At 39.3% G+C, this 115,343-nt stretch carries 109 protein-coding genes, 6 tRNA genes and 2 pseudogenes (1 of these 117 only partly in view); 50 read left to right on the forward strand and 67 right to left on the reverse strand.

Annotation, left to right across the window (positions count from 1 at the left end):
- Positions 1–176: 176 nt before the first annotated feature.
- Positions 177–1,454, reverse strand: coding sequence for a hypothetical protein (locus tag ACH8JV_RS05615; RefSeq protein ID WP_343568787.1), 1,278 nt, complete (start codon positions 1,452–1,454; stop codon positions 177–179).
- A gap of 127 nt (positions 1,455–1,581) precedes the next feature.
- On the opposite strand from ACH8JV_RS05615, the gene ACH8JV_RS05620 reads away from it, so the two are divergent.
- Both ACH8JV_RS05620 and ACH8JV_RS05625 read left to right on the forward strand, forming a co-directional pair.
- Positions 1,582–2,376: a class I SAM-dependent methyltransferase gene (locus tag ACH8JV_RS05620; protein WP_396520094.1), complete on the forward strand. Its 795-nt coding sequence runs from the start codon at positions 1,582–1,584 to the stop codon at positions 2,374–2,376.
- Between the two features lie 15 nt (positions 2,377–2,391).
- On the forward strand, positions 2,392–2,925 hold the full coding sequence (locus tag ACH8JV_RS05625) for a hypothetical protein (protein WP_396520096.1): 534 nt from the start codon (positions 2,392–2,394) through the stop codon (positions 2,923–2,925).
- A 48-nt stretch (positions 2,926–2,973) separates the two neighbouring features.
- On the opposite strand, the gene ACH8JV_RS05630 is transcribed toward ACH8JV_RS05625, so the two are convergent.
- A complete protein-coding gene (locus ACH8JV_RS05630; RefSeq protein WP_396462552.1) occupies positions 2,974–3,546 on the reverse strand; it encodes a hypothetical protein in 573 nt (190 codons plus the stop codon).
- Positions 3,547–3,685: 139 nt separating this feature from the next.
- Positions 3,686–4,153 (reverse strand): Holliday junction resolvase-like protein, encoded by a 468-nt coding sequence (locus ACH8JV_RS05635; protein ID WP_031955954.1) that lies wholly within the window; start codon positions 4,151–4,153, stop codon positions 3,686–3,688.
- A gap of 160 nt (positions 4,154–4,313) precedes the next feature.
- Between ACH8JV_RS05635 and ACH8JV_RS05640 the strand changes: the two genes are divergently transcribed.
- The 4 genes from ACH8JV_RS05640 to yccS all read left to right on the forward strand — a co-directional run bounded on the left by ACH8JV_RS05640 (position 4,314) and on the right by yccS (position 9,241).
- Positions 4,314–4,958, forward strand: coding sequence for a ParA family protein (locus ACH8JV_RS05640; protein WP_174724423.1), 645 nt, complete (start codon positions 4,314–4,316; stop codon positions 4,956–4,958).
- 124 nt (positions 4,959–5,082) lie between these two features.
- Positions 5,083–6,201: an AI-2E family transporter gene (locus tag ACH8JV_RS05645; protein ID WP_263614696.1), complete on the forward strand. Its 1,119-nt coding sequence runs from the start codon at positions 5,083–5,085 to the stop codon at positions 6,199–6,201.
- A gap of 123 nt (positions 6,202–6,324) precedes the next feature.
- Positions 6,325–6,894 carry a superoxide dismutase [Cu-Zn] SodC gene (gene sodC / locus ACH8JV_RS05650; RefSeq protein WP_263614928.1) on the forward strand — a complete coding sequence of 190 codons (570 nt, stop codon included), beginning with the start codon at positions 6,325–6,327 and terminating at the stop codon, positions 6,892–6,894.
- A gap of 196 nt (positions 6,895–7,090) precedes the next feature.
- On the forward strand, positions 7,091–9,241 hold the full coding sequence (gene yccS, locus ACH8JV_RS05655) for a YccS family putative transporter (RefSeq protein ID WP_396520098.1): 2,151 nt from the start codon (positions 7,091–7,093) through the stop codon (positions 9,239–9,241).
- Between the two features lie 36 nt (positions 9,242–9,277).
- Here yccS and ACH8JV_RS05660 read toward each other — a convergent pair whose 3' ends face one another.
- Both ACH8JV_RS05660 and ACH8JV_RS05665 read right to left on the reverse strand, forming a co-directional pair.
- Positions 9,278–10,507, reverse strand: coding sequence for an MFS transporter (locus ACH8JV_RS05660; protein WP_396520100.1), 1,230 nt, complete (start codon positions 10,505–10,507; stop codon positions 9,278–9,280).
- 369 nt (positions 10,508–10,876) lie between these two features.
- A complete protein-coding gene (locus ACH8JV_RS05665; protein WP_396520102.1) occupies positions 10,877–11,242 on the reverse strand; it encodes a hypothetical protein in 366 nt (121 codons plus the stop codon).
- Positions 11,243–11,464: 222 nt separating this feature from the next.
- Here ACH8JV_RS05665 and ACH8JV_RS05670 point away from each other — a divergent pair, with 222 nt between their 5' ends.
- Positions 11,465–12,052: an NAD(P)H-dependent oxidoreductase gene (locus tag ACH8JV_RS05670; protein ID WP_263614700.1), complete on the forward strand. Its 588-nt coding sequence runs from the start codon at positions 11,465–11,467 to the stop codon at positions 12,050–12,052.
- A 14-nt stretch (positions 12,053–12,066) separates the two neighbouring features.
- Positions 12,067–12,381, forward strand: a complete 315-nt coding sequence (locus ACH8JV_RS05675; RefSeq protein WP_396480130.1) for a putative quinol monooxygenase — start codon at positions 12,067–12,069, stop codon at positions 12,379–12,381.
- A 46-nt stretch (positions 12,382–12,427) separates the two neighbouring features.
- Here ACH8JV_RS05675 and ACH8JV_RS05680 read toward each other — a convergent pair whose 3' ends face one another.
- Positions 12,428–12,796 carry a hypothetical protein gene (locus ACH8JV_RS05680; protein ID WP_336940803.1) on the reverse strand — a complete coding sequence of 123 codons (369 nt, stop codon included), beginning with the start codon at positions 12,794–12,796 and terminating at the stop codon, positions 12,428–12,430.
- A 186-nt stretch (positions 12,797–12,982) separates the two neighbouring features.
- Here ACH8JV_RS05680 and ACH8JV_RS05685 point away from each other — a divergent pair, with 186 nt between their 5' ends.
- Positions 12,983–13,771 carry a xanthine permease gene (locus tag ACH8JV_RS05685; protein ID WP_396520105.1) on the forward strand — a complete coding sequence of 263 codons (789 nt, stop codon included), beginning with the start codon at positions 12,983–12,985 and terminating at the stop codon, positions 13,769–13,771.
- A gap of 66 nt (positions 13,772–13,837) precedes the next feature.
- Here the strand turns inward: ACH8JV_RS05685 and ACH8JV_RS05690 are convergent, their stop codons facing one another.
- Entirely contained in the window at positions 13,838–15,247 is a 1,410-nt protein-coding gene (locus tag ACH8JV_RS05690; RefSeq protein ID WP_396520107.1) for an FAD-binding oxidoreductase, read from the reverse strand.
- A 378-nt stretch (positions 15,248–15,625) separates the two neighbouring features.
- Here ACH8JV_RS05690 and serA point away from each other — a divergent pair, with 378 nt between their 5' ends.
- From serA to ACH8JV_RS05705, 3 genes are all read left to right on the forward strand, one after another.
- Positions 15,626–16,858, forward strand: coding sequence for a phosphoglycerate dehydrogenase (gene serA / locus ACH8JV_RS05695; RefSeq protein ID WP_002116919.1), 1,233 nt, complete (start codon positions 15,626–15,628; stop codon positions 16,856–16,858).
- Positions 16,859–16,956: 98 nt separating this feature from the next.
- The gene (locus tag ACH8JV_RS05700) at positions 16,957–17,841 is read left to right on the forward strand and encodes an EamA family transporter (RefSeq protein ID WP_396520109.1); all 885 of its coding nucleotides are present in this window, start codon (positions 16,957–16,959) and stop codon (positions 17,839–17,841) included.
- A 91-nt stretch (positions 17,842–17,932) separates the two neighbouring features.
- Positions 17,933–18,796, forward strand: a complete 864-nt coding sequence (locus tag ACH8JV_RS05705; RefSeq protein ID WP_311069784.1) for an EamA family transporter — start codon at positions 17,933–17,935, stop codon at positions 18,794–18,796.
- A 7-nt stretch (positions 18,797–18,803) separates the two neighbouring features.
- Here ACH8JV_RS05705 and ACH8JV_RS05710 read toward each other — a convergent pair whose 3' ends face one another.
- From ACH8JV_RS05710 to truB, 3 genes are all read right to left on the reverse strand, one after another.
- Complete coding sequence (locus ACH8JV_RS05710) at positions 18,804–19,247, reverse strand: hemerythrin domain-containing protein (protein WP_396520111.1); 444 nt, start codon at positions 19,245–19,247, stop codon at positions 18,804–18,806.
- 212 nt (positions 19,248–19,459) lie between these two features.
- On the reverse strand, positions 19,460–20,236 hold the full coding sequence (locus ACH8JV_RS05715; protein ID WP_263614707.1) for a TSUP family transporter: 777 nt from the start codon (positions 20,234–20,236) through the stop codon (positions 19,460–19,462).
- A 19-nt stretch (positions 20,237–20,255) separates the two neighbouring features.
- Positions 20,256–21,161 (reverse strand): tRNA pseudouridine(55) synthase TruB, encoded by a 906-nt coding sequence (truB, locus tag ACH8JV_RS05720; RefSeq protein ID WP_263614708.1) that lies wholly within the window; start codon positions 21,159–21,161, stop codon positions 20,256–20,258.
- 153 nt (positions 21,162–21,314) lie between these two features.
- On the opposite strand from truB, the gene ACH8JV_RS05725 reads away from it, so the two are divergent.
- Positions 21,315–22,349 carry a lipase secretion chaperone gene (locus tag ACH8JV_RS05725; protein WP_396520113.1) on the forward strand — a complete coding sequence of 345 codons (1,035 nt, stop codon included), beginning with the start codon at positions 21,315–21,317 and terminating at the stop codon, positions 22,347–22,349.
- A gap of 114 nt (positions 22,350–22,463) precedes the next feature.
- On the forward strand, positions 22,464–23,405 hold the full coding sequence (locus tag ACH8JV_RS05730) for a triacylglycerol lipase (RefSeq protein WP_263614929.1): 942 nt from the start codon (positions 22,464–22,466) through the stop codon (positions 23,403–23,405).
- 53 nt (positions 23,406–23,458) lie between these two features.
- On the opposite strand, the gene rplS is transcribed toward ACH8JV_RS05730, so the two are convergent.
- From rplS to ACH8JV_RS05785, 11 genes are all read right to left on the reverse strand, one after another.
- Positions 23,459–23,827 carry a 50S ribosomal protein L19 gene (rplS, locus tag ACH8JV_RS05735; RefSeq protein ID WP_002051668.1) on the reverse strand — a complete coding sequence of 123 codons (369 nt, stop codon included), beginning with the start codon at positions 23,825–23,827 and terminating at the stop codon, positions 23,459–23,461.
- Between the two features lie 236 nt (positions 23,828–24,063).
- Entirely contained in the window at positions 24,064–24,798 is a 735-nt protein-coding gene (gene trmD / locus ACH8JV_RS05740; protein WP_311086517.1) for a tRNA (guanosine(37)-N1)-methyltransferase TrmD, read from the reverse strand.
- A 45-nt stretch (positions 24,799–24,843) separates the two neighbouring features.
- A complete protein-coding gene (gene rimM / locus ACH8JV_RS05745) occupies positions 24,844–25,389 on the reverse strand; it encodes a ribosome maturation factor RimM (protein WP_396520115.1) in 546 nt (181 codons plus the stop codon).
- Positions 25,390–25,409: 20 nt separating this feature from the next.
- A complete protein-coding gene (gene rpsP, locus ACH8JV_RS05750; protein ID WP_000260334.1) occupies positions 25,410–25,661 on the reverse strand; it encodes a 30S ribosomal protein S16 in 252 nt (83 codons plus the stop codon).
- A gap of 147 nt (positions 25,662–25,808) precedes the next feature.
- On the reverse strand, positions 25,809–26,273 hold the full coding sequence (locus ACH8JV_RS05755) for a type IV pilin protein (protein ID WP_396520117.1): 465 nt from the start codon (positions 26,271–26,273) through the stop codon (positions 25,809–25,811).
- Complete coding sequence (locus tag ACH8JV_RS05760; RefSeq protein WP_396520119.1) at positions 26,267–26,743, reverse strand: type IV pilin protein; 477 nt, start codon at positions 26,741–26,743, stop codon at positions 26,267–26,269. Before ACH8JV_RS05760 ends, ACH8JV_RS05755 begins: the two co-directional genes overlap by 7 nt.
- A 13-nt stretch (positions 26,744–26,756) precedes the next feature.
- Positions 26,757–30,440, reverse strand: a complete 3,684-nt coding sequence (locus tag ACH8JV_RS05765; RefSeq protein ID WP_396520121.1) for a pilus assembly protein PilY — start codon at positions 30,438–30,440, stop codon at positions 26,757–26,759.
- Positions 30,441–30,459: 19 nt separating this feature from the next.
- Positions 30,460–31,239, reverse strand: coding sequence for a pilus assembly protein PilX (locus ACH8JV_RS05770; RefSeq protein ID WP_396520123.1), 780 nt, complete (start codon positions 31,237–31,239; stop codon positions 30,460–30,462).
- The gene (locus ACH8JV_RS05775) at positions 31,236–32,273 is read right to left on the reverse strand and encodes a PilW family protein (protein ID WP_396520125.1); all 1,038 of its coding nucleotides are present in this window, start codon (positions 32,271–32,273) and stop codon (positions 31,236–31,238) included. Before ACH8JV_RS05775 ends, ACH8JV_RS05770 begins: the two co-directional genes overlap by 4 nt.
- Before the next feature lies 1 nt (position 32,274).
- A complete protein-coding gene (gene pilV / locus ACH8JV_RS05780; RefSeq protein WP_396520127.1) occupies positions 32,275–32,775 on the reverse strand; it encodes a type IV pilus modification protein PilV in 501 nt (166 codons plus the stop codon).
- On the reverse strand, positions 32,772–33,221 hold the full coding sequence (locus ACH8JV_RS05785; RefSeq protein ID WP_396520129.1) for a GspH/FimT family pseudopilin: 450 nt from the start codon (positions 33,219–33,221) through the stop codon (positions 32,772–32,774). The genes pilV and ACH8JV_RS05785 overlap by 4 nt, the downstream gene beginning before the upstream one ends.
- On the opposite strand from ACH8JV_RS05785, the pseudogene ACH8JV_RS05790 reads away from it, so the two are divergent.
- Positions 33,130–33,375 (forward strand): annotated as a pseudogene (locus ACH8JV_RS05790) (hypothetical protein); the annotation flags it as partial. The gene ACH8JV_RS05785 and the pseudogene ACH8JV_RS05790 sit on opposite strands and share 92 nt — an antisense overlap.
- Positions 33,376–33,387: 12 nt before the next feature.
- On the opposite strand, the gene ispH reads toward ACH8JV_RS05790, so the two are convergent.
- On the reverse strand, positions 33,388–34,338 hold the full coding sequence (ispH, locus tag ACH8JV_RS05795) for a 4-hydroxy-3-methylbut-2-enyl diphosphate reductase (RefSeq protein WP_396480102.1): 951 nt from the start codon (positions 34,336–34,338) through the stop codon (positions 33,388–33,390).
- Between the two features lie 122 nt (positions 34,339–34,460).
- Here ispH and gmk point away from each other — a divergent pair, with 122 nt between their 5' ends.
- From gmk to bfr, 7 genes and pseudogenes are all read left to right on the forward strand, one after another.
- Entirely contained in the window at positions 34,461–35,090 is a 630-nt protein-coding gene (gene gmk, locus ACH8JV_RS05800) for a guanylate kinase (RefSeq protein WP_263614720.1), read from the forward strand.
- A 72-nt stretch (positions 35,091–35,162) separates the two neighbouring features.
- Positions 35,163–35,441, forward strand: coding sequence for a DNA-directed RNA polymerase subunit omega (rpoZ, locus tag ACH8JV_RS05805; RefSeq protein WP_000135049.1), 279 nt, complete (start codon positions 35,163–35,165; stop codon positions 35,439–35,441).
- Positions 35,442–35,479: 38 nt separating this feature from the next.
- A pseudogene (locus ACH8JV_RS05810) lies at positions 35,480–35,610 on the forward strand (hypothetical protein).
- Positions 35,611–35,649: 39 nt separating this feature from the next.
- On the forward strand, positions 35,650–37,755 hold the full coding sequence (locus ACH8JV_RS05815; RefSeq protein WP_263614721.1) for a bifunctional (p)ppGpp synthetase/guanosine-3',5'-bis(diphosphate) 3'-pyrophosphohydrolase: 2,106 nt from the start codon (positions 35,650–35,652) through the stop codon (positions 37,753–37,755).
- A gap of 121 nt (positions 37,756–37,876) precedes the next feature.
- On the forward strand, positions 37,877–38,260 hold the full coding sequence (locus ACH8JV_RS05820; RefSeq protein WP_002051728.1) for a RidA family protein: 384 nt from the start codon (positions 37,877–37,879) through the stop codon (positions 38,258–38,260).
- 219 nt (positions 38,261–38,479) lie between these two features.
- The gene (locus tag ACH8JV_RS05825; RefSeq protein WP_000289091.1) at positions 38,480–38,674 is read left to right on the forward strand and encodes a bacterioferritin-associated ferredoxin; all 195 of its coding nucleotides are present in this window, start codon (positions 38,480–38,482) and stop codon (positions 38,672–38,674) included.
- Between the two features lie 244 nt (positions 38,675–38,918).
- The gene (gene bfr, locus ACH8JV_RS05830) at positions 38,919–39,383 is read left to right on the forward strand and encodes a bacterioferritin (protein ID WP_396520131.1); all 465 of its coding nucleotides are present in this window, start codon (positions 38,919–38,921) and stop codon (positions 39,381–39,383) included.
- Positions 39,384–39,423: 40 nt separating this feature from the next.
- Here the strand turns inward: bfr and ACH8JV_RS05835 are convergent, their stop codons facing one another.
- The 16 genes from ACH8JV_RS05835 to ACH8JV_RS05910 form a co-directional block, all read right to left on the reverse strand.
- Entirely contained in the window at positions 39,424–41,052 is a 1,629-nt protein-coding gene (locus ACH8JV_RS05835; protein WP_396520133.1) for a pilin glycosylation ligase domain-containing protein, read from the reverse strand.
- A 179-nt stretch (positions 41,053–41,231) separates the two neighbouring features.
- Positions 41,232–41,702, reverse strand: a complete 471-nt coding sequence (locus tag ACH8JV_RS05840; RefSeq protein ID WP_396520135.1) for a prepilin-type N-terminal cleavage/methylation domain-containing protein — start codon at positions 41,700–41,702, stop codon at positions 41,232–41,234.
- A gap of 341 nt (positions 41,703–42,043) precedes the next feature.
- Complete coding sequence (locus ACH8JV_RS05845; protein ID WP_311069798.1) at positions 42,044–42,604, reverse strand: TPM domain-containing protein; 561 nt, start codon at positions 42,602–42,604, stop codon at positions 42,044–42,046.
- Positions 42,598–43,680, reverse strand: coding sequence for a TPM domain-containing protein (locus ACH8JV_RS05850; RefSeq protein ID WP_396520137.1), 1,083 nt, complete (start codon positions 43,678–43,680; stop codon positions 42,598–42,600). The genes ACH8JV_RS05845 and ACH8JV_RS05850 overlap by 7 nt, the downstream gene beginning before the upstream one ends.
- 21 nt (positions 43,681–43,701) lie before the next feature.
- On the reverse strand, positions 43,702–44,292 hold the full coding sequence (locus ACH8JV_RS05855; protein ID WP_002051712.1) for a LemA family protein: 591 nt from the start codon (positions 44,290–44,292) through the stop codon (positions 43,702–43,704).
- 131 nt (positions 44,293–44,423) lie between these two features.
- Positions 44,424–45,311 (reverse strand): metal-dependent hydrolase, encoded by an 888-nt coding sequence (locus ACH8JV_RS05860; protein WP_396520139.1) that lies wholly within the window; start codon positions 45,309–45,311, stop codon positions 44,424–44,426.
- Positions 45,312–45,484: 173 nt separating this feature from the next.
- The gene (locus ACH8JV_RS05865) at positions 45,485–46,906 is read right to left on the reverse strand and encodes a glutamate synthase subunit beta (protein WP_004705203.1); all 1,422 of its coding nucleotides are present in this window, start codon (positions 46,904–46,906) and stop codon (positions 45,485–45,487) included.
- A gap of 69 nt (positions 46,907–46,975) precedes the next feature.
- Positions 46,976–51,451: a glutamate synthase large subunit gene (gene gltB, locus ACH8JV_RS05870; protein WP_396520141.1), complete on the reverse strand. Its 4,476-nt coding sequence runs from the start codon at positions 51,449–51,451 to the stop codon at positions 46,976–46,978.
- 462 nt (positions 51,452–51,913) lie between these two features.
- Complete coding sequence (locus ACH8JV_RS05875; RefSeq protein ID WP_396520143.1) at positions 51,914–52,789, reverse strand: hypothetical protein; 876 nt, start codon at positions 52,787–52,789, stop codon at positions 51,914–51,916.
- 15 nt (positions 52,790–52,804) lie between these two features.
- On the reverse strand, positions 52,805–53,887 hold the full coding sequence (gene aroB, locus ACH8JV_RS05880; RefSeq protein WP_396520145.1) for a 3-dehydroquinate synthase: 1,083 nt from the start codon (positions 53,885–53,887) through the stop codon (positions 52,805–52,807).
- A 28-nt stretch (positions 53,888–53,915) separates the two neighbouring features.
- The gene (gene aroK / locus ACH8JV_RS05885) at positions 53,916–54,485 is read right to left on the reverse strand and encodes a shikimate kinase AroK (RefSeq protein WP_000643712.1); all 570 of its coding nucleotides are present in this window, start codon (positions 54,483–54,485) and stop codon (positions 53,916–53,918) included.
- Between the two features lie 11 nt (positions 54,486–54,496).
- Positions 54,497–56,623, reverse strand: coding sequence for a type IV pilus secretin PilQ (gene pilQ, locus ACH8JV_RS05890; RefSeq protein ID WP_396520147.1), 2,127 nt, complete (start codon positions 56,621–56,623; stop codon positions 54,497–54,499).
- Positions 56,624–56,685: 62 nt separating this feature from the next.
- Positions 56,686–57,213 (reverse strand): pilus assembly protein PilP, encoded by a 528-nt coding sequence (locus ACH8JV_RS05895; protein ID WP_396520357.1) that lies wholly within the window; start codon positions 57,211–57,213, stop codon positions 56,686–56,688.
- Between the two features lie 10 nt (positions 57,214–57,223).
- The gene (locus ACH8JV_RS05900; protein WP_396520149.1) at positions 57,224–57,964 is read right to left on the reverse strand and encodes a type 4a pilus biogenesis protein PilO; all 741 of its coding nucleotides are present in this window, start codon (positions 57,962–57,964) and stop codon (positions 57,224–57,226) included.
- A complete protein-coding gene (locus ACH8JV_RS05905; protein ID WP_031956429.1) occupies positions 57,961–58,605 on the reverse strand; it encodes a PilN domain-containing protein in 645 nt (214 codons plus the stop codon). Before ACH8JV_RS05905 ends, ACH8JV_RS05900 begins: the two co-directional genes overlap by 4 nt.
- Entirely contained in the window at positions 58,605–59,663 is a 1,059-nt protein-coding gene (locus ACH8JV_RS05910; RefSeq protein ID WP_396520151.1) for a pilus assembly protein PilM, read from the reverse strand. Before ACH8JV_RS05910 ends, ACH8JV_RS05905 begins: the two co-directional genes overlap by 1 nt.
- 161 nt (positions 59,664–59,824) lie before the next feature.
- Between ACH8JV_RS05910 and ponA the strand changes: the two genes are divergently transcribed.
- Positions 59,825–62,383 (forward strand): penicillin-binding protein PBP1a, encoded by a 2,559-nt coding sequence (gene ponA / locus ACH8JV_RS05915; RefSeq protein WP_396520153.1) that lies wholly within the window; start codon positions 59,825–59,827, stop codon positions 62,381–62,383.
- 17 nt (positions 62,384–62,400) lie between these two features.
- Here ponA and ACH8JV_RS05920 read toward each other — a convergent pair whose 3' ends face one another.
- The 9 genes from ACH8JV_RS05920 to ACH8JV_RS05960 all read right to left on the reverse strand — a co-directional run bounded on the left by ACH8JV_RS05920 (position 62,401) and on the right by ACH8JV_RS05960 (position 71,976).
- Positions 62,401–63,225, reverse strand: a complete 825-nt coding sequence (locus ACH8JV_RS05920) for a putative RNA methyltransferase (protein ID WP_396520155.1) — start codon at positions 63,223–63,225, stop codon at positions 62,401–62,403.
- A gap of 2 nt (positions 63,226–63,227) precedes the next feature.
- Positions 63,228–63,560 carry a hypothetical protein gene (locus ACH8JV_RS05925; protein ID WP_396520157.1) on the reverse strand — a complete coding sequence of 111 codons (333 nt, stop codon included), beginning with the start codon at positions 63,558–63,560 and terminating at the stop codon, positions 63,228–63,230.
- A gap of 60 nt (positions 63,561–63,620) precedes the next feature.
- Positions 63,621–64,739 carry a phospho-N-acetylmuramoyl-pentapeptide-transferase gene (mraY, locus tag ACH8JV_RS05930; RefSeq protein ID WP_263614739.1) on the reverse strand — a complete coding sequence of 373 codons (1,119 nt, stop codon included), beginning with the start codon at positions 64,737–64,739 and terminating at the stop codon, positions 63,621–63,623.
- Positions 64,740–66,140: a UDP-N-acetylmuramoyl-tripeptide--D-alanyl-D-alanine ligase gene (gene murF / locus ACH8JV_RS05935; RefSeq protein WP_343568843.1), complete on the reverse strand. Its 1,401-nt coding sequence runs from the start codon at positions 66,138–66,140 to the stop codon at positions 64,740–64,742.
- An 8-nt stretch (positions 66,141–66,148) separates the two neighbouring features.
- On the reverse strand, positions 66,149–67,648 hold the full coding sequence (locus tag ACH8JV_RS05940; RefSeq protein WP_396520159.1) for a UDP-N-acetylmuramoyl-L-alanyl-D-glutamate--2,6-diaminopimelate ligase: 1,500 nt from the start codon (positions 67,646–67,648) through the stop codon (positions 66,149–66,151).
- Positions 67,649–67,651: 3 nt separating this feature from the next.
- Complete coding sequence (ftsI, locus tag ACH8JV_RS05945) at positions 67,652–69,484, reverse strand: penicillin-binding protein PBP3 (protein WP_263614742.1); 1,833 nt, start codon at positions 69,482–69,484, stop codon at positions 67,652–67,654.
- 11 nt (positions 69,485–69,495) lie between these two features.
- Positions 69,496–69,828, reverse strand: coding sequence for a cell division protein FtsL (locus ACH8JV_RS05950; protein ID WP_002051754.1), 333 nt, complete (start codon positions 69,826–69,828; stop codon positions 69,496–69,498).
- The gene (rsmH, locus tag ACH8JV_RS05955) at positions 69,828–70,751 is read right to left on the reverse strand and encodes a 16S rRNA (cytosine(1402)-N(4))-methyltransferase RsmH (protein WP_032027507.1); all 924 of its coding nucleotides are present in this window, start codon (positions 70,749–70,751) and stop codon (positions 69,828–69,830) included. Before rsmH ends, ACH8JV_RS05950 begins: the two co-directional genes overlap by 1 nt.
- Positions 70,752–70,977: 226 nt before the next feature.
- Positions 70,978–71,976, reverse strand: coding sequence for a sulfate ABC transporter substrate-binding protein (locus ACH8JV_RS05960; RefSeq protein ID WP_396520162.1), 999 nt, complete (start codon positions 71,974–71,976; stop codon positions 70,978–70,980).
- Between the two features lie 401 nt (positions 71,977–72,377).
- Between ACH8JV_RS05960 and ACH8JV_RS05965 the strand changes: the two genes are divergently transcribed.
- From ACH8JV_RS05965 to ACH8JV_RS06000, 8 genes are all read left to right on the forward strand, one after another.
- Positions 72,378–72,677 carry a DUF4179 domain-containing protein gene (locus ACH8JV_RS05965; RefSeq protein ID WP_311086534.1) on the forward strand — a complete coding sequence of 100 codons (300 nt, stop codon included), beginning with the start codon at positions 72,378–72,380 and terminating at the stop codon, positions 72,675–72,677.
- Between the two features lie 117 nt (positions 72,678–72,794).
- Positions 72,795–74,303, forward strand: a complete 1,509-nt coding sequence (gene gltX, locus ACH8JV_RS05970) for a glutamate--tRNA ligase (protein WP_311086535.1) — start codon at positions 72,795–72,797, stop codon at positions 74,301–74,303.
- A gap of 57 nt (positions 74,304–74,360) precedes the next feature.
- Positions 74,361–74,436 (forward strand) — tRNA-Ala (locus ACH8JV_RS05975).
- A 25-nt stretch (positions 74,437–74,461) separates the two neighbouring features.
- Positions 74,462–74,537 (forward strand) — tRNA-Glu (locus tag ACH8JV_RS05980).
- A 131-nt stretch (positions 74,538–74,668) separates the two neighbouring features.
- A complete protein-coding gene (locus ACH8JV_RS05985) occupies positions 74,669–76,087 on the forward strand; it encodes an amino acid permease (RefSeq protein ID WP_311069812.1) in 1,419 nt (472 codons plus the stop codon).
- A gap of 116 nt (positions 76,088–76,203) precedes the next feature.
- Entirely contained in the window at positions 76,204–77,088 is an 885-nt protein-coding gene (locus ACH8JV_RS05990) for a hypothetical protein (RefSeq protein ID WP_311069813.1), read from the forward strand.
- 133 nt (positions 77,089–77,221) lie between these two features.
- Positions 77,222–77,297, forward strand: a tRNA-Glu gene (locus ACH8JV_RS05995).
- Positions 77,298–77,385: 88 nt separating this feature from the next.
- Positions 77,386–77,461: transfer RNA gene (locus ACH8JV_RS06000), tRNA-Glu, on the forward strand.
- A 93-nt stretch (positions 77,462–77,554) separates the two neighbouring features.
- On the opposite strand, the gene ACH8JV_RS06005 is transcribed toward ACH8JV_RS06000, so the two are convergent.
- A complete protein-coding gene (locus ACH8JV_RS06005) occupies positions 77,555–78,502 on the reverse strand; it encodes a hypothetical protein (protein WP_319915099.1) in 948 nt (315 codons plus the stop codon).
- 273 nt (positions 78,503–78,775) lie between these two features.
- On the opposite strand from ACH8JV_RS06005, the gene ACH8JV_RS06010 reads away from it, so the two are divergent.
- Positions 78,776–79,114, forward strand: coding sequence for a membrane protein (locus ACH8JV_RS06010; protein ID WP_002051673.1), 339 nt, complete (start codon positions 78,776–78,778; stop codon positions 79,112–79,114).
- 17 nt (positions 79,115–79,131) lie between these two features.
- On the opposite strand, the gene ACH8JV_RS06015 is transcribed toward ACH8JV_RS06010, so the two are convergent.
- The 5 genes from ACH8JV_RS06015 to ACH8JV_RS06035 all read right to left on the reverse strand — a co-directional run bounded on the left by ACH8JV_RS06015 (position 79,132) and on the right by ACH8JV_RS06035 (position 86,438).
- Positions 79,132–80,088, reverse strand: a complete 957-nt coding sequence (locus tag ACH8JV_RS06015) for a cation diffusion facilitator family transporter (protein ID WP_396520164.1) — start codon at positions 80,086–80,088, stop codon at positions 79,132–79,134.
- Between the two features lie 131 nt (positions 80,089–80,219).
- Entirely contained in the window at positions 80,220–83,378 is a 3,159-nt protein-coding gene (locus ACH8JV_RS06020; RefSeq protein ID WP_396520166.1) for an efflux RND transporter permease subunit, read from the reverse strand.
- Positions 83,368–84,576, reverse strand: coding sequence for an efflux RND transporter periplasmic adaptor subunit (locus tag ACH8JV_RS06025; protein WP_000111950.1), 1,209 nt, complete (start codon positions 84,574–84,576; stop codon positions 83,368–83,370). The genes ACH8JV_RS06020 and ACH8JV_RS06025 overlap by 11 nt, the downstream gene beginning before the upstream one ends.
- Positions 84,576–85,985 carry a TolC family protein gene (locus ACH8JV_RS06030; RefSeq protein WP_396520168.1) on the reverse strand — a complete coding sequence of 470 codons (1,410 nt, stop codon included), beginning with the start codon at positions 85,983–85,985 and terminating at the stop codon, positions 84,576–84,578. The genes ACH8JV_RS06025 and ACH8JV_RS06030 overlap by 1 nt, the downstream gene beginning before the upstream one ends.
- Before the next feature lie 57 nt (positions 85,986–86,042).
- Positions 86,043–86,438, reverse strand: coding sequence for a cation efflux protein, CzcI-like (locus ACH8JV_RS06035; RefSeq protein WP_343568854.1), 396 nt, complete (start codon positions 86,436–86,438; stop codon positions 86,043–86,045).
- Positions 86,439–86,595: 157 nt separating this feature from the next.
- On the opposite strand from ACH8JV_RS06035, the gene ACH8JV_RS06040 reads away from it, so the two are divergent.
- Together ACH8JV_RS06040 and ACH8JV_RS06045 are read left to right on the forward strand one after the other, a co-directional pair.
- The gene (locus ACH8JV_RS06040) at positions 86,596–87,288 is read left to right on the forward strand and encodes a hypothetical protein (RefSeq protein ID WP_396520169.1); all 693 of its coding nucleotides are present in this window, start codon (positions 86,596–86,598) and stop codon (positions 87,286–87,288) included.
- A 342-nt stretch (positions 87,289–87,630) separates the two neighbouring features.
- Positions 87,631–88,011 carry a tetratricopeptide repeat protein gene (locus tag ACH8JV_RS06045; RefSeq protein WP_263614751.1) on the forward strand — a complete coding sequence of 127 codons (381 nt, stop codon included), beginning with the start codon at positions 87,631–87,633 and terminating at the stop codon, positions 88,009–88,011.
- A gap of 44 nt (positions 88,012–88,055) precedes the next feature.
- On the opposite strand, the gene ettA is transcribed toward ACH8JV_RS06045, so the two are convergent.
- Entirely contained in the window at positions 88,056–89,717 is a 1,662-nt protein-coding gene (gene ettA, locus ACH8JV_RS06050; RefSeq protein ID WP_086264776.1) for an energy-dependent translational throttle protein EttA, read from the reverse strand.
- Positions 89,718–90,014: 297 nt separating this feature from the next.
- On the opposite strand from ettA, the gene ACH8JV_RS06055 reads away from it, so the two are divergent.
- Positions 90,015–91,292 (forward strand): O-acetylhomoserine aminocarboxypropyltransferase/cysteine synthase family protein, encoded by a 1,278-nt coding sequence (locus ACH8JV_RS06055; protein ID WP_396520171.1) that lies wholly within the window; start codon positions 90,015–90,017, stop codon positions 91,290–91,292.
- A gap of 119 nt (positions 91,293–91,411) precedes the next feature.
- Here the strand turns inward: ACH8JV_RS06055 and ACH8JV_RS06060 are convergent, their stop codons facing one another.
- A complete protein-coding gene (locus ACH8JV_RS06060) occupies positions 91,412–92,359 on the reverse strand; it encodes a GlxA family transcriptional regulator (protein ID WP_086394744.1) in 948 nt (315 codons plus the stop codon).
- 269 nt (positions 92,360–92,628) lie between these two features.
- Here ACH8JV_RS06060 and ACH8JV_RS06065 point away from each other — a divergent pair, with 269 nt between their 5' ends.
- The 3 genes from ACH8JV_RS06065 to ACH8JV_RS06075 all read left to right on the forward strand — a co-directional run bounded on the left by ACH8JV_RS06065 (position 92,629) and on the right by ACH8JV_RS06075 (position 94,550).
- Positions 92,629–92,964 (forward strand): DUF3817 domain-containing protein, encoded by a 336-nt coding sequence (locus ACH8JV_RS06065; protein ID WP_245149135.1) that lies wholly within the window; start codon positions 92,629–92,631, stop codon positions 92,962–92,964.
- The gene (locus ACH8JV_RS06070; RefSeq protein WP_017386424.1) at positions 92,961–93,386 is read left to right on the forward strand and encodes a CopD family protein; all 426 of its coding nucleotides are present in this window, start codon (positions 92,961–92,963) and stop codon (positions 93,384–93,386) included. The genes ACH8JV_RS06065 and ACH8JV_RS06070 overlap by 4 nt, the downstream gene beginning before the upstream one ends.
- A 273-nt stretch (positions 93,387–93,659) precedes the next feature.
- Positions 93,660–94,550: an SDR family NAD(P)-dependent oxidoreductase gene (locus ACH8JV_RS06075; RefSeq protein WP_262094070.1), complete on the forward strand. Its 891-nt coding sequence runs from the start codon at positions 93,660–93,662 to the stop codon at positions 94,548–94,550.
- 69 nt (positions 94,551–94,619) lie between these two features.
- On the opposite strand, the gene ACH8JV_RS06080 is transcribed toward ACH8JV_RS06075, so the two are convergent.
- From ACH8JV_RS06080 to ACH8JV_RS06090, 3 genes are all read right to left on the reverse strand, one after another.
- Entirely contained in the window at positions 94,620–96,809 is a 2,190-nt protein-coding gene (locus ACH8JV_RS06080; protein WP_396520174.1) for a bifunctional SulP family inorganic anion transporter/carbonic anhydrase, read from the reverse strand.
- Positions 96,810–97,145: 336 nt separating this feature from the next.
- Complete coding sequence (locus ACH8JV_RS06085; RefSeq protein ID WP_396520176.1) at positions 97,146–97,787, reverse strand: hypothetical protein; 642 nt, start codon at positions 97,785–97,787, stop codon at positions 97,146–97,148.
- A gap of 77 nt (positions 97,788–97,864) precedes the next feature.
- Positions 97,865–100,216, reverse strand: coding sequence for a Tex family protein (locus ACH8JV_RS06090; RefSeq protein WP_396520178.1), 2,352 nt, complete (start codon positions 100,214–100,216; stop codon positions 97,865–97,867).
- A 656-nt stretch (positions 100,217–100,872) separates the two neighbouring features.
- Here ACH8JV_RS06090 and ompR point away from each other — a divergent pair.
- The 5 genes from ompR to ACH8JV_RS06115 all read left to right on the forward strand — a co-directional run bounded on the left by ompR (position 100,873) and on the right by ACH8JV_RS06115 (position 105,381).
- Positions 100,873–101,637 (forward strand): two-component system response regulator OmpR, encoded by a 765-nt coding sequence (gene ompR / locus ACH8JV_RS06095; protein ID WP_000060753.1) that lies wholly within the window; start codon positions 100,873–100,875, stop codon positions 101,635–101,637.
- Between the two features lie 17 nt (positions 101,638–101,654).
- The gene (locus tag ACH8JV_RS06100) at positions 101,655–103,112 is read left to right on the forward strand and encodes an ATP-binding protein (protein ID WP_396520180.1); all 1,458 of its coding nucleotides are present in this window, start codon (positions 101,655–101,657) and stop codon (positions 103,110–103,112) included.
- A gap of 39 nt (positions 103,113–103,151) precedes the next feature.
- Positions 103,152–103,268 carry a hypothetical protein gene (locus tag ACH8JV_RS06105; RefSeq protein ID WP_263614930.1) on the forward strand — a complete coding sequence of 39 codons (117 nt, stop codon included), beginning with the start codon at positions 103,152–103,154 and terminating at the stop codon, positions 103,266–103,268.
- Between the two features lie 35 nt (positions 103,269–103,303).
- Positions 103,304–104,818 (forward strand): acetyl-CoA hydrolase/transferase family protein, encoded by a 1,515-nt coding sequence (locus ACH8JV_RS06110; protein ID WP_002116671.1) that lies wholly within the window; start codon positions 103,304–103,306, stop codon positions 104,816–104,818.
- A 131-nt stretch (positions 104,819–104,949) separates the two neighbouring features.
- On the forward strand, positions 104,950–105,381 hold the full coding sequence (locus ACH8JV_RS06115; protein WP_002052234.1) for a GNAT family acetyltransferase: 432 nt from the start codon (positions 104,950–104,952) through the stop codon (positions 105,379–105,381).
- Between the two features lie 171 nt (positions 105,382–105,552).
- On the opposite strand, the gene ACH8JV_RS06120 is transcribed toward ACH8JV_RS06115, so the two are convergent.
- From ACH8JV_RS06120 to ACH8JV_RS06130, 3 genes are all read right to left on the reverse strand, one after another.
- Positions 105,553–105,628, reverse strand: a tRNA-Phe gene (locus ACH8JV_RS06120).
- Positions 105,629–105,754: 126 nt separating this feature from the next.
- A tRNA-Phe gene (locus ACH8JV_RS06125) sits at positions 105,755–105,830 on the reverse strand.
- A 105-nt stretch (positions 105,831–105,935) separates the two neighbouring features.
- Positions 105,936–106,319, reverse strand: a complete 384-nt coding sequence (locus ACH8JV_RS06130) for a GNAT family N-acetyltransferase (RefSeq protein WP_002052206.1) — start codon at positions 106,317–106,319, stop codon at positions 105,936–105,938.
- A 102-nt stretch (positions 106,320–106,421) separates the two neighbouring features.
- On the opposite strand from ACH8JV_RS06130, the gene hisB reads away from it, so the two are divergent.
- The 5 genes from hisB to hisA all read left to right on the forward strand — a co-directional run bounded on the left by hisB (position 106,422) and on the right by hisA (position 109,887).
- Positions 106,422–107,015: an imidazoleglycerol-phosphate dehydratase HisB gene (gene hisB, locus ACH8JV_RS06135; protein WP_000194096.1), complete on the forward strand. Its 594-nt coding sequence runs from the start codon at positions 106,422–106,424 to the stop codon at positions 107,013–107,015.
- Entirely contained in the window at positions 107,015–107,632 is a 618-nt protein-coding gene (gene hisH, locus ACH8JV_RS06140) for an imidazole glycerol phosphate synthase subunit HisH (RefSeq protein WP_396520182.1), read from the forward strand. Before hisB ends, hisH begins: the two co-directional genes overlap by 1 nt.
- 152 nt (positions 107,633–107,784) lie before the next feature.
- Positions 107,785–108,333, forward strand: coding sequence for a DUF805 domain-containing protein (locus ACH8JV_RS06145; protein ID WP_396520184.1), 549 nt, complete (start codon positions 107,785–107,787; stop codon positions 108,331–108,333).
- Between the two features lie 86 nt (positions 108,334–108,419).
- On the forward strand, positions 108,420–109,061 hold the full coding sequence (locus ACH8JV_RS06150; RefSeq protein WP_396520186.1) for a 3'-5' exonuclease: 642 nt from the start codon (positions 108,420–108,422) through the stop codon (positions 109,059–109,061).
- A gap of 94 nt (positions 109,062–109,155) precedes the next feature.
- Positions 109,156–109,887, forward strand: coding sequence for a 1-(5-phosphoribosyl)-5-[(5-phosphoribosylamino)methylideneamino]imidazole-4-carboxamide isomerase (hisA, locus tag ACH8JV_RS06155; RefSeq protein ID WP_002052186.1), 732 nt, complete (start codon positions 109,156–109,158; stop codon positions 109,885–109,887).
- A gap of 69 nt (positions 109,888–109,956) precedes the next feature.
- On the opposite strand, the gene ACH8JV_RS06160 is transcribed toward hisA, so the two are convergent.
- The gene (locus tag ACH8JV_RS06160) at positions 109,957–110,508 is read right to left on the reverse strand and encodes a helix-turn-helix domain-containing protein (RefSeq protein WP_396520188.1); all 552 of its coding nucleotides are present in this window, start codon (positions 110,506–110,508) and stop codon (positions 109,957–109,959) included.
- A gap of 99 nt (positions 110,509–110,607) precedes the next feature.
- On the opposite strand from ACH8JV_RS06160, the gene ACH8JV_RS06165 reads away from it, so the two are divergent.
- The gene (locus ACH8JV_RS06165) at positions 110,608–111,510 is read left to right on the forward strand and encodes a DMT family transporter (RefSeq protein WP_396520190.1); all 903 of its coding nucleotides are present in this window, start codon (positions 110,608–110,610) and stop codon (positions 111,508–111,510) included.
- Positions 111,511–111,542: 32 nt separating this feature from the next.
- On the opposite strand, the gene ACH8JV_RS06170 is transcribed toward ACH8JV_RS06165, so the two are convergent.
- The 4 genes from ACH8JV_RS06170 to ACH8JV_RS06185 are packed head-to-tail and all read right to left on the reverse strand — an operon-like array spanning position 111,543 to position 113,872.
- A complete protein-coding gene (locus ACH8JV_RS06170; RefSeq protein ID WP_396520192.1) occupies positions 111,543–111,848 on the reverse strand; it encodes an antibiotic biosynthesis monooxygenase family protein in 306 nt (101 codons plus the stop codon).
- 3 nt (positions 111,849–111,851) lie between these two features.
- Positions 111,852–112,244, reverse strand: a complete 393-nt coding sequence (locus ACH8JV_RS06175; RefSeq protein WP_348910425.1) for a hypothetical protein — start codon at positions 112,242–112,244, stop codon at positions 111,852–111,854.
- Positions 112,245–112,280: 36 nt separating this feature from the next.
- A complete protein-coding gene (locus tag ACH8JV_RS06180; RefSeq protein WP_396520194.1) occupies positions 112,281–112,910 on the reverse strand; it encodes a DUF1294 domain-containing protein in 630 nt (209 codons plus the stop codon).
- A gap of 11 nt (positions 112,911–112,921) precedes the next feature.
- Positions 112,922–113,872: a homoserine kinase gene (locus ACH8JV_RS06185; RefSeq protein WP_396520196.1), complete on the reverse strand. Its 951-nt coding sequence runs from the start codon at positions 113,870–113,872 to the stop codon at positions 112,922–112,924.
- Between the two features lie 112 nt (positions 113,873–113,984).
- On the opposite strand from ACH8JV_RS06185, the gene hisF reads away from it, so the two are divergent.
- On the forward strand, positions 113,985–114,743 hold the full coding sequence (hisF, locus tag ACH8JV_RS06190) for an imidazole glycerol phosphate synthase subunit HisF (RefSeq protein ID WP_000880078.1): 759 nt from the start codon (positions 113,985–113,987) through the stop codon (positions 114,741–114,743).
- A 40-nt stretch (positions 114,744–114,783) separates the two neighbouring features.
- On the opposite strand, the gene ACH8JV_RS06195 is transcribed toward hisF, so the two are convergent.
- Positions 114,784–115,343, reverse strand: the 3' portion of a protein-coding gene (locus ACH8JV_RS06195) for a hypothetical protein (protein ID WP_396520198.1). Its footprint extends 79 nt past the window's final position; only the last 560 of its 639 coding nucleotides appear in the window; its start codon lies beyond the right edge, outside the window — the gene reads right to left on this strand; it ends in the stop codon at positions 114,784–114,786.

The following is a 115,343-nucleotide window of genomic DNA, read 5'->3' on the forward strand; positions in this document are numbered from 1 at the left end:
CACTTAATTTATCATGACTACTTTTAGTCCTATCTTTATTTAAAAATTAATCACACTATTTATTTAAATAATGACTTTTAATTTCATATACAAATAAATTAATAAAAAAATATTTTTTGAGCAAAAAATAAAGCCCAAATTTGAAGATTTGGGCTTTATTTAATCAATAAGGTAAATTAATAACTGGGCAGTACAAATTGTTGCGATGGTTGAACTGAACCTTCAATGTAGTCACAAACGCCTTGTTCATCACAATCTAAATTGAATTGCTTGTAGCTCAATGCAAAAAAATCAGAATATTGTTTAATGACAAATGGACTCATATCCGAGCTTAATGCATCACCTTGTTTAAATAATTTAATAATTTTTCGGTCATTCATACCTAACAAATAAATTTCATTATTTAATTCAATGTGTGCAACTCCAGTCTGCTCCGCCACGATCGGAATTAGATACGATGTATTTGCGAGCAACACATCTACAGCATAGCTTTCAAGTTTTAAATTAATTAAATTGAATACCAAGATTGTACCAGAGTGAGTCTGCAAACCTTTTTTATAGCTTTCAGCTTGCTGGATGTAATGAATTTTAATTCCAAGTTTTTGGAAGTCTTGTTCAGTCGCCTGCTTTGTTTTTACAAGACTACGTGTAATAGCTTGCTTGAGCAGGTTATCTAAATAACGCTCATCTAATTGAAAATCATTTTGTCGTAAAATTTTCAGTAACATGCTGTCATGATATGTCAGCACATTGGCAAGTACATTACGGTAATAGAATTTACTTTGTTTTTTGATTTTACGAACGTGTTGATAGAAATACGTTTCATCAAATTCATGTTCAATAAAATCATGTAAAAGACTTGAACTCGCCAATACAGATAAAGCTTCATGCCCTGTAAAAGGCAAATGAATCGTATGTAAACTTGGCAATATTTCTTTTATTTTTAAGTAATGTTCACGATCGACCGAAAAGTAAGGGTCATAAACAATAATATATTCACGACTTGCATCTATATCTTGCAGCTGAATTTGCATGTCTTTATTTGCGACAGCATCAAAGAATTCAGCATAACGTCGATCTTCAACTTGTTCAGGGTCAATTGAATATTGAGGTACAAATGCAACGATTCGATTCATATTTAAAAGATTCGAATATTTGATTGCTGCATAGCCACCCATTGAGCCGCCATAACCTACAATATTTTTAAAACGCTGAATAATAGGCAAAATGGCTTTAGCCATTTCAACCATACTGGCTTTTGGGAACCATGATTTTTGTTTTGGCATAATCCCAATAACATTGTATTGGTACTTTATTAGAGACTTTTCAGCATTGATAGATAAGCCACTCGCTCGGGTAATCAAATCGCCAAAAGAGAGAACTAATGTATTAGAATCGCCTTGTAAAAAAATGGCTCTAATGTGTTCGTCTTCAAAAATAATTTGCTTATCCATGCTCACACCGAAAGAAAATTTACTCCCACATACATAGTCAAAAATGAAACAAAATAGGTGTTTTGCCAATTTATGATTGCGGAGTATCTTATTTTATAGATGCCAGTCAGATTAAAAAGCGCAAAATATGACACAATCCTTACATCCTGCCGCTCAAAAAGGCTTCAGCTCAGCTGCTGAGCTTTATCAGCAAGTTAGGCCGAATTATCCCGTAGAAATAGTCAGTTGGCTACAAGAACGTCTCCAAATACATGAAAATTCTACTGTTATTGATCTTGGCTCAGGTACTGGCAAATTCTTACCCTACTTAAAACAAACCCATGCCAATATTCTTGCAGTAGAGCCAATTGGCGAGATGTTACAACAGCTTCAGCAGGCCTATTCTGATATTAAAACTTTACAGGCATTTAGCCACGCTATTCCGGTAAACGATCAACAAATTGATGCTGTTGTTTGTGCTCAATCTTTTCATTGGTTTGACAACATGGAAACACTGACTGAAATCCATCGAGTATTAAAACCACAAGGACATTTGGGACTCGTTTGGAACCAACGTGATGAACGTACAGACTGGGTGAAGGCCTTAGCAGATTTTTTATTACCACTTGAAGGCGATACACCGCGTTACCATAGTGAAAAATGGAAAAAGGTTTTTGAAAATCAAAATTTATTTACTTTTGATAGCGTAGAAACTTTTTCGCAATCACAGCATGGTACTGTCGAACAAGTGGTGAGTAAAAGATTACTCTCTACAAGTTTTATTGCAGCAATGACTGAAAAAGATCAATTACAGCTCAAAGCTCAGTTTGAAAAAATTGTTTATGATTTTACAGGGCTAGGCCCACAAGATCAGATTGATTTTCCATATGTCACATATGCATATCACTTTCAGAAAAGTACATCGTCAAATCATAGAGAATAGGTTCGGTTGAAAGCTATGTTTAAAAAAATGCCTCATATCATCTTAATGTCTTTGCTCAGCTCTAGCCTATTATTGACTGCTTGTAAAAAAGCAGATGAGCCAGCAAAGACCGAACAACATCAGACAAATTCATCTACCGATCAGGTGATGGAAAAGCTCAATGAAAGACCTGTTAAAAAGTTCGCGACCACTGCTGACGATGCGCATGACATTACTTTATTGGAAGACTATGACCGTCGCTTTACTGAAATGAGCGATGAAATGGAAACTGAACTAGAAAAAATGCATGAGGCAGGTACGCTCACCACTGAGTTTGAACAAAAACGTACGCTTGATAATGTGCGCTCAGCATTGACCATGTTAAAAGACCTCGACTTAAAAACTGAACAAGGCCGTTATATCCAAGGCTTGCTTTATCAATATTGGGAAAATCAAGAAAAACACATCAATGATAAACAAGCCAATAAAGATGAACAGGTCAATCAACTTGCTGACTACTTACAAGCACAAAACCAGTTGAAATACTGGAAAGCCTCACAGCAGCATTAATTTTATAACGTCCAATAAAAAGCCTTCTGATTGAGAAGGCTTTTTAATTTATATATTTTGTTTTTCAACCCAATGAATCGATTGAACACGGAATAACTCACAAGCACCATCCCCTGTATCACTTGAAGTTAAAGATGATCGCCAAACTAAATTTTTGTCTTTAATTTCGACCAATTCACCTTTGAGATAAACCAAGTCACCGCGTTTAACTTGTTTGATTTGCTGAGCAATCTGAGGGCTTGCAGGAATGATGTGCATGTTAGACACCATTTGCATTGCTTGCTCTGCTGGAACAGGTAATTTAGGAATTTTCCAGTTCAAATAGCGATCATACTGTTTAACTGAAATGGTACGAGCAATATCTGGTTGAGCAAACAGCCCCCAACTTACCGCATAATCAATCGGTGAAAACTTAGCTTGTTCATCATTTTTATAAATTTTTGAACCTAAAATTCTAAAATTGCCCTGGAATGGCTGTAATACAGAAATCGATTGATCTTTTTCAATCGGTAACAAACCATTTGCAATATTATATTCACCAGAAGTAGATGCCGTCGAAGCAAAAGCTGAGCTGATACATAAAGAGGCCAATAAGCCTATCATTACATGTTGTTTTTTCATCGCTTTATACCTCAAATATTGCTAGATCAAATGCAGTAGATCTCTAATTTATGGTAGCTCTAAGCGATGAAAAAAATATCGGAATTTAGTAACAATACAGATCAATTTCGTCTATTTTTGTGCCTAATTAAATAGATTGTTAATCTTCAAAATCAATTCGTAAGGTTTCAAAACGAACCTTTCCTTCTTTTATTGCTTGAGCAATTGCCTGCTGCCCTTTGGTCAAACGCGCTCCGCCACTTTTGATATCAAGCAAAATAATCTGAATATCTTCGGCAGTCCCGTCCCCATCTCTAAAATCGGTATAGCCATCAAAAATAACGTAATCAACCGGATCACCCAAGAACTTGGCATCACTCGGCAAGTATTGAAACTCAGGTAAAATTGGGGCAAATTGTTCTGCCATTTTACCTTTTAATACGGCGCGGCTTGTATTCACACTCCGTTTTTGTGCCTGCGCTAATGTCTGTTGATGCTCAAGCTCTAACTCGGCAATATATTGCTCGTATTCAGCCTTAATGCGACCATTACGGGTATTTGATAAAATGAGTGTAGTGATAATAATACCAATACCAGCACCTATAAGCATGGCCAGCCATACGGACATAAATTTTCCTTAACAAATACATATCATCGCGATAGATGAGCAATCATATCTAAAATTACGGAGTAGCTTAAACTTTTGTCAAAGGTGGTCATCTACTTCTTATAAAAAGATGCTAAGGTATAAAACATAAACACATGTGCTGCTGAAAATAATTGGATTTATGAAAACGATACTTATTGCAAATCAAAAGGGCGGATGCGGAAAAACCATGACAGCCATTACGTTGGCAACAGCTTTGGCACAAAAAGGATATAAAGTAGCATTAGCAGACTCAGATAACCAAAAATCTTCTTTACAATGGTTAAAACAACGTCCAGAAAGCGTAGCTGCGATTCAAAGCTTGGATTGGCGTCACGAAAAATCGATTGGTGATGCGCCGAAAAATTTAGATTATCTAATTATTGATGCACCGGGTGCTCTTTCGGGCGATCATGCTGAACAGTTAGTCAGCGAAGCTCATGCCATTATTACACCTCTTCAGCCTTCATTTTTTGATATCGATAGTACACGTCGTTTTCTCAAGCATTTGCAAGACATTAAGCGTATTCGCAAAGGAAAAGTACAAATTTTACTGCTTGCAAATCGGGTTAAGCCGAACAGCGCCAGTTCCAAAGACATTCAGCAATTTTTTGAAAAAATCGAACATGAACCGATTGCATGGATTGCAGAGCGTAGTGCTTATGGCAGCCTAGCAATGCAAGGTTTGAGTGTGTTTGATAAACCACAAAAAAACTTTATTGCAATTCAAAGCCAGTGGCAGCCGCTTTTAAATAAACTGATTGAAGATAAATCTGAGTGGTTCTAAAAATAACTTTTTATTTTTGTTGAGCAGGAATGTGTACATTAGCATTTCTGCCTAAAATTTGCCTCAGGTCATTTTTCAGTTAATATGGCCTCACCCTATTTAAAAAATTAGAGAATTTTTGTTCGTGCATCAATACGCTCCTACTTTACAGCGCGTTTTATTGTTTGGGCTGTTTTTTATCCTGATGTTTTTAGGATTTAACATCCTGAAGTACTTTATTGTACCTGTAGTTTGGGCTGCTATTATTGCCTACATGACTTGGCCTATTTATTTAAGAATCCAGCGCTTTTTTGGAGAAAATCGTAATAATTTAAATGCTACAGTCATGATTAGCTTAGTCATTTTAGTTGTTGGTGTTCCCCTTATATGCGCTATTTTTATTTTGCAACATGAAGGCCGCAACCTCTATCTTGATTTACAGCGCCAAGTTTTTTCTGGTCATTTAAGTGTTCCGGATTTCATTAGAAATCTTCCTTTTATTGGTAAAGAAATCACTAGAACACTAAACGATATAAACACTGATCCTAATAGCACGATTCAAAGTATTGCAGCTTGGGTACAAAGCCATTTAAGTTATGGGCGAGTGTTACTCAATGAAATTAGTAAAAATATCGTCAAACTTGGTTTTGCAATTTTAACGCTTTTCTTCTTTTATCGTGATGGTCACAACATCTTAACTCAAGTAAGTAAAGCCTTAGAAATGGTGATTGGCCTACGTATTCACCATTATCTCGATACGATTTCAGAAACAACGCGTGCAGTTGTCTATGGTGTTGGCTTAACTGCAATTGCTCAAGCAGTACTTGCTGGATTAAGTTATTTCGTAGCGGGTGTACCCAATCCGATGGTACTCACGATTGCGACGTTCTTATTAGCACTCATTCCTTTCGGCACCCCTGTCTCCTATTTAGGCGTTGGTCTATGGTTGTTCTCTCAAGGACAAACCATGGAAGCCATTGGCGTAGTTTTATGGGGTGTTCTGATTGTAAGTAGTTCAGACAATGTGATTCGTCCTCTTGTGATTTCTGGTGCGACCCAAATTCCGTTTTTACTCATTATGTTTGGTGTGTTGGGTGGTATTGCGAGTTTTGGTTTAGTTGGTTTATTTATTGGCCCTGTTATTTTAGCTGTTTTATTAGCGATTTGGCGTGAATGGCTTCATGAAACAATTGATCCTGAACCAATGCCAAAAACAACTATGATCTACGATTCGGATGATGATTTACCACCATCTAAAAATTAAGCCAATGATTTAAAAATGTTTCAGGATACAAAGTGACTATTTAAATTAACTTGTAGGATTTACACGCCTTTGCTTGAATAAAAAAAATCAGATTTATATCTATAAGGACATCTAATAATGCCAATATTAAATAAAATGAGTGCAGTATGTGCACTAACAGCTTTATTAACAGTTGGTTGTAGTACGGTCAGCAAAACAGTATCTGATACGACTCATGCATTAACAACAATGCATACCAAAAAAGTAGTCGATGTAAATGAAGTCACAGCTAATGGGATTGGTAAAAAAATCGGGACAATTAGCTTTCAAGACAGTGATAAAGGCTTAATTATTACCCCTGCTTTAGCAGATTTACCAAGCGGCACTCGCGGTTTCCATATTCATGAAAATGCATCGTGCGACCCTGCTGTTAAAGATGGAAAACCAGGTGCTGCTTTAGCTGCGGGTAGTCACTATAACCCTAATCAAGCGCCACATCATGGTACGCCAACTACAGGACACCTAGGCGACTTACCAGCATTGGTTGTTGATAATAATGGAGTAGCTACCACGGCTGTTATTGCGCCACGTTTAAAACTTGCTGATATTCAAGGTCGCGCTATCATGATCCATGCTGGTGGTGACAACTATTCAGATTCTCCTCTACCTCTAGGTGGTGGTGGAGCACGAATCGCCTGTGGCGTAATTCAATAATTTGTCATTTTTTTAAATTGTGGGTATCTAAAAAGATATCCACAATTTTGCTATTTTATTAAGCAGATTAGATCACTTAATTATTATAAAATCTTAAAAAATTAACTGACTTTTTTAGACAAAACGCATAATATTTTTCAAGTAATAAAAAATTAAATACCCCTTATCACGTATCCTCTCATTTAGAAAAAAAGCCGTGAATTATCTGACTCAACTATTCAATCGTTTTAAAGCGAATTCAATTTTAATTTACTGTCTGCAAATTTTAATTGTACTCACAGGCACAACTTTAGGCTTACTAGAGTTAGGTCATAACGAGCTCATCGTTCCTGTGACATTAGGTGCGATCGCCGCTGCACTTACCGATTTTGATGATCGCTTAAGCCTTCGATTACGTAACCTGCTCTATGTCTGCCTACTCTTTTTTACTGTCAGCACTATTCTTGGTTTTTTAGCACCTTATAAATTTTTATTTATTTTATATCTTTCAATTTCAAGTGCTTGTTTTATTTTATTGGGAGCCTTAGGCCAGCGTTACGCCACCATTTCTTTTGGTACGATTTTACTCTCGATTTACAGCATGTTTGGTTTAGGAGAATATGCTCACTGGTACCAACAGCCTACTTATTTTGTCTATGGCGCACTGTGGTACGGCCTAACATCTATTTTATTTTTTCTTTTAAAACCAACACTTCCTTTACAAGATAAGCTTTCTCAAATTTTTGAAGAAATCTCTACCTTACTTCAAGCTAAAGCACGCTTGTTCGACCCAGACAATAAAGAAAATGTTGAACAGCTTTTATTTGAATTATCACTACAAAATACGCAAGTCGCGCAAAGTCTTAACCAAATACGTAGTTCCCTGCTCACTCGTCTTAAGGCCTCACGAGTCAGTAATAAAAGTATTTACTGGTTAAACCTGTACTTTTTTGCCCGCGATATACATGAGCAGGCCACCTCTAATTATCTACACTACGAGCATATTCAACAAAATTTTAGCCGTAGCGATCTCATTTTCCGTTTTCAGAAAAATCTGCGTTTACAAGCCCAAGCTTGCCATGATTTAGCCCAATGTATTTTGCATAACCAGCAATATCAGTCTTCTCAAGAAGGGCAAATCGTTTTAAATCATCTGGAAAGTTCTTTAAAAGACTGGATACAACAGCATCCACAAAATTTTGAAGTTAAAAATTTAAAGCTGATTTTTAATAATTTAAAAGGCATGCATGAACAGTTTGAACAACTTCAATATGCTCAGCCGTTTAATGAAACGCTAAGTCAAAACAAACAAGATCATCTCAATTTACTTGATGATGATATTCAAGATTTTTCAGATCTTGTTTTAAAAATTCGCCAGCAACTGACTCCACAATCGGCCCTGTTTAGACATGCGATACGAATTGCAGTCGTGTTCGCCGCAGGTTACGTCATTTCATTATTACCTTTTGCCCAACACGGTTACTGGATTTTGCTCACCAGTTTATTTGTTTGCCAAATTACTTACTTTGCAACCAAAAGCCGTTTAAAACTCAGAACAATTGGAACCTTACTTGGCGTTTTATTTGGTATTCCCATTTTGTATTTTGTTCCAAGCATTGAAGGTCAGCTCATTCTCACTATTATTTGTGGAGTTAGCTTTTTCTACTTGCGCCAGAAGAAATATGCGTTGGCAACGCTGATGGCAACCTTAATGGTATTGCTTATTTTCAACTTAAAAGGCGCAGGTTTCAGTATTATTTTACCTCGCCTAATCGACACCTTATTAGGCTGCTTTATTGCATGGCTTGCTGTTAATTTTATATGGCCAGACTGGAACTTTCGTAATATTCCAAACAATATTAAAAAAAGTAGCCAAGCCACACTGGATTATTTCAATGTAATTGTTGAGCAATATCAGCATGGTAAAAATCAGGACATTGAATATCGCAGAATTCGCCGCGCTGCACATAACGCACAAATTGAACTGTCGAATATGATTTCGAGCTTAAGTGCTGAGCCCAACCCCAAACCAGAGCTGATTCATTACGCCTTTCGTTATCTAGTTTATAGTCACAGCCAGTTGAGTTATGTCGCAGCATTAGGCAGCCAAAGACAAAAAATTGAGGATCAACAGGTATTACAGCTCTTACTGGATTGTCAGCAAATCCTTAACCAAAGTTTATTTGAACAGGCTTCTGTTGATTTTAATTTTCTTGAGCAAACTTTGAAGCAAATACAAAGCCTAACAAGTCATGAGCACTTTTCAGAAAGCTACACTCTTGTTTTAAAACAAATGAGCTTATTATTAGAAACTTTGCCTGAACTCTTAACTTTAAAAGGCAAACTTTTAGAACAAGAGATTAAGTAGAATAAAAAATACCGGAATATAAATTCCGGTATTTTTTTAATGTAAGTCTTGCGCAACTCTTTCCTGCATTTCCCGTTTTAAAGCTAAACGTGGTTGAGTAAACCACAGCGCAATAAATGCAAAAGCAGATAAGACAAAAGCCCATAAATGAAATTGAGTATAGAGATAACGCACCAACTCAATCATTGCAAAAAAGCTTGTCATCAATAACATTGAAACAGCCGCAGCCACAGTTCCTTTCGACACTTCAGATGACATGAGTGCAAAGCGGTACAAGACTGAGAAACTAATTCCTTCACCAAAGCAAATGAGAGTCATGCCCGTAAGCAAACAAGGAATTAAATAAGTTTGCCAGACAACGCCTAATATTAAAATGAGTGTACCAGTGAGCATTATCGGTAAACCAATTAGGACTGTTTTACCTAAAGCCAAACGGTCAATAATTTTAATTAAAACAATATTGCCTACAATCAAACCTAAAAATACTGGGAATTGAGCTAAGCCATATTGCACACTGGTTAGCTTGAGTTCATCGACCAAAATAATGGGCGATAACGCAATCCAAAGCATGAGCGGCATACCTACAAGCGGTAAGGCTAGCGTTAAACCAAGGAATTGCCGATTACTAAATACTTTTTTAAAGTCATCAAAAAGATAGCTAAAAGGCTGTTTGGTTACACTCACCTTCTGACTCGGCATTTGTTTCTTTAAGCCAACCCAACTCAGCAGTGCAAGTAAAGCAATTGCCACAAAACCCCAGTGCCAAGATACATAATCAATTAAGAAGGCTCCAAGCACAGGTCCGAGCAAGGGTGCAAGCAATGAGATATTTGCCATGAGTGCCATAACTTTAATAGCATCACGCTCGGCAAAATTTTCTTGAATCGCTGCATATCCCACTGCTGAAATTACACTTAACCCAATACCTTGTAAAAAGCGTAATGTCAGAAAGTATTCAATTTTTCGCGTTAATAAAATTAAAAAACAACACAAGGCAAAAAATAAAACACCAGTTAAAAGAACTTTCTTACGACCTAATCGGTCTGATAAAGGCCCAAGTAACCATGCAACAGATGCACCACCTAATAAATAAAATGACATTGAAGACGGTGCCCAAGTTGCACTTACACCAAAATCTTCAGTAATTGCCAACATCGCTGGCTGAATCAGGTCATTACCAATATAAACCGCAAATTCAAATAGCACTAAAGCTAAAGGAAACATCAACGTTGTACGGTTCAACGCTGTCGTTTGAATATTATTCATGAGTTGTACACTTCAAAATAGCGGCCAAAATGTCTCAACAACTACATATTGAAATAAATAATGTAGTCATGACGATGACAGTATGGTCAGTCAATCTTTAGTTAAGTTGTTATATGCCGTGAGAGTGCATGTTTAGAATGTGAAACACCGTATTCACAAGGTGTCTAAGACAAGAAAAAATGTATGACGTGAGATTCGGTAATTTTTACCATTTGGCTTAATTGCCGGATGACACAATATCACTTTTTAAATTGATCAGCAATCGGACAGTTTTATCCATTTAAAATTCTATATTTTTGCTTAGCATCAACTCATTTTTATATTGTGAATAACCTTAAAGTTATCCACATACCTGATAGAAATTCGGCTTTAAGGGCAAGGATTAACTTGGAAATCTGTTGTTTCCTGCCCTTTTGTACATTGGTAGCTTTGTTTTTTATTTACGATTTTCCAAACGGTTTGATCACGTTTTAATAAATATTCGGTACGTGTTTTTGATATAGCATCTTCACTAGGCACAGTCTGCAAAATCGTTACTTGTGCATTAGAAGCATCATCCAAAGCATTCATTTGCTGTGAAATACTTAAATTACTCGCATTATTTAAAAGGTTGGGTTGATCAATCAAAACTGCTTGTATCGGGCTATTGGCTTGGGGTGTAGGTGGCTTTGTATTCGGTGCACATGCACTCAGAATCAATAAATTAAACATCATGAGTAAACCAATTTTTTTCATACTCAACTCCACCACAACTTCACTTTGATGCTAAAGGCTAGAAACAATTTTTTCCGTTCAACTTTGTAAAGTGTTTATCTTTAAAGTGAGAAATAAAATAATGCATCAAATCAATATTAGTGATTTTTAATCAATAATATTTTTCCAATTACTACATTTTTCTCTAAGAGTAAGTTCTCTAAAGTAAGCATCAAATTTAGGTATTTAATTAGAGTAACTCTCATGAGCAATATTTTAGTGATTAATGGCGCCAAACAATTTGCCCATTCAAATGGTGAATTAAATGACACACTCACGGCATTGGCAACCGACCATCTCACTGAACTGGGCCATGAAGTTCAAGTGACTCGTGCAGATAGTGACTACAATGCAGAAGCCGAAGTAGAAAAATTCTTATGGGCCGATGTCGTGATTTATCAAATGCCAGGTTGGTGGATGGGTGCACCGTGGACGGTAAAAAAATATATTGATGATGTATTTACGACAGGTCATGGTTCACTTTATGCAAACGATGGCCGTAGCCGCTCTGATGCTTCAAAAAAATATGGTTCAGGTGGTTTAATTCATGACAAAAAATATATGTTGTCACTCACCTGGAATGCACCGATGGAAGCATTTGATGATGCAGATCAGTTCTTCCACGGCGTGGGCGTAGATGGCGTTTATTTACCATTTCACAAAGCTAACCAGTTCTTAGGCATGAGTACGCTTCCAACTTTTATTGTAAACGACGTGATTAAAATGCCTAACGTTGATAGTTATGTTGAAGAATATAAAGCACACTTAAATACTGTATTTGCAGCAGCTTAATCAGGAGAAAAACCATGCTTACCATTATTGCGGAAATTCGTACTCAATCGGGTGGACAGCATCGCCAAAACGTATTGGATGCATTTCAAAAAATCATTCCAACTGTTTTAGCAGAAGATGGTTGCCATGGTTATGAACCTTTAGTTGACCACAAATCAAATGCGAGCTTCCAGACTCAAGAGCCTGACACGATTGTCATGCTAGAAAAATGGGAAAGTGTTGCTCATCTTGAAGCGCATTTAGCTACACCGCATATGCAAGCGCATCATGCAGCCGTTAAAGACGATGTCGTTGATGTCAAAATTAGAATTTTAGAGAGCGGCGTATAATTTAACGCATTAAAAAAGACGATATATTTATCGTCTTTTTTATTTTTTAAGAGCAAAGCTGGGTTTGAAAACCTCTCGAACTCTTCCCTCGCGCACATTGGTAGCTCTTTTGCTTATTCTGCAATTGCCACTTTTCATCAACCAATTTAAATGAATATTCTGTTCGGATTGCAGAAACAGAATCATCCATTAAACCTGTTTGGATAACGGTAATACGGGAAACTGTTGGAGATTCTACTCGGTTAAATACTTGCTGAACTGAGGTATTATTGTGCTCTTTTACGATCTCAGGTTGAGCTTTAAGAACTTGTTGCATCGGGGTTTCGGAGCCCACAAAAGGGATTAATTTACTGGTCGTCGCACACCCAGTGAAAAGTCCAGCACAGAGCGCTGAAATTAAAAATAAACGTTGCATTTTTATCACCAAAAACAAAAGGCATAGCTTTATGATGCTATGCCTTGCTCGGTTACTCTGTAGAAACTATGTAGTTCTAAGGATAGCTACTCTTTTACAGATCAAATAATTGTTCTTACTCACTCAACTTTAACGACAATCGTTTGATAAAATTAATTTCTATTACACATAACAAATAGGATCATTATGCAACTGACGTATGCGGGACAAGTTTTCTTGGTGGTCGTTGCAGTTTTGATGATTTGGTCATTTGTACTCACCAAGTTTTGGGTCAAGCGTTTAACTAAAAATCGTAAAAGTAGTAAGTTTGAATTTGCTTATTTATTTGCCGTGGTTTTTAGTATTAGTGCTTTATTTTTCCCATTTACTTATTGGGTTTCTCAAGCAGTCTACGGCTTAGTAACCAAACCAACTTACGATGCAACTGTAGTGAGTTATACTTCTGAATGGGTAGATACTGAACGTACCGACTCAAATGGGCGTAAATATAAAACTAAAACACTCATGCATACTGCTCAGGTTCAATTTAAAGATAATCAAAACAGAACTCTAACTTTAGATAATTCAGTTCGCTCTGGTGATGTACCTATAGTTGGTGAACATATTACTGTTGTTTATGAATCAGGTGATCACACCGCACAAGAAAAGAGCTGGCGAACAATTCTATTGTTTGCAGCCGCTTTATTTATGCTGTTTATTTTAGGTTATGTGTTGCTCATGATTATTGCCTATAGTCTAAAGCGCGACATGGAACCCTACAAAACATTTGCTAGCACGTTAATTTTTAAAGTCACGCTTCCACTTGGAATAATGGCGATGTTTTCGATGTTGTCTTATTCTATTTTTGCCTATTTCTTTTTAGGTAATCCAAGGGATTTACCTGTGTGGGCCATTGGACTTTGTTTCTTTTTTGCTCTTAGTCTTTTACCGTTGATTTATCATATTCTGACGGGTTGGAAAGCGTACAAGGAATAGAGCTTTTAATAAAAAAGCGCATCTTTCGATACGCTTTTAACAGAGATTCTTTTATTCAATCAAGCATTAAAGATCAAACAATTTACCCGGATTCATAATACCGTTCGGGTCAAATACTTTTTTCAAAGCTTTCATATATTCAATTTCTTCAGGCGAACGTGAATATTCCAAATATGGCTTTTTCGTCATACCTACACCATGCTCGGCAGAGATTGAACCATCGTATTTTTTCACGGTATCAAACACATATTTATTCACCACCTGACACTTCGCAAAGAACTCATCCTTGGTCAAGTTTTCAGGTTTTAAAATATTTAAGTGCAAGTTACCGTCACCGATATGACCGAACCAGCAAATTTCAAAGTCAGGATAGTTCTCTTGAACAATCGCATCAATCTCACGAATAAATGCAGGTACATGAGTAATTAATACAGAAATATCATTTTTATATGGAGTGAACGGCGCGATTGATTCAGAAATATCTTCGCGTAAACGCCATAAGCTCTCTACTTGGTCAAGGCTCTGGCTCATCACGCCATCAAGTACCCAACCTTGTTCCATACAATGCTCGAAGATTTCCATTGCTTTGTCGATAATCGGCTCGTATGGCGCTTCAAACTCAAGCAATACATAGAATGGGCATTGAGTTTCAAATGGACGTTGTACATGACCATTGTTTAAGACTTTTTGCATTGCAAGTTCACCAAAGAACTCAAATGCTGTTAAGTCGATATCTTTTTGGAACGCATGTAATACAGGCATCACTGCATCAAAATCAGGAACACCTAAAACTAAAACTTGTAAGTTTTGTGGTTGACGCTCAAGTTTAATTTCTGCTTCAGTTACTAAACCTAAAGTACCTTCACCACCAATAAACAAATGCTGTAATGCATAACCAGTGGCATTTTTAACCATGCCTTTGTTTAAACGTAAAATATCACCCTTACCAGTCACTACGGTTAAGCCAAGTACCCAGTTACGTGTCATGCCGTATTTAATGACTTTAATACCGCCAGCGTTGGTACCGATATTACCGCCTATTTGGCTAGAACCTGCTGATGCAAAGTCCACTGGGTAATACATACCTTGTTCTTCTGCATAATTCTGCAATTGTTCAGTCACAACACCAGCTTGAACACGTACCATACGGTCTGCTGGGAAGAATTCAAGAATCTGGTTCATTTTGTCCATGCTAATGACAATTTCACCATTGGTTGCTACAGCACCAGCAGAGAGACCTGTACGACCGCCAGATGGTGTAATCGCAACATTGAACTGGTTCGCAAGCTTCACAACAGCTTGAACTTGTTCAGTGGTCGATGGGAAAACGATGACCGATGGGTTCGGATTAAAATGCTTGGTATGATCTTTACCCCAGTTTTCGAGACTATCAGCATCAGTTTTAATACGGTTTTCACCGACGATTGCTGTTAATTGGGTGAGTAACTCAGGTGTTAAAGCGACTGGAGCATTCATCGTTTGCAGACCTAGCAAGAAGTAAACTATGGTGGGACTATGACTTCATATTCTCAAGGTTTTCACCTGAGCAAAGCCATAATGTTCAAGGAACTCCTATATTCTACATGTATCCGCACAAGCGATAAAGTTCAGATTAGAGATACTGTCAATACAAAACATGTTTAACGCGAATAAATGCGTTTTTATAAGGCTTTCAGATAAAAACATACTTTATTAATCTGCCAAGCATATTTTGAAACACTCGACAAGCCATAAATAGAAGTGATTAGACATAGCTAAAATTGCCATAAGGCGATGGTATAAACGAAATATCTATAGCACCGCCCAATATGTTATTATACCGCCACCAAATTTGGCCTTTGTAGCGGAGCCGTAATGAGCCAACATCTTTCACTACCTAAAGATAAAATCCGTTTCCTTTTGTTAGAAGGCGTTCACCAAAACGCAGTCGATACTTTAAACGCTGCGGGTTACACCAATATTGACTATCGTAAAACTGCTCTTGAAGGCGAAGCGCTTAAAGAAGCAATTAAAGATGCTCACTTTATTGGTATTCGTTCGCGTACCCAATTGACTGAAGAAGTTTTCGAAGCTGCAAACAAATTGATCGCAGTAGGTTGTTTCTGTATCGGAACAAACCAAGTTGATCTTAAAGCAGCTATGGCACGTGGTATTCCTGTATTCAACGCACCGTATTCAAATACGCGTTCGGTTGCAGAGCTTGTACTTGCTGAAACAATTCTTCTTCTTCGCCGTGTTCCTGAAAAATCGGCGGCTTGTCATCGTGGTGGTTGGGACAAATCTGCTGTGGGTTCTTTTGAAACTCGTGGCAAAACTTTAGGTATTGTGGGTTACGGTTCCATCGGTTCTCAACTTTCAGTTCTTGCTGAAAGCATGGGTATGCATGTTATTTATTATGATGCAGTAACTAAGTTACCAATGGGTAATGCTCGCCAAGTTGGTTCTTTAGATGAACTTTTAGCAACTGCAGATGTTGTAACGTTACATGTACCAGATGTTCCGTCTACACGTAACTTCTTCACTAAAGAACAATTTGCGAAAATGAAAGAAGGCGCGATCTTCTTAAATGCTGCACGTGGTACATGTGTAGTGATTGAAGATTTAGCTGATGCAATCAAGTCTGGTCACATTGCTGGTGCAGCGGTTGACGTATTCCCGAAAGAACCAAAAGCAAATGGTGAAGAATTCCAATCTCCACTTCGCGGCTTAGACAACGTGATTTTAACGCCTCACGTTGGTGGTTCAACTATGGAAGCGCAAGCAAACATTGGTTTAGAAGTTGCAGAGAAATTCGTTGCTTACTCTGACAAAGGTATGACTCTTTCTGCGGTAAACTTCCCAGAAATCGCGTTACCATTAACTGCTGGTCAACACCGTTTATTACACATCCACAAAAACGTACCGGGTGTATTGTCTAAAATCAACAACTTGTTTGCTGAACAAGGCATCAACATTTCTGGTCAGTCACTTATGACTAAAGGCGACATCGGTTACCTTGTAATGGACGTTGACGCTTCTGCTTCTCAAGAAGCTTTAGATATGTTGCATGAAGTTGAAGGTACAATTCGCGTGCGCGTATTGTTCTAATACGAACTGTAAATTTAAAAGCCACAGCAATGTCTGTGGCTTTTTTATGGGTATTTACATTATCATGTGAAAAGTATACCAATTGATCTAATAATAAAATGTCCACTTTAAGCCAGAAATCTCAACTACATGCTTTGGGTTTTCTTATTCTTGCCATGTTAAGCGTTCAAAGTAGCGCATCTTTAGCTAAAGTTTTGTTTGAGAGCTTTCCCGTTTTGACAGTGTCTGCAATGCGTTTATGTATTGGAGCATGTATTCTGGCTGTTATTTTTAAAATTTGGCGAATTAATTTTAGTCAGGTTCGATGGAAAGCGATTTTGGCTTATGGCTTTGCTCTTGCAGGCATGAACGCCCTTTTCTATTTATCTCTTGAACGTTTGCCTATTGGTATTGCGGTCGCCTTTGAATTTATTGGTCCTTTAAGTGTGGCACTGTACCACGCACGCCAAAAATACGATTTTGTCTGGGTCACTTTTGCGATTCTTGGACTCATTTTATTATTTCCTTTTAATCAAGCTCATAGGCTAGACTGGATTGGCGTTCTATTTGCAATGAGTGCGGGTGCATGTTGGGCGCTTTATATTATTGCCGGACAAAAACCTTCCGGTATTTCAGGCAACCATACTGTCTGCTTAGGTATGACAGTAGGCGCATGCATCTTATTACCTATTACCTTTTTTTCAAGCTCGATTGGTCAAGTGATAGAACTGCCTTATCTATTTTATTTTATTGGCTTAGCCATTTTGGCCAGTGCACTTCCCTTTTCTTTAGAAATGTTAGCACTACGCAGTTTAACCCCTTTAAGTTTTGGAACATTGATGAGCCTAGAACCTGCAGTTGCGGCACTTTCTGGTTTTATTTTCCTAGGGGAATATCTGTTATGGAACCAATGGTTGGCACTTGCAACCATTATTACCGCTTCTATCGGTTGTACTATAACCACCCAAAAAGCCCGCCAACAACGTGAAAAAACAGCTGGTTAACGCTATAAAATCTGCTGGCTGAAACGTAGTATTGGCTATAATTGACTACTATTATTTTTTTAAATATCAAATGAAGTGCAAAGGTATTTCCATGCAAAATCTTCCAATTATTGCTGTGCTGTATATGATTTTGTCGATGGTTTCATATCAAATCAGTGCTTCATTTGCCAAACAGCTTATTGCAGCTTTAGACCCACTTACCGTTACTATTTTAAGATTAAGTTTTGCGACCGTTATTGTTGCAGTCATGTTTCGTTCGTGGAAAATCTGGTCTCGATTACCCTATTTAAAATGGCGCGATCTATTAATGTATTGTGCATCTTTAGGGATAATGAATATTTTGTTTTATACGTCTCTTGGAAAATTACCTCAAGGGATTGCTGTAGGCTTAGAGTTCATTGGTCCATTAGGTCTAGCTCTACTGTCTATCAAACAAAAGAGTGACTATATTTGGGTAGCACTTGCCATGTTAGGTATTGCATTGATGGTACCTTGGCAAGATTCAGCACAGCATCACTTTTCCTATGTTGGGGCAGCCTGTGCACTAGGTGCAGGTCTGTGTTGGGCCTTCTATATTTATTTTGGGCAAAAAGTTGTAACTCAAAATATAGGGATGCATGCCTTAACAATTGGGATCGGTGTATCTGCACTTGCCTTATTGCCAATTGGAATTTGGCATAATGCTCCTGCATTACTTGAAACACAGTACTGGGGTAAAGCCTTACTTATTGCTGTTTTAGCCACAGCTATACCATATGCCCTCGACTTAATGGCTCTCAAACAACTTAATAAATTAACTTACGGTACCCTAACAAGTTTGGCACCCGCATTAGCAGCATTAACGGGCTTCTTATTACTTCATGAAGAAATCAGTATGCTGCAATGGGTGGCTTTAGCTTGCGTAATGCTAGCCTCTATTGGGGTTACTTTAAGAAGTACTAAAAAAGCTGCATAGGTTTACCCTACTGCTGCTTTTTATACTTTTTATATTCCTTTAAATATTTATTACCCAGTGTTTCTTTTTCGCTGTCTTTAAGAATTTTTCCAGCTTGTTGAAAAAACTTATGCTCTTCTTCTTTTAAATGGTGATGAACTTTTTCACTTAACTGTTTAGCAGTTGCTAACCAGCTCGGGCTGCTCATATCGGTTTTTTCGAGCTGCTCCACCAACTCATCCATTTCATGATGTTCAGCTAAGGCATGGCGAGTGATATCTAAACCGACATCATCAAACATTAAAGGAATATATAAATAACGATCTTCGGCAACTGAATGGGCATAAAGTTCATTTTTTAATGCATCAAATAATTCTTTTCGTTCTTCGGTTAAACCATGTGTCTGGATTAATTGTTCAGAAAGGTTTCGTTGATTTTCATGGCTTTCTCTTAATGCTTCGAAAATATTCATTCTCTTCCTCATTTTTAGCTAAAAAATCTTTTTTATTTCAAGGTTTATGATACGTTGAAATTTATATTGTTTAGGTAGCTTAAAATGAGACTATTTTTTACACAGTTTTCTTTCTAGTAAATTTCTGTAATGATTTTTATATTTCTAATATTAAATGATACATAAAAAGTATGAACTGTCCGCGAGAGTCAGCTCATACTTTTAAACTTAATTTAGCCCGTCACAAAAATTTGATAACCTAAACGGCAAATCAAAATACTCACTAAAATTAAAAAGATAATCCGAACAAAACCACTACCGTATTTGAGCGCAGTACGCACGCCAACAATAGAACCTATGACGTTTGCAGCCGCCATCATTAAACCAATATGCAAAATAGCGTGACCAGTCGGAATAAGAAAACTCAACGCTGCAAGGTTAGTCATGAAGTTACCGATTTTTGACAATGCTGAAGCATGTAAAAAGTCGACTTGCAAGAAGCGGATAAAGAAAAAGATAAAGAAGCTTCCAGTACCCGGTCCAAAAATACCGTCATAGAAACCAATTGCCAAACTACCAATACCTGCTAAAACTAGCATTTTCGTAGTAATTTTTTGCTCAGTATGAACTTGTCCAAAGTTCTTTTTAACCAAGGTATAGATGGCAATTACGATCAGCATTACAAACACAAAAGGACGTAATACAGATTGAGGAATAAGTGATAAACAGGCTGCACCAGCAAATGAGCTAATCAAAGCACAAATGGCAATGACAGCTAAAAGCTTCCATTGCAACTTCACTCTTTTTGCAAAGGTATAAGCAGCCGATGCCGTACCAAAAATGGATGAGACCTTATTTGTACCAATCACCGTAGCAGTCTGCATGGTTGGAAAAGTGCTCATGATACCGGGAATCTGGATGAGTCCACCGCCACCCACAGCAGCATCAATTGCTCCCGCAGTAAACGCAAAAAAGATCAAACTAAGGATAACATCCCATTCCATGCCCATGCTCTATACTCTACATCTACTACAAATTTAAGATACGCTTAGGTACCAACCGTTTTTTATCAGTAATCTCAGCCAAACCTAAACAGCGCTCACCCGAAAAAACCAAAACTTCTGCTTCTGCAGAATGATCAATATTGCTTTCTAAACCGTTGCAAAAATATTTTTCCCGTCCTTCGGGAACCTGTATTTTTAAGAAATGGTCAATTGGCGCATACACTGGTAGTAACAAAGCTTCTCTTTGCTCTTCCGTTAAGCTTTCTAAATATTCAATGGTGTAACTTGGGATTAATTCAAAATGCCCAGTTTGAATACGATGAAGCATGGTTAAATGACCACCACAGCCAAGAGCTTCGCCAATATCTTCACCTAACACCCGAATATATGTTCCTTTAGAACAGGTTACATCCAGAGTGATACTATTTTCGGTAAACTCAATAAGCTCTAAAGCATAAATCGTAACTGGACGCGCTTCACGCTCAATTTCAATACCTTTTCGAGCAAGCTCATATAACGGCTTACCCTCTTTTTTCAATGCCGAATACATCGGGGGAACTTGTTGAATATCACCTCTAAATTTTTCTAGAGTTTGCTCAATAAGCTCTTGGCTAAGAACAGGAACAGAACGTTCTTGCAAAATATCGCCTTCTACATCGCCAGTTGTTGTCGTTTGTCCCAATCGAACAGTCGTTTGATAACGCTTTGTTGAGTCCAGCAAATAATGTGAAAATTTGGTCGCCTCTCCCAAACAAATAGGAAGTAAACCGGTCGCTAATGGATCTAATGCGCCAGTATGACCCGCCTTTTGAGCACGATACAGCCACCGCACTTTTTGTAAAGCGGCATTTGAACTAAGCCCTAATGGTTTATTTAATAGAAATACACCACTGATATGGCGACGAGAAATTTTTTGATTTTTTGTCGTCATTTTTACTGGAACACAAAGCTAGAGAAAAGTGCCGACATGTTAGCAAATTCGACAAGATATTTTCACAATATTTAGGTGCCTTTTCACTTATTTTATGGCACATTAATGATCGAGTAAAAAAACAACAAATTAAAACTTAAGGAAGATATCTTTATGCAAAGGATGCAGAAAAAGATATGGTGGTGTGTGCTCGGATTTTTTATTTTGAGCCTCATTGCATGTGTATATTGGCTAAGCCCAGACTCAAAAAATACTTCACCTCGGCTCAATCAGGATGAGGCAAAAAGCTTAGCATCTACTCCTCAAACCACTTCAAACTCATCGTTAAGTGGAAATGCTTATTTAAGCCAAAGTCAACAAGATACCCAAGTTAACTGCCAGTTAAAAATTGATAGCTCTCAACATTTAGTTGTAAATAGTCAAACTCGGGACTGCTTTGAATATTTTATTACGCAGTATGGGGAATCCAATTTACAACAGGTTAAAACTCATTTTGAGAAATTTATACAAGATCAGTATTTAGAACCAGCCCGTTCACAAATTATTGACTTGTGGACCCGTTATTTAAAATACCGCGAACAACTTGCACAAATTCAACCACCGCAATCTAAACAGCAAGATCAAAATTATTTTCAAAAGATCTTCAGTTCAATTCAAGATATCAGAAAACGTTTCTTTTCGACTTCTGAAATTGAGGGACTCTTTTCGACAGAAGATATCTATCAGAGCTACACGTTAGATCGTATGAAAATTTTAGAAGATTCATCTTTAAACGAAATTGAAAAAGCTAAAAAACTTAAAGAACGCTTTGAGCAATTACCACAAGATTGGCAACAAAACCTGCAAGAACTATCAAAACTTGATGATTTACATACCCTGACTAAACAAATTAAAGCACGTAATGGCTCAGCAGAGGAACTTCGACAAATGCGTACAGCTCTCGTTGGAGCCAAGGCAACGCAAAGATTAGAAACTTTAGATACACAGCGTAATGCTTGGCAACAGCGAGTGACTGGCTACTTAAATCAGCGTGATGAAGTTCTGCATAGCAATATGAGCGATAGCGCTAAAAATCAAGCGATTCAACAACTCCGCCAACAACAATTTAACTCATCACAGGAACAACTTCGTCTTCAAACTTTTGAAAAAGTCCATGATCAAGGAGGTGAATTACCATTTAACTACTAGGCCTTTCTATTTTGAAGTTAGCCGAACCTTATCCAGCAGTAAAAGCTGCTGCTCATACAAAATAAAAATAGTGAGTAAAAAATGAAAAGGAACTTAATATTTTTCTGTGCTGCAATGCTCTCAGGACTGAGTGTTTCAGCAACCCATGCCACAAATGCAGAGCAAGTAAAAAGCTCTTTTGTCTATTCGAATTATGCCCAAACCAAATACCCATTAGTTTTTAACCATGGTATGGCCGGTTTTAGCAGAGTTGGAACAGATACGCTTGGTCTCGATTATTGGTATCAGATTCTTCCAGACCTTGCTCGTAACGGAGGAAATGTCTGGGCAACAAGGGTTTCACCGTTTAACTCAACCGAAGTTCGCGGAGAACAACTTGCCCAACAAGTAGAAGAAATTATTGCTATTACGGGAAAACCTAAAGTCAACTTAATCGGACATAGTCACGGAGGACCAACAGTTCGCTATGTCGCTGGTATCATGCCAGAGAAAGTTGCTTCACTTACTACTATCGGAGCACCTCACAAAGGATCTCCTATGGCAGATGTCATCCTGAACGTTGAGGGTACTCCTCTGTCTGGACTGGCAACATTAGTAAACTGGTTTTCAGCAGCGATTACTTGGGCAGAGGGCCTAGATCCAACCAGTTATCCGCATGACTCTTTAGCGGGCGCTCATAGTCTATCAACTCAAGGCTCAGCACAGTTTAATGCACAATTTCCTATGGGTGTTCCGACCACTTCTTGTGGTGAGGGTGCTTATCAAGAGAAAGGTATTTATATGTATTCCTTCTCTGGCAATAAGGCACTGACCAACCCATTAGATCCATTTGATATTGCATTAACAGGCAGCAGTCTGGTTGTCGACCCATTTGGGGATAATGATGGTCTAGTTTCTAGATGTAGCGCTAAATTTGGTAAAACTATTCGTGATGATTACAACTGGAATCATTTAGATGAAGTTAATCAAATTATGGGGATACGTTCTATTTTTGCAGCAGATCCTGTGTCGGTTTACCGCCAACATGCGAATCGTTTAAAACTTCAAGGACTATAATTTTTAAACAAAAAAATGCGCCAAAAGGCGCATTTTTTTTACTCGGTATAAGCTTACGCTTTACGAGCTGGTAATTTTTCACGAATACGTGCAGCTTTACCAGACAAGTCACGGAGGTAGTAAAGTTTAGCACGACGAACGTCACCACGACGTTTCACTTCGATTTTAGCAACAACTGGTGAGTGAGTTTGGAATACACGCTCAACACCAACACCGCTAGAAATTTTACGTACTGTGAACGCAGAGTTCAAACCACGGTTTTTCTTAGCGATTACAACACCTTCAAATGCCTGAAGACGTTCACGGTCACCTTCTTTTACTTTAACTTGAACAACTACTGTATCACCAGGAGCAAATTCAGGAAGGTCAGTTTTTAACTGTGCATTTTCAACAGCTTGAACTAAAGGATGTTTACCACTCATTGTGGGAATCTCCATATGTGCGGAGTCAGAAGAGGTCTGATTTTCCGCTGGGGATAGAGGCTAAAGCGCATATCAACCCGTTTAACTTTCCCTTTACGACAACCGTAAAGAGCCTTAAGTACACATAAATCTATAAAGTAAAAATAGATTTATGCTTCTAACTCGAAGCATTGCTTCTCGTCTTGTTGTAGAACTTTCGTTCCTGAGAATAGCAATTAAGAATTACCACCATTCTCTTATGTATCTTTTAGCCATTTCTTCTGCTGCTTAGTCAACTCTACTTTTTCTACCAACTCTGGTCGGCGTTCTAAAGTCCGTTGATATCGCTGCAAAAAGCGCCATTTTTCAATATTGGCATGGTGCCCTGATTTTAAAATTTCAGGAACATCCAACCCTTCAAACTGGTCTGGCTTAGTATATTGTGGACAATCTAGAAGACCATCTACAAAAGAATCCTGTATCGCTGATTGCTCATCTGACATTACATTCGGCAAACGGCGAATAATACTATCAAGCAATACCATGGCAGGTAGTTCACCGCCAGATAAAACATAATCCCCAATTGACCATTCCTGATCAACATAATGCTGGATTAAACGTTCATCGACGCCTTCATAACGCCCACACAATACAATTAAGCCGTCATAATCAACAAACTGCTGTACTGCCTGTTCATTTAAAGTCTTGCCTTGTGGAGACATATACACCACAGGTACATGAACACACCCTGCTTGCGAAGCAAGTTGTTTGGCATGGTTAATTGCTTTTGCCAGCGGCTCAGCCATCATTACCATACCAGGACCACCACCAAATGGACGTTCATCCACTCTTCGGTAACTCCCTTCAGCAAAATCACGTGGATTAATACAAGTCACTTGCACAATATCACGCTTTGCTGCACGTCCGCTAATCCCGTACGCTGTAATCGCTTCAAACATTTCAGGAAAAAGCGTAATGACTGCAAAAAACACCGCAGACTCCTCTATTTTCCTGCTGCGTTAATCCTCTAAAAAGGATTAATAATCTACGCCCCAATTGACGTAAATGCGACCAGCTTCAAGATCAACGCGTTGTACCACATCTTTATGCCAAGGAATCATACGTTCTTCTGAATCAATGCTGTCTGGTGTAGCGCGTACAACCATCACATCATTAGCTCCAGTTTCAAACAACTCATGAATTTGCCCTAAGTTAACTTCCTGTTCATCATCGAGTCCTAACACTGTTAAGCCTTTTAAATCTGACCAGTAGTACTCATCTACATCTGCTTTTGGCAATTGAGATTTAGCAATCCAGATATTAGCGCCAACCAAGCTCTCCGCACCAGTGCGATCACTCACACCTTTCAAAGCGACAACTAGGCCTTTGCCATGTGGTTTCCAACGTTTTACATCTATTGTTTGCCAACCGGCCTTGGTCTCAATGTACCAAGGCAAGTAGTCAAACATGTTGCTCATAGGTTCTGTATTGGAATACACCCAGAGCCACCCATTCAATCCATAAGCTGAACGTAACTGTCCAATCTGAATACGATCTTCGGGAACATTCTGTGTTGGTGTCATGGGCTACCTACTACAAAAAATTATGCAGTAGCTTTTTTAGCTTGAGCAGCTAAAGAAGCAACACGTTCTGAAGGTTGAGCACCTTGAGAAACCCAGTGAGCAAAACGGTCTGCATCTAAACGAAGTTTTTCTGCTTGACCTTGTGCAGTTGGGTTAAAGAAACCAATACGCTCGATGAAACGACCATCACGTGCATTGCGGCTATCAGTCACAACGATTTGATAGAATGGACGTTTTTTTGCGCCGCCACGTGCTAAACGAATAACAACCATGATAAAAGCCTTATAATTCTTACGGATTATCCCTGCGCCGACCATCGGCAACACTTCAAACCCCTTTCATAGAGGGCGACATTCTACGTGATTTTTACCCTGAAAGAAAGATTAAATTTTGAGTTATCCGCAGTTTTGAATTTAAATTTATTTGCCATCCCAATTCGAAGTTGCAGAAGGAACACAAGCTGTACCACTGTTAATATCGGTTCCCTTTGTCCAGCAACGCTCACCCCGATAATTTAAGACGATATGCCCATCCCCAGATTGTGGAGTATTTGCAATCGGCGTCGCAGTCAATATCCATGTTTCCGCATTTAAAGCCCCTGCCGTCACTGGAGTCAAATTTACTGTATAAAGAGCTGTGTCTTGTATAGGATAAGATGATTGGACACCTAAGGCTGAAGCGGTTGCTCCACTAACTCTTAAATTAGCTATTTTATAACGCTGAATCTGCATGGAAAGCTGTTGCAGCGTAGCTTGCATTTCCACACGCTTGGTACGGCGGATATATTCTTGGTAAGAGGGGTAAGCTATCGCTACTATAATCGCAATAATTGCTACAGCAATCATTAACTCAATTAAGGTAAAACCCTTTATTTTATTTACCACGTCTCAGCTCCAGTGCCACAAGTTATATAAGTAACATTGCTAGTGGCTTTATTTTTACAACGTAATCCGTTACTACCAAACAAATAAGTAAAATTACTAGGATCGGAAGCCTCTGCTCGAATCACCCAGTTTTGCCCTAAAGCTGTAGGATCTGTTAAAGGTTTCGTTGTATCGTCACCATCGCGTACCGTTATTTTATATTTAATAGCACTACCAGTCGCTCCCATAGGCAAATTTACAGGTGATGCAGCACCCATAGAAAAGCCTTTGTAATTAAAATTTCTAGCTTTTTGACGAGCAAGTTGTACTGCTATTTGTTGCATTTGCTGTTGTGCACGCGAAGCATCAGCACGCAAAACATAGGCCTGATATGAAGGGATTGCTACTGCCGCAAAAATAGCAACAATCACGACCACAACCATTAGCTCAATAAGAGTGAAGCCCAAAGAATACGTGAATTTACGTTTCATCACCTATCCCTTCCTAACGGACATACCAGCGCTGTGGTATTAAACACATTTTGCTACTACTAGAGGCAATAATACCGCCGATAGTGGTGACACCACGGTTACCCATATTTACACAATAGTTCTTATTATTAGTACTTCCATTACCGTCACCGCCGCCGCCGCCACCACCGCCACCGCCACCGCTACCACCATCATCTACAACAGTAGTATCTTGAATACCCGCCCCTTGTGAACAACTTGTACCAGGCGCACACTGAACACTAACATTTTCAGCTGCTAGAGTAGATTGGCTACATTGTCCAAAAGGCATACAGAACTGATTTAAAAAGCTTTCGCCTTTTACTCCTGCTCCACAATCTCCAGACATACCTGCTTTTCCACCATCAAAAGTAGAAACAAACATACGATGATTTAATACGATTGGTGTTGAAAACACTTTAGCATCTTGAATATTGGTGGACTTAAATTGATAGAACCATCCACGGGTAGCAGAAAGTAAAGCGACTGCACCATCATCATATGTATTCCAATTTGAATTAGTAATTTCCCCCAATTGATTAGTATTTGTGATTGGAGTTTGATATACAAAATCAGCTTTATATAAATTTCTATCTGCTACATCTTTATCGTAAATATTATATACCGCATCATAATTATAACCTTGGCCCGAGGCATACTGAGCTAAGGGTTTACTACGATTACCACTACCAATAGAAACAACGGCAAACGTTGTGCCATTATAGTCATACACTGAAAATGCAGGCATTTCATAAAAACGTGGACTAGCAGCACCATTATTTAAATTCAATAATAATTGTGGGAGTTTAGCAAAGTTTGCATTTGTTGCTGCAGTGTTATCTAAATCGATACGGAATAGTTGACCACCTAAATCACCAAAATAAAGATGATCAATCAAACCATCACCATTTCGATCTTCGGTACGAATTTCACTTACTACGCTATATTTTAAATTATTGGATTGAGTATAAGCTTCGGCACCTTGAGCTGTAGTCGCTTTAGCACTAGCCCACCAAAGGAGCTTACCGTTATCAGCGTCAAACATATATACACCTGCACCTTGGCTAATGCTCGGGTTATAGGTATCACTTTCATAGCCTTCATCATAACCACCGCCAACAAACATTACTCGTTTACGTTCAGTAGTTTTACCATCGCTTTTCTTCCAATTTACCCAGCCAATACTCGGCTTAGACCAACTTTGGCCCATATTACTTAATGCAGCATAAGTAGTAGTTGTACCGTTATAATAGGTTTTCTGTTCATCAGGAGATATTTGGAACAGTAACTTTGGATTACTCATATCTTGCAAATTGAGTGCATAATAACTACGCCCTCCCATTCGCAAACCGCCATACACGATCTGCTTCCCTTCTTGAGAACCATAGCCTTTACCGACAGTGAGTCCTTTTCGACTACCATCTAATACATACTGAGTATAACTAGCCCAAGGTCCATCAATACCATAATATAATTGATCGACCCCTCCATTCATGGCATCGTTTTTCAAAAATGCTTCGGGTTGTTTCTCGATCATTTCATTTGGTACAAAGGTGAATACTTCTTTTCCGCCATTACTATCCACAGAAGTACTATCATTTTTGCCAGCCTTAACTATATGTAAAAGCCCCTGTGTTGTGCCAAATAAGACATAGTCTTCACGATTTTGAGTATCAATTACGCCATTTGTATACGTAATTTGACCACTATTGGTAATTAATAGTGGTGAGGAATGCATTAACGCACCAATCTGTCTTAAAGAAGTGGACGGAGTAGCATTAAGAACTAAATGATCAGGATCCTTTGCTTGAGTCACAGTCATTGGATACCCAAGCAACGCCATTAAATAACCACGTTTCCCATCAGTTTGGTACGTCGTATCTGTTAAATCGGACTTTTTAATTTGTCTTAGAGTTGTTGTCGTTGAACCGTCTGCACTTCGATTCGTCAAAAGATTACGATTCTCTTGTGTTGTTTGATTCATTGTTAGGAGTAACTGTGACCACGCTCCTCCTTTTAGAGTGTAGCTATTACTCCCAGGCGTATTGGAATCAGAATTATCATTTGTACTGTCATTATCGGTATATGCCCAAAAGTCACGATTTGGAAGTATTTGTCCCTTTGTAGCAGTTGCTGTACTAATTAAAGTACTATTATCACGGTCTTTTAAAATACCATTAACTACTGCATATTTTTTGAGATTACCCGCCCAAAGTTGATAGTTTTTATCTGGAGTCGGTTGGAACTGAGGGAAATAAGCCTGTTTTTGTAATACAGCAGGGTTAAGACTATCTTTAGGAATAGTAGGTGAACCTGTAGTTACAGCTGGAATCTCAGAGCCTAAATCTCCAAGAAATGCATTTACACTACTTACAACGTCTTGAGAGCTTGAACCAGAATACCAACCACCACTTGCATTAACACCCCATTTCGCAGCTTCTTTTTGATTTGCCGATGCAGTAGAGTTGTTAATATTTGCCAAGTTCTCTTCTAAAGAAAGCGACCTATTAAAAGATGGAATAATATTAAAATCACTTCCAAAACCAACAACAGCCGTTTTAATTTTTAATCCAACAGGATTACTGCCATTGTTTAGTAAAAATTGTGAAAACTGTTGAATACAATTCCAGCCTGTATCACTATCCGTACAAGCAAATGTTTTACCGCTTAAAGCTTTCTTCATTAATCCTGATGCTGAAGAGTTTCCATTTGGATCACCATCAGTTAAAACATAAACACCTTGACCACTACACTGTGTAGTACTTCCTGACATTTGTTTAGTAATACTATCGGGACGTACATAGCTCCCTCCACTGGTTGCACCTGTACCAGCATAGTTAAAACCACTATTACTTAGTCCTTGAGTGGTGGTACCCATTAAAGAAGCCGCTGCTTCTGCATAAGCATTAGCTGTCGGAGTACCGCCTCTGGCACCAAGTTTTGCAATTTCTTCTATTAGTATTCTTCTTTGAGTTTTACCATTTACGACTGCATCTAAACGTCGAGCTGGAATACGGACCTGCCCCGTTAAATTGTCTGCAGCAGTCGGCTCACCAGCAGTATTAAATTGTGTTGGACGAGAAAAAGTTGTAAGGCCAATCAACTTATCATCCGAAATAGGTAAAATTCCTTTGCTACTATTACCGTTAAGTAAATCAATCATTCCATCTTTTACACGAGTAATACGGTCAGGATATTGAGTATTTGGACCGGCCTTATAGTAATAAGTATTATTATAGTTTGAAGACATTGAGGTCAAACCACTAGTAGAAGGTGCACTCTTTAACTTAATTGTACAATCACTTTGCGAACTCGAATTGCCACAGCTATACCAAGATGTCCCCGACTTCATATAATAGTAAGTTGGAGCAGTAGCAGTACAGTAATAACGCTTATATTCTGCAACTCCATTACTCGACAACACATTGTTATAACCTGTTTGTACAACATCATTTGGTATATCACATGCACTGGCATTATTTTGTAGCTGCGGATATCCCATAGAACCTGAAATATCCAATACAAACATTAAAGTAATATCACCAGCTTTTGCTTTTTGATAGATATCAATATCACTGGCCTGACTTACACTACTCGCTACTAACCCAGTACATAAAGCAGCTACCGCACTTGTTAAAAGCTTTGGATGATATGAAAACTTTAAGTCTTTCTTATCCATTATTATTTTCCCCAATTAATTAAAAATCTTGTGCAATAGTGTATTCAGTGACATTGGTGGTAAATGGAACATTTAAGCTTGTTAAACACTCTGATACTGATCTTAAAGGATTATCTAAGTCGGATTTATTAGTGACATCTGGCGCTGCCGTTCCATCTGGAAGTGTCACTTCACTCATGTGTTGTTGTAGACATTTGTTAATATCAGCATGACTAACACTACTTAAACTTGGCATTAATGACACAGCAAATACTTTGACTCGTTTAGCTTCTTGGACTTGTCCTTCTTTTTCATCAAGACCACGAGTTCGAGCATAAAATGGGTCATCCTCCCCAACAGTCGAAAATTTAACTGCGATCTGAGTCATAACTGCCCTACGACCACTGGTAAACCAGTTATTGGTTGTATCGACTGCATCGCAATAACCATCGGTACCTAATGCATTATTAGTAGGTGCACTATTTCCGTCTATCCACTGCATTAAGCTGGCACGTCCAATATTAAAAAAGTCACTTTGATCTCCGCGATAACAAAAGACTAATTCCTTATTTTTGTCATTTGCATTGCTGATATAACCGAAAAGACCCGTTGCACTTAAACTCTGAATTAAGTTAGTTGGATTCTCTATTTGAAAAAAAGAAGCGTCTGAATTTTGCAATATCAATTGCTGCACTTGGCTATTCGTCGCTATATTTAAATTAATCAAACCCTTACGAATAGCTATTGTGCCAATAATCATAATTGCAACTAAGAAAATGAGTACAACAATTAACGCTGAGCCACCCTGCTTCAGTTTCATTTCCCACGCTCCCCAATTACATTACGCAAGGTAATGGTTTGTGATATCACTTGACGCACATATTTTTTTGTCGCATTCGTAGGCTTTTTTACTGTAATCGTTTGGTCCAATACTGAAAATTGTTGGTCATCTTTAATTGCGACTTCTGCACCGACTGGTTGCAATGAACGTGTTAATAATCCGATTTGGACTGAAACAATACGTGGACGAGGAGCAGTCAAACTTAAATAATCATGTATTGAAATATAACGTCGCCCAGAATTTCCTTGGACATTCAGTAAAACCCGAAAATAATCCACACGTTTCATTATAATTTCACCTGCATCCCCATAACGAGTTATAGCAGTTGGGCTCCCTGTTAGAGGGTAATAGCCAGCATCACAAGCAAGTGCTAAAGGTTGATTAGGTTCATCACTATTATTTTTATCGTCTTTACGTAAAAAATATCGTTGGACTATGACTTGACGGCCACTAGCAAGAGGGAAATTCAGATTATTTCCTTCACAATCTGTACCGCCTATATATTCATCATCAGCTTGAGTTGCGGTACCTTTAGTATCAATTGTATATTGCGGTATATATTGAATAACGAGTTGGTCACTAGCAATATCACTTCCATTACTTTGGACGTTTGATGCTCCAGTCCAAGTATTACCACTACCAACACTATCCCCCTGACTACGAGAAAGTAGATTAGGATTAGCAGTTACACCAACAATAGTTTTATAAAGATTACTAAGAGGCTCATTAGCAGCATCTTTAGCTGAATTAATTGCAGAAGTTAAGACAATACCACCATAAGCAGTTTGATCATCAATAACCGCTTTTGGATTATTTAAGTTTGCAAGGCGAATATCTTGAGTTAAATAGTTAAGGCCAAAATTTGCATTATCTTGCACATCAGAAACACCTACCTGCATAGATAAACTTTTTTGACTAGACAAAAATAATAATATTGCAGCAGCAGTAATTATGAGGCCTAAGGCTAACGAAATTATTAATTCGATTAATGTAAAACCCTGATGTTTTTTCATTTTAATAGGCCTCCATAATCACACATGTTGAATTATCGTTATATGAAGTATCTTGAGTACAATCTCCTACGCCAGTGCCATTCGTTGCACTAGTATCGCCCCATGCAATATAAATACATTGACGATTATTAGTTTGTGGACAAGCAATCATATTCATAGTCATGCCTAAAGAAGACGCACTATTAACAACTTGTGCAACATCAAAATCTGCTAGCTCCGTATCAGTACAATTGTTTTGAAAGCAATTTTTAGCAAAGTCTGTTTGTTTACTGGCATCTTGGAGTTGCTGGTTATATACAGTTAAAGAATTACGATTAACTCTAATCCGTTCGGCAAGATCACGCGCCAATGTAATTGCTTGAACACGCGAAGTACTTTCTGCACTTGCGTCTAAGGCTCTATACTGCAAAGCAATAAAGCCTAAAATGCCAATTGCCAAAATCAGCAAAGCAACTAAAATTTCAATCATACCCATACCACGCTGGTGTCCAAGGCTCTTCATGAACATGTCCCCATTGTGATTGACTGAATTGATCCCATTCTTGAAACACTAATAATTTTTGATTTATTACCGAACGCCGTATTACAAATTTCAAAAGTTGTATCTCCGGTCGCATCTTTCACTAAACCGGACATCGAAAATATGATGGAGGTATCAGATCCTGTCTTTAATTGAGCTTTTCCACTTGGCATCCAATTGATTTGATTGTCACTATCTGCAATATAAGTAGAATTTAATTGCACTTTGACTTGTCTACGTTCTACTACAGCTTTCATACGTGCCTGATTTATACTTGAAACTAGATCTTCTGTGCTTCTATTCAAATTTTGGTTATTCAACATATCCCCAAACATTGGAACAGCCATGGTTGCAATAATAGCCATCATTACAATCGTCACCATGAGCTCAATTAAGGTGAACCCTTCTTGCGGAATAATCCCCCTCATCCCCATAACCCCAAATGAATTTAAAAATTTTATTTCTATATAAATTTTACGTTTTACTTTTACAAAACGAATACAAACCAGATAAAGGGTATAAAAAAACAGATAACTGTCATATCACAATTATCTGTTTAACTTTTTAAAATCAGTATGTTAAATAAGTCACATTTTATGCTTGTGTTACATGAATACGTAATTCTTTAGGAAGACTAAAAGTAATATTTTCTTCACGTCCTTCTAACTCTTTAGGCGCCTGAGCACCCCAATCTTGTAAACGTTGAATGACTTGCTTAATTAAAATTTCTGGAGCCGAGGCACCAGCTGTTACACCAATTTTACAAGTTTCATTGAACCATGATTGTTCAAGCTGATCAGCATTATCCACAAGATAAGCGGCTTTACCCATGCGTTCAGCAAGCTCGCGTAAACGGTTCGAATTTGATGAATTAGGTGAACCAACAACCAGTACGACATCGCATTTTTCAGCTAAGTCACGTACTGCATCTTGTCTGTTTTGAGTCGCGTAACAAATATCATCTTTGCGCGGCCCTTGAATTTTAGGGAACTTCGCACGTAAAGCATCAATAACTTTCGCTGTATCATCAATAGATAAAGTTGTTTGAGTAACAAAAGCCAATTTCTCTGGATGTCTGACTTCAAGTGCTGCCACATCAGCTTCATCTTCAACCAGATAAATGTCACCGCCTTTTAATTTGTCATATTGACCCATTGTTCCTTCAACTTCTGGATGACCTTCATGACCAATTAAAATTGCTTCAGTTCCTTCACGAGCATATTTAGTTACTTCAATATGTACTTTCGTAACAAGCGGACAAGTCGCATCAAAAACTTTTAGGCCGCGACGCTCTGCTTCTTGCTGAACTGCTTTTGAAACCCCGTGCGCACTAAAAATGACAATCGAATCATCTGGTACTTGATCCAGTTCATCAACAAAAACTGCCCCTCTTTGACGCAAGTCATCTACCACAAATTTGTTATGGACAACTTCATGACGTACATAAATAGGAGGATTAAAACATTCCAAAGCCCGATTGACGATTGCTATGGCTCGATCAACACCGGCACAAAAACCACGCGGATTAGCTAACACAATTTCCATAACAGCCTCAAAATTAATAAAACAGGGGAATTTCTCGTAAATATTTGCAGTTAAAACTATTCAGTTTAAACGCACGGTACACTACAATAGCGAAGATATTTTATCATATCAGGAAAAATATCATGTCGGGTCTATTGTTTGTCGTTTCTGCTGCATCAGGAACGGGCAAAACATCTTTGGTGAAAGCCCTACTTGACCGTGTAAGCAATTTACATGTTTCAGTTTCGCATACTACCCGAGGTCAACGACCAGGTGAATTAGATGGTGTTCACTATCATTTCACAACAAAAGATGACTTTTTAGACCAAGTAGACCAAGGTGGATTTATTGAATACGCTGAAGTATTTGGTAACTACTATGGCACTTCGCAAGCAACCGTAAAACAACAGTTAGCTCAAGGACATGATGTCTTGCTTGAAATTGATTGGCAAGGTGCAGAGCAAGTACGTAAGCTGTTTCCTGAATCTAAACAAATCTTTATTTTACCGCCTACTCAATTCGATTTACGTCAGCGTTTATCTAACCGTGGTACAGATTCTGTTGAAGTTATTGAACATCGTTTAAGCTGCGCTGTTGAAGACATGCAGCATTATACGAACTTTGACTACATCATTATCAATGATGATTTTAATAAAGCCTTACATGAGCTTGAAGCTGTGATTACAGCGAACCGTTTAGTGCTATCTCAGCAAGCAAAAAGACACCAAACCTTAATTCAAGACTTGATTACTCCTCAACCAAAACAGGAATAACTTGAGTCTAGAACGAAAGCCTTTTATACTATTTAGTCTGTTCAAATTTACCATTCCAAAACGAGAACTTTTATGGCACGCGTCACCGTTGAAGATTGTTTAGATCATGTAGACAACCGTTTTGAGCTTGTGCTCGTTGCAAGTAAACGTGCTCGTCAATTGGCACGTCAAGGCATGGAGCCAACTGTAGAATGGGATAACGACAAACCAACAGTTGTTGCTTTACGTGAAATCGCTGTAGGCCACGTAACGAAAGAAATTCTTAAACAACGTGAGCAAGATTACCAAACTTCTAGTCTTGATCTTGCCCTTTCTACAAACAGCTTAAATTTAGAAGGTTTTTCTTTCTAATTACTCCTGTTTCTATAAAAAACCATCGTTTCTTTGCGATGGTTTTTTATTTGGCTTCTTCATATTTAAAACATATTGGCAAAAGCAATTATTTTCATTGAAAAAAAAATACACTTTTTCAAATGAAAAAATTGACAAGTTCCGCAATATGCTTTTCATTAAGAAGTAGATAGATTTAGTTTTTTAAGCAACAGAAAAAGGGTGGTCTATGCCAGGCGAAGAGGTCAGCCAAGCCAAGCAACAGCTCAAATTAATTATCGAACCTTACTTATCAGTAAGCGAGGTCGAGAAAGTGCTTGCTGCCTGTGATTTTGGAGATCTGGCACACACTGGTATTACACGTAAAAGTGGCGAACCCTATATTCTGCATCCAATTGCTGTTAGCTGTATTTTAGCTAACATGCGACTGGACCCTGAAACTTTAATGGCAGCGCTTTTACATGATGTCATTGAAGATACTCAATATACCAAAGAAGATATTATTGAGCGATTCGGACAAACTGTTGCAGAGCTCGTTGATGGTGTAACCAAGTTAAGCCAATCAAGCGACAAAGAATATAATAAAGCGGCGTCTTTCAGAAAAATTTTGCAAGCAACGTTACAAGATCCACGTGTCATTATTATTAAACTAGCCGATCGCTATCATAATATGACAACCTTAGGTGCTTTACGTCCCGATAAACGTGCTCGTATCGCGCAAGAAACTTTTGATATTTTTGTACCCATGGCAAGATTAGTCGGCATGAATGAAATGGCTGATAATCTTGAAAACTTGTGTTATCAAAATCTAGATTTAGACATGTTTGATAACGTCCAGAATGCTTTACTCCAAACCAAACCAGAACGATGTAAATATCAAAGTATCTGGGAGCAAAATCTTGCAGAGCTTCTGCACAATTATCATATCCAAGGCCGTATTAAAAAGAAAAATAATAATATTGAACTATTACGCCACTTCGTTAAAAACGAGATGGATTTGCAAGAGCTTACTCATAGCCATGCCTTTGAAATCGTTTTACAGTCTATTGCTGACTGCGACCGTTTATTTGCAGCATTAAAAGAAAATTTCCAAGTCATCCAATATCAAGATCATATCCGTCGTCCATTGCCTGGTGGCAATCAGTCTTTATTGATCAAGCTCAAAGGCGAAAAAACTACATTATCGCTCACTGTCCAAACTGAGCTCATGCGTAAAGCTGCCCGTTTTGGTGTGGTATTAGGTGAAAATGCACCGCAAACTTGTCGTTCTGCCATTCAGGCATCAATGCAGAACTTAAATACACTCATTGATGGTGAATGCGCTAAAACAACTTTTAATGATTTACTTGATTATTTACATCAAGAAAAAATTTGGGTCTATACCCCACATGGCCAATTACATGAATTACCACAAGGTGCAACAGTAGTTGACTTCGCCTATTCAGCAAGTCTTTTCTTGGGTAACCATGCAGTAGGCGCAAAAGTTGATGGAGAGATTAAACCACTCTCTACACCATTAGTTAGTGGTCAGGTTATCGAGATTATTACGGATGTTTTAGCGACACCAAACCCAGACTGGCTAAGCTTTATTAATACGCAAAAAGCGCGTCGTGCATTACAGCATGTACTTAAAGATCAAGATATTGAAGAACAACGTTTAGTGGGTGCACAAGCACTTTCACGAGCACTGAAACTCTTTAACCGTTCAATCAATGATCTTTCAGAAGCAGATTGGCTAGACCTCTTACAATGGCGTCATATTGATAATAAAGATGCATTATTTGAGCAAATCGCAGTTGGAGACTTACTTCCTCAACTCGTAGCCAACCATTTGTTTGCAAATGACAAACATCCACAAGTAGAAAATTCAGACCGTTTAATTCAGGGTACTGAAGGCATCGATGTTAAATATGCTCATTGCTGTAATCCAGTTTTAGGCGATCTCATTCAGGGTCATTTAACGCGCCGCGGATTAATTGTGCACCGTATTCGTTGTCATAATTTACTTCACGAACAACATTTGCATCCAGAAAATATTATGCCGCTTCAATGGAAAGCAGATGACGTAGATGATGTACGTTTTACTGCCTACCTTGCGATTTATATGGCCATGAATGATGAGCAGGTATCAGACCTCATCTATCAATGTCGTAAAAATAATGCAGGGGTAGAAATGGTACACTCCAATGAGCAGCGGACTTTTGTGAACATCGTGGTGAATAATCGTAAGCATATTGCAAAAGTCATTCGTGATTTACGCATGCACTATGGGTTCCCACGTATTGAACGTTTAGATGCCCCTGCCCCACAAGCGGAAATTTCCAAAGTCAGCTAAAATTTGTTCTACTTTACTAAAATCTAACTTTCCAGAAGCACATAATCAATTAAATCGATGATACTTTTGTCAAAACGTATCATCGATTATGATGGAAAAAGATTTAATCAAGGAGAACCAAATGTCCCGCCAAGTCATTCATACTGAAAATGCCCCTGCTGCTATTGGCACATATTCTCAAGCCATTTTAGTAGGTAATACACTATATCTATCTGGGCAAATTGGTTTAGACCCTTACAGTATGGAACTTGTAGACGGTATTGAAGCTCAAATCCGCCGTGTATTTGATAACCTAAAAGCAGTATGTGAAGCGGCAGGTGGCTCACTTGCAGATATTGCAAAGCTCAATATTTTCCTTACTGATTTATCTAATTTCCAGCTTGTAAACCAAATTATGGGCGAATATTTTGCTCAGCCATACCCAGCTCGTGCAGCACTTGGGGTAGCAAGCTTACCTAAAGGTGCATTAGTAGAAATGGACGGAATTGTAATTATTAATCAATAAGATAAAACTTTAACTACAGATCAATCCTTAAATATTTAGCTCTAAAATTAGATACCGCCACGCTTAGAAATCTGAACAATTATTAGATTTCCGCTTAGGCGGTATTTTTTTATCCAAAATCCCAATAAAGATAAATGAGATTTTAAATGAATTTCATTGACAAACGATAATAATTATCAATAATATCAATTATCGCATTTATATTTGGGGATCACTCCCATGTACGTTTGCTTGTGTCGTGGCATTACCGATCAGGATATTAAAGACGCTATTGAAAATGGCGCTGAAAGCTATCGTGAAATTCGCGATTTGCTTGATCTCGGTACTTGCTGTGGACGCTGTGCACCAGAAGCACGTGCTATTATTAGTGAAGAATTAGCAGAAATTGCTGCACGCATTTCTGTAGCTGCATAATAAAAATTAGTATTTAACAGTAAATTATTGACTCCTCCACCGCTTTTTGCGGAACGTTAATTGTTCCTCATTCAAGCGGTTTTTTTTGGAAGGAGATTCACCTTTACCAATATTGTGTTGTTTTTGATTGCGATTTTCATTTGCTGTTCTATAAATTACTCGCCATATCCATGATTGTTCACTAAAATGAATTCATAGATTGCCTTAATTGAATTAAGGCAGAAATTGTTTTGGAGTAGCTACAATGAAAGGCAATCGTGATGTGATTAATCAGCTTAACCAAGTGCTGTATCATCATTTAACTGCAATTAACCAATACTTTTTACACTCTCGCATGTTTAATGACTGGGGAATTGAACAACTTGGTTCTGCTGAATATAAAGAATCAATTCGTCAAATGAAATATGCAGACAAAATTATTGAACGTATTCTATTTTTAGAGGGCCTTCCTAATCTTCAACATCTAGGCAAACTTTATATTGGTCAACATACAGAAGAAGTTCTGCAATGTGATATTCGCAAAGTGAAAGAAAACATTGAAGCCATTCAAAAAGCAGTCGCTTTAGCTGAAACAGAACAAGATTATGTAACGCGTGATTTAGTACAAGAAATTCTAGAAAAAGAAGAAGAATATTGGGATTGGTTAGATACTCAAATTGACCTTATCGGTAGCGTTGGTATTGAAAATTATATTCAGAGTCAAATGTAATTTTTCATAAAAAAATCCCCTTGAGTACAAGGGGATTTTTTTATTTATCTTTTATTAATTCTGACAGTGTTATTTGCTGTCTATAAAGGTGCTGCAAAATAAATATTTGTTGCTCTGCTTGATCTACTTTTCCATTGTAAGCAAGTAACTGAGCATATTTACGCAAATTATAAGGGGTTGCTTTGTTCTTCACAAAATTTCCCCATTGAACTAACTCTGCTTCAGATAAAGTTACATTAGAATTGAGAGCAATCCATTTTAAACGCTGCTCAAATTGAGTTAGTACAAAAATCTGGTCACTTCCCATGAGCTCAGTATTTGGCTGCTTATTTTTAAATAGTAAATTACTATTTATGACATAAACATTGTAATCACGCCAAATTGCGATCATAAGTATTAAGCTGACGCTCCAAATGAAGCGAAGAATTTGTTTGTTAAGCTTAATACCTTTTAGTATAGGAGTCTGTGCTTGAATTACACCTAATAAAAAGCCACAAGTCAGCAAGAAATAAGCATAACGCTGCGGAAACTCCAACATGGCGTGAATAAGCACAGTACAGACCATCATCACTGCGATAATCGAGATTGTTTCTTTTGCTTGTTGATTTAGCCAAAATAACCAACATGTAAAGTAAGCAATAATCACCGCACCAAGTGGAATACCATTCCAAATAATAAGATCTAGCAACACATTATGAGCGCTGGTCGTCCACTCCGTCGTTGGAAAAAGAGCATAAGCAGACATTTGAGCAACACTGGTTTGATTCCACCCATATCCCAGCCAAGGATGTTGCTGTACAGCGATTAACATTTGCGTCCAAATATTAAAACGCAGATAACCCGAGCTTGCCCGTTCAGCCAAGCTACTCGCCTTAGTTATATCTGTATGTGACCATGTCTCAATTAAGCTTGTAAGGAATGGTAAAACTAAGCCCGCCATGAGGAAAAAGCCAGCACACCATAATAAGCCTTGAAACACCCCAAAACGCTTAGGTTTATTAAATTGCTTAATAGCCCAATAAATGAGTAAAAATGGAAAAACAATCCAAGAAGTGCGTGATTGGCTAAGGACAACTGCAAATAAAATAGTTAGCGCTGATGGCAAGAGCAACCAAACCGATGCTTTGTTCTTTTCATATAAATATAAGCATCCTAATAGTCCCATAATAAGAAAGGTTGCCATATTATTCGGTTGCCCAAAGTTACCGTACGGACGGTTACCAATTAAATGCAACATATGAGCAAAATGTGTATCAATATTTAACCACTGACAAACTGCAATAAGACTAGTTGCAACCGAAACAATAACAGTAAGTAAACTAAACCCTGTAAAAATTTGGTCTCGCTGCTGTTGATCTAATGACAGGTTATAGCCAGCCACAACCATAATCCAAAAGCCTAATAAGTAAAGTGAACTTAACAAAGCTGTACTAAAATCGAAAATTAGACCAAAAGCCCACTGCACCACTGGAATTAAAATAAATGGCAATAGTAATAATTGCGCCCGCGGAATTTTTATATTTTGATAAAAAAGTGCAGCTACGACACTCAGACCTGCCGCAAAGGTACTCATTTCGCTAGAAAACATCACCCAAGGGTTATAGTGAAATGGAGATAGCCATGCAAAACCTAACAGGATTGCTGCGAGGAATAAAAAGAATACTTGCATAGTGACAGGTTATAGGCCAAAAACTAGAGAAGGATTATACATGCAAACAAGAAAAGAGAAGTTTTCTAACATATAAGAATTTTATACTGTTTTGAAATTATTAGTGAAAAATAAATTTTGATCTCTAACATAAAAAAGCACCTTACTTAAGGTGCTTTTTCACTTTACTTAGATATAAATTAACGCTTAGGGCCTTTAACATAAGAACCTAGAGTATCATTTGTAGTAGCTGTACAATCAATATTACCCCCCGTATTCATTTGGCAAATTCCCTCATACACCAAACTTTTAACTTCACTAACACCAGTGAAGTTAATAGTAACTGTACCATCCCCTGCTGCTGGTGCACTTGGAGCAGCACCCGATAAAGTAACAGCAGCTGTAGCATAATGCGGAGTTGGCAACACAGAACCAGCAAAACCATACGCCTTAAGTTGTGCTAATGTATTACACTTAGTACCATCACCAGCTTGGTCACTTAAGCAATTTTTAACAGCTTGTTTAATTCCTTCTACATCAGCAATATTAGATGCCCATTTAGACTTAACCGTATAGTCCTGATAAGCAGGAATAGCAACTGCCGCCAAAATACCAATAATCGCAACCACGATCATGAGTTCAATTAATGTAAAACCTTTTTGTGCATTCATAGCCTTTTCCCCAAAGATTGTATGTATGTTTTTATATAAGCTTTTTCAGCTATCATCTATATTGCAGCAACCATGCCAACTTTTATTTTAATTTAAAAACAACAAGTTATGATTTATAACAATTAAACCCAAGAGTATATTAGGCAAATAACTGACAAAAATTGTCACTCAAATTTTATTAGTATTGAATCACTAATAAAAATCTCTTAGCAACTCACTTCTTTTTTTTATTCTTTAATGTGATAAAAATCTCTTTAAAAGCAGATAAATAGATGACATTTTTTGTCAGTCGACATACTAAACATGAATTTAAAAAAACAGCGAATCATAGGGCAAATAACTTAATTAATAATGATAGGCGCATTCCCTAATTCATTATTTTGATCTGGCATATTCTCATCGTAAAAGCGTGACATCACATCGCCAATTTGCTGAACCCCAATCACTACAGCATGTAAATACTGTTTTTGTTTAAGCTGCTGCACAATAGACTCGCAAATCTGTTGCCATATCTGCTCAGTCGTCGCATTTCCAATACCACGATCAAATATAATTTCTACTGTGCGTTCACATAAATTTAAATAGAGCAATACACCGCTATTAAGTTCGGTATCCCAAACCCCAAGTTCTGCAAATAATTGCTGTGCCCTTAAGCGCGTATTTTGTCTATACGCTTGTGAACAAGGAATATGCCCTTCTATAACGACCTGTATTTCACCAACATGACCAAGTTCTGCTTGTTGAACAGCTTCAGCAATCGCTTGTTTATCATTTTTATTGAAATAACGGCTACTAGCAGGAAAATAACAAAGATGCTTAAACCAACGTTTTAGGCTTGGCTCTACAGATTCCTCAATTTTGGGTTGAGTAATAATTTGTGTTGTTTCTGATGTTGTTACCATGAGCCTGAAGCACCTCCACCACCAAAACGACCTCCGCCGCCACCATAACCGCCACCTCCACCACCAAAACCGCCTCCACGTCCACCGCCGCCAGAGCCACTTAGAATGGCCTGTAAAATAAGTTGAGCAATTGAGGTAATGAGTAAAAAGAAGATACCGAATCCAAGTAGCAAACTAGTAACCACACCAGCACCGTTTACAAAGCCTGCTACCGCAGCAGCAGCACCTGCTGTAGAGGCACTAAGCGGACGACCAACAATAAACGAGCCTACAATTCCAGCAATAAGAATAAATAATGCCATCGTCAGAGTTGTTTGTTTGGCTTGTTGTTCTTCGGCAGCCTGATGTTGGCGCTCTTTTAAATCTTGGGCAGCTTGCTGAGCAACTTCCGGATCTAGATTTAAAATTCTTGTAATTTCATCAACACCAGCGTTTAAGCCTTGTGCATATTGGGCTTGTTTAAAATAAGGTGTAATTTGATTTCGAATAATTCGACTTGCCACAATATCCGGCAATACGCCTTCTAAACCATATCCAGTTAGAATTTGTATGCGGTGATCATTAATTGCAACTGCAATGAGTAATCCATTATCACGTTTACTCGAACCAAGTTGCCATTTTTCACCCACACGTAAAGCGTAATCAAAAATATCTTCTTGACCCGTAGTCGGTACGATCACAATACCTATTTGTGCCTTACCTTGCTGGTATAAATTTAAAATTTTCTGGTTAAGTTGCTGCTTCTCAGCTTCATTCAAAATATTGGCTTGATCAATGACAGGCTGATTTAATGTAGGTAAACCACGAATTGATTCACCATCAGCCATATCATTCGCAACCTGAGCTTGAGGCGCGGCACTTGAAGCAGCCTGCTCATTTACTTTAGACTTCGATGCTTGAGCTTGCTGCTGTTGAATAATTTTACCTGCCACCACCGTGTCAGTTTCATCTGTAGCAGTGGCAATATTATTCTCACTCCAAGCCGCACTCTGAAACAGGACACTGCAGCAGAGCATAATTAAGGTAATAACAAATACCTTAATTTGCTTAGACTGAAGCAATATAGTATTTCTCATGCGGCACTTCCTTGATTTAAATTAATCAAAAGAAACTTTTGGTGCCTGTTGAGCCGATGCTTCCGCAGAGAAATTAGCTTTCGGATGCATACCAATCACTTTTGCTGTTACGGCTTGCGGGAACTGACGGACATAAGAGTTATAGTCCTGAACAGTTGTAATATAACGATTACGTGCCACAGCAATTCGGTTTTCTGTACCCTCAAGCTGAACTTGCAATTCTTGGAATTGGGTATTGGCTTTTAAGTCTGGGTAATTTTCTGAAACAGCAATAAGTCGAGATAACGCACCTGTTAACTGGCTTTGTGCTTGTTGATATTTCTCAAGCAATGCTGGGTCTTCTAATACTTCTTTATCGACCTTCAAGCCTGCAACATTTGCACGTGCTTGAGTGACTTCTGTTAATACTTGCTCTTCATGCTTAGCATAGCCTTTAACTACGTTTACAAGGTTTGGTACCAAATCTGATCGACGTTGATATTGGTTCTGTACCTCAGACCAAGCCGCTGTTACAGCCTCATCTTTGACCTGTAAAGTATTATAGCCACAGCCAGAAAATAGTAAGGTGCTTGCAAGTGTTGTCGCGATTACAAGTTGTTTAAACGTTTTCATCGTCACTTTATCCTCAAGTTTTTCTTTATATTTTTAACCTCTTGTCTCGATTGTATGATGAATTTGGCATTATTGTGTTGCTTTTATTTTATAGATTTAAAAAAACCGGATCTTTAAATCCGGTTTTTATTCTAGCTTGGTCTTAACCCTGTTTCCTCTTGGAAACTTGTCATCTGATATTCATCGGCCAAATAACTCTTCCAGTAATCGACCATCTGACCATAATTTTTTTGACTCGGATGAAAGTCCTTTTTGTAATAAGCAAAATATTCTGGTGTCAGTTGTATAATCATTTTAACAAGCAAATACACACCAAAAATATTTCCTCCCATTTTAGGCAAGCTCTTCCATTTATCTTGCCAAAATAATCGCGTCGTACCATAAAAAGCAAGACTCGCAAATCCTGTAGTGACACTACGCATCAATAATCGACGAATACGGTCATCGCCATAGACATGTTGATAGACATCAAATGCAACTGAACGATGCTCGATTTCCTCAATAGCGTGCCAAACCCACAACTTTAAAGCATCTTGATCCAAAGTTTTTAATAATTCAGGATGCTGTAAAATATATCCTCCAAGCAAAGCCGTAAAATGCTCGAATGCACATGTCAGTGCCAGCTGTAACTTAGGGGGAATTGTCCTTAAGTATTTATCACGTTCATTTAACCAAGCTTGAAAACGATCCAAATTATAGTCATCACGGCGCCAAGCCTCATTAAACTCACCATGTGCTTTTGAATGCATCGCTTCTTGTCCAATAAAAGCTGCAATTTGTGCTTGTAGTTGAGGGTCTGAAACTTTGTCGCGTACATTGCGCACACTATTTACAAAAAACTGTTCTCCGACTGGAAATGTTGAAGAGAGTGCAGTTAAAAAATGGGACATTAAAGGCGAATTTGCAAAATAATAGCGCTTGATTTCTTGAGGATTAAACTCAAGGCGACGCACTGTAATACCCAACGCTTTTCGACGATTTAAATATGATTTTTCTGCCGTCATACCTGCGATGTTCATGCTCAACACCTACTGCATTGAAGAAGAGAGCTTTGAGTATGTCGTGGGACTTAGGCACTAAAAAGGGCAAAAAAGCTTATTGTATTTGCCAAAAACGTCAAACCGATTAATGGTAAAAAATAAAGCCTGCATATCGCAGGCTTTATCAAAAACTTTAGTAATGATTTTTTAGATTAAACACCAAGGTAATCTAAAATGCCTTCAGCAGCTTGGCGACCTTCCCAGATTGCTGTAACTACAAGGTCTGAACCACGGACCATATCACCACCAGCAAAGATTTTTGGATTTGATGTCTGGAATTTAAATTCTTGCTGTTCAGGTGCAACAACACGGCCTGAACCATCAAGATTGATATTCACATTACCAAACCAGTCTGCTGGGCTTGGGCGGAAACCGAATGCTAGTAAAACTGCATCAGCTGGTAATACTTCTTCAGAACCTGGGATTGGCTCAGGACTACGACGGCCACGACTATCTGGTTCACCCATTTGTGTCGTTACCACTTTTACGCCTGTCACTTTGCCATTCTCACCAACAATCTCGATCGGTTGACGGTTGAATAGGAATTTCACACCTTCTTCGTAGGCATTTTTTACTTCACGTGCAGAGCCTGGCATGTTGCTTTCGTCACGGCGGTATGCACAAGTTACATCGTGAGCACCTTGACGTAAAGAAGTACGGTTACAGTCCATTGCGGTATCACCACCACCTAGAACAATAACTTTTTTACCATCTAAACTGATATATTCACTTGGGTCTTTTTCCCAACCTTGGCAACGGTTCACGTTAGAGATCAAGAAATCCAGCGCATCATAAACACCATCAAGATCTTCACCAGGGAAACCACCCTTCATATAAGTGTAAGTTCCCATACCCATGAATACTGCATCATATTCTGCAAGTAATTCATCAATAGTGACGTCTTTACCAATTTCAGTATTTAAACGGAATTCGATACCCATACCTGTGAAAATTTCACGGCGGCGTTTCATGACATCTTTTTCCATTTTGAATTCTGGAATACCAAATGTCAGCAAGCCACCAATTTCAGGACGCTTATCGAATACAACTGGCTTAACACCACCACGGGCCAGAATGTCTGCACAGCCTAGACCCGCTGGACCTGCACCAATAATTGCAACTTTTTTACCTGTCCACTTCACATGTGACATGTCTGGGCGCCAACCCAAAGCAAAAGCTGTGTCATTGATATATTTTTCAGCATTACCAATAGTGACCGCACCAAACCCATCATTTAAGGTACAAGCGCCTTCACACAAACGGTCTTGCGGACATACACGACCACATACCTCAGGTAAGGTATTTGTTTGATGGCAAAGCTCAGCAGCTTGGAAAATTTGACCTTCAGCGATGAGTTTGAGCCAGTTTGGAATGTAGTTATGTACTGGACATTTCCATTCACAATAAGGGTTACCACAACCTAAACAACGGTGTGTCTGATTAGTGACTGTTTCCGAAGTAAAAGGTTTATAAATTTCCACAAATTCTGCTTTGCGGACAGTAATATCTTTTTTCTCTGGATCTTGACGTGGTACATCCAGAAATTGAAAGTCATTATTTAGGCGTTCTGCCATGTCTCTCTCCGTGGGTAGGCGCGGATTTCACTGTTGCCCGCACCTGCCTATGTCTTTGCAGTCGTGGAATTATTGTGGGTCAGCTTGTGTAGTTTTCAAAAGCGATTGCAAGTTAGCAGCTTTTGGTTTTACAAGCCAGAATTTACGGCTGTAGAAGTCGAACTCATTGCGGATTTTATAAGCCCAAGCACTACCTGTTTCTTTGATATGCTCGTCAATAATACGCAACAAGAACTCTTTATGATCTTCCATAGATTCTGTTGAAATACGAGTTAAGTCAATTAACTCGTGGTTGTAGTAATCTACAAAGTCATTATCGAGGTCAAGTACATAAGCAAAGCCACCTGTCATACCTGCACCGAAGTTATGACCCACTTTTCCAAGCACAGTCACAACACCACCAGTCATGTATTCACAGCAGTGGTCGCCTGCACCCTCAATAACAGCGAACGCACCAGAGTTACGAACTGCGAAACGCTCACCTGCCGTACCAGCTGCAAATAACTTACCGCCAGTTGCACCATATAAACAGGTATTACCAATAATTGCTGTATTTTGGGTTTGGAAAGGTGAACCTTTTGGTGGGAAGATCGAGATACGACCACCAGCCATACCTTTACCAACATAGTCGTTTGCATCACCTTCAAGACGAATATGCAAACCACCAGCGTTCCATACCCCAAGAGACTGACCAGCTGTACCTGTTAAGTTCATTACAACTGGATGTGCTTCCATACCCAAGTTGCCATAACGACGAGCAATTTCACCCGATACACGTGCGCCAATTGAACGGTCACAGTTCACGACATTAAAGTTGAATTGACCACCTGCACTTGACTCAATTGCAGGAAGCATTTCTGCAACCATTTTCTCAGCCAATACGCCCTTATCAAATGGTGCATTACCTTGAACTTCACAATACTGCGCTTTACCTTCAGCAGAAGGATGAGAAGTTAATAATGCACTTAAATCAAGGTGAGCATGTTTTTCAGTTTCACCCGGTAATACTTCAAGCAAGTCCACACGACCAATTAAGTCTTTCAATGAAGAAACACCTAATGCTGCCAACCATTCACGAGTTTCTTCCGCAATAAAGTGGAAGAAATTAATGAGCATTTCTGGTTCGCCAATATAGTGTTCTTGACGTAAATGATCTTGTTGAGTTGCAACACCAGTTGCACAGTTGTTTAAGTGACAAATACGGAGGTATTTACAACCTAAAGCAATCATTGGTGTTGAACCAAAACCGAAACTTTCAGCACCTAAAATTGCAGCCTTAATCACATCAAGACCAGTTTTTAAACCACCGTCAGTTTGTACACGTACTTTGCCCCGTAAGTCATTTACACGAAGTGCCTGATGCGCTTCACTTAAACCCAACTCCCATGGAGAACCCGCATGGTGAATTGATGAAAGTGGAGATGCAGCCGTACCGCCGTCATAACCTGAAATGGTAATAAAGTCTGCATATGCTTTAGCAACACCAGCAGCAATCGTACCTACACCTGGTTCAGATACCAACTTCACAGATACCATGGCTTTCGGGTTAACTTGTTTCAAGTCAAAAATCAGTTGTGACAAATCTTCAATTGAGTAAATGTCATGATGCGGCGGAGGTGAAATAAGTGTCACACCTGGTACTGAGTAACGTAAACGTGCAATTAAGCCATTCACTTTACCACCTGGTAACTGACCACCTTCACCTGGTTTTGCACCTTGAGCAACTTTAATTTGCAAGACTTCAGCAGAAGTTAAATATGCAGGTGTCACACCAAAACGACCAGATGCAATCTGTTTGATTTTCGAGTTACGAATTGTGCCGTAACGCGCAGGGTCTTCACCACCCTCACCAGAGTTTGAACGACCACCAATAGTATTCATCGCAATTGCAATGGCTTCATGAGCTTCTGGAGAAAGTGCACCCAAAGACATCCCTGCCGAGTCGAAACGAGGCAAGATCTCTTCAACCGATTCAACTTGTTCAACTGGGATCGGATTAGTTGTTTTTAACTTAAATAAGTCACGAATAGTCGCTACTGGACGGTTATTTACCAATTCAGCATATTCTTTAAAGTCTTCGTATTTACCAGAGCGAACCGCTTTATGTAGTGAGTTAATCACATCTGGGTTAAACGCATGGTACTCTTTACCAAATACGAATTTAAGCAAACCACCCTGATCAATTGGTTTACGACTTGACCAAGCTGTTGCTGCTAATTTTTTCTGGTCTTTTTCGAGATCAGCAAATGTTGCGCCTTGGATACGACTTGGAACGCCTAAGAAACACTGATCTACAACTTCAGAAGATAAGCCTACTGCTTCAAAAAGCTGACCACCACGGTAAGAAGCAACTGTAGAGATACCCATTTTTGAAAGAACTTTTAATAAGCCTTTCTCAATACCTTTACGGAAGTTTGCTTGCGCATGGATTGGGTCACCTAAAAGCTCGCCTTTAGCAATCAAGTCATTGATTACATCGTATGCAAGGTATGGATAAACAGCAGTCGCACCAAAACCAAGTAATACCGCAAATTGGTGCGGATCACGTGCAAAACCAGTTTCAACCATAATGTTTGCATCAGTACGCAAACCAGTTTTAATGAGGTAATGGTGTACCGCACCCGTTGCAAGTGCAGCGTTTGCAGGTAAGTAACCTTCACGAATGTTTTTATCAGTTAAAACAATTAGAGTATTACCATCACGAACAGCTTGTGCAGATTCTTCACAAATACGTGTAATTGCAGCTTGTAAGCCTTCTGTTTCAGCATAGTTCAAATCAATATCAACTGCTTCATAACCCGGACGCTCAATGCTACGGATTTGCTGCATTTTTGAATTTGACAGTACAGGGCTAGAGATGATGATACGATCAGCATGTTCAGGGCCTTGTTCGAATACGTTCTGCTCACGACCCAAACAGGTTTCAAGTGACATAACAATTGACTCACGTAATGGGTCAATTGGCGGGTTTGTCACCTGTGCAAACTGTTGACGGAAGTAATCGGTCACATGACGTACTTGACGAGACAATACAGCCATTGGTGTATCGTCACCCATAGAACCCACAGCTTCCTGGCCGCTCTCAGCGATTGGACGTAACAACTGATCGCGCTCTTCAAATGTCACCATAAACATTTTTTGAGCCGCTTTTAATGCATCGCCAGTTAAACCTTTATCAACAAGTTGTTCTTCAAGTTCCGGGTTTGCATTTAAGCGAATCGCATGGTCACGCAACCACTCACGGTACGGACGCATGTTTTTCAAGTGATTGCTAACATCTTTAGTATCAAGCACTTTACCTGTAAGGGTATCAACAACCAAGATTTGACCAGGACCTACACGACCTTTTGATACTACATCTTCTGGCTCATAGCCCCAAACACCAATTTCAGATGCCAAGGTAATGTAATCATTTTTGGTAATAACCCAACGCGCTGGACGTAAACCATTACGGTCAAGCATACAAATCGCATGACGACCATCTTGAATAACGAGGCCTGCCGGACCATCCCAAGCTTCCATATGTTTTGAGTTGAACTCATAGAATGCACGCAAGTCTGCATCTAAAGTTTCAACGTTCTGCCAAGCTGGTGGCACGAGCATACGTAAAGCACGGAATAAATCCATACCGCCGCCCACCAGAATCTCAAGCATATTATCTAAACTTGAAGAGTCCGAACCTGTACGGTTTACAATCGGGTTAAGCTCAGTCAAACCTGGTAATAATGGGTTTTCAAATTTAGGAGTACGCGCTAATGCCCAGTTACGGTTTGCTGTAATTGTGTTGATTTCACCATTATGCGCAAGATAACGGAATGGCTGAGCTAATGGCCAACGCGGTAATGTATTTGTAGAGAAACGTTGGTGGAATACGACGATATGTGATTTTAAACGCTCATCTGCCAAGTCTGTATAAAACTCGGCAATCGCCGCAGGCATCATTAAGCCTTTATAGCTAATAACTGTCGAGCAAAGCGTAGTCACGTAAAATAACGGATCATTTTGGAGTTGTTGTTCCGCACGGCGACGCGCCAAGAATAACTTACGGTTAAATTCAACCTCAGTTACGCCCATTGGACAGTTCACGATGACTTGCTCAAAAGCAGGTAAAGATTGAAGCGCGATTTCACCCAATGCATCGTTGTTTGTTGGAACGATACGCCAAGCAAGTACACGTAAACCTTCTGACTCAATTTCTTTCGTTAAAATATTTTTAGAGTGCTGTGCTAATGCTGGATCAATATTTAAAAATACCGTACCTACAGCAAAAATTTCACTCAGTGTAATATCACTCAGTTTTTTTGCTTCATCACGGAAAAATTGCTTTGGCATCGCCAATAATAAGCCGCAACCATCTCCCGTCTTGCCATCTGCGGCAATACCACCACGGTGCGTCATGCAACTTAAACTGTGAATCGCGGTTTCTACTAGATGATGACTTGATTCACCCTTCATATGGGCAATCAGTCCAAAACCACAGTTATCCTTAAACTCATCAGGTTGATATAAACCTTGAGCGGGAGCTACAGTATTAGGCGATGGCATGTGCATAGCGTACCCTTCTTTCAATAAGGCTCTTTCGAGCGTCAAACAAACAACTTCTTTTTGCGATAGTGCCTACGGATGATAGTTAGCTCAATGTTTCGCAAACAAAAAATTTTGGGCTGATAAGCCAATATACGCTGTTCCATTTTTACGTACACTGGTTTTTGCTAGAAAAATGTTTTGACTTATTTCGCACTCTTTTAAAGCAGTTCGACCCCACGACTCTGCATAGAATTCACTTCTTAGAGGACTAAAATAGTTTGCAGCACATTAATAAGCACAACAATAAAGCAAAAAGTGTGCCATATTGGAAAATTAATACTAAACCCTTATATTTATTATAAATATAGTTATTTTATTCACGTTATCATGTAAGAAAATGACTAAATATGCACCACATCTGGTCAAAAAATATTATTATTCAACTAATTTGCACCATTTTTGCGCATATGATGAGGTGGATTAATTCCCTTTTGTGCCCTCATTTGTGGCATTTTTCTGTTGTCCATCATTTATTCGTGTTTGCGCAGTTCTATTAGGTTGATCAATATTGGAATTTGATTGCTGTACATCAACCACATTTCCTTCTACATCACGACGAACTATCGTCGTTTTTGTAGCTGAGTTTGTACTAGCTGCTTTCGGCTGAGCATTTGTAGCACTACTGGTAGCACCTGCCATCAATAAAGATTCATCAATTGTAGGCAAAGCTGCTGGACGCAATCGAACTTCATAAAGCTGATTATTACCACCTTTCATCTCATCTGCCCCCAAATCATTTACCAGTGAGGCATAACTTGAGAACTGTTGTGGCTGAGGTTTAACTGACTCAGGTAATTGCAGATTAATTTGTGTTAATTGCTGAATTGCATCTTCTGAACGTTTGAATGTGCCATAAACCAACACATACTGCTCTGCTTGTTGTTCCCCACTTAAGCGGAAATAAATAAATTTATTACGGTCGGTACGGTTTTTTAAAAAGTTTTTAATAATGTCTTCATCAGAGGCACGGAATAGCTCAAGCGTCCATTGTTTTTTATTTTCATTAATAAACTTTGTACCACGAAACTCAGGTTCATGCTCACCTGAAGCTACAGTACGTGTAGTTAAATCGAGTGGACGGACTTCATCTGCTAAAGCACCTAGGTTGGGTGTTGTAGCAACTTTCTCTGGTTGAATTTGTACAGGCGCCTCAGAATCAGCCGACTTTTCAACTTCAACCAGTTTTTTGCTATCGGTAATTACCCAAAAAATAAAAGCAAGGAATAAGCAGGCAATACCACCAACCAACCAGATATATTGTTGAACATTCTGCCAAAGTGTACGTGATACAGTCATGCTTTACCTTATTTGTTATCCGTGTTGATTTGCCAAAATAGCCTGTTTCATCAATTCGACATCAAAGTCTTTGGTAATTACTGCTTGCCCAAGTTGCTTTAACAACACCAAACGTAATTGCCCATTGAGAACTTTTTTGTCATGAGCCATATATCCAAGGAAATCATCCAATGGAATTTGTGGACATGATATCGGCAAATTCGCACGTTGAATGATTTTTTTTGTACGAGCTACATCTTCATCTGAGATCCAGCCCAAACGTTGTGATAAATCTGCCGCCATGACCATACCCGTTGCAACAGCTTCACCATGTAACCAAGTACCATAACCAAGATATGACTCAATCGCATGACCGAAAGTATGGCCTAAATTAAGTAAAGCGCGCTCACCTTGTTCTTTTTCATCATTTGCAACAATACGCGCTTTATGAGTACATGAACGATAGACAGCTTCTGCAAGTAAATTAGCATCTCTTGCAACAAGGCCATCCATATTTTCTTCAAGCCAAACCAAGAAATCTACATCACCTAAAAGTGCATATTTAATCACTTCAGCTAAACCAGCTGAAAGCTCACGTTCTGGTAATGTATTCAATTGTGCCATATCAGCCAAAACAACCTGTGGTTGCTGAAAAGCACCTAACATATTCTTGCCAAGCGGATGGTTGATTCCTGTTTTCCCACCCACACTTGAATCTACTTGTGAAAGTAATGTGGTAGGAACCTGAACAAAATATACGCCACGTTGGAAACAAGCAGAGGCAAAACCTGCCATATCTCCAATCACACCGCCACCTAACGCTAAAACTGTACAATCACGGTTAAAACCAGCTTCAAGCAACGCATCAAAAATTAAATTTAAATGTTGAATATCTTTATATTTTTCACCATCGGGCAAAATACAGGTCGCAACCGTTTTACCTAGGCTCTTTAAGGCTTCCTGATAGTGGCTTAAATATAAAGGCGCAACCGTAACATTACTTACAATCATGACCTGTTGACCATGAATATATGGCTCTAATAATTGTTTCGGGTCAAGTTGACTACCAATAAAAATAGGATAACGGCGTTCGCCTAATTCAACATGTAAAGTTTGCATGAATTTATAAAACCACTAGTCAGTTCGTCTATTTTAACTTGTTCGATAGAATAAGTTGCAAAATCTTTTGTGCAAGATCACGTGCAGCACCTTGATTTGTTTCAATCGTATAGTGTGCAACTTCACGATACAAAGGATCTCTAATCTTTAATAAATCCCGTAGTTTTTGTTCAGGATTTTCAACTTGTAATAAAGGTCTGTTTTTATCGCGATAGGTTCTTTGTAGTTGTAATTCGACAGGAGTATAGAGATAAACAACAATTCCACGTTGCTTTAAAAATTCTCGATTAGGTGCTTGGGTAATGGCCCCGCCGCCTGTTGCTAGCACTAATGCTTTACGTGAAGTGAGTTCATTCAAGACCACAGTTTCACGGGTGCGAAATCCAACTTCTCCTTCTTTTTCAAAAATCCAGGGAATAGTTGCCCCTGTCTTGCGCTCAATTTCATGATCACTATCTAAAAATTCACGCCCTAATAGTTCTGCTAAATGACGTCCAACGGTTGTTTTTCCTGCCCCCATGGGCCCTACCAAATAAATATTTGGTAGGGTTTCAAACGCTTTGCTTGGCAAGGCGCCACCTATTTCAATTGCTTTCATTAAAAAATATATTAATGATTTCTCGCTAAAGTGTCATTAACAATTCGTGGTGTAACGAAAATCAGTAACTCTTGTTTATCATCAGACTTTACGTCTTTTCTAAATAAACGCCCAACTACAGGAATATCACCAAAGAAAGGAACTTTGGTTTGGGTATTAGTAGTTGTTTGCTCGAATACCCCCCCTAAAATGACGGTTTCTCCATTATCCACCAACACATTGGTATTGATATTATTCTTATTCAGAATTAACTCACCATTCGGTGCTTCACCGGCGACGGAATCCTTAGAAATATCTAATTTCATTTGAATCTTACCGTCAGGAGTAATACTCGGTGTGACATCAAGACTTAAGAGTGCATCTTTAAATGAGGTCGTTGCCGTAGCACCTGCACCAGAGGTAGTTGTCATTAAATAAGGAACTTGTTGACCTGTTGCAACTTTCGCAGTTTGCTTATCAGCAGTCATGACTTTAGGTGTTGAAATCACTTCACCATAACCATCAGCCTGTAAAGCAGATAACTCAAGGTCCAACATAAAGTCAGACATACTGATGAGACCAAAGGCAATACTTCCCGCTGGATTAGAAACTCCCAAGTCAACGTTTAAGTTATCAGGGCGCTCAATAGTATATTTATAGCCTCCCGTAGTCTCATCTTTTTTAGGCTCACGCAAATTCCACAGGGTTGTTTCACTACCACCAACCAATAAGTTTTTATTATTGGTAATACCTTGCGAAAGAATACCCCACTTCACCCCAAGTTCTTTGGTAAATGATGTAGAGGCTCTTACAATACGTGCCTCAACCATGACTTGCTTAACTTGCACATCAAGCAACTCAATCATTTTACGAACTTTATCAATATTTTGTGCTGTGTCATTTACAATCAAGGTGTTAGTGCGTGAATCAGCTACAGCACTACCACGGGAGCTCAATAAACTCTCTAAAGCAAGAGTATCTGAATTGGCAGTACGGTTTGCAGCTGCCCCTTTTGCATCACGAGTATCTTCAATTAACTTAAGTACATCAACAGCTTTCGCATAACTCATACGAATATAATCTGTTTGAATCGGAGCTAACTTAATTGTTTGCGCTAAGGCTTTTGCTTCATCATCTTCTGCTTTAATTAACTCAGCGACTGGTGCAATCCAGATCACGTTCCCGTTACGTCGTTTATCAAGGTTTTTCGTCTTTAAAATAATATCGAGTGCTTGGTCCCAAGGCACATCTTTCAAGCGTAGCGTGATATTACCTTGCACACTATCCGCAGCCACCATGTTGATACCTGTAAAATCAGCAAGTAATTGCAAAACACGGCGTACTTCAATGTCTTGGAAATCTAACGAAAGCTTATTACCAGAATAAGTCGGTGTCTTAGATGAAGAAGGGATACTTTTATCTTGTGGACGTTTTAAGCTAATCGTGAGCTTATTTTCAGCCTGATACGCCATATATTCATAGCTGCCAGATGACTGAATAGTAATTACACCAGCATCTTTTTCATTATAAGCATCAATACTTGAAACTGGCGTTGCAAAATCATTTACATTTAAACGGCGCGCTAAATGGGCCGGAATTTTTGTACCTAAAGTTCTTATAACAACTTTACTGCCTTGTTGTTGAACATCTACAGGTGTATTACTCCCCAAAAGGTCGACAACAACTAAGCCTTCTCCCTGATTACCACGTTGAAAACCAATATTTGAAACCCCTTGTGGTTGTGCAGCGGCTACAGGTATAGGCTTATTACTGGTTTGAGCCGAATTAATTTTTAAAATGAAAGTATTACCTTCCACTCGTGTTGTAAAAGCGCCAGCATCTTTTAGGTTTACGGTTAACCGTGAACGCTGGTCATCTGAAGTCACATCAACGGAACTTGCTTCATTGGTTGCAACTGCAATTTTAGACTGTTTTAAACTTTGCTGCGCCTTATCAAAATCTAGTATTAAACGTGAAGGATTTTCAAGTTGATAAGCTTGTGGCTGTGGTGGTAAGCCATTAAACATGACTCTAATTTCTGTGCCCTGACCTGCTATTTGCGTTGGTACAATATTGGTCATGCTGACCTGTGCAGATGCAGCCTGCATAATTGCAACAGCTACAACCCCCAAAGAAAACTGACGGAATACCTGATTCATTGTCTGACCATCCCCAATTAAATAATCTTTAAAAATACTTTTTCGTTGTTATTCCCTAAGTTTTAGGGTGCTGGCCCAATCAAGACCAATGTTCTCGGTCTCTCGACATAGCCTTCTCGACCATCTGGTACGATCTCAACCAAATCAATCTGGGTCGGGCTAATATGAGTAATACGGCCCTGATTCATACCCATATAATTACCCACTTGTACCCGTTCAATTTGATGATCTGGTGTTTGGATTAAAGCCAATATTTGACCACGATTATTACGCATGCTTCCTTTCATATTTAAAGCTTCAAGTGCATAACTTTCTAATGGCTGTGGCGTACGTGAGAAATTTGGATAAACCCGTTTTCCAGCCATAATCTTGAGTTCAGCAGCCAGCGAGCTTGGCATAAATGGGCTTTTCAATTGATGAGCAGCATAATTAAATTGTGGTACAGGGGTAAAAATCGGTGCTGGTTCAATAGGTAACGGTGGCTGGTTACGGATACTTGCCATTTGCTGGTTCACAGCATCGATTCTTGAATCACATCCCATAAGGGCAGCACAGGCCAAAACATAAAGAGTAATTTGCTTAATTTTCATCATCACTCTCCTATTTCGGCTGAGCAGAAGTGCTAGTAGATGCAGAGGCTGCTGGAGCCTGAGCCGATTGTGTCGGTGTATCTGTTGCTTCTACATATCGATAGGTTTTCGCTTTAATAGAATAATTCAGTACAGGAATATCCGACTTACTATCTTTGGCTGGTGATGCATCAACAGTAAAATCGTGCATAGTTACAATACGCGGTAAAGCAGCAATACTACTTACGAAAGCTCCAAATGCGTGATAGTCCCCTGTAGCCTCAATTGCGATAGGTTGTTCGATAAAAATTTCTTGCTTCACTTCATTTTCTAAGCGGATATTTTTAAATTTCAATCCAGAGTTCACACCAGTTAAGTTAATATCTTCAACTAAACTTGGAATCTCTGTTTCTTTCGGCAACTGTTCTAATTGCTGGTTGAAATTTGCCTGCATCTCTTGCAGCTGCACTTGATACTGTTGAAGGTTACGTAATTTCGAGTCTTTTTCTCGAAATTCATTTAATAAATTACTTTCCTGAGCTTGAGCATTGCCAATTGCTTGTAGCTTTGGCTGAATAGCAACAAAATATCCCAAAGCTAACACAGCAAAGAAAATAAAAATCCAGCAAGTAATTTTTACAGATATTGGCCAACTACCATAGTTGTTCATATCCAGCGTATTAAATTGCTGAAGGAATTTATCTAAATTGAATTTCTTTTTCTTTGAAGCTGATTGCTCTAATGATAATTCTTGAAGTTCATCTTGACTCATTTGGCTGCCCCCGTGTCTTTAGCTACGGCTGGCTTATCAGCATCCTTATTCGTTGTGGTCACGCCCATTTCCCCCAAATCGACAGTCACAACAAAACTGCCATAATGATCTTCTACTCTAGGAAGAAGAGAACTCGCAGTCTTATCTTTTTTATCTTCAGTCGCCAAGAAAGAGCTCATAAAAGCATTACGATACCAAGGAGATGCTTCAAGATTACGGAGTAATTCAGCTACCGTATTTGGACTTTCAGCCTTACCCTCTATTGTAAATTTATCTCCAGTTCGGCTAAATTTAGTGAGATACATTGCTGGTGGTGTGACTCGAACAAGTTCATCAACTAGTCGCACCACTACTGGACGTTGACCCTGCAAATCTTGAATCAACTTCATGCGCTCAATAATGGCATCACGCTGTTCTTGTAAACCGTTTAATGCTTTTAATTGCTGATCAAGGTTTTGATTTGTACTTGTAATCAGTTGGTTTGCCTGCGTTTGATCATCTAGTTTATGATCAAAATAGAACCATCCCCCAAATACGGTTGTAATCCCCAAAACAACCACCCCAAAGCATAAAGTTATAAATTGTTTTTTTCGTTGCTCCCTCAGCTCTTCACGCCAAGGTAGTAAGTTAATTGTTGCCATTAATCAAAACTCCTTAAAGCCAAGCCACACGCCACCATTAAAGATGAAGCATCATTTTCAATTTTTTGAACGTCGACTTGAGGAGAAAAGCCCATTTGTAAAAATGGATTGGCAATAGTGACTCGGTAACCTAATTTTTGCTGCAAGAGCTTGGCGAGGCCTGAAATATTGGCATTCCCCCCTGCAAGCAAAATATGGTCAATTTCATTGAATTGCGATGAAGAAAAGAAAAATTGCAAAGAGCGAGCTGCCTGCTGAACTACAGCATCTAGAAACGGATCTAGTACTTCAATTTCATAGTCATCTGGTAAAGTACGGTCTTTTTTCGCTCGGCTTGCTTCTTCTAAAGACAAACCATAACGACTTTGAATTTCAAGCGTAAGTTGTTTGCCACCAAAGACTTGCTCACGGGTATAAACAATCTTGCCGTTTTGCATGACAGATAATGTCGTCATGGTATGGCCAATATCTAAAATCCCTATCGTATTTGCACCCATCGGTAAGCTATCAGCAAACACACTAAAAGCACGTTCGACCGCATAACTCTCGACATCTGCCAATTTAGGATTCAAATCTGCCAACTCAAGGACTTCAACGCGTGTTTCAACGTTTTCAGTTCTTGTTGCGACCAAAAGAACATTTACACGATTTGGATTTGAAAGACGATCAGGCAAAACCTCAAAATCAAGGCTCACCTCATCCAACGGGAACGGTATGTACTGCTCCGCATCCACACGAATCTGAACTTCACGTTCGTCATCGCTCATATCTGCATCCATTTCGATGGTTTTATGAATAACCGTCGATGTCGGAACAGCAATTGCAGCATTTTTGGTCTGGGGATTTGCTAAATTCATCGCCCGTTCCAAAGCCTCTGCCACTGCTTCTGGATTTAAGATATTTTTTTCAACTACACTGTTTTCAGGTAAAGGCATCAAAGCATAGCTTTCTACCCAATATTTACCGTTCTTGACAGAGAGCTCTAACAACTTAACAGAAGTCGAACTAATATCGACGCCCATTAACCCCTTATTAGGTTTACGATATAACCTGAGCACACTATTGTCCTATTATTTTTTTATCCCCAAAAAAAATTACAAACCAATAATCTCGGTCTTTATTTTTACACGGATACAATATCTCATCTAACAATCCGCATGTCTAAAGGCTATACTGACCACAATTAGTTTGTATTCGATCTTATTAAAGCTTACTTATCATGAAAAAGCTATCCAGTTTGGGCTTCGTGCGTCCAATTTTTTTGATCATTATTATTATCTTAGTCTCACTTCCGATGGGATTTTATGGCATGTATCTCTATATTGCCCCAACCCTCCCGGAAATGAGTTCACTAAAAAAAGCACCGCTTTTAAAGCCATTGCAAGTCTATACAGCCGACAACCAACTTATTGCTGAGTACGGTGGCAAACTTTCTATTCCGGTTGAATACAAACAAATTCCTCCTAATTTTATTCATGCCTTCCTAGCAGCAGAAGATTCTTCTTTCTTTGAACACAGTGGCATTAGCTTTAAAGGTTTAGGTCGTGCTTTGAGTGAAAGTGTGACTGGTTCTGATGTGCAAACAGGTGGTTCGACCATCACCATGCAGGTTGCAAAGAACTATTATTTAAGTCCGGAAAGAACATTAAAACGCAAACTAACAGAAATCTTTTTGGCTCGAAAAATTGAGCAAAACTTATCTAAAGAAGACATCTTAAGTCTTTATGTCAATAAGATTTTCTTGGGTAAAAATGCTTACGGTATCGCAGCTGCTGCAAAAATTTACTATAACAAGAGTATTAATGAGCTTAGCATTGCTCAAATGGCTATGATTTCTGGCTTACCGAAAGCACCGTCTAAATACAACCCAGTTGTTAACCCAGAGCGCGCACTTGAACGCCGTAACTGGATTTTAGGACGTATGTTGCAGCTCGGTTATATTTCTCAAGCAGAATATCAAAAGGCTGTTGCAGAACCGATTAACTTGAACATGCCTAACCGCGACCTAAATAATATTCACCCATATGCAGGTGAAATGGTCCGTTCAGAGCTTGTAAAACACTTTGGTGAACAAGCAATTGACTCAGGCTATAAGGTTTATACAACTATTAATGCCCAACGTCAGGCTATTGCAGAGAAATCTGTACAAGATGGCTTAGAAGCTTATGACCGTCGTCATGGCTGGCGTGGAGCTGAAGCACATGACAAACCATTAAGCCAATTTAGAGCTTATGCCAACACCTACCCTGCGGAAGTCACCAAGATAAATAGCAACTCTTTTGAAGCATTAATGCAAGATGGCTCAACAGTTACTGTGCAATGGTCTGGCATGTCATGGGCACGCCCCTATCGCAATGCGAATAGTGTAGGTGGAGCACCTTCACGTGCATCTCAAATTGTTAAAGTGAAAGATATTGTTCGTTTACGACCAAATGATACCAAAACTGCATGGTCGTTAGTTCAAGTACCAAAAGTTCAAGGCCAGCTTATTGCAATTAACCCAAATGACGGCTCAATTGAAGCCATTGTTGGTGGTTATAATTTCTATCAATCAAAATTTAACCGTGCTTTACAAGGCTGGCGTCAGCCTGGTTCTACGATCAAGCCATTCCTCTATGCTTTAGCGTTAGAGCGTGGTATGACTCCTTACAGCATGGTCAACGATAGTCCAATTACCATTGGTAAATGGACACCGAAGAACTCTGATGGCCGTTATCTAGGTATGATCCCTTTACGCCGTGCTTTGTATTTGTCGCGTAATACGGTATCAGTAAGACTTTTACAAACAGTAGGGATTGAACGTACTCGCCAGTTATTCATGGATTTTGGTTTACAAGAAGATCAAATTCCGCGTAACTACACGATTGCTCTAGGTACACCTCAAGTGTTACCAATTCAAATGGCAACAGGTTATGCAGCATTTGCAAACGGTGGTTACCGTGTTCAACCACATTTCATCCAACGTATTGAGGATGCATACGGCAAAGTTATTTACGAAGCTAAACCAGAATATGCATGTATTCCATGTATTAATGCCCCTGAAACCAAAGGTGATGCGCAGACAACTACACCAGATGATCAAGTTATTGAAGTTACCAATAAAGAATTAGAGCAGAAAGAAAAGGCAGCTAAACAGCTTAACCTTAAACAAACTGATAAAAATAACAGCCAATATCGTCAAGCTCAGCGTATTTTAAAATCAAGCTCAGCTTATGATATGGCAAATATCTTACGTGATGTAATTGAGCATGGTACAGGTCGTGCTGCACTTAAAATTGGTCGTAGTGACTTAGGTGGTAAAACAGGTACAACGAACGATGCAAAAGATGCATGGTTTGCGGGCTTTAATGGCAAGTTAGTTGCGATTACATGGGTCGGCTTTGACCAACCAACGACACTTGGTCGTCGCGAGTATGGCGGTATTGCGGCATTGCCAATCTGGATTAACTTTATGGACCAATCCCTAAAAGGTACTCCAGCAGCTTGGGTGAGTTTAGATAAAGATGCTCAGGCGCCGATTTCTCGTGACAAACAAGCCGTCGTTACTGAAGTAACAGATAAGAAAACATATCGTGCTGCACCGCCATTAGCACGTCCACTCTATCGTCCTGCACCGCCACAACCGAAAGCTAACACCAATAATGACTTTGATGACTTACCTGGTGAGGAAATTGTAATTCCATCTAAAGCAGCGCCTCCAGCAATGAAGCCTTCACAAGGATCAGCGCCGAAGCGTGACAAAGATGAATTAGAAAACTTGATTAATCAAATTGAGTAAAAATAAAAAAGCCATCGTTAGATGGCTTTTTTATTACGCTTTTGGAAAAGATAGATTTGAAATGATGCTGTTACTTGCAGGTGTGATTGTTGTTCTAATTGCATACGGCGCTCTGGAGAGGCCTTATATGCATATGGAGTCATAGCAATCAGATTCTTTAACACTTCTTGGTCAAGTAATAAAGGAGCATCTATAACTTGCTGTTCTTTCAACTCAAATAAATCTTGCAGTTGTTCAACAAATTTTTGCGGTGTGTGCGGATTGACCTGCTCAAACAGTGCTTCACGCATCGCATATAAATGTTCAGTTGCAGGTGTGACAACAATTAGATATCCATCATCTTTTAGCACACGTAAAATTTCTGCTTGCGGAATCGGACTAAAAAGGCTGGTACACACATCCATACTTTGATCGATTACAGGTAAAGTTGCTCCTGTACCCACAACCCAAGTCACTTTGTCATTTAACTTTGCTGCACGTTGTACTGCATTTTTTGCAATATCTACGCCTATACACTGCTCAACAACATGCTGCATTGCACTGGTGTAATAGCCCTCGCCACAACCAATATCAAGTACAGCTTTGGCTTTAAGCTGTTTCAGTAAATCAACTACAGCTTGCTGTAAAGGTTGATAATAGCCACCTTGTAAAAAGGCACGGCGCGCATCTACAGACTCGGGAGTATCCCCCGGATTTTTACTGTGTTTATGCTGTACAACGTGTAAGTTCACATAACCTTGTTTTGCAATGTCATAGCTATGGCCCTGATCACATCGCCAAGTTTTACTTACTAATTCGAGTCTCTGTCGACACACGGGACACATTAAATTTTGCATAGTCACTTTTAATTATTCTCTTGTTCTTCTTGTTGTAAATAAGCCTTTGCTTGCGTACCAACAAAAGTACGGCCCGCATTTGTTCCATTAATCCATTCATCTACTTCAAACAAATCAAATAAACCAATTTTAATTAAAGTCGGAATCGCAATTTTTAATTCCTCTTCAATTTGGCCTCTTTGCCCTGCATTATACAAATCAATGTTATGCAGCATCGTCGCTACTGTTCCAGTTTGTACCTGACTGCCATCTTTAAGTACAACTTGAGGTAACACTTCCCCATCACTAACCACTTTCTGGTTAATTACAGATAATTGGTCTAGCCCAACAACGTTTGTCATTTACCTCTCCAATAAAAAAAGCCAGTAGAAACTGGCTTTATATTGACACCAAAATAATTTCTAGCGCAATTTTAAGGTCATTAGGCCTAAAACCACTAGCATAATCGTAATAATCCAGAACCGGATAACCACTTGGGTTTCTTTCCAGCCTTGTTTTTCATAGTGATGATGCAAAGGTGCCATCAAAAATACGCGCTTATTCCGCATTCGCAACGACCCGATTTGCAAGAAGACCGATACAGCCTCCATCACAAAAACACCACCCATAATCGCAAATACGATTTCTTGGCGTACCATAACGGCAATTGTTCCAAGCATTGCACCCAGAGCTAAAGCACCCACATCACCCATAAAGACTTGAGCCGGATGGGCGTTATACCAAAGAAATGCCAAACCTGCACCAATCATGGCAGAACAGATTACAACCAGTTCTGAAGTATATTTAACATATGGAATATGCAAATAATTAGCAAAACGGATATCGCCAGATAAGTAAGCAAATACACCTAAACCAGAAGCAACCATAACGACTGGCATAATGGCTAAGCCATCTAACCCGTCAGTTAAGTTAACCGCATTAGATGCACCGTTAATCACTAAATAAGTGAATACAATAAATGCTAGACCTAATGGAACAATAGAAAGTGGAATTGAAAGATTCTTAAAGAAAGGAATCAATAAATCCAGCATATTTGCAGTGTGTTCTGCATTAGATTGTTCAGTTGCAATTAAATATAAGGCGATACCAGCACCGAGTGACGCAATAGAAGTCCAGAAGAACTTCTTACGAGCAGGTAAACCAGCATTGTCTTTATAGCGAATTTTAATCCAGTCATCTGCCCAGCCAACTGCGCCGAATACAACCATTACACCAAGCACAATCCAAACATAAGGGTTAGATAAATCAGCCCATAACAAAGTACTAATACCGATTGAGAGTAGGATTAAAATCCCGCCCATCGTCGGTGTACCCATTTTTTTAGCATGATTTTCAGGAGCAAATGAACTTACTGCCTGACCGTATTTTAACGCCTGTAATTTACGAATCATGATCGGCCCGAGAACCAAACCAATGGTCAGTGAGGTTAATACACTGAGTAAAGAACGTAATGTTAAATAACGAACGACCTGAAACGAACTGTGATAGCCCGCAAGGTGTTCAAACAACCATAACAGCATTTAAAGTTTCTCCATCAAATCAGCCATCAACGTTTCCATATGAGTAAAGCGAGAACCTTTAAACAGGAAACTCATGGACTGTGGTTGATGTGTTTGGATTAGATTGATTAAAAATGGAAGCGCCTCAGCTTGAGTCTGAAATGCTTTCAATTTATTAGAATGAAGGCCTGCACCTTCGAGAGCTGCTGAGGCAAACTGCCCCACTGCAATAATATGGTCTAGAGGAAGCTCGGCGAGGTCGCGACCTAAATCGTGATGTTCTTGCCAACTGCTATCGCCTAACTCACCAATATCCCCCATCACCATGACTTTAATGCCATTTTGTTGAAGTAATACTTGTGCCGCAGCACGCATGGACGTTGGATTAGCGTTATAAGTGTCATCAATAAACAAGTAAGGTGCTTTTTGAATAAAGTTCAAACGGCCTTTCGCACCTTGCGCTTGCTCTAAACCTTTTACAATATCTTCTAGGCTAATACCTAATGCTAAAGCAAACGCTACGGCTGCCGTTGCATTTTGTACATTATGCTCACCAGCAAATGGCAATCTTACAAGGCTAGAACCTTGAGGCGTATGTAGCTGAAAATTGGCAGACTGCGGCAATAATTCAATATCTGTAGCAAAGACGTCACCACCTGTACCAAAGGTAGAGATTTGATGACCTTTCGCAGCTTCACGAATCTCGGTAGTGAAGTCGTCTTGTTGCGGAACAATGGCAACGCCCTGAGGCAAAATATGACGATAAATTTCCGATTTTGCACGACAAATGCCATCACGCCCGCCGAACTCGCCCAAATGAGCAGTTCCAATATTTAAAATGCCAGCAACATGTGGCTGAACAAGTTTTGATGTGTAATCAATTTCACCTTGATGACTTGCGCCAAGTTCCATCACTGCATACTGATGTTCCTTACGAAGCTCGAGCAGCATCATCGGCACACCAAGGTCATTATTTAAATTCCCTCGGGTAATGAGTGTAGGCGCTAAACGAGAGAGTATGCTTCCTAGCATTTCTTTGGTGGTGGTTTTGCCACTACTGCCTGTTAAAGCAATCACTTTCAATTGAGCATTTTGTTCGCGGCGATAAGCACCGAATTGCCCCAAAGCCAAACGAGTATCAGCAACCACAAGCTGAGCAATATCAACATCTAATGGACGTTCAACAATAGCGATTTGACAACCATTTGCTGCAACTTGTGCAACGAAATCATGTGCATCGAAACGTTCACCTTTTAGTGCTAAAAAGGCGTCCCCACTTTCTGCATGACGCGAGTCAGTCAAAATACGTTTAATTTCAGTTTGAGGGATCTGGTCTTTATGCCAGTAACCCTGCGTTGCCTGTTGTAATTGTTGAGCTGTCCACGGTTCCAAAGGCACGGTACTGGTGGTTGAAGTATGCATAATTTTTCCTATTGTGCAGGGTAAGCAGCATCTACCGTATGATGTTGTGCATCAATCGCAGAACGCACTTCAACCACATCATCAAACCAGTGACGCACACCATTAATTTCTTGATAATTTTCATGTCCTTTACCGGCAATCACCACAATGTCACCAGCTTGAGCTTGCTGTGCAACAAATTTAATGGCTTCACGTCGGTCATGAATTTCATGCATACGGTGCCCTGAAAAATCGATTCCTTGCTTCATGTCAGCAAAAATCTGTTCAGGGTCTTCTGTTCTTGGGTTATCTGAAGTCAAAATAACCGGATTTGCGCCATCTAAAGCGGCTTGAGTCATAAGTGGACGCTTACCACGATCACGATCACCACCACATCCAAATACTGCCCAAAGCTCATTAGAAACATGACGCTTTAATGTTTTAAGCACTTGAATCAATGCATCTGGCGTATGAGCATAATCGACTACAAATAGTCGCTCATCATCACGAATGACTTGCATTCTGCCTGGGGCACCAACTAGTTTAGGAACAAAATTAACTAATACTTGTAAATCGAAACCGGCTTGCTCAGCAGCAATAAGTGCTGCAATTAGGTTTTCAACATTGAAATGACCTAATAACGGACTTTCTACCGCAAATGAACCTTGCTGACTTACCAAATTAAAGGTTGCACCTGCCAAGCTATAACTTAAATCGGTAATGTAATAATCGGCTGTATTTTGAGTAAGCGAATAAGTCAAAATTTTAGGTTGTGCAGGATTATTCTGTACAGACTTAATCATTAAATCTGCATGAGCATCATCTAGATTAATCACAGCAACTTTTAACGAATTAAACTGGAACAAACGAGCCTTTGCTTCTGCATAAGCTTCTAGGGTGCCATGATAGTCGAGGTGGTCACGACTTAAATTACTATAGACAGCAATTTCAATATCACAACCATTTAGTCGGCCTTGCTCAAGACCATGTGAACTCGCTTCTAAAGAAGCAAAAGTTGCCCCCTGCTTAGCATAAGCATGTAATTCATTTTGTAATTGTAGAGCATCAAGAGTGGTATGCGTAGAAGGTGTCAAGTCCGGTAAAATACCATTACCAGTCGTCCCCATCACTGCACAGCGCTGCTGTTGTGAACTAATTAACTCAGCAATTAAGCGAGAAATAGTCGTTTTACCATTCGTTCCTGTTACAGCAATAATCCGTAATGGTTTAACTGTATCAGTCTGTTGTAAATAACGTTTTTGCCACTCACCCATGCGCTGGCGCACATCAGGACATACCCACTCATTTGCCACACCTAATTCGGTTTCACTAATAACAGCGAGCGCTCCATTTGCTAAAGCTGCTTCAGCAAATGTACGTGTTTTTTCAGGTTGGCTATAACTGGTCAAAGCAATAAAAATTTGGCCTGTTTCGATTTTACGACTATCTAAACCAAAGCCATGAAATGGCTGGTGAGGCCATTGAGCATCAATCTCGATTGGATTAATTTCTTGAAAAGAAACAGTCATAGCTTACCTGCGAGTAGGATTCTGTGGAGTATTAAGTGGCTTATCAAGCGGCACGTTCATTAAACGTAGCGACTCTTGCATAATACGAGCAAAAACTGGGGCAGCAACCAAACCACCGTAATAACGACCTTGTGGATTTTCCACAACCACAATAACAGCTAGACGCGGATCACTGATTGGTGCAACGCCGGCAAATAAAGCACGATATTCACTATTTGAGTAACCCTTACCATCAGCACGCAATTTATGAGCGGTACCTGTTTTACCACCTACTCGATAGCCTGGAATATTGGCTTGCGTCGCTGTACCACCCGGCATAGTCACTTGCTCAAGCATTAACAAGACTTGATCAGCAATTTTCGGATTAAGAACCTGCTCACCCTTAGGTGCCTGATCTAATTTATGCAAGCTTAATGGCATTTTTACGCCATGATTTGCAAGCATGGCATAGCCTTGAGCCAATTGAAGGATAGTTGCGTTTAGACCATAACCATAAGCCATAGTACCAATTTGAGAAGAGTTTAATTTACTTACAGGAAGTACTAAACCAGAACTTTCCCCTGGGAACTTCACAGCAGAACGCTTACCAAAACCAACACGATTAAAGAAGGTCGGCAATGTCTCTTTTGGAAGTGATAATGCAATTTTTGCAGAACCCACGTTTGAAGACTTAATAATGACGCCTGTTACGGTCAAAGTCCCGTAGTTATGGGTATCACGAATGGTATGCCAACCTAAACGCATTGAACCAGGTGAGGTATTTACAATGGTATTTGGTGTGTATTGACCCGTTTCTAAAGCAGCAGAAATTGTGAATGGCTTCATGGTTGAACCTGGCTCGAACATATCGATCGCACCACGGTTACGCATAGCATCTTTATTAGACAAGCCATTCTTATCATTCGGGTTATAAGATGGCCAACTGGTCATAGCCAAAATTTCACCCGTTTTAACATCAACCGCAATAGCCGTTGCTGAACGTGCATTATTCGCGACACCAGCAGCCGTCAATTCACGGTACATAATGTACTGTAAGCGAGAGTCGATACTTAAAGTGATATTCTCACCCGGCTCACCCTCACGGATTACTTCAGAAACTTTTAAACGGTTACCGCGCTTATCACGAATAATTTTTTGTTCGCCATCTACACCGGAAAGTTGTTTATTCAACTGCATTTCCAAGCCTTCAACCCCCTGACCCTCACTGTTGGTCAAGCCAATAATTTGAGCATTTGGCTGTGGTTGCGGATAATAACGTTTATAAGTTTTTTCTGCGTAAACCCCTTGGAAGTTACCTTTCATAATGAGGTCGGCTTGTTGCGGTGGTACTTCTTTCTTCAAAACCAAATAGCGAGAACGCGGACGTGCATTCATCTGTTTTTTAAGATCAGCACGGTCAACACCGACCACATCGGCAAGCTCATCTAGGTTTAAATTTTTATCTGGTAACTGGCGTTTTAATTTACGATTCTTCGGATCTTGTTTTAGTTCAGCTGTAATTTGATCGTATAAATGTTTGGTTTCAAAATAATCACGTGGGTCCATCACAATTTTCATGATTGGACTACTAATCGCTAAAGGTACACCGTGACGATCACTAATCACACCACGCATGGCTTCTACACGTTCAGTACGCAAAATATTGGCATTGGCCTTATTTTGTAAAAAGTCCTTATTAATAATTTGAACGTAAAATGCACGTGCAATTAATACCACAAAACACAGTAGCACCACTGCCCAGAGCAGATAAAACCGCCACATATCAAAGGCAAGACTTGGTTTTTCCGAAATAGACTGCTGTTTTTTTCGTGTTTGCTTTGTTCGCTTATCTACCATACAGCAAGGCCTTACTTATTTTGCTCTGAGGTCATCGGTAAAGAAATTACCACCGTTTCTGCAGCCGGTGGCGAAAACATTCGTAATTGTGTCACGGCACGCGTACCAATTTGAGCAGTCGCACCAAATGTTTGTTGCTCAATCAATAAACGTCCCCATTCAGCATTGAGGTCGTCACGTTCACGCATATAAGAGCTTAACTCTCTATAATCATGACGGTATTCAAATACCTGTAATACCACCATCATGGCACTGATGAAAACCAATGCCACCATGACTGTATATATCACAACTTTTTTGACCACTTTATTTTCTGTGGTTTCGATTTCATCACTGCTTTTCATTACGCGCCTTTTTGTTCCAAGCGTTCAGCAACCCGAAGCCATGCACTACGTGAACGTGGGTTCGCTTTTACTTCTTCTTCACTCGCACGAACCCGTGAAATTTTCTTTAATCTTCTCGTATCAACCTGCTGTTGAGGCATGCCCCAACCAGAGTCCTCTGCAAGCGTTGATTCTTTTTGAATAAACTGTTTGATCAACCGGTCTTCAAGCGAATGGAAGCTGATCACAGACAAACGTCCTTTTGGTTTAAGCAAGTCTACAGCTTGCGGCAAAAACACTTCAATATCATCTAGTTCTTTGTTAATAGCAATACGAATTGCCTGAAAAGTACGTGTCGCCGGATGCTTATGTTTTTCCCATTTTGGATGGGCTGTTTTTACAAGTTCAGCCAATTGTGCTGTCGTATCTAATTTTCCAGCTTGTTTAATTGCTTTAGCAATACGTCGACTATATCGTTCTTCACCATATTGATAAATGATATTCGCCAATTGCTCCTCTTCAATTTCAAGCAACCATTCAGCAGCCGTCAATCCTTTAGAGTTATCCATACGCATGTCCAAAGGACCATCTTGCATAAAACTAAAGCCGCGTTCAGCTTGATCTAATTGAGGAGAAGACACACCTAAGTCTGCCATAATTCCATCGACACTTTGCACCCCAATTTCCTGCATTTTTTCTTTAATTTCAGCAAAACTTGCATGAATAATGGTAAATCTTGGGTCTTCTTGTGCTAAAGCAGCCGCAACTTCCAGAGCTTGAGGGTCTTTATCAAAGGCATATACTCGAGCATTTTCATCGAGTTTAGACAATAATAAGCGCGTATGCCCGCCTCGTCCAAAGGTTGCATCGATATACACCCCAGTTGTGCGATCTGCCAATAAGCTTTCAACGGTCTCAAAAAGTAAGACAGAAATATGCGACATAGGAGTTAAATCATAGCGTAAAAATGTAACTGCACATTATCACCTTGTTTATGATGAACACCAAACGGCTTTTTGTAGGAAAATATTAATTTTTCATAGAGAAAACCGTTTTCTTTGCATTTTTTAAGCAAAATAAAAAAGCAAGCTCACCTTTTCAGGTTCACTTGCTTCAATATTAAAAGTTTAAGTAATTTTTAAACGGCTACTCTAGCTATATTTATCTCTACTATTTCCCTTCATAAATCTGATCGAAGATGGCTCCATTGGCAAAGTGAGTTTGCTGAGCTTTGGCCCACCCACCAAAAACATCGTTAATCGTAAATAATTTAATTTTTGGAAATTGTGCTGCATATTTTGCAGCGACCTGAGGATTACGTGGACGGAAATAATGTTTAGCGGCCAACTCTTGTCCTAAAGGTGAATATAAGAAGTTGAGATAGCCTTTAGCTAAAGTACGGTTACCATCCTTGTCGACTGTTTTATCTACAATCGCAACAGAAGGCTCTGCCAAAATTGAAATGGATGGATAAACAATTTCATATTTATCTTTATCAAGCCCTTTGGTTGCCAATAATGCTTCATTCTCCCAAGAGAGTAGAACGTCTCCAATTCCACGCTCAGCAAATGTAGTCAGCGAACCACGTGCCCCAGAATCTAGCACTTTGACATTGTGATAAAGTTTTTTAACCAGCTCTTTTGCTTTGGCATCATTTCCACCCGGCTGTTTTAAAGCATATCCCCATGCAGAAAGATAAATCCAACGCGGCGCTCCACCCGTTTTTGGATTAGGCGTAATAATTTCAACACCAGGTTTAGTTAAATCATTCCAATCACGAATATTTTTTGGATTACCTTTCCTCACCAAAAATACAACCGTAGAGGTATAAGGTGCCGAGTTATTAGGAAACTCTTTTTGCCAGTTCGGCTGGATATATCCTGCTTTAACAATTTCATCGATATCATTCGCTAAAGCCAAGGTCACCACATCTGCTTGAAGGCCTGTCGCTACAGCTCGAGCCTGTTTCCCAGAACCACCATGGGATTGTTTAAAATCAACGTCCTGACCTGTACGTTGCTTCCAGAATTTTCCAAAAGCCTGATTATATTCTTGGTAAAATTCGCGAGTTGGATCATAAGAAACATTTAAAAATGTAGTCGCAGCCTGTACTGCACTTACGGCTAACCCCATATATGTAGCGACCGCAATTATTGCTATTTTTTTCATTTATAAAAACCAATTTCATTTTTAAACTATACTATATTTTTATGTTTTTATTTTTCCATCAAATGCTTATAACAATTCAAGGTTTGCTAATCACTTTAAACGATATACTTTTTGCTTAGTTTTTATTCATATTTTAGAAAAGTTTTGTAATTATTCTTATAGTTTATTTATAGTCTTCACTTTATCTACACATTAATTTGTTAAATAATGAGACGTAATGGATACAGATAGGCTACATTTAAAAGATACCAACGTAAAATAAAGGTATTTTTTGTAAAAAGTGTGACATAGTTCTACTTTTTTATTAAAATTTATGTTTGAATCGTAGCGTTACCGTAATTTTACATTTAGTTAAACTCAAAAAATAGACGAAATGTACGTACTGAGGGGATGAGTAAAAAATGAAAACTAAGTATGGAAAAGCTTTGAGTTTGGGTTTGGTGCTCAGTTTTGCATCACAATTATCTGTTGCCGCAGCACTCAAAGATACACCGAGCAAAGGCGTTTCGGACCGTCAGTCTTCGCTTATTGAAAAAGCGCTAGACCAACAAAAACGCAATACTATAGCCTTACCATCTACAGATGATGAGCTAAAAGTACTTAACACTATTCGTGTGACACCTACTCAAAATTTTCTTGCTGCACAGCATGAACGTTTTTCACGTTTTGTTCAGGCAATCTTCCAGCCACATACTTCTTAATATTTGAAACGGCCCCTCATCGTTTCAAATTAAGCCCAGTCTGCCGTTAAATAAAAACGTCAGAATACTGGGCTTTTTCGTTATAATAGTTTCAATTTTTATTTTGACCCATTATCTATGAAAGTTCGTACTCGTATTGCACCTTCTCCTACTGGTTTCCCTCATGTTGGTACTGCCTACATTGCCTTATTCAACATGTGTTTTGCGAAACAACATGGCGGGGAATTTATTTTAAGAATTGAAGATACAGACCAACTTCGCTCTACACCAGAATCTGAAAAAATGATTTTAGATTCTTTACGTTGGTTGGGTTTAAACTGGTCTGAAGGTCCAGATGTGGGTGGTCCTCACGCGCCTTATCGCCAATCAGAGCGCATGGGAATTTATAAGCAATACGCGTTAGAACTTGTTGAAAAAGGTCATGCTTTTTACTGTTTCGCGACAGCAGAAGAACTAGATCAAATGCGTGCTGAACAGCAAGCACGTGGTGAAACACCAAAATATGATGGCCGTGGCTTAAAGCTTTCTCAAGAAGAAGTCACTCGCCGTCTTGAAGCGGGTGAACCTCATGTCATTCGTATGAAAGTACCAGAAGAAGGTGTATGTAAATTTAATGACTTACTCCGTGGGGAAGTAGAAATTCCTTGGGCACAAGTCGACATGCAAGTCCTTCTTAAAACAGATGGTTTACCAACTTACCATTTAGCAAACGTAGTTGATGACCATTTAATGGAAATCACGCATGTATTACGTGGTGAAGAATGGCTACCATCTGCACCGAAGCATCAGTTGCTTTACCAATACTTTGGTTGGGAAATGCCAACGCTTTGCCATATGCCATTGTTACGCAACCCAGATAAATCAAAATTATCTAAACGTAAAAACCCAACATCAATTAACTACTACCGCGATATCGGTGTTCTACCAGAAGCCTTACTCAACTATTTAGGCCGTATGGGCTGGTCAATGCCAGATGAGCGTGAAGTATTTACTCTTCAAGATATGATGGATCACTTTGATATCCAACGTGTATCTTTGGGTGGTCCGATTTTTGATGTCGAAAAACTCAATTGGTTAAATGGTCAATGGATCAAAGGCTTAACACCAGGCCAACTATTAGACCGTTTATTGACATGGAAAAGTGATCGCAGCACTTTAGAAGACATTGCTGCCGCTATTCAACCACGTATTAATTTACTTTCTGAAGCCGTGAATTGGGCTGGTTTTTACTTTAACCATATGCCGCAAATTACAGCCGAAATGTTTGAAAGTAAAAAATTGACCCAAGAACAAGTTCGTCAAAGCTTACAATTTGCAATTTGGCGCCTTGAAGGTCAATTTACTTGGAATAATGACACGGTTAGCCAAACCTTAATGGACTTGGCAAATCAGATGGGTATTAAATTACGTGACTTTATGCCAGCGTTCTTTATTGCAATTGCCGGCTCAACCAGCTCAACACCAGTGATGCAATCAATGGTTACGCTTGGCCCTGATTTAACCTTTGCTCGTTTACGACATGCATTAGAAATTGTAGGTGCACCGAGCAAAAAAGAAGTAAAAATCTGGGAAAAGCTCAATGAAAGCTTAAAATTGCCGAAAAATGAAGCAACTAGCGAAGCTTAATTCATTTTTTTATTGACGTGTGGGCGCATTCACCCTAATATTGCGCTCACACAAACTGGGGCCATAGCTCAGTTGGTAGAGCGCTACAATGGCATTGTAGAGGTCAGCGGTTCGATCCCGCTTGGCTCCACCAAGATCCTTTGTGTTTGCCTCATCAAGTCCCTATCGTCTAGAGGCCTAGGACATCGCCCTTTCACGGCGGTAACCGGGGTTCGAATCCCCGTAGGGACGCCATTTTCTTTTTGAAAAATTCATTTTAAAGACTCTTTCGTCACCTTCCTGTCTATTCTTTGACACCTTCTTGATTGCACATTTGTCTATTTTATCTAAAATAGCGTCTTTCTCAAATTCTCTCAATGTGTAATATGCAGCCATCTGACAATCAACTAGATGCTCAGCATCAGAACAGTACTGCACCTTTAAAAAGAGCCATGAGTACTCGCCACCTTGTGATGTTATCGCTAGGGGGAGCAATCGGTACTGGTTTATTTTTGGGTTCAGGGGAAGTCATTTCACAAACTGGACCTATTGGCGCAATTATTGCCTACATTCTTGGGGGTGCGATTGCTTACATGGTGATGCTCTGCTTAGGCGAGCTGGCTGTCCACATGCCTGTTTCTGGCTCTTTTGGTGCATATGCGCAAAAGTACATTAGCCCAAGTACAGGTTACATGATTTCATGGATGTACTGGCTAACTTGGACAGCAACCTTAGGAACCGAGTTTACCGCTGCTGCTCTACTTATGCAGGAATGGTTTCCACAAATTTCAATGTGGATCTGGACACTTATTTTTGCAGTGACTATTTTTGGACTAAATATTAGTTCAACTCGAGTATTCGCCGAGTCAGAGTTCTGGCTAGCACTGGTTAAGGTCGTTACCGTTATTGCCTTTATTGTGCTTGGGTTATTAGCCATTTTTGGTTTAATTCCTTTTCATGGCGCTCAAACTGCTCCTCTGTTTAGTAATTTAACTGCTCAAGGCTGGTTCCCACACGGTTTCCTTCCTATCTTTACTACCATGCTGATTGTGAATTTTGCGTTCTCTGGGACAGAACTAATTGGTGTGGCTGCTGGTGAAACTAAAGATCCTGCACAAAACGTCCCTAAAGCGATTAATGCTGCAATCTGGCGCCTTCTTATTTTCTTTGTCGGCACCATTATTGTGATCAGTGCATTACTCCCTTTCCAGCTTGCAGGCTTAAGCAGTGAAAGTGTAAGTAGCAGTCCTTTTGTTACTGTATTTAATTACATCGGGATTCCATATGCTGATGACATCATTCGTTTTGTAATTATTACGGCACTGCTCTCAGCTGCAAATTCAGGTTTGTATGCAGCTTCACGTATGATGTGGTCTTTATCAGAGCAAAAACTCCTTCCAAGTGTATTTGCCACACTTTCAAAAAGTGGAACACCTATTGTGGCTCTGGTTGTTACCATGTTTGGCGCAATCCCAGGTTTGTTATCGGAACAGTTTGCACCTGAAACCATCTTTAAAAACTTACTCGGTGTTGCAGCTTTTACCATGGTTATTGTCTGGATGAGTATTTGTTTAAGTCAGTTCAATTTCCGTAGGCACTGGTACCGAGCTGGTCATACAGTTAAAGATTTAAAATATGCGGCACCACTATTCCCTATCGTTCCAATTTTAGGTTTTCTTTTCTGCTTTATTACCTGTTTAAGTATGGCAGCTGACCCTCAAATGCGAGCTGGTTTTGTAGGTTGCTTAATTTTTACTGCTTTATGCTATGTAAGTTACTTTATTTTTTATCGCGACAAAGCTTAAGTGCTTGTAATTAAAAAGTGTAGCAAAAAGCTACACTTTTTTTTGCCTAGATACTGGCTTTATAGAATCTACCGTTGTAGATTAAAATTTATATTAAAAACAATTCTTTGCCTACAATGAAAATTATATTTATCCATGGGATGAATCAGCAGAATTACACCGCACATCGTTTAAAGGAGCATTGGCTAAAAGTATTTAAACTGGGTTTAAAACAATTACATTGTAGAGTTAATTTAAGAGATCTACATATACATATGCCATTTTATGGCGATTTAATGACGAAATATCAATTATCCAATCAATTAGACCTAAACACCTTACTTCCAAAATCTTTTAACTTTCACTTACCTATCCATTTAAACCAGCAAGCCTCTACACCTAAGGAGCATACTCCTTTTGTACCCCATCTCCCCCTTTCTCCTGATCAACCTGTAGAAAGCTTATCAGAACGTTTATATCTGACTTCACAGTTAGTAAAAGATCGTGTTCTTAAAGAAATGGTGGTTCTTTTAAATAATTTTCCCAAACTACATGAGAGTTTAATTCAACAATTCTTGATTGAAACTTACATGTACTTATCTAATCCTGATTTTATGTACGAAGTTCACCAAAGAATTTTAAAACAAATGCATGATGATGAAGAGTGCATTGTAGTCGCACACTCTTTGGGCTCTGTGATCGCATTTCACTTGTTATCAGATCCGGCTTATCATTTTTCAGTACAACGCTTTGTTACCTTGGCTTCACCACTTTCTTTTCGGGTGATCCAAAGTAAACTTCCCATTCCGATTGAACGACCAAAATGCCTCAATGGTGATTGGTATAATTTCTACTCAAAAGATGATTTTTTAACTGCTTTCCCGTTAAGTGAAGCACCTTTTGATTTTACCCCGCCCATCATTAATCAAGAAATTTTTACTTTTGCTAACCAGCCCCATGAAATTGTGGGTTACTTACAACATCACGAAGTTATCAAAGCCATTATCGAACCTTTTCAATAAAATTAGCCATAAATGACTATATTTTCTACAATTTGAGTTATTTTTAAGCGCTTGACTGCTTTTTTTAATATTTCTTCAGAAAACTATTTGACACTTTTATTAAATCGACCTAATATACGCCCACCTCTGAAACGTCCCTATCGTCTAGAGGCCTAGGACATCGCCCTTTCACGGCGGTAACCGGGGTTCGAATCCCCGTAGGGACGCCACTAAATTCGAGGAAAAGCAAAGATTAATTATCTTTGCCGAGAATTTAGGCAAGCAGTTTACTGCGCGCAGGTAACTAGCCTCATATAAGTCCCTATCGTCTAGAGGCCTAGGACATCGCCCTTTCACGGCGGTAACCGGGGTTCGAATCCCCGTAGGGACGCCAAATTCTAAAAAGCCACTGCATAATGACAGTGGCTTTTTTCTTATCTAGACAATAAAAAAAGCTGATCATCAATCAGCTTCTCATGAATATAATTTAATTCGCAATTCCAACTTGAACTTCAAGACGACCTGATTGAACACGCAGGCCTTTTATTTCAAATTGATCTACCAGTTGCTGCACAAGCTCACGGCTTTCTCTCAAAATATTGAGCCCCGGTAAAATACTAAAATCTGTCAAGCTTAAAAGTTTTTCTACCATCCATGAACGGTTGTTAATGAAGTCAATAAATCCTGCCTGTTCAAGATCAATAAACCACATACGATGACCATCACGCTGAATGCCTGGAATATCACGAATCAAATGATTAATCAGCGATGGTATAGGCAACATATTAATGACTTCAAAACCGACTCGCCCAATTCGACGGACTGCCCAATTCGACAATGTTCCACCATGACGAATTTGCACATCTAGGCTCTCATCCATTTGGCGTAAGCGTAAGAATTTTTCTTGCCCAATTCGACATTCCAACACACGGAAATCTAAACTCAGCCGATACAGGAAACGGTGATAGTGTCCATCGATTTCAACCTGAAACCGATCATTGCCACATTGAACTTTAATATCATCAATTTCTGACCGATCTATTCGCTTACGAATTTGGCTGTTCAACAGCATTTCAGGCAAATATAAATTCAGCGTACTCTTACCTAGAAAAGTACGGGCCATAATTAACGCAACCTGACGCGCAGTTTCACTGGTTTCAGACACCATATCTCTAACAGTTCCTGCTGCCAGATTGGTCATGCCAACGACTCCACGCTTTGTATGAGTTGTTACATGGTCTAAAGCATCTAAGGCTGCATCTGCAACTTCTGCAAGATTACGTGTCGTATCACTAGCAAATCCGACGGCATCATGAGCATGTTGCAAGGTCTTATGCAGCAAACGGCGTGAGAATGACAGTTTTATAGGGTCAGGGTTCCCTGAAACTGTTGATGTCGTTATAGGCTTCGACTTATTGTCATCTTCTTGACCCAAGTCCCTCTCCTTTTTATATTTCTTTCGCATCCTATTAATCAGCTTTTCAGCTCATTTCCAGTGTTGAACACACTTGGTTTTTATCTAGATTAGCATGCTCTACAGTATTATTTTAACTTTTATGTGTACGCATAAATCATCATTTTTTTATATATGCTTGTTTCAAAAAAGTATTTTATATCTAATCATCACCTCACTTTTCTAAAGCCCTACAAATTTTTTCCTTTCTCTGCATTTCCGTTAGAATAGATTCAAATTTAATGTGGAGCTGTCATGCAATATCGTTGCCCTCAATGTCAAAGTGTTAAAATTATGCCTGTAAGCCAAGGCGTTAACAGTGCCAAGCCTGTTGTGCCTAAGAGCTTAGTGATTTTAGTTCCTGCCATTTTTGTACTATTACTCTTGGTTGTGATTAGTATTTTTATGTGGATTTTTGGCAATGGTGCAGGCACTTCTCTACAAATTGCAACGGTCGTTGTTTTTGTTGTGACTCTAGGGGCGGGTTTTATGTTCTGGCGTGATTTGCCAGACTTTAAATTGTCTATGCAAGCATTTATGCAGTCACAAAAACACTGGAAATGTCGTGACTGCAATCACGAATGGGAAATTTAAAAAGTATTCACATCAGCTTAGTGCTGATGTGAATGTTCTTTGTCAGTCTCATCATGTTCATGTGAAGCATGTTGAGCAATATGCTGGCAATTGATCTCGGCATCATCTTCAATTTGCAATGTCACTTCGCCGATACCATGCTCATGGGAAAGCATTTCAACAGCATCTTGATAAAGCTTGGTGCGATCAGCGTCAGGTGCAAATAAGTGCACGGTTAAATGGATGTTTTTAGACGTAATCGCCCATACCTTGAGTTGGTGAATACTTTCAACACCATTTAAAGACAGTAAATCAGCACGTAACTTTTCAATATCGACTTCTTCGGGTACACCTTCGAGCAAAATATTGATACTTTGTTTAAGTAAAACCCATGTTCTTGGTAATACCCAAAAACCAATCAGTACCGCAATAATCGTATCCACCCAGTACCAGTTGGTGAAGTAAATCACAACTGCACCAATAATAACGCCAACCGAGCCTAGCGCATCACTCAATACCTCTAAATAAGCACCTTTTACATTTAAGCTGTTATTGGCACTCGACATGAGGATTTTCATTGAGATGAGGTTAATCACCAAACCAATGGTTGCCACAATGAGCATGCCCACACTTTGAATTTCAGGTGGCTGAGAGAAGCGGATATAGGCTTCGTATAAAATATAAATTGCCACCACGAAAAGCATGAGTGCATTAAATAATGCAGCCAAAATTTCAAAGCGCTGATAACCAAAAGTACGTTTATTATCGGCTGGACGCTTTGCGATCTGAATTGCAACCAAAGCAATTGCCAAAGCAGCAGCATCAGTAAACATATGTGCAGCGTCGGAGAGTAATGCCAAACTTTGCGTGATTAAACCAGCAACAACCTCAACAATTAAAAATGTTGAGGTGAGTGCTAAAGCAATCATTAATTTCTTAGCATTACCTTCAGTCACTACAGCATGACTATGATCATGACCATGTTGTCCACCCATTTTGCGGACTCCTTATTATTTATCTTTATGGAGAGGTAAAAGTAATGATAGATACATCTCTACTTTTACCTCTTTCAAACACTTTTTTGAATTGACGCTATCATCAAAAAAGATATCTCAAAACGATGACATTATGAATGCTCAGTGCTTTTCGTTTTGCTTTCATTCATCCATCGATAAATCACAGGCAATAGAACCAGAGTTAATATCGTAGATGAAATAATGCCACCAATAACGACTGTTGCCAAAGGTCGTTGTACTTCTGCTCCGGTTCCTGTCGCCAAGGCCATTGGAATAAAACCAAGTGAAGCAACAAATGCTGTCATTAATACTGGACGTAATCGTAATACCGCTCCTTTCCAAGTTGCTGCATGAACATCTAAAGTTGCTCTCAGTTCTTTAATGAACGTGAGCATGACCAAACCATTCAATACTGCAACACCCGATAAAGCGATGAAACCGACCCCAGCAGACATGGAAAGTGGAATATCCCTCAACCATAAAGCCACTAATCCGCCAGATAAAGCGAAAGGAACTCCACTAAATACCAGTAAGCTGTCTTTAAAATTACTAAATACAGCCATCAGCAACACAAAGATCATGATGAGCGCCATCGGCACGACGATTTGCATTCTTGCTGTAGCAGAAGCAAGATTCTCAAACTGTCCTCCATAGCCTAACCAGTAACCGCTAGGTAGCTTTTGCTGAGCCAGTTTGCTTTGCATCTCTTGTACAAAAGACCCAAGATCACGATCACGCACATTTGCTGTCACAATGACGCGGCGCTTACCATTTTCACGACTTACTTGAGCAAGACCTAGAATATTCTCAACCTTAGCGACGTCTTGTAACTGAATTAGACCACCGTTTGGTAAGCGAATCGGTAACTGAGCTAACTGCTGAGGCGTACGCATGTTTTCCTGCAAACGAATCACAAAATCGAAACGTCTATCGCCCTGTAAAATTTGTCCTACACTCTGCCCACCGATACTCGCGGCGACAATATCCTGAATAGACTTGACTGATAAACCGTATTGGGCAGCCAATGCATGATCAACATCTACATTCAGTAAGGGCAAACCGTCAGTCTGTTCAACTTTGACTTCACTGGCACCTTGAATACTACGTAGCTGTTGGGCTATTTTTTCTGCTTCCTGATTGAGGACCTGCATATCGTCCCCAAAAACTTTCACCCCAATATCACTACGTACACCTGAAATGAGCTCATTAAAACGTAGTTCAATTGGTTGTGAGAATTCACTGTTATTACCAGGAATCTGATTCACGAATTGCAGCATTCTGGCACGCAATTCATCTATTGTTTCTTTAGGGTTTGGCCATTGATCGTGTGGTTTTAATAGAACAATACCATCTGAAATATTAGGAGGCATGACATCGGTAGCAACCTCGGCTGTTCCTGTTCTTGCAAAAATGGCTTTAATTTCAGGGAAGGCTTTCAGTAACTGCTTTTCGACATTCTCCTGAATTTTAAGCGACTCCTCTATGCCTGTGCTCGGTGCACGCATGAGTTGCAACGCAAAATCACCCTCACTGAGTTGAGGCGCGAACTCACTTCCTACTCTTGTTGCAATTGCACTTGTTAAAATCAAGATGCTGACCGCTGCTGTAACAACAACATATCGGAAGGCATATGCTTTATCGAGTAAGCCTGCATAACCTTTTTTCAAGGTCATCATCCAACGGCTTTCTTTTTCCTTCACTTCACCCGTAACAAACAAAGCTACTGCTGCTGGAACAAAGGTCACAGATAAAATAATTGCTCCCAATAACGCTAGGACAACGGTCATTGCCATAGGGTGGAACATTTTTGCTTCAACGCCTGCTAAAGCAAAAATTGGTAGGTACACGACCATAATGATGATCTGACCAAATATTAATGGTCGGCGTGCCTGTTTAGCGGCGAGAAAGACCTCTGTAAAGCGTTCTGAACGCGTTAATAAGCGACCTTTTAAATGCTGTGCTTCAGCCAAACGCCGAATACAGTTTTCAACAATAACAACCGCCCCATCGACAATGATCCCGAAGTCCAAAGCTCCTAGACTCATGAGGTTGGCACTGATTTTTTGTTCTGCCATACCTGTTAAGGTAAAAAGCATTGCCAATGGAATAATACAAGCAGTGATTAAAGCAGCACGAAAGTTTCCTAAAAAAATGAAAAGAATAACGATGACTAAAATCGCCCCTTCAATCAAATTTTTGGCTACTGTTTTAATTGCTTTATCTACGAGGTTGCTACGATCATAGACTGTTTCAATCACAATACCCTGAGGGAGTGATCTCTGAATTTCCTGAACTTTCTGATCAATCGCTTTGGCAATGGTTTTACTGTTTTCACCCATCATCATCATGGCGATACCTAAAACAGTTTCCTGTCCATTATAGGTAGCCCCACCCGTACGCAAGTCATGACCAATCGATACTGATGCCACATCAGCAACCCGTATAGGTAAACCGTTTTTCGTGGCGACCGTAACGTTCTGAATGTCTTGTATAGACGTCAGCATACCCGGAACACGAACTGTCAGTTGCTGACCATTCTCTTCAATAAATCCAGCACCGCGGTTTTCATTGTTATTTTGAAGCGCATCTTGTAAATCGGTGAGTGGAATCTGCAACTGCTGTAACCGTGTCAGATCTGGTGAAACCACATAGGTTTTGTTATATCCACCAATGCTATTAACCTCGGCTACCCCTTGTACGCGTTGTAACTGGGGCCGAATAATCCAGTCCTGAATTTCACGCAGGTCCATCGCGCTATAGGCTGAACCATCTGCTTTTTTGGCATTTGGCTCGGCTTTTACCACCCATTGATAAATCTCACCGAGTCCAGTTGAAATTGGAGACATTTGTGGATCAATGCTATCGGGTAAAGCACTCTTAGCTTCTTGTAACCGCTGGTTAATCAGCTGCCTTGCCCAGTAAATGTCAGTACCATCTTTAAAGATAATGGTGACCTGAGAAAGACCATATCTGGAAATTGAACGAGTCTGCTCCAGATTTGGAATGCCGGACATGGCATTTTCAATCGGATAAGTAATCCTTTGCTCAACTTCTGGTGCTGTAAAACCATTAGCCTGACTATTGATTTGTACCTGTACGTTGGTGATATCTGGCACGGCATCAATTGAAAGTTTTTGGTAGCTATAAATTCCGACACCAATCCAAGCAATGACAAACATCATGACCCAAATGGCGTTATTAATTGAAAACTGAATGATCCGATCAAACAAACCTTCAGCCTCTGGCAAATCAGGTTTATTAATGTCCATGCTCAGCCTCCCCTTTTTCAAGTTCGGACTTGAGCAAGAAGCTACCTTGAGCCACATATTGCTGCTTTTCAGTAATTCCTGATTTAACCTCGACCCATTGTGCATCTGAAGAATAATTGCCTAACTCTACCGCAACAGGAGCAAAATGAATTTTGTCCTTCTCCTGTTTTGCAATAAAGACCACATTCTTTCCATCAATCTGTTGTACCGCTGCCTTGTTAACCCGTAATACAGTCGCTGCATTATTTTGTTTCAGTAACACGTTGACCATTAAGTTAGGACGTAGTTCTTTTGAAGGTGTCAGTACCTTGGCACGAACCTGCAAACGACCAGTTTGAGTATCTGCTTCTGAAGTTAGGCTTTGCACCTGTGCTTTGAAAATATTATTCGTTTGCAGCGACTTAAATTCAATTTCCTGATTAGGCTGAATATCGGTATTTGCACTTGGTAGCACAAACTCAACCCATAACTGATCTAGACGATCAATAACAAATAACTGTTTGTCAGGACCAATTTGCTCACCAATCACAATATCTTTATTACTGATTACACCGCTTAAAGGTGCAGTCAAAACATATCGACCTTTACTTGAGCGATTTGCTCCCAAGGCACTTAAACGGCTATTTGCAGCCTGCACCTGAATTTGCGCCTGACGATAAGCATTGTAAGCTTTCTGATAATCTTGACGTGCTGAAACACCTTGTTCCCACAATTGCTTTTCACGCTGATAATCTTGCTGCGCTAATGTCAACGCTTCTTGCGCCATGCTTAAATTGGCTTGTTGATCGACTAAATCTGGCACAAATAAAGTCGCAAGTGCCTGACCCTTTTCAACTTGTTGTCCCAGTGCAACATTTACGCTGTCTACTCGTGCAGAAAAAGTTGAAGAGACATGTGCTTGCTGGTCTGTGTTTACGACAAGTTTGGCAGGATAAGAAAGGCTCTGCTCAACTTCTCCACGCCCTACTTGCTCTAACTTCACACCATATTCAACCAGTTGCTTAGAAGTCAGGTTTAAACTTCCTTCCTCTTTTTCAGACTCACCATGGCCAGCTTCACCTTCTGCATGCCCTTCTTCACTTTTTTCGGTATTGGACTGTTTTTTTCCAGAGAAAAATAACCAAGCACTTAAAGCAAGACAGACAATCAACAACAAAAGAGCAATAAGCCATTGGTTTTTCATTTTCTTCACTGACATTACTCTGCCCCTCCAACTGTCGGCAACTTATAGGTGTCTTGCCATAAATTTTGATTAATTTGATTTAATGCATCTCCAGACATCACCATGTTTGGATCGATCCCGAGAGCTAAACTTTCTGCCTCAATTGCTTTTTGCCAAGCAGATTTAAGAAGTTGAACTTTTTTCAAGCGTTGTTCTTGTAATTGAAGGGTAGATTGCTGAACATCGGTAATTGCAAATTTACCAACTTTAAAGCCAAGCAACATTTTCTCCTGTACCGTCTCTGATAAAGGAATCTGTTGCTCATTCATCAAGTTATATTGCTGCTTCAAACCCGCTAACTCGTACTGTAGAGTACGAATAGAATTCAGACTTTGCTTTTTATAAAAGCTTTGCTGCTGATCAATTAAATTGAGTTTGCTTTGGGCAACTTTCAGCGCATATTGCTGGCGATTAAAAATGTTTAAGGGAACCGCAATACCTACTCGTATCTGATTTTCGGTACTGCTCGTTTCTGCGGTTTTACTACGAACTACGCCCATATTTACGGTAGGCGCAGGGCGATTTTTTGCCTTTAAATAGTTAATTTCAGAATTTTGTTGTATTGCTTGCAGTCGCATAGACTGTTCTAACAAATTCTGTTTTAAGTATTGATCGATATCACCTTCATTTTTTAAAGGCCACGCACTTTTCATATCTGGACGTAACGTGAAGTTATCTTCTGTCTCACCCCATAAGTTAGCCAGTTTTCGTTTGGCACTACTCAGAGATAATTCAACTTCCTGATACAAACGCTGGTTTTCAACATGCGTCATTAAAGTTCGATCTAAATCAACCTGAGCAATACTACCCGCCTGAAAACGTAAACGGGTCGCATCTAAAAGGTTTTTACTCGTTCTTAACTGTGCTTTGGCAACTTCATGTTCAAGCTCTAAAATCGATACTTGTGACCATAAATATTTTACTGCCAGCTTTAGCTGAGCCTCATATAAAACCTGATTCAACTCAACTTGGTTTTGCTGAACACTTGCCAGTTTTTTTGCTGCGGAGCGTACACCAAAAATATCTAGTTTTTGCGAGATCCCAAGTTCTAGCTCCTGATCTTTTCCAGATTTAAAACCCGTTTGCTGTACAGAAACCGTCGGATTTTCCCATAGCTGGCTCTGCTTGATATTGCTCTCTGCAATGTCTTGTTGAGTTTGCCAAATTCCTGTTTGAGTCTGAAATTGCTTAACCTGATCAAGTACTTGCTCAAACGTTAAAACATTCTGTACACGCTGTGGTTGTGTATTTTCAGTAAGGTTCTGATTTGAACTGGCTGCGTTTGTTACGACACCAGTTGAAAGTGCAACAGCAACAACTAATGATTTAAGTACCCAAGATGTGCTCAGACTAACGAAACGTTTTTCGTATAAAAAAATAGACATACATTAACCCTATGAAATAAATAATATTTCTGGTGGGTTGTTTTTCGGCTACCCCACCTATAGCAGGGTTAAAACAGGAGGAGGATCTTGTTTAGAGATATGAGGGGACTTATAAGAATTGGACCAATAATATTGTTGTTTTGGCTCAGATGACTGTATTAACGGTGAAACAATTTTTTCTTGTGCTTCTACAATCACAACATGAAAACACGAAGGTAAATGGTCATGATGATCGGACAAGCTTAAGGGAGCTTTATGCATAGTCCCTTCAACTTCTGTCTTTTCAGTATGACTATGCTGTGAAGCTTCATAACTCAACGCTGCATGATGCCCAAAATGATGTAATGCTTTTTCCTGATTTTCATGGGCGCAAAATGCCGCTGCCACATTCCATAGACTTTGGAATATAAGCAAACAGAATAAGACGGACATGAAAAGTGCAGAACGTGGCAACAGCACACCATTAAACTAAAAAGTTGAACAAAGCCACTATAGCAGGCACCTAGCATGTAATAAAATTACAAAACATTGATTTATTGGTTTCGTTCTTTTCACTTAAAGCTAAGCCATTTTTTATCTTCACAAAAATAATTTTTTAAGAGTAATGTTTATGTATAAAACGTTGACCACTTGCATATTAGCCACTTGTCTTGGCTTAACCGGATGCGCAACATCTCTATTATCGACAGCCCTTCCAAGTGAGACAACTGAGATCAAAACAACCATTTTAAAAACAGATCAAATTATTTCGCTGGGACAAGCAGTGAAAAACCAGCAAGAACAAGGTCTTGTATTTGTAGGCAAAGACTATAGTTATTTAATGACCGAAGGTAGCTCAGAATTTTTAAGTATTATTAAAAATATTCCAGTAAATCAAAGAACTTTAATTATTTCCTCTCCTCTTATCCTTGAAATGGACGATCCGACTCATTTTCATGGTGAACTCAAATTTCAATACAACATTCCTGATTCAAAGTTGAGCGACCAACAAAAAGAAAATTTAAAAAACTTAGGATTTAAAAATCACTTCATGGTTATGGAGCAACAAACACAACTTTTATATCCTTATGCCATTATTCGTTTTAAAGGCCAAATTTACCAAACCACTGGAACTCTAAAAGCTCAACAAACACTACCTACCCCTTATCCAATTGCCTTACAGCAAAAAGATGAAATAACAAAGAAGCATCCGTTTAAACATGTAACACGTATGGCGCTTTATCCTTTGGCACTGGCGTTTGATGTGGTCACAGTAGCTCCATCATTGATTTGGGCAGATTTGCATGGTGACTTTACTAAATAAAAAACTTTTTTCTTAAAATAATCAGCCAGCTCATAAGCTGGCTTTGTTTAAAGAAATTTCTTTTGTTTGATATTTATAAATTTTCTCAAGAGCTTTTTGCTCAAAATAAAAGCTATTTTCTAAGTTTAAAAGCTCTCATTTCAGTCAAGAATGCCAATATTCTTATAGTAATTTCGCTAAGCGTAAAAACACGTGTAACTTTTATGTAAGCTAAAACCTCAGCATTTTTCATCCAAATGCGCTATATCACATTTACAAAATAAAACATAAGATTTCCATATAAGGGACTAGCTTAAAAGTGTGAGTCAATTCAATCAAATTGAGGAACAAGGGGAGACTATCATGGATATGAAAACAATCAAGCATGGGCTTAATCACTTGTTTGCCTTTGAAAACTTGCCAGCCGATATGCATTCACAAGCTGAGGATGAAATTGAACAAGGCTTACGCTTTGAAGAGTTAGCCGTACAAGATCATGAACGTATGCAAAATTGGCTAGATATTACCCCAAACGACCGCAATGCAATGTGGTGCTACCTCCGAGCAGCTTTAAGAGGTAACGCTGACGCTTCCTTTAAACTTGGCATTGGCTATTTAAATGGTCAATTTGGTTTAGATAAAAACTATACAGAAGCTGAAAAGTGGTTAAACAAAGCAGCAAGCCAAGGTCATCCCTATGCTGAACACTGCTTACAAGAAGCTTTTAGTAAACTTGCCTTCTAATAAAAAAACCAGCCCTTAGGCTGGTTTTTTCAATCTAGCAGTAATTAACCGCTAATTTTTTTGTATTTAGTACGCTTTTGAACAGCGTCTTCACCTAAACGTGACTGGCGATATGCTTCATATTCTGCATAGTTACCCGTGTAGAATTCTGGCTGTTCATTTTCAAATGACAAGATGTGAGTTGCAATACGGTCAAGGAACCAACGGTCATGCGATACCACCATTACCGTACCTGGGAATACAAGAATTGCATCCTCAAGCGCACGTAAAGTTTCAATATCCAAATCGTTTGATGGCTCATCCAGTAAGATAACGTTTGCACCTTGCTGTAAAATTTTCGCAAGTTGTAAACGGTTACGCTCACCACCAGACAATTCGCCTACGCGTTTTTGCTGGTCTTGGCCTTTGAAGTTAAAGCGACCGATATAAGCACGTGAAGCAATTTCATAATCGCCCACTTTCAAAATATCTAAACCGCCAGAAACTTCTTCCCAAACAGTTTTGTTATTGTCTAGAGTGTCACGGATCTGACCTACATAAGCGACTTTAACAGACTCACCTAAAGTCACAGTACCTGTATCAGGTTGCTGTTCGCCAGTCATCATACGGAATAATGTGGTTTTACCCGCACCGTTTGGACCAACGATACCCACAATAGCTGTTGGTGGTACAGTAAACGTTAAGTTTTCGTACAACAAGCGACCGTCGAATGATTTGCTGATACCTTCCACTTCCACAACTTTATTACCCAAACGTGGGCCAGGTGGAATGTAGATTTCAGACGTTTCATTACGTTGTTGGAATTCTTTAGAGTTAAGCTCTTCAAAACGTTCCATACGCGCTTTGTTTTTCTTTTGCTGACCTTTCGCATTTGAACGAACCCATTCAAGTTCTTTTTTCAATGCTTTAGCAAAAGATTCTTCTTGTTTCTGCTCTTGTTCTAAACGAGCATTTTTTTGCTCTAACCAAGAAGAATAGTTACCTTGGTAAGGAATACCATGCCCACGGTCAAGCTCCAAAATCCACTCGGCAACGTTGTCTAAGAAATAACGGTCATGCGTAATCGCAACGATTGTGCCAGGGAAATCTTTCAAGAAGCGCTCTAACCAAGATACAGACTCTGCATCCAAATGGTTCGTCGGTTCGTCAAGAAGCAACATGTCCGGTTTAGAAAGCAATAAACGGCAAAGTGCTACACGGCGGCGTTCACCACCTGAAAGCTTAGTTACGTCTGCATCCCAAGCTGGAAGGTTCAAGGCATCTGCCGCGATTTCAAGCTGGTTGTTTAGGTTGTGCGCATCCCAAGCATGGATAATTGATTCTAATTTTTCCTGCTCTTTCGCAAGCGCATCAAAATCTGCATCTGGGTCTGCATATTCTGCAAATACCTGATCAAGACGTTCTAAAGCATCTAAAGCTTCACGTACGCCATCTTCAACGTTACCACGAACGTCTTTCGTTGGATCAAGTGGCGGCTCTTGCTCTAAATAGCCGATTTTAATTCCAGGTTGTGCACGAGCTTCACCAGAGAAATCTTTATCTACGCCAGCCATAATACGAAGCAAGGTAGATTTACCCGCACCGTTCAAACCGAGAACACCAATTTTGGCACCCGGGAAAAATGATAAAGAGATGTCTTTTAAGATTTCGCGCTTTGGCGGAACCATTTTAGACACTCGGTTCATCGTATAAATATATTGGGCCACGCAGGACTCCTCAATTGAAAAACCAATACATCGCAAGAAGCGATAAAATAATCGCGCGTATTATACGATGAAAACACTAACGACTTGAAGTTATGATTTCCATCGTACGGATTTATCAAACAATTTTCTTTTTCAATAAGTTGCAAAATGTTTATGTATAAGATTTATACAACGTTTCAGCGTATATTTTTCTATCTTTATTCCTAAAATTGGAAAACAAACCAGAATTTCTGCAATTTTCTATATAAATTTTAGGCTAGACTCGCTCAATATTTAACTCACGAAGATGAAGTAATCATGACTTATAAAGATGAAACCCTAGCCATTCACGCAGGCTATAGTCCTGAAGCAACAACAAAAGCAGTAGCTGTTCCTATTTATCAAACAACTTCGTATGCATTTGATAATACACAACACGGTGCCGACCTTTTCGATTTAAAAGTTCAGGGCAATATTTATACCCGTATTATGAACCCGACCACTGCTGTGCTTGAGCAGCGCCTTGCTGCACTTGAAGGTGGGATTGGTGCATTAGCTTTAGCATCGGGAATGGCAGCCATTACCTATGCCATTCAGACCATTACCGAAGCTGGAGACAATATTGCTTCTGTCTCAACTTTATATGGTGGTACATATAACTTATTTGCCCATACGTTGCCAAAGCAAGGGATTGAAGTTCGCTTTTTTGATTATCAGAAGCCTGAAAGCTTGCGTAATTTAATTGATGATAAAACTAAACTTGTTTTTGTTGAGTCAATTGGTAACCCGCTCGGCAATATCATCGATTTAGAAGAAATTTCAAAAATCGCTCATGAATATGGCGTGCCTGTCGTTGTTGATAATACAGTCGCTACCCCTGCTTTATTAAAACCATTTCAATATGGGGCTGATATCGTTATCCATTCGCTTACTAAATATATTGGTGGTCATGGTAATAGTATTGGCGGTGCGATTGTCGATAGCGGTAAATTTCCTTGGGGTAAATATCCAGAACGTTTTAAAGTTTTGAATACACCAGACCCAAGCTATCATGGCGTGAACTATGTCGAAGCATTAGGCGAGGCAGCTTATATAGCACGTGCACGCGTGGTGCCATTACGTAATACAGGCGCAGCTATTAGCCCGCTCAGTGTTTTCTTAATTTTACAGGGTCTAGAAACGCTTAATTTACGTATCGAACGTCATACTGAAAATGCTCAGAAAGTTGCGGAATATTTGCAAAATCATCCGAAAGTAAAATGGGTCAATTACGCAGGCTTAAAAGATCACCCACAGCATCAACTTGCGCAAAAATATGTAAAAGGTAAACCTTCTGCAATTTTATCTTTTGGTGTTCAAGATGGTCGTGAAGGCGGTACCCGCTTCATTGATGCCCTACAGTTATTTACCCGACTTGTGAACATCGGTGATGCGAAAAGTTTGGCTTGCCACCCTGCAACCACAACTCACCGCCAACTCAATGAACAAGAACTTAAAGCTGCTGGCGTAAGTGAAGATATGGTTCGTCTTTCCATTGGAATTGAGCATATTGATGACTTAATTGCCGATTTAGAACAAGCACTTTCAGCTGTATAACTTTTAAACTATTTATCAAGCCTCTGGAAATAGAGGCTTTTTTATGGCTATATTAAATTCAATTTAAATCTATATTCACTTGAAATAGCTAATTGATCTATTCATACAAAACAATTAATTCAAGATGAAAGATAAGAAATAAATTTAGCCCGATAGGTGCTAGGACTAACACCTACACTATTTTTAAATCGAGTTCGAAAAGTGACAGGAGAATTAAAACCACAGCATAAGGCAATTTCTTCAATCGACTGTGAAGAAGTTTCAAGTAATTCCTGAGCTCGTTGTATGCGCATGGTGAGCAACCACTGTAATGGTGTAGTTCCAATCTGTTCACGGAAACGTCGGGCAAATGTTCTTGGGCTCATATTTGCTTTACAAGCAAGTAATTTAATATCAATCTCGTCATCCAGATGAGTGTTCATCCACTCCAATAGCGTCGCTAAGCTATCACGTGTCTCTGGTATTTCATATTGGATAAACTGCGCTTGTCCCCCATCACGATTTAATGGAGCGACAGCAAGCTTTGCAGCCTGAGCAGCCACGCTTTGCCCATAATCCCGACGCACAAGATGTAAACACATATCCAGTCCAGATGAAGCCCCAGCTGAAGTTATAAGACGCTCTTCATCAACGAACAATACTTTGGGATCGACCTTAATCTTGGGATATCGAGTAGCCAGCTCCTCTGCAAGCATCCAATGGGTAGTGGCCCGATATCCATCAAGAAGGCCCGTTTCTGCTAAAACAAACGCTCCCGAACAAATTGAAGCAATTCTTGCTCCTTTTTGCCACGCTTTAAGAATTGCAGTTTTTACTTTTGGATTAAGGGGCTGTTTAGGATCTTTAATACCAGGAATAATAATGGTGTCTGCATCAATAAGATGATCAAGCCCCAAATGTGCCTGAAGCGTAAACGCTCCTGTATTTACATACTCAGCTTCGCCACAAACTTTTACACAATAGCCCATTTCACCATTTAATAACCGTACAAAACCAAAGACTTCGCATGGAATACCCAAATCAAATGGAATGAAATCATGTAAAGCTAAAATGGCTACCGTATGCATTGGTGAGAGCTCAATTAAAAACTTTTCCTATCTTGGCAGAAATCAAATTGGCAGTAAATGAACGGTTATTGTCATTTCTGCCACTCATAACAATAGGTTAATACTGACAAAATTATCCGTAGTAATTTTTATGTCAAAACTATGAATGGAAACACTATTCTCTCAGCACAGCTTGTCTATTTTCAAAATATAGAATGAATAGCTATCTCCCCCCATTCTTAGTATCGATAAATTAAATCTTCAAATGGGCTAGATACGGATCAATAAATATGGCTAATCCGAAAGCACAAAATATTACTCAATTTCAAAAATTGAAATTTTTTTCACTATTAGAGACAATTTCTTTGCTGTTATTGGTTGTTGTTGCAGTGCCTTTAAAATATTTCAATGGATGGGATACAGGTGTTCATTTTATGGGGCCTATCCATGGGCTTACATTTTTTGTCTATTTATGGTTCGCGGTACAAACTATAACCGAGAGCAAATGGACACCATTAGAACTATTAAGATTAGTGGTAGTTACACTTATTCCGTTCGGTGTTTACTTTAATCTATCATTTATAAAAAATAAAATGACTAATGTAGGCGAAGCTCAATCATCATGATCGAGCTTTTTACGACATTAAACCCATGGCTTAAAGCTATACATATAGTATCAATGACCATTTTTATAAGTGGCGTTCTTGCTGCTTCGTTTTCATTTAAAATAGATCTGGATATTACTGAAAATATCCATATTCCTGTTTGGGCTCAGCGTGAGTATCGATGGGATCAAATTATGACGACCCCAGCGCTCTTTATTACTTTTGCCTCGGGTTTAATCATAGCAATTCATGGTCAATGGTTCAGCTCTAAGTGGCTACCTGCAAAAATTGTATTCGTACTTATTTTGGCAGGTATTCATGGATTCCAAGCTAAGCTTTTACGGCAGATCGCAAATGGTATAAATGTAAGAAAAAAACAAGCAACATTGATTATCCTCATCTGTACTATTTCAATCATCGTTCTTGCGATTATTAAGCCATAACATTACTGTTCATTCTTTAAGCAGTAAAAATCTATTAAACAATTATCATATTATTCAGAAGATTAGAGTAAATAAAATAATATCTCAATCTACATTTTAGAGTTTTTACTCTAAATAAATTGTTAAATTTCATATATTTACACACTAGACAATTTTTAAACATCTATTAAGATAGGGCAATATTTAGGAGTTCATCAGGATGAACCAACGGTTGTAAAAATAAAAATTACATACCGGAATAAATAGCCCCTGCCCCTACTTAGGTAAAATGCTGTGAATAAAAAATTAGAAGCTCTGTTCCAGGAAAAGGTACAAGGTAAAGTCATTTTAGTGACAGGCGCCTCAAGTGGAATCGGTTTAACGATTTCAAACAAACTTGCTGACGCCGGTGCGCATGTTTTACTGGTTGCCCGTACTCAAGAAACATTAGAAGAAGTTAAAGCAGATATTGAAAGCCGTGGCGGTCAGGCATCAATTTTTCCATGTGATCTTAACGACATGGAAATGATTGATCAGGTTTCTAAAGAGATTTTAGCTTCTGTTGATCATATTGATATTTTAATTAATAACGCTGGTCGCTCTATTCGTCGTGCTGTTCATGAGTCTTATGATCGTTTCCATGACTTTGAACGCACCATGCAATTAAACTACTTTGGCGCTGTACGTTTGGTTCTTAATATTTTGCCGCATATGATTCAGCGTAAAGATGGGCAAATTATTAATATTAGCTCGATTGGTGTATTAGCAAATGCAACACGCTTCTCGGCTTATGTTGCCTCTAAAGCTGCGCTTGATGCATTTAGCCGCTGTCTTTCTGCCGAAGTTCATGCACATAAAATTGCGATTACATCAATTTATATGCCTTTAGTGCGTACCCCAATGATCGCGCCAACCAAAATTTATAAATACGTACCGACTCTTTCACCAGAGCAAGCAGCAGATTTAATTGCTTATGCAATTGTGAAGCGTCCGAAACGTATTGCAACTAACTTAGGCCGTTTGGCGTCTATGACGTATTCAGTCGCGCCAGGCATCAACAACATGTTTATGTCGATTGGTTTCCGCCTGTTCCCAAGTTCTGATGCAGCAAAAGGCCAAAAAGCTGAGAAATTGAACTGGGCACAAAAAGCTTATGCACGCATTTTCCCAGGTGAGCATTGGTAATTCGACATATTAAGTTGAATTAACTATAAAAAAGCGCTTCTGACGAAGCGCTTTTTTATTTCATGCTATTTAATTATCTAAAAATTCAACATGTCCTGTTTTTACATCGTAAATCGCACCAATAATTGCAATCTCACCACGGTCTAGCAGGTCTTTAAGTACTGTACTATTATTAATAATGTATTGGATGTTGTAGTGAACATTCATCGCTGTTACCTGATTAATAAAAGCTTTGTTTAACTCGCGCGGTTGCATAATGTCATATACGCTTTCTACCGAACGCATGAGTGGCCCCAGCACATATTGAATATGCGGCATTTCTTTGACATCAGAAACTTGTTTTTGCTGTAGCCGTAACTGACATGCACTGGTCACTGCACCACAGTCAGTATGACCTAGAACTAAAATGACTTTTGAACCTTTGGCCTGACAGGCAAACTCAAGCGAACCTAGTACTTTTTGACCTGCAATATTGCCTGCAATTCTTAAACTAAATAGATCACCAATACCTACATCAAAAATCATTTCAGTAGGTGCACGAGAGTCCATACATCCTAAAACAGCCGCAATCGGATGTTGGCCTTCATCTGCGGTGACACGAATTTGACGGTAAATATCACGTTGTAAACGTTCATTTTTTACAAAGCGTTCATTACCTTCCTTAAGTAAGGTAACCACCTGCTGCGGACTTAATTTACGCTGTAAATCTCTGGTACTAATGTAAATATCAAGCACCGCATCATCTACCTCTTCATAGTGCTGCTTAAACCCAATGAGTTTCAGATCAACCTGACGCTTAACTGCAGTTTCATTCTGATAATCTTGAATGACCTGATAAATATCGGGATCAATCGAGTCGCATTGAGTGGCATCAATAATCAACTGCTGATCTTTATGAACATGCTCCAATGCAGAAATGAGCGCTGAACGATTAAGAAAAGTCACTTGTGATGGAAGCTCAATACGCGTCACAATTCCATGTAAATGCTTTTCTTTATATACGCGAACACCTTTATTGAAGTTGCCATATAAAATAAACGCACTACTGGTAAATAAACCCACCAAAATTCCGGTTAACAAGTCTGTCAGTAAGATTGCAACGAGTGTGATAATGAAAGGTAAAAACTGTTTCCAGCCTTTTTGATACAGCTGTTTAAATAACTTTGGATGAGTCAGTTTAAAACCAGTCACAATTAAAATCGCTGCGAGTGCAGACAATGGAATCATGTTCATGAGTTGAACAAAAAATAAAACTGCTAGCAGCAATAATATGCCGTGAATGATCGTTGAATATTTACTACGTGCGCCTGTATTTGCATTTACAGAACTACGGACAATGACCGAAGTCACTGGCATTCCGCCAATTAAGCCTGAAACAATATTCCCCGCACCTTGCGCCCACAGTTCACGATTAGGTGGAGATGAACGCTTTTGAGGGTCAAGTTTGTCTGCAGCTTCTAAGTTTAATAATGTCTCTAAAGATGCCACAATCGCGAGTGTAATTGCTCCGGTATAAATTAATGGTTCAGCCAGATAGCTAAAGTCAGGAAAAACCAATACCTCTTGCGGTGCTTGCAATATATTTGGTAGTTGAATCAAATTATTGGTTTGTACTGCCCAAGGCGAGCCAATATTCATCAAAACAAAATTTAAAACTGCTGCAATGACCACAGCAATTAAAGCCGAAGGTATGGCTAACTTTTTAAGTGGGCTGCTATCCCAAGCTAAAATTAGAAATAAACTCAGTACCCCAATAAACGCCGCACCCGCATCGAAATGCTGAAGAAAAGTATCAGGCGTGGCAGTCCAAACTTTTCCCCATGAAAAGTCAGTCAACCCAAATAAATATGGCAGCTGCGTCACAATAAGAATGGCCCCAATAGCAGCCAATAATCCTAAAATGACATTGTTTGGAATGAAGTTGGCAAAGAAACCTAACTTAAATATTCCAAATAAAATTTGTAAAATTCCTGCAAATACAATACATAATAAAAAGGCGGCATAATTGCCGCCTAATTGATCTAACTGTACAAGGATGACCGCAGTCAATCCTGCTGCTGGACCAGAGACACTGATGTGAGAACCACTCAGCAGGCCAACAATAATTCCACCAACAATTCCGGCAATAATGCCAGAAATGATTGGAGCGCCTGAGGCTAAGGCGATACCCAAACATAAGGGTAAAGCCACGAGAAATACGACCACTCCCGAAAGGAGATCGTTTAAATGAAATCTATTTTTCAGTTCTAAAGCCGGCATAAAAACAACCATTTATAATATAAAAAAACAATCAATTTTTAATGTAACTGCCTGAAAGTGAGGAACTTACTTCAAGGCTTTATCGATATTGTCTGACATCGGGAAAGGGTTAAAGTTGAGTTATGCTATAACGTTGTATAGTTGATTGTAGATTTCACACCGTTTTTGTTGATCTTAAGATTCACCTCATCTTTACCACTGCGATTTTTTAATAAATACTCATGATTAACTATCCGTAAATATAACTGGTACAACAATTTATAGATTTGGAAAGTTGAATAAGATACGAAAATGCTTAAGTACATTAAGCTTTATTAGATAATTTTTATTTTAGATTTATAAAATATAGCCTATCCAAACATTATCTGTTTCAACAATATAATATTCATCCCCATCAATTCTTTTTACTTCTCGATATTTCTCAATTACATTGTTATTAAACCATTTTTTTGTATCTTCATAATTTTTTTGAGTCTTATAGTCATCAGGACTACCAAGCCAATCTTTTTCATATAACGTTATTTCTATTTTCTTCTCCCAATTGACTTTCTTCATCATATCGTTCATTTCTTGCCACTCGACTATACTTAAAGAAGTTTCATCTAATGGTTTTTCAAAAAGATGTTGATAATGTTCAATTTTTTCACCAATTGCGCAAACAACCTGTGACCGCTTCAAATCATTTTCAAATAACCATATTTTTAAATAATAAGGTTGATCTAAGAAATCTAATTGTTTTTTCCATGACATGTATATTTGGAGCAAACCATTAAAAAATAATTCCTTATATATACCTTGAGGCTGTGGATACTGACTATTTGTAAGAGACAACCTATCCCATGGGTCTACCCAAAACTTTACATATTCACACTGATATCGCTTTAAATATGCAATATCAAGGTTAAGATGATCATCAGTCCACTGTTTAATTTTTCTAATACGTCTTTTTTCTCCACGAATTTTTTTATATTTAATCATTACTTATCCTATTATTTCCACATAAAAAAGAAGCCTATCGAGATAGGCTTCTTTAATCAAATTTTTAATCCAGTAGTTTATTTAGAACCCTTAATTCCTGCTTGTAGTAACAATGCACCAAAACCACCAATTTTTTGCTCTTGTGGTTTTTCTTGTTTGCTACGTTGTGGACGTTCAACCTGATCTTTACGTGGTTGCTGAGGACGCTTACCTTGCGGCTTACGCTCAGAACGCTGTTCGTTATTTTGCTCACGACGCGGTGGACGCTGTGCCTTAACAGGAGCTGCACCTTCTGCACGCATACTCAAGTTCACACGATTACGCTCAGCATCAACTTGCATCACACGCACTTGTACGATTTGACCTGGTTTTACCACCTTATGTGGGTCAGAAACAAATTCATTCGCTAATTCAGAAATATGAACTAAACCATCTTGGTGTACGCCAATATCAACAAAAGCACCAAAATTCGTCACATTCGTTACAACGCCTTCAAGTTGCATGCCTTCAGTCAACTGTGCAACTTCAGTAATATCTTCACGGAATTTAGCTGTGCGGAATTCTGGACGTGGGTCACGACCCGGTTTTTCCAATTCTGATAAAACATCCTGAATAGTCGGCAAACCGAATTTGTCATCAACAAACTCTTCAGCTTTTACCTGACGAATAATTTCAGTATTACCAATGATGTCTTTAACAGTTGTCGCTTTTGCTGCAACAATTTTCTCGACAAGACCATAACTTTCAGGGTGAACAGCAGAAGCATCTAAAGGTTCAGAACCATTTTGGATACGTAAGAAACCAGCTGCTTGTTCAAAAGTACGCTCGCCTAAACGTGGTACGCTTTTCAACGCTTGACGGTTATCAAAACGACCATGCTCTTTACGGTATTCAACGATTTGCTGAGCAATCGCTTTGTTTAAACCCGCAATGTAAGCCAAGATTGCTGGTGAAGCAGTATTTACATCAACACCGACAGCATTCACACAGTCTTCTACCACTGCATCAAGCGTTTTTGCCAAACCAGTTTGGTTTACGTCGTGTTGATATTGACCTACACCAATCGATTTCGGATCAATCTTCACAAGTTCAGCAAGTGGGTCTTGTAAACGGCGCGCAATAGATACTGCGCCACGAATTGAAACATCAAGCTCTGGAAGTTCTGCTGCAGCAAGTTCACTTGCAGAGTAAACAGATGCACCTGCTTCGCTTACAGTCACACGCGTTAATTTAAGATCTGTATTTGCAGCCATCATTTCTGCAACTACAGCTTCTGTTTCACGGCTCGCAGTACCGTTACCAATCGCAATAAGCTCTACGTTATATTCACGGCATAAACGTGCAAGCTCAGCAATAGAGCCTTCTTTGTCTTCTTTAGGCGCAAATGGGTAAATCGTGCTGTGAGCAAGTACATCACCAGCATCGCTTACTACAGCCAGTTTCACACCAGTACGAATACCAGGGTCAACACCCAAAGTTGTACGGCTACCCGCTGGTGCAGATAACAATAAATGACGAAGGTTTTCAGCAAATACCTGCATTGCTTCTGCTTCGGCAGCAAGTCGTTTTTCTGTTAGTAATGAATGCTCGATTTGAGGACGAACCTTACCTAACCAGAATAATTTTGCAGTTTGCTTTAAGAAATCTTGGCGAGCTTGTGGCTGAACTTGATCTAGGTTGTATTCAGTTTCAATATGAGCCAACGGTGCATCATCTTCACCATCTACTTTTAAACCAAGTACGTTTTCTTGACGACCACGTAACATTGCCAATAAACGATGAGAAGGTAATTTATTTAAGCCTTCAGAGAATTCAAAGTAATCACGGAACTTTTTGCCCACTTCTTTCTTTTCTTCAGAAGCAACAGTACTTTTTAACACTGCTGTTTTTGCAAAAGTCGCTTTTAATTCTGTAGTCAGCGCAATATTTTGTGCCCAGTCATCAATTAAAATATGCTGGATTGCATCTAACTGACTTTCAACATCTGGATAGTCTTCATGGCTAAAACCAGCTAATGCTTCTGTCGGATCAATTTGTTCTGCAATAATTTTTTCGGCAATTGGCCCCAGACCCGCTTCTTTCGCCTTGAAAGACTTGCTCGTACGTTTAGGACGGTACGGCGCATAAATTTCTTCTAAAGCATTTTTTGTTTCGGCTGCATTCACCCGCGCCAACAAGTCATCATTCAATTTATTCTGTTCTTGCAATGACTGAATGACCTTTTCACGGCGCTCATATAAATCACGTAAATACGCTAAACGAGTATCTAATTGGCGTAACTGCGTATCATCTAAACCTTGTGTTACTTCTTTACGGTAACGGGCAATGAATGGAACACTGGCACCTTCGTCAATTAAGCGGATGGCAGCTTCTACTTGGTTTGGACGTACGGCAAGCTCACTTGCCAACTGCTGAACTAAGTCAGTCATCGTGTTTGATCCCACAAGGATAAAGTTTAAAAGCACTGATTATAAAGACCAAGACTATAAAATCCACACTTGTTTGCGTATTCAAAACGTTTTTTTGTATTGACTGTGAATTTTTCGCATTCTTCACTTCATAAAAAGTGCTCTGTGCTACGTATTTTGGCCTTTAAACTCATATTTTACTGTTTAAAAAATCTGAAATTTATAGGATAACCCTTAAGCAAAATGAAATTTTTAATATAAATTACGAGAAAATGAACATATTGATACAGTACTAAAATGAGCAAAAATATAGTTTTTCTTATCTGTCTAAATAAATTATTAAGCTTTAATATCTAAATGGCTTATCGACCTTTTAGAAAATAAGCTTTGAAAAGTAGCGCTAATTTTTAAAATAATTTATTTGAAACAATTATTTATTAAAATTTAATCGAATAGAATTTAACAAATGAGCGAATGCTTGGTTTTTTCTTTAAGGCTTTGCTAAATTATGGGCATAAGATGTTGTTTTTTGGTTTCAAGCCCCTACGAAAATTGTAATTTTGAGCAAATTGATACATAGTCTTAACAAGAACATCGGCATTATACTGAGGGCTTGTTGGCAATAAGCCTAACCGATCCAATAATATATAAATTATGACTTTAAAAGGGAGTACATCATGAGTTTAGTTGTACCTGCTGAACATCCTGAAACCGTACATAACGAAACGGATCGTGTCGAGCGCATTTTAGTGGTCGATGACGATGTGCGTTTACGTACCCTCTTGCAACGTTTTTTGGAAGATAAAGGCTTTGTTGTAAAAACTGCCCACGATGCCTCACAAATGGATCGTTTATTACAACGTGAGTTATTTTCACTTATCGTGCTCGACTTTATGTTGCCCGTTGAAGATGGTTTAAGTATTTGTCGTCGTTTACGTCAGTCAAACATTGATACACCAATTATTATGCTAACTGCACGTGGTAGTGACTCAGACCGTATTGCTGGTCTTGAAGCCGGTGCAGATGACTATCTACCAAAACCATTCAACCCAAATGAGCTATTAGCACGTATTCGTGCAGTATTACGTCGTCAGGTTCGTGAAGTTCCGGGCGCTCCAAGCCAACAAGTTGAAGTGGTTAGCTTCGGTCCATGGTCTTTAGACTTATCTACACGTACGTTAACTCGTGAAGGACAGATTGTTACCTTAACAACGGGTGAATTTGCCGTATTAAAAGCATTGGTACAGCATCCACGTGAACCTTTAACACGCGATAAACTTATGAACTTGGCTCGTGGCCGTGAATGGGGTGCAATGGAGCGCTCAATTGACGTTCAAGTGTCTCGTCTACGTCGTTTAATTGAAGATAACCCAGCGCGCGCACGCTATATTCAAACTGTGTGGGGCGTAGGTTATGTATTTGTTCCAGATGGTGCTGAATAAGCTTGAGATAAAATAGAGTGAGTTTAGAGCCAATATCACCGCAAAGCTTTACCGACTACATTGCGTATTCAGAGCGTAAACGGACGAGATGGGAACGTTTTCTCGACAAAATTAAGCCACGTTCTGCTGCCATGCGTACCACAATTTTGGTACTGCTGGTGGTGTTCTTTAGCCTCTTTATGTCTTTGTGGTTTTTTTGGCGAACTCTCTATCTACCTGAGATTCAACAACATGCCCGTTATCTGGCAGTTGAACTCGAACTGGTCAACAACCCTAATATTCGTATTTTTCATCGTGATAGCGAAGTTGATGTCGATACTTGGTTACGTAATCGGGTTGGTATTGAATACATAACCGACCCTAAAGAGTATCCAAGCGTTCGCGATAAAGTAATTGCCGAGATTTTTACCAACCAAGTTGAGCAAAAACTAGCCAATGAAATTGGTGCAAAAGACGTTACCGTTTACTTCCAGTTTAAACCTAGCCCACGTATCTGGATTCAAACTCCTGAAATGCATGGCAACTGGGTTCGTGAACCTTTAAAAACCTATGCAAACTATAGCCCTGAGCTATTAATTGGTTGGGTTGTGGGTGTTCCTTTAGTGTCAGCCATCATTATTTTAATTTTGGTTAGACAAATGAACCGCCCCTTGCGTCGTTTGCAAAATGCTGCCAATGAATATAGTAAGTCTGGAACTGCACCTTATTTAGATACCAACCATGGCCCTCTAGAAATTCGCCAAGTTAACCAAGCCTTTAACCGCATGGTCTATACGCTTGAACAAGCCGAGCGTGAAAGACGAATCATGCTAGCGGGTATTTCACATGATCTAAGAACTCCCCTTACACGTATTCGTTTAACCGCAGAAATGCTACCTGATGAATTTCTGCGTGAAGGCTTGGTCTATGACGTAGACGATATGGATGCAATTTTGAATCAGTTCATTTCATATATGCGGGATGGTTCTGATGAAGAATTAAAAGACACCAATATCAATATATTACTGCAAGAATTAATTATTCAGTTTAAACCGCTCGATATTCGTTTTGAGGTGCAAGATGTTCCGATTATTCCTGCGCGTAGTCTCTCTTTAAAACGACTCATTGCTAACCTTATTAATAACGCAAAACGTTATGGTGCGGAGCCAATCGAACTCAGTGCAAAAGTTGAAAATGAACATATTTTGATTACCGTTGCCGACCACGGTGAAGGTATTCCAGAAGATCAAATTGAAGAATTAATGCAACCATTTGTGAGAGGCGACTCTGCTAGAACCATCCAGGGAAGTGGTTTAGGTCTTGCCATTGTTAAGCGTATTGTCGACATTCATCAAGGTGAAATCCAAATTCATAACCGTGAACAAGGTGGTTTAGAGGTTGTTATTTCACTACCTATTCCAAAACCAGCGGCTGAAGAAAATACAACGCCAAATCCTTTGGAAAAAATTAAACAAACTTTAAGTGAGCGCTTCTAATTTGATCAACCGATCATTTAAAGCGCTATTTTAAAATTTATTAAATACCAAATAAATCAACATATTAAAAATCATAAAATAAATTTATACCCACATTTATTTAAAAAATTAGACCTTAGCCTAACACCTATGCACTTTTCATTTTTTCATAGCTAAAATCCCGTATGTTTTGACAATATTGAGGATGTCCAATGTCTTTAAGTCGTATTCGCCTAGCTTCTCTTCATGACAAGGTCATCAGTGCTGAACAAGCTGCGCAATTCATCGAAAATGGAATGACCGTTGGTATGAGTGGTTTTACTCGTGCTGGTGAAGCTAAAGCTGTTCCACAAGCACTTGTAGAGCACGCAAAGAAAAATCCGTTAAAAATCACGTTAATTACGGGTGCTAGCTTAGGTAATGACTTAGACAAACAACTCACGGAAGCAGGTGTTTTATCTCGTCGTATGCCATTTCAGGTAGACAACACTTTACGTCGTGCGATTAACAACGGCGAAGTTATGTTTATTGACCAACACTTGTCAGAAACTGTTGAGCAAATGCGTAACCAGCAACTTAAACGTCCAGACGTTGCGGTGATTGAAGCAATTGCGATTACTGAAGATGGCGGCATTATTCCAACAACTTCTGTGGGTAACTCTGCAAGCTTTGCTATTTTTGCCGAAAAAGTTATTGTTGAAATCAACACCTCTTTAAGCGAAAGCTTTGAAGGTTTGCACGACATCTATATTCCGACTTATCGCCCAACACGTACTCCAATTCCATTAACAAAAGTGGATGAGCGTATTGGTACAACGGCAATCCAAATTGATCCTGCAAAAATTGTTGGTATTGTCTTTAACGACACACATGACTCACCATCAACAGTCACTCCTCCAGATGATGAGACTCAAGGCATTGCAAACCACCTCATTGCTTTCTTTAATAAAGAAGTTGCTGAAGGCCGTTTACCAAAGAACCTTGGTCCATTACAAGCAGGGATTGGTTCAATTGCTAACGCTGTATTAACAGGTTTAAAAGATTCTGATTTTGAAGACCTCATCATGTACTCAGAAGTTCTACAAGACTGTACTTTTGAACTCATTGATGCAGGCAAAATGAAATTTGCTTCTGGTAGCTCAATTACCCTTTCAGCTAAATGTGGCGAAAAAGTTTTTGGCAATATCGAAGCTTATAAAGACAAATTAGTGCTTCGTCCACAAGAAATTTCTAACCACCCTGAACTTGTACGTCGTTTAGGGATTATCGGCATTAACACTGCACTTGAGTTTGATATTTACGGCAACGTAAACTCAACTCACGTGTGCGGTACTAAAATGATGAACGGTATTGGTGGTTCAGGCGACTTCGCTCGTAACGCGCACTTGGCAATCTTTGTGACCAAATCAATTGCTAAAGGCGGCGATATTTCTTCTATCGTACCAATGGTGAGCCATGTTGACCACAGCGAACACGACGTTGATATTTTAGTAACAGAGCAAGGTCTAGCTGACTTACGCGGTTTAGCACCTCGTGAACGTGCTCGCGCTATTATTGATAACTGTGTACATCCGCTTTACCGTGATGCATTGAACGACTATTTCGACCGTGCATGTGCTAAAGGTGGTCATACTCCTCATTTACTTCGTGAAGCATTGTCTTGGCATGCAAACTTCGAAGAAACAGGTCAAATGCTTCAAGCAGCACCTGTTGCAAAATCAGCTTAAATCACTGGTTTTAATTCAAGCACTCCTTCGGGGGTGCTTTTTTTATTTGTTTAAATTATTCAAAACTACTGCTCAATTGCGTATTTTTATTTTATCTTTTCAATACATCAAAACAAAAAGTAGAAATCCATATGTTCATTATTCGCCAATTTACAAATGCAGATCTGGATGATGTGGTCAATTTATGGGAAAGCTGTGACCTAACCCGCCCTTGGAATAACCCTGAAACGGATATTTTTAGAAAAGTTTCACAACAGGATGATTTATTTTTAGTTGCTATTAAAGATGAGCAACTGATTGGCACACTTATGGGCGGCTACGACGGCCATAGAGGCTGGATTAACTATTTGGCTGTTCATCCCCATCAACAACGCTTAGGAATCGCTACAGCGCTTGTACAACAGCTTGAGAAGCGCCTCATCGCTCGTGGTTGCCCAAAGCTTCAATTATTAGTGCGTAAAGATAATTTGAATGTGTTGAACTTTTATGAACAACTCGGTTACGACGAAGTAGAAGCTGTGTGTTTAGGCAAACGACTCATTAATGATAGTCCTCACGATTAGAGACAAGTTTTCAGTTGAGCCATTTTTAGAAAGTGAAGGCAATATTGGGGATAACCCTGTCTGCTTGTGGATAAAATGAGATTTATACACAAGTGAAGTCTTAATATTTTTTATTAAGTAAATAGGCATGAAAAAAGCCCCATACTTTAAAGTATGAGGCTTTTTCGAATATGGTGGCGAGACCCAGGATCGAACTGGGGACACACGGATTTTCAATCCGTTGCTCTACCTACTGAGCTATCACGCCGATGGCCTGTATTAAGCCGTATCTCAGAACAATAGTCAACAATTATCCTGAGTTTCTGATTTAAATGAGTATTTTTTATACTTAAAAAAAATCCCTGATGGGATCAGGGATTGAAAACACAAATAATGGTGGCGAGACCCAGGATCGAACTGGGGACACACGGATTTTCAATCCGTTGCTCTACCTACTGAGCTATCACGCCGAAGTGGGCGTATTAAACAATGTTTATAAGAAGACGTCAAGCAACTTCCGTATTTTTTGTAACAAGTGTTTAATTTTAAATCACAAGTACAGTAAAAATAGGATTTTAGCTATGTAATTTACCAATATGCGCTAAGCAGCGATGAATAGCACCACAGCCTGGCTCAAAAATTTTAACGCCTTTTGATTCTTCTATACGACAAGCTTCTTCTACCAAGCGCTCAGCTACCCCACGACCACGGTTCGCAGGGTGCACCACAATATATTCAAGTACCTTGCTTTCGCCTTGTCCTGAACACCAGATTGCACCTATAATTTTGGTGTTAAATTCGGCAGTGTATAGCGTGGTATACTGCTGTAAATCTTGTTCAAGTTGTTCAATCGCATCGTGCCCGTCACCAAACTCCGGACTTGTATCATACAGTCGCTCAAGCTGATCGCGGATCTCTGAATTATCCAGAGAACTATAAGCATGTACGGTAATAGGCATTGATTAACCCTCCTGAGCAAACTATGATGCTGTCACGAATTCGTCACAGCGAAATTATCGTTAACATCCAATCATTTTTGACGTTTTTTGAGGAACGTGTCCATGACGCAACGTATCAGTGAAGTGGTTAGAAATACCAATGAAACCAAAATTCGAGTTCGTTTAAATCTCGATGGTACTGGTCAAGGCACACTAAACACCGGAGTTCCATTTTTAGACCATATGATTGATCAAATCAAGCGACATGGCTTATTTGATATCGATATTCATTGTGATGGAGACCTCGAGATTGACGATCATCATACCGTAGAGGACTGCGGTATCACGCTTGGACAGGCTTTTGCACAAGCTTTAGGTGATAAAAAAGGTTTACGTCGTTATGGTCATTTTTATGCACCATTAGACGAAGCTTTATCTCGTGTCGTTGTAGATTTATCTGGTCGTCCAGGTTTATTTATGGATATTCCATTTACTCGCGCACGTATCGGTACATTTGATGTGGATTTATTTTCCGAGTTTTTCCAAGGTTTCGTAAACCACGCGCTTATGACCTTACATATTGATAACTTGAAGGGTAAAAATAGCCACCATCAAATCGAGAGTGTATTTAAAGCACTAGCGCGTGCTTTACGTATGGCATGTGAAATTGATCCACGTGCTGAAAACACGATTGCATCGACAAAAGGTAGCCTCTAATGACACGTATCGCGTTACTTGATTATGGCATGGGCAATCTACACTCAGCTGCTAAAGCACTTGAGCATGTAGGCGCTACAGTCGATGTAACTAACGACCCCAAATTAATTGCACAAGCCGACAAAATTGTTTTCCCAGGTGTTGGGGCAATGCGTGACTGTATGCAAGGCATGCGTGAAGCAGGTATTGATGAAGTCGTACGCAACGCTGCTTTTAATAAACCTGTTCTTGCAATTTGTGTAGGCATGCAAGCGCTTCTACAAAGCTCTGAAGAAAATGGCGGTGTAGATGCACTAGGTATTTTTGACGGTGTAGTAAAACACTTCCCTCAAATGGAAGGTTTAAAAGTCCCACACATGGGCTGGAACCAAGTTCACCAAATGGATCCAAGCCATCCAATGTGGAATAACATTGAACAAGATGCTCGCTTCTACTTTGTACACAGCTACTATGTTGAACCTAAAGATGAAAACCTTGTGGCTGCAACATGCGAATATGGCGTGAACTTCTGTACGGCAATTCACAAAGATAATTTATTTGCGACTCAATTTCACCCAGAGAAAAGCCATACTGCGGGTTTACAGCTACTTAAAAACTTTGTGGAATGGAATATTTAATTTCACGAAAGCTTTAAACAGATCAGGTCTAGATGGCCTGATCTTTTTTTTTATTTATAATAACTACTAATCATTTATAGAATGATATTTTATTCAACAAAATATTGAATATTCATACTTTTAAATAAAACCAAATGATCAGGATAAACACAATGAATTCACCTTTTGAAAATCAGCCACTTCAGCAAGATTCGCCCTTTAAGGCAAATGGGCGTTTTGGACGACTCTCTTACGCTGCTTGGACCTTCCTATTTACACTAACCCTCGCTGCTGTTGTTCTACTTATTATTTTTACTTTCGGACTTACACAAAATGAGGGCGCTCCAGGCTTTACTGCGCCGGGCTTAGTCTCGATTGCCATTCTCTATATCATCGGTATTTATATTAGCTTCGTATTTACCATCCGCCGTTTGCATGATCGCAATAATACAGGGTGGCTATCTTTACTCATGCTCGTACCAATCGTGAATATTGGCCTTGCCATTTATTTATTCTGTGCAAAAGGAACAGAAGGTCCTAATGATTATGGACCGAAGCGTCCAACGCCAAGCTGGGAACGTGTTTTAGGCTGGATTTATATTGCACTTATTCCGCTTGCAGTAGTTTTTGCTATTGTTGCCACAATGATGGCTCCTACCTATGAAGGTTATATTGAAAAAAGCGAAAGCGTTGTCATTGGTACACCGTCTCAGTCTCAATAATTTTTAAAGTCGCGTATAAAGCCTAGTTCTCTAGGCTTTATTCATATATAAAGCTAATAGCTCAATTTATTTGTACGCTGTTAAATATGTCCGAAGTCCCTTCCCTCCTTGATAAAGCCTCTATTCAGCAGCTTCCACCTTTTAAAAATCTTAACCACCAAAATATTGTGGTGATTGAAAATACTGAGCAATGCAAAACTATTGAAGAAGAATTAAAAGCAACGATCTTTTTAGGATTTGATTCGGAATCTAAACCGACATTTCGGGTGGGTGAAGTTTCGACAGGTCCACATCTGATTCAGCTTGCCGCTGAACATAAAGTCTATTTATTTCATGTCAATTCATCGACTTTAAAATTTTTGCAGCCTATTTTGTCCAATCCAAAACAACTTAAAGTCGGTTTTGGCCTTAAAAATGATAAGCATATTTTTCACAAAAAAGGCATAGAGCTTGAAAGCTGCATTGACCTTGCTAAAGGTTTTAGTCACTTTGGTTTTACCCAGCAAATGGGTGTACAAAAAGCTGTAGCACTGTTGTTTGGACAGTATCTTTCGAAGTCAAAGAAAATCGGAACATCAAATTGGGCACAAAAGCCACTTAACTCACAACAAATCAGTTATGCCGCTGCCGATGCTTATGCAGCTCTACTGGTATTTTTAGAGCTTCGTAAACAAAACCTATTACCGACTCACATTTCACAAACGATTCAAACCGCACTTCACGCGTAAAGTTATAAAAGTCTTTTCTAAGGCTTAGCGATTGATCAATACTTTGCTAAGATGTGCACAATTTCATAAACATGATGAAGCAAGGAGCGAAAGCATGCTAATCATTCCAGCAATTGACCTGAAAGATGGTAAATGTGTGCGTTTAAAACAAGGGCGTATGGAAGACGATACCGTTTTCTCTGACGATCCAGTTGCAACTGCCCAGCATTGGGTAAATGAAGGCGCACGTCGTTTACATTTGGTTGATTTGAATGGCGCTTTCGCAGGTACTCCAATTCATAAACCTGTTGTTGAAGCAATTGCTAAAGCTCAGCCAGAATTACCAATTCAAATTGGTGGTGGTATTCGCTCATTAGAAACAATTGAACACTACTTAGAAGCTGGTGTGACTTTTGTCATTATTGGTACTAAAGCAGTTCAAGAGCCTGAATTTGTAGAAGAAGCTTGTAAGCGCTTTGCTGGCCACATCATTGTTGGTATTGATGCCATGAATGGTATGGTTGCAACTGACGGCTGGGCAAACGTTACTGATGTTAAAGCAACTGATTTAGCAAAACGTTTTGCAGATGCAGGCGTGTCTAGCATTGTTTATACAGACATTGCGCGTGACGGCATGATGCAAGGGGTAAACGTTGAGCAGACTGTAAACTTGGCTCAATACTCAGGCTTACCAGTGATTGCTTCAGGTGGCGTAACTAACCTTGATGACGTTCGTAACTTAAAAGGCAAACCGGGCATTTTAGGTGCAATCACAGGTCGTGCAATTTATGAAGGTACTTTAAACCTTCGTGAAGCTCAGCTTCTGTTAGATGAAAACCGTCTTTAATTTTTAAGATGTAAAAAAAGAGCCTGTTTAGGCTCTTTTTTATTGCTGATATGACAAATACATTCCTAATCAATACACCACATTACGAATAAACTTAAGTACTTGGTTACCACTATTGATATAGGTGTAAGTCACTGAACTAGCATATATAAATGAAGAACCAGCAACGATAGTTTTTGAGCTATCCGCAAATTGTATGGTCAACTCACCTTCTAATACATAAATAAGCTCTTGCCATCCTTCCGGGTCTGCTTCAGCAACATAAGACTCCCCTACTGCTAACGACCATGTCCAAAGCTCAACTTGCGAACGCGATGGAACTGAAGTCAAAAAAGTCGCTCTGCTTTCTTCTTTTTCACCCTGCCAAGCAAGTACATTAACCAAGGCTTGTTCTTTATGCTCGGGTGCGCTCACAATCGTTCTAAAGTCTACCCCCAACACTGCCGCAATTGCGTCGAGTTTAGCTAGGCTGATATTGACTTGTCCTGTTTCTAAAGCAGCAATCGTTCGTCTACTAACACCCGCCTGATCTGCCAAGTCCTGTTGGCTTAAACCTCGCTCATCTCTTAATGAACGGATATTTGTGCCGACATGCTGTAAAACGGTACTCGACTGGCTCATAGAATAGGTTAGTAAAGAAAATTTGAGCAATATATTGCACAAAATGGAAGAATAGCGCAACATGTGCAGTATATTGCACAATTTATTCTAAATTTGAGTATGTCACCAATTTCTTTGAGTTCAAGCAAAGCCCTCCAGTTAGCACTCGTTTTGATTACTATGATTTGGGGCGGAACATTTCTTACAGTGCAATATGCACTGAATTTTACATCGCCTATGTTTTTTGTAGGCTGCCGCTTTGCTGTAGCAGCACTAACGTTATTGCTTATTTCATTCAAGAGTATGAAAGGCGTTACGTTAAAAGACTTAGGTGCTGGTACTGCAATTGGTGTAGTCATTGTAGGCGGTTATGGAACTCAAACAATTGGTCTGCAAACTATTCCGAGTAGTGAGTCGGCTTTTTTAACGGCGCTTTATGTTCCACTTGTTCCTATTTTAATGTGGCTCATCTTTAGAAAGACACCACATGTCATGACTTGGGTAGGAGCAGCTTTGGCTTTTGCTGGTCTTGTTTTATTAACAGGTAATGGTTTTGAGCAAATCTCTTTAAATTTTGGACAACTTTTAACAGTACTTGGCTCAGTTGCAATTGCTTTAGAAATTATTTTTATTAGCTACTTTGCTGGAAAGGTAAATTTACGCCGTGTGACCATTATCCAACTTGCTGTCGCGTCTCTACTTTCGTTTGCCGTTATGCCTGTGGTGGGCGAACATACGATTCCGGCATTTTCATGGCCGCTTGTACTTACAGCTGTTACATTAGGTTTAGCAAGCGCACTGATTCAATTTGTGATGAACTGGGCTCAGCGTATGGTTGATCCTTCACGTGCTGCGATTATTTATGCAGGAGAACCTGTTTGGGCAGGAATTATTGGTCGAATTGCGGGTGAGCGTTTACCAGTTATTGCTCTTTTGGGTGGTGCTTTAGTGGTATTAGGTGTTTTAGTGAGTGAGTTAAAACTTAAGTTGCCAATTAAAAAAACTAAAAGAATTCGAGAATAAAAAAGAGAGCTTAATGCTCTCTTTTTTATCTATTATTTTTTCTTCAATGAAATACAAGGCTGGTAGTACTCAACCGTAGGCATGGGATCATAGAATGGATGGAGCAATGCCTTCCATTCCTGATAAGCCTCAGACTTTCTAAACCCTTCGGTATGATGCTCAATCTCATCCCAAGAGATCATTAGAATATAATGATGTGGGTCAGTTGCATGCTTAATGAGTTGGACAGCATTGAAGCCCTCCATTGGAGAAACAATATGTTTCGCCTGCTCAAAAGCCTCAAGAAATGCTTCACTTTGCCCAGACTTTATACTCAAATGCACATGTTCAATAATCATGATTTATTGATACATCGGACGGTTATCATTTAAAGCAATCAATCCACGAATGGCACGATATACAATCCAGATCCATGCCGCTGTAATCACGCCTACACAGAATACAGTCGAAGAGATCGCAACGCCTGCAAATAAATCGGTATTTTCACCTGTAAAGAACAAGAAAATAAATGGTAAAAAGGCAATAATATTCCAAGCGAGATACCACCAGAATGTTCTGATTTGCCATGTAAAGTGGCTCGCAAAAATTGAACCTTGTACATCGGAACGTTTTACGTAGTTAATAATTAAAGCAATAACCGCAAGTAAGCCGCCTGTAAAAATGGCAACAATATAAAGTACATATAAAATAAGTGTTAAAGTACGATTTGGATCTTGGTCGATAGAACTATTCATTTTTATACCTCTCAAGTGTAATAAAACAATTTACTTTTATAAGCCCCGCAGAACATTTAAGGGAGAAATTAGCCACAAAATCAAAAGTAAATGAAAGAATATGGTACAAAAATAAATCTTACGGAATGGTTGTTTTTGTGTTTTATGTCTCAGTTTTTGTTGTGCCCACCATGCAGCAGGCCAGCCTCCTAAAAAACTTACAATGTGTAAAGTTTGTTCAGGCACACGGCGATTGCCTAGTTGTGCAGCCTCTTTATCTTGTGAATATAGCCAATAACTTAAGGCATTCATCATTAAAACAAACAACAAAGTATAGGCTGGTAAAGTATGAATGAAACTCATAATGCCCATTAAAACAAAATAAAATACGATCCCCATTTGCATGGCAGACCATGGTTTTGCCTGAAATGAAGATTCTGTTTTTGCTGACTTTGAAGCTTTACGCGTTTGTGATGCTTTTAAATAGGTGACCTGCTGGGCACGGAAGCGACCTCGCTCATCTAAAATGACCAAATACTCTAGTGCACAACCAATAATTGGCCGAGGTCCGGGGCGTGCAAAATCTTTGATATGCAAAAAGACTCGCTCTTTTTCAGCATCGTCCGGCTGAATAAAGCCATAACCTTTTTCGTCGAACCATTCGACTAAACGCCCCTGATCTCGCATCTTTATTCCTTTTATGCTTTTACATGACTTAAACGGTCTTGCATCATTGTTCGCATTTCTTGCGGGTCTTTTTGCAAAATGTCGTCGCCAGTACGTCCTTCTTCTTTATTTTTTTGAGCAACTTGCAAGCGCATTGACCAAAAACGGCATGCTGCCATTGCTAAGAATACATCTAAACACTCAAGTTCATCTGAAGTAAGCACACGAACTTTTTGGTATGCCGCTAAGTAAGCTGCCACTTTGTCTGAGTTTAAATGTGCTTCTGGATATTCGGTACAAAAATCATTGATGGTAATCGCAATATCAAACAGCAACTCATCTTGATTTAACTCGTAAAAATCTAAAATACCTTGTAATTGCTCACCTTCAAACAGCGTATTGTCACGGAACAAATCAGAGTGAATAAAACCTGTTGGTCGATTTGAATACTGCGCTGTTTTAGCATTAAAAGCTTGATAGACCTGCTCAAGTAAAGCTTGATCATCTTTAGACATATTTGGCTTAAGCTGTTCTGCAACACCTGTCCAGTATTGATGATCGCGTCGATATTCACGCTCAAGCGGAAAGTCTTGTAAAGCCACATGCAGTTTCGCCTGTGCGTCTGCAATTGCGGCAACTTGCGCTACTGTGGTTTGCATGGGATGGTCACCCATGAGACGTGGTGCAATCTGTGCAGGTTTATCTGCAATCACGTGAACCGCTTGTCCACTGTGTTTTAACGGTACAGCAACAGGTACATCATGAGTGCCCAATTGTTCAAGTACAGGAATAAGTTCGCCTGCCCCTTGTGCATCTAACTCTTCAAACACGGTGAGTACATACTGTTTGCGGTTTACATCAACCAAAAAATAATTGGTGTTTTGAATACCTCCCTGAATTGGGTTCAGCTCCAACACCTCTAATCCATAAGGTGCAGCAAAGGTGCGAACTTCATCTAAACTCAACGGGGTATAAACCGACATGGAAAACCTGCAAAAAACATCTGTGAAGTTTGATAGAATACCTCTTCCCTCCATGAAGGTGTAGCGCCTGTGTAGGAACTTTCACCAACGGCGATTATTTTTGGAAAAAGCTATGCTTGCTAAACGTATTATTCCTTGCCTAGACGTTGATAACGGACGCGTAGTTAAAGGCGTTCAATTCCTCGATATTCGTGATGCGGGCGACCCTGTTGAAGTGGCACGTCGCTATAACGAACAAGGTGCAGACGAAATTACTTTCTTAGACATTACCGCTACACATCATGGACGCGACACTACTTACCGTACTGTTGAACGTATGGCCGAGACTGTATTTGTGCCATTAACTGTTGGTGGTGGTGTACGTAAGGTTGAAGATATTCGTGCGTTATTAAATGCAGGTGCAGACAAAGTGAGTATTAACTCGGCTGCCGTATTTAACCCTGAATTTGTTCAAGAAGCTTCTCAACACTTTGGCGCACAATGTATTGTGGTTGCGATTGATGCCAAAAAAACTGGTGATAACAAATGGGAAATCTTTACTCACGGTGGTCGTAAACCAACGGGTATTGATGCCATTGAATGGGCTGTGAAAATGGCTGACTACGGTGCGGGTGAGTTACTCATTACCAGTATGGATGCCGACGGTACTAAAGCAGGTTACGATATTGCCTTAATGCGTGCCATTAATGACCGCGTGACCATTCCAACGATTGCTTCGGGTGGTGTGGGCAACTTACAACATCTTGCAGACGGTATTTTACAAGGTGGTGCAGATGCGGTATTGGCTGCAAGTATTTTCCACTTTGGCCAATATACGATTCCAGAGGCTAAACAATATTTAGCTGAACAAGGCATCGAAATGCGCTTATAAGCTTATTGATATTTAAAGGGGCAATATGCCCCTTAATTTTTTATGCAGCGCCATCGACCGAATTTAAGTCGTTAACCAGTTGAGGTTTTTCTTTTTTCTCGACCCATTTTGCAGGAAAGATTTTCTCTACTGCTTGAGACAGTGGTCTAGCAAGCGCAGTAGGTAACCGTATACCCAAAGGGTTTTGTTCTTTTAAATCTGCCGAAGACACCACGCGTGTTCCCATCACATAATCAAACCAAGGCTTAGTCACACACCAATTGGCGTCTTGATTAGAGTTCATGTGGTGGTCGTAGTGCCACGGAATTTTACGCTTTGCCCAGTCGGGCTCTAAATGCGCACGGCGATGAATATAATAATAATTTCCTGCACTGTACCAAGCTGCGAGAGCCATACCTTTTGAAAACGGGTAAAAAATTGCACTTGAGACTGTTGCCACGACTGCCAGTGAAATTAACTCATTTTTAGTTCGCCAGTTTCCAACACCTTCCACATAGCAATCATCATGAAATTGCTGTTTACGGACTTCACGATGGTGTGCCCAATGTGACTCCATGCTTCTTGGCACTGGGCTATAGCGCGGTTGTCCAGAACGGTGTA

The organism is Acinetobacter sp. ABJ_C5_2 (assembly GCF_044538485.1).
Taxonomy (GTDB): domain Bacteria; phylum Pseudomonadota; class Gammaproteobacteria; order Pseudomonadales; family Moraxellaceae; genus Acinetobacter; species Acinetobacter nosocomialis_A.

Excerpts from the sequence above, each read along its gene's own strand:
- pilV (WP_396520127.1), bottom strand. The coding sequence starts at position 32,775 with ATGAAGAGCCTTGGACACCAGCGTGGTATGGGTATGATTGAAATTTTA.
- ACH8JV_RS05725 (WP_396520113.1), top strand. The coding sequence starts at position 21,315 with ATGCAAAGGATGCAGAAAAAGATATGGTGGTGTGTGCTCGGATTTTTT.
- ACH8JV_RS06055 (WP_396520171.1), top strand. The coding sequence starts at position 90,015 with ATGACTTATAAAGATGAAACCCTAGCCATTCACGCAGGCTATAGTCCT.
- ACH8JV_RS05900 (WP_396520149.1), bottom strand. The coding sequence starts at position 57,964 with ATGAGTCAAGATGAACTTCAAGAATTATCATTAGAGCAATCAGCTTCA.
- ponA (WP_396520153.1), top strand. The coding sequence starts at position 59,825 with ATGAAAAAGCTATCCAGTTTGGGCTTCGTGCGTCCAATTTTTTTGATC.
- ACH8JV_RS06160 (WP_396520188.1), bottom strand. The coding sequence starts at position 110,508 with ATGAGCCAGTCGAGTACCGTTTTACAGCATGTCGGCACAAATATCCGT.
- aroB (WP_396520145.1), bottom strand. The coding sequence starts at position 53,887 with ATGCAAACTTTACATGTTGAATTAGGCGAACGCCGTTATCCTATTTTT.
- pilQ (WP_396520147.1), bottom strand. The coding sequence starts at position 56,623 with ATGAATCAGGTATTCCGTCAGTTTTCTTTGGGGGTTGTAGCTGTTGCA.
- ACH8JV_RS05985 (WP_311069812.1), top strand. The coding sequence starts at position 74,669 with ATGCAGCCATCTGACAATCAACTAGATGCTCAGCATCAGAACAGTACT.
- ACH8JV_RS05690 (WP_396520107.1), bottom strand. The coding sequence starts at position 15,247 with ATGAATGCTCCAGTCGCTTTAACACCTGAGTTACTCACCCAATTAACA.
- ACH8JV_RS06030 (WP_396520168.1), bottom strand. The coding sequence starts at position 85,985 with ATGTCTATTTTTTTATACGAAAAACGTTTCGTTAGTCTGAGCACATCT.
- ispH (WP_396480102.1), bottom strand. The coding sequence starts at position 34,338 with ATGGAAATTGTGTTAGCTAATCCGCGTGGTTTTTGTGCCGGTGTTGAT.
- ACH8JV_RS05785 (WP_396520129.1), bottom strand. The coding sequence starts at position 33,221 with ATGAGGGGGATTATTCCGCAAGAAGGGTTCACCTTAATTGAGCTCATG.
- ACH8JV_RS06175 (WP_348910425.1), bottom strand. The coding sequence starts at position 112,244 with ATGAATAGTTCTATCGACCAAGATCCAAATCGTACTTTAACACTTATT.
- ompR (WP_000060753.1), top strand. The coding sequence starts at position 100,873 with ATGAGTTTAGTTGTACCTGCTGAACATCCTGAAACCGTACATAACGAA.
- ACH8JV_RS05665 (WP_396520102.1), bottom strand. The coding sequence starts at position 11,242 with ATGAAAAAAATTGGTTTACTCATGATGTTTAATTTATTGATTCTGAGT.
- ACH8JV_RS05960 (WP_396520162.1), bottom strand. The coding sequence starts at position 71,976 with ATGAAAAAAATAGCAATAATTGCGGTCGCTACATATATGGGGTTAGCC.
- ACH8JV_RS05990 (WP_311069813.1), top strand. The coding sequence starts at position 76,204 with ATGAAAATTATATTTATCCATGGGATGAATCAGCAGAATTACACCGCA.
- ACH8JV_RS05700 (WP_396520109.1), top strand. The coding sequence starts at position 16,957 with ATGTCCACTTTAAGCCAGAAATCTCAACTACATGCTTTGGGTTTTCTT.
- ACH8JV_RS05965 (WP_311086534.1), top strand. The coding sequence starts at position 72,378 with ATGAAAACTAAGTATGGAAAAGCTTTGAGTTTGGGTTTGGTGCTCAGT.
- gmk (WP_263614720.1), top strand. The coding sequence starts at position 34,461 with ATGTCGGGTCTATTGTTTGTCGTTTCTGCTGCATCAGGAACGGGCAAA.
- ACH8JV_RS05705 (WP_311069784.1), top strand. The coding sequence starts at position 17,933 with ATGCAAAATCTTCCAATTATTGCTGTGCTGTATATGATTTTGTCGATG.
- ACH8JV_RS05710 (WP_396520111.1), bottom strand. The coding sequence starts at position 19,247 with ATGAATATTTTCGAAGCATTAAGAGAAAGCCATGAAAATCAACGAAAC.
- ACH8JV_RS05895 (WP_396520357.1), bottom strand. The coding sequence starts at position 57,213 with ATGAAAATTAAGCAAATTACTCTTTATGTTTTGGCCTGTGCTGCCCTT.
- ACH8JV_RS05630 (WP_396462552.1), bottom strand. The coding sequence starts at position 3,546 with ATGAAAAAACAACATGTAATGATAGGCTTATTGGCCTCTTTATGTATC.
- ACH8JV_RS06080 (WP_396520174.1), bottom strand. The coding sequence starts at position 96,809 with ATGCCGGCTTTAGAACTGAAAAATAGATTTCATTTAAACGATCTCCTT.
- rpoZ (WP_000135049.1), top strand. The coding sequence starts at position 35,163 with ATGGCACGCGTCACCGTTGAAGATTGTTTAGATCATGTAGACAACCGT.
- ACH8JV_RS06040 (WP_396520169.1), top strand. The coding sequence starts at position 86,596 with ATGTATAAAACGTTGACCACTTGCATATTAGCCACTTGTCTTGGCTTA.
- hisH (WP_396520182.1), top strand. The coding sequence starts at position 107,015 with ATGACACGTATCGCGTTACTTGATTATGGCATGGGCAATCTACACTCA.
- ACH8JV_RS05950 (WP_002051754.1), bottom strand. The coding sequence starts at position 69,828 with ATGAAAAGCAGTGATGAAATCGAAACCACAGAAAATAAAGTGGTCAAA.
- rplS (WP_002051668.1), bottom strand. The coding sequence starts at position 23,827 with ATGAGTGGTAAACATCCTTTAGTTCAAGCTGTTGAAAATGCACAGTTA.
- ACH8JV_RS06170 (WP_396520192.1), bottom strand. The coding sequence starts at position 111,848 with ATGATTATTGAACATGTGCATTTGAGTATAAAGTCTGGGCAAAGTGAA.
- bfr (WP_396520131.1), top strand. The coding sequence starts at position 38,919 with ATGAAAGGCAATCGTGATGTGATTAATCAGCTTAACCAAGTGCTGTAT.
- ACH8JV_RS05875 (WP_396520143.1), bottom strand. The coding sequence starts at position 52,789 with ATGACTGTATCACGTACACTTTGGCAGAATGTTCAACAATATATCTGG.
- ACH8JV_RS06165 (WP_396520190.1), top strand. The coding sequence starts at position 110,608 with ATGTCACCAATTTCTTTGAGTTCAAGCAAAGCCCTCCAGTTAGCACTC.
- ACH8JV_RS05850 (WP_396520137.1), bottom strand. The coding sequence starts at position 43,680 with ATGAGAAATACTATATTGCTTCAGTCTAAGCAAATTAAGGTATTTGTT.
- gltB (WP_396520141.1), bottom strand. The coding sequence starts at position 51,451 with ATGCCATCGCCTAATACTGTAGCTCCCGCTCAAGGTTTATATCAACCT.
- ACH8JV_RS05940 (WP_396520159.1), bottom strand. The coding sequence starts at position 67,648 with ATGACTGTTTCTTTTCAAGAAATTAATCCAATCGAGATTGATGCTCAA.
- ACH8JV_RS06110 (WP_002116671.1), top strand. The coding sequence starts at position 103,304 with ATGTCTTTAAGTCGTATTCGCCTAGCTTCTCTTCATGACAAGGTCATC.
- rsmH (WP_032027507.1), bottom strand. The coding sequence starts at position 70,751 with ATGTCGCATATTTCTGTCTTACTTTTTGAGACCGTTGAAAGCTTATTG.
- ACH8JV_RS06185 (WP_396520196.1), bottom strand. The coding sequence starts at position 113,872 with ATGTCGGTTTATACCCCGTTGAGTTTAGATGAAGTTCGCACCTTTGCT.
- ACH8JV_RS05925 (WP_396520157.1), bottom strand. The coding sequence starts at position 63,560 with ATGACAAACGTTGTTGGGCTAGACCAATTATCTGTAATTAACCAGAAA.
- ACH8JV_RS06130 (WP_002052206.1), bottom strand. The coding sequence starts at position 106,319 with ATGCCTATTACCGTACATGCTTATAGTTCTCTGGATAATTCAGAGATC.
- ACH8JV_RS06090 (WP_396520178.1), bottom strand. The coding sequence starts at position 100,216 with ATGACTGACTTAGTTCAGCAGTTGGCAAGTGAGCTTGCCGTACGTCCA.
- ACH8JV_RS06145 (WP_396520184.1), top strand. The coding sequence starts at position 107,785 with ATGAATTCACCTTTTGAAAATCAGCCACTTCAGCAAGATTCGCCCTTT.
- ACH8JV_RS05840 (WP_396520135.1), bottom strand. The coding sequence starts at position 41,702 with ATGAATGCACAAAAAGGTTTTACATTAATTGAACTCATGATCGTGGTT.
- ACH8JV_RS06025 (WP_000111950.1), bottom strand. The coding sequence starts at position 84,576 with ATGTCAGTGAAGAAAATGAAAAACCAATGGCTTATTGCTCTTTTGTTG.
- aroK (WP_000643712.1), bottom strand. The coding sequence starts at position 54,485 with ATGAAAGCAATTGAAATAGGTGGCGCCTTGCCAAGCAAAGCGTTTGAA.
- ACH8JV_RS05825 (WP_000289091.1), top strand. The coding sequence starts at position 38,480 with ATGTACGTTTGCTTGTGTCGTGGCATTACCGATCAGGATATTAAAGAC.
- rpsP (WP_000260334.1), bottom strand. The coding sequence starts at position 25,661 with ATGGTTGTTATTCGTTTAGCACGTGGCGGCGCAAAAAAACGTCCATTC.
- ACH8JV_RS05815 (WP_263614721.1), top strand. The coding sequence starts at position 35,650 with ATGCCAGGCGAAGAGGTCAGCCAAGCCAAGCAACAGCTCAAATTAATT.
- serA (WP_002116919.1), top strand. The coding sequence starts at position 15,626 with ATGAGCCAACATCTTTCACTACCTAAAGATAAAATCCGTTTCCTTTTG.
- ACH8JV_RS05860 (WP_396520139.1), bottom strand. The coding sequence starts at position 45,311 with ATGAACATCGCAGGTATGACGGCAGAAAAATCATATTTAAATCGTCGA.
- ACH8JV_RS05820 (WP_002051728.1), top strand. The coding sequence starts at position 37,877 with ATGTCCCGCCAAGTCATTCATACTGAAAATGCCCCTGCTGCTATTGGC.
- ACH8JV_RS06010 (WP_002051673.1), top strand. The coding sequence starts at position 78,776 with ATGCAATATCGTTGCCCTCAATGTCAAAGTGTTAAAATTATGCCTGTA.
- ACH8JV_RS05635 (WP_031955954.1), bottom strand. The coding sequence starts at position 4,153 with ATGTCCGTATGGCTGGCCATGCTTATAGGTGCTGGTATTGGTATTATT.
- hisB (WP_000194096.1), top strand. The coding sequence starts at position 106,422 with ATGACGCAACGTATCAGTGAAGTGGTTAGAAATACCAATGAAACCAAA.
- ACH8JV_RS05760 (WP_396520119.1), bottom strand. The coding sequence starts at position 26,743 with ATGAAACGTAAATTCACGTATTCTTTGGGCTTCACTCTTATTGAGCTA.
- ACH8JV_RS05660 (WP_396520100.1), bottom strand. The coding sequence starts at position 10,507 with ATGAATAATATTCAAACGACAGCGTTGAACCGTACAACGTTGATGTTT.
- hisF (WP_000880078.1), top strand. The coding sequence starts at position 113,985 with ATGCTTGCTAAACGTATTATTCCTTGCCTAGACGTTGATAACGGACGC.
- ACH8JV_RS05625 (WP_396520096.1), top strand. The coding sequence starts at position 2,392 with ATGTTTAAAAAAATGCCTCATATCATCTTAATGTCTTTGCTCAGCTCT.
- ACH8JV_RS05640 (WP_174724423.1), top strand. The coding sequence starts at position 4,314 with ATGAAAACGATACTTATTGCAAATCAAAAGGGCGGATGCGGAAAAACC.
- ACH8JV_RS06150 (WP_396520186.1), top strand. The coding sequence starts at position 108,420 with ATGTCCGAAGTCCCTTCCCTCCTTGATAAAGCCTCTATTCAGCAGCTT.
- ACH8JV_RS05670 (WP_263614700.1), top strand. The coding sequence starts at position 11,465 with ATGAGCAATATTTTAGTGATTAATGGCGCCAAACAATTTGCCCATTCA.
- ACH8JV_RS05680 (WP_336940803.1), bottom strand. The coding sequence starts at position 12,796 with ATGCAACGTTTATTTTTAATTTCAGCGCTCTGTGCTGGACTTTTCACT.
- ACH8JV_RS05855 (WP_002051712.1), bottom strand. The coding sequence starts at position 44,292 with ATGAAAACGTTTAAACAACTTGTAATCGCGACAACACTTGCAAGCACC.
- ACH8JV_RS05620 (WP_396520094.1), top strand. The coding sequence starts at position 1,582 with ATGACACAATCCTTACATCCTGCCGCTCAAAAAGGCTTCAGCTCAGCT.
- ACH8JV_RS06060 (WP_086394744.1), bottom strand. The coding sequence starts at position 92,359 with ATGCATACGGTAGCCATTTTAGCTTTACATGATTTCATTCCATTTGAT.
- ACH8JV_RS05865 (WP_004705203.1), bottom strand. The coding sequence starts at position 46,906 with ATGGCAGAACGCCTAAATAATGACTTTCAATTTCTGGATGTACCACGT.
- hisA (WP_002052186.1), top strand. The coding sequence starts at position 109,156 with ATGCTAATCATTCCAGCAATTGACCTGAAAGATGGTAAATGTGTGCGT.
- ACH8JV_RS05685 (WP_396520105.1), top strand. The coding sequence starts at position 12,983 with ATGCAACTGACGTATGCGGGACAAGTTTTCTTGGTGGTCGTTGCAGTT.
- ACH8JV_RS05905 (WP_031956429.1), bottom strand. The coding sequence starts at position 58,605 with ATGGCAACAATTAACTTACTACCTTGGCGTGAAGAGCTGAGGGAGCAA.
- truB (WP_263614708.1), bottom strand. The coding sequence starts at position 21,161 with ATGACGACAAAAAATCAAAAAATTTCTCGTCGCCATATCAGTGGTGTA.
- ACH8JV_RS05770 (WP_396520123.1), bottom strand. The coding sequence starts at position 31,239 with ATGAAACTGAAGCAGGGTGGCTCAGCGTTAATTGTTGTACTCATTTTC.
- ACH8JV_RS05715 (WP_263614707.1), bottom strand. The coding sequence starts at position 20,236 with ATGGGCATGGAATGGGATGTTATCCTTAGTTTGATCTTTTTTGCGTTT.
- ftsI (WP_263614742.1), bottom strand. The coding sequence starts at position 69,484 with ATGGTAGATAAGCGAACAAAGCAAACACGAAAAAAACAGCAGTCTATT.
- ACH8JV_RS06085 (WP_396520176.1), bottom strand. The coding sequence starts at position 97,787 with ATGATTAAATATAAAAAAATTCGTGGAGAAAAAAGACGTATTAGAAAA.
- ACH8JV_RS06180 (WP_396520194.1), bottom strand. The coding sequence starts at position 112,910 with ATGCGAGATCAGGGGCGTTTAGTCGAATGGTTCGACGAAAAAGGTTAT.
- ACH8JV_RS06070 (WP_017386424.1), top strand. The coding sequence starts at position 92,961 with ATGATCGAGCTTTTTACGACATTAAACCCATGGCTTAAAGCTATACAT.
- ACH8JV_RS05765 (WP_396520121.1), bottom strand. The coding sequence starts at position 30,440 with ATGGATAAGAAAGACTTAAAGTTTTCATATCATCCAAAGCTTTTAACA.
- ACH8JV_RS05675 (WP_396480130.1), top strand. The coding sequence starts at position 12,067 with ATGCTTACCATTATTGCGGAAATTCGTACTCAATCGGGTGGACAGCAT.
- ACH8JV_RS06015 (WP_396520164.1), bottom strand. The coding sequence starts at position 80,088 with ATGGGTGGACAACATGGTCATGATCATAGTCATGCTGTAGTGACTGAA.
- mraY (WP_263614739.1), bottom strand. The coding sequence starts at position 64,739 with ATGCTGTTATGGTTGTTTGAACACCTTGCGGGCTATCACAGTTCGTTT.
- ACH8JV_RS06020 (WP_396520166.1), bottom strand. The coding sequence starts at position 83,378 with ATGGACATTAATAAACCTGATTTGCCAGAGGCTGAAGGTTTGTTTGAT.
- ACH8JV_RS05730 (WP_263614929.1), top strand. The coding sequence starts at position 22,464 with ATGCTCTCAGGACTGAGTGTTTCAGCAACCCATGCCACAAATGCAGAG.
- ACH8JV_RS06045 (WP_263614751.1), top strand. The coding sequence starts at position 87,631 with ATGGATATGAAAACAATCAAGCATGGGCTTAATCACTTGTTTGCCTTT.
- ACH8JV_RS05615 (WP_343568787.1), bottom strand. The coding sequence starts at position 1,454 with ATGGATAAGCAAATTATTTTTGAAGACGAACACATTAGAGCCATTTTT.
- ACH8JV_RS05775 (WP_396520125.1), bottom strand. The coding sequence starts at position 32,273 with ATGAAAAAACATCAGGGTTTTACATTAATCGAATTAATAATTTCGTTA.
- ACH8JV_RS05835 (WP_396520133.1), bottom strand. The coding sequence starts at position 41,052 with ATGCAAGTATTCTTTTTATTCCTCGCAGCAATCCTGTTAGGTTTTGCA.
- ACH8JV_RS05845 (WP_311069798.1), bottom strand. The coding sequence starts at position 42,604 with ATGGTAACAACATCAGAAACAACACAAATTATTACTCAACCCAAAATT.
- rimM (WP_396520115.1), bottom strand. The coding sequence starts at position 25,389 with ATGACACCAACACAGAATGTTCCCGAAGATCGTATTCAGATTGGACAG.
- ACH8JV_RS06065 (WP_245149135.1), top strand. The coding sequence starts at position 92,629 with ATGGCTAATCCGAAAGCACAAAATATTACTCAATTTCAAAAATTGAAA.
- gltX (WP_311086535.1), top strand. The coding sequence starts at position 72,795 with ATGAAAGTTCGTACTCGTATTGCACCTTCTCCTACTGGTTTCCCTCAT.
- ACH8JV_RS06115 (WP_002052234.1), top strand. The coding sequence starts at position 104,950 with ATGTTCATTATTCGCCAATTTACAAATGCAGATCTGGATGATGTGGTC.
- murF (WP_343568843.1), bottom strand. The coding sequence starts at position 66,140 with ATGCATACTTCAACCACCAGTACCGTGCCTTTGGAACCGTGGACAGCT.